We start from the raw sequence: 113296 nt of genomic DNA, 5'->3' as shown, positions 1-113296 counted from the left end.
GGCGAGGGTGATCAGAAAGGCCTCGCTGACGGGCCCCTGCGTGGAGGTGTTGCGCTCGGCGGGGGTGAAGGCGTGGGCGTCCACCACGGTGCCGGAGGCGGTGCGCACCTTCACCGGGAGTTCCTCGGTGGCCAGGGCGAGCGCGGTCTCCAGGCGGGCCAGGGCGGGCCAGGACTCGGTGGCGACGGGGCGCAGCCGCCCGGACAGCCGGTGTCCGGGCGCATCCACCAGGCGTGCGACCCGGCCGCCCCAGTTGGGCACGTGCACGTCGTAGACGACGTCCACGTCCAGGGCTTCGGCGAGCTCGCCTTCGGGAAAGTCGGGCACGGGGGGCAGGCCGTGCAGGTGCCGGCTCGCCGAGGCCGGGGCCAGGTCGAGGGAGAACGCGAACCAGGGACGCGAAGCCGCGGGGCCAGATGCCATGGGGACGAGTGTCCCCGGCGCGCGGCGGTGGAACAAGGGCCGGGTCGTGCGGATCCGCGTCCGGGGGCCAGGTGGCTCCGGGCTTTCCGGGAGCAGGTGCGCTCCCGGAAGGTCCGGCACGCTCAGAACCGCATGGCCTCCACGGCGGCTACCATCTTGCCGACGTCGTAGGCGTAGAAGCCGGCCGAGTTCAGGTTGTTGAACTCACCGATGAACAGCTCGCCTGCGTGCATGAACACGTCCAGCGCGTAGGCCCGGTCCGGGCCCCAGGTGTCCGCCATGCGCTGCGCGAAGGCCTGGACCTCCGGCTCCACCTGGGACGAGGCCACCACGCGGTCCCCCAGCTTGTAGAGCGAGCCGGTGATGACCCGGCCGTCCACGACGACCATGCGGTACTCGCGCTGGATGTACCTGGGCGCGCTGACGGCCACCGGCGTGTCGGCGGTGACCGTCGCGTACGTGTCGAGCTTCAGGACCTGCTCGCGCCAGTGGGTGAACGCGTCCCAGGACGTGAGCATCCCGGAGAAGGCCTTGTCGTCCAGGCAGGGGCGGATGAAGAACGGCCCCGGCTGCTCCGGCACGTCCGCGAACCGGTGCACCGTGGCTTCGGCGTTCAGCAGGTGCGGGCCCAGGTGCCGCCGCCAGACGCGGAAGTCGAACTGGTCGTTGATGAAGGCGCCGGGGGTCCAGCCCTGCTCGCGCGCGTAGCGGGTCAGGGAGAGCGAGCCCATCACGATGACGGGGCCGGACGGCTGCACCGCGGGCTCGATGCCACCTCCGAACGGGATGACCTTGACCAGGGTGTGCGGGATGGAGCCGTGCGCCAGGACATCCATCAACGTGTGGAAGCCCTGCTCGTTGAAGAGGTTGTTCTGGACGACCCAGTGCATGCGCGGCTCCGTGGATGATGGCCGCCGCGCGGACGTGGGAGCGAGGAACGGGCTGACAGGCGGTTCACGTCACCACGGCGGCGAGGATGCGCTCGAAGAGCCAGGGGGCGCGGCCCAGCAGTCGCACCACGGGCCTGCGCAGGCTCGGGCGGCGCGCGAGCATCAACAGACCGTGCGTGGTCCAGGCGTACTTGCGGAACACCTGCTGGAAGGTGCGCTCGTAGGGCAGCAGCGTGTCGCGGCCCGCGCCCTTCGCCAGGGCGTCCGGGAGCAGCGCGCCCAGGGACTCCGCGCAGGCGAAGGCGAGCGTGAGTCCTTCGCCTGTCAGTGCGTCCACGTAGCCGGCGGCATCACCGACGAGGGCGAAGCGATCCGCGATGCGAGTGCGGGCCACGCGGGCCAGGGGACCGGCGCCGCGTGGCTGGGAGTCCGGCTCCGCGCCGGTGAGCTTTTCCGCCAAGCGGGGGAAGCGCTCCAGCATCGAGTCGAAACCCACGCGGCCCGGCACCGTGCCGTCCTCCCAGAGGAACGCGATGCCCACGCGCTCCGATCCGGCGGGCGTCACGTAGGCCTCGACGCCGGAGGCGAAGTGCACTTCCACGTAGGGTGTCCAAGGCACTCGCCGGAAGTGGCGCCGCAGTCCGTAGCGCCGGGGCACGGCCTGCTCTACATCCAGGCCCTCGGCCCTGCGCAGCGGTGAGTTCAAGCCGTCCGCCGCGACGAGGAAGCGCGCGGACACGCGGCCCACGGGCGTCTCCAGCGTCACCCCGTCCGGCGTGCGCACGTGCGACACGACATGCGTGTGCTCGCGCAGGTCCACGCCGACTTCGCGCGCACGGGTCGCCAGCGCCTGGGACAGGGCCAGCCTGCGGACACCGAGCCCACCCGGCGCGGGCAGCTTTCCTTCCGCCGTGCTGCCGTCCTCCTGCACGTAGCGGATACCGACGAAGGGCGAGCTGTCGCTCCGGTCCAGGTGCGCGAGCGCGCCCAGCCGCTCCAGCGCCGCGAGGCCGGAGGGCATCAGGCCTTCACCGCACGCCTTGTCCACGGGCGTGGATGCACGCTCCACCACCACCGTGTCCAGCCCACGCCGAGCCGCCGTGATGGCCACCGCGAGCCCCGCTGGACCTCCGCCCACCACGACCACGTCATGCTGCTTCACGTGTCCAGCCACGTCACGAGTCGTGCTCCGCACGCACCATCGCCAGCGCGCTCTTCGCCATCTCCACCGCGAGCCCCACCGCGCCCACCTTCTTCGGCGCCGTCAGCTCTCCGGCCAGATAGCGCCGCAGCGCTTCGCTCCTTCGCAGCTTGCCGCTGGACGTGCGTGGCAGCGTCCCTGGCTCCAGCAGTCTCACCGTGTGCGGCTGCACTCCCGTCGCCTCCACCACCGCCGCGCGGATGTCCGCCTCCACCGACGCCACGTCCGCGCCCCGCTCCGCGCGCTCGGCCAGGATGAGCAACGCTTCGTCCTCGCCGCCCTCGGGCGTGAAGCCCAGCGCCACCGCGCAGCCCGTGCGCACGCCGTCCACCTTGAGCAGCGGATCCTCGAAGGCCTGCGGCGCGTGGTTCGCGCCCCGGATGATCACCAGGTCCTTCTCGCGGCCCGTCAGGTACAGCTCTCCGTCCGCGCTGAAGCCCAGGTCTCCCGTGTCCAGCCAGCCCTCTCCCACCAACGCCCGCGCCGTCGCCTCCGCGTCCTCGAAGTAGCCGCGCATCACCGACGGCCCCTTCGTGAACACGCGCCCCACCTGGCGCTCCGGCAACACCGCGCCGTCCTCGCCTCTCACCTGCACTTCGAAGCCCGCCACCGGCGCGCCCACGCTCACCAGCGTGCGAGCCCCGTCACGCGCCTGCCCCTCGCGCGCCAGCACGTCCGGATCCACGCCCAGCTCGCGCGGCCCCCGGCCCGCGGGCGGGAACGTCACCGCCAGCGACGCCTCCGACAAGCCATACACCGGCCGCAGCGCCCGAGCTGTGAAGCCCCACTTCTCGAACCGCTCCGCGAAGCGGCGCAGCGTGTCCGCGGACACCGGCTCCGCGCCGTTGAGCGCGTGCAACCACCCGGACAGGTCCACGCCCTGCAGGTCCGCGTCCTTCACCCGCTTCAAACACAACCCATAGGCGAAGTTCGGCGCGGGCGACACGAAGCCCCGGTGCCGCGACAGCGCGCGCAGCCACAGCGCCGGCTTCACCAGGAACGTCTCCGGCGGAATCAGCACCAGGCTGCCCGGGTAGTACAGCGCCGCGAGCACACAGCCGATGAGCCCCATGTCGTGGTACAGCGGCAGCCAGCTCACGCCCACCGGCGTCACGCCCGGTGCCACCGGCATCGCCTCCTCCAGCGCCGCCACCTGCGCCACCAGCGCCCCGTGCGTCAGCGCCACCGGCTTCGGCTCCACCGTGGAACCAGAAGAGAACTGGATGAGCCCCAGCGCGTCGGGCCCCACCTCCACCTCCAGGTCCTCGTCGCCGTGCAGCACCGCGTCCACCGTGTGACAGCCCAGCTTCGGCCGCGCCAGCGCCATGCTCGGGCCCAGGAGCAGCCGCACGCGTGTGTCCGTCAGCACCACCACCGCGCCCGTCAGCTGGAGCATGCGCGCCGTCGAGCGGTGGTACTCGTCCAGCCGCCCCAGCCGCACCGGCGGATACAGCGGCACCGGCACCGCGCCCGCCAGCAACGCGCCGAAGTACGCATCCATGAACGCGGGCGACGTGGGCAACAGCAGCGCCACCCGGTCTCCCGGACGCACGCCCATCCGCGCCAGCCCCGCCGCCGCGCGCTTCGCCCGCCGGTAGACCTGGGCCCACGGCAGGGACGTCTCGTGCTCGGCGGCGTCCACGAACACCAGCCCCAGCGACGTGTGCGACGTCGCCTTCAGCATCGCGTTCACCGTGGCGTGCTTCAGCGCCGGCAGGGGCGGCCCCTTCACGGGTGCGCTCCCACGTCCAGCTTCGCGGCCTCGACCCGCCTGGCCACCAGCCGCGCCAGGTCCTCCACCGTCCGCACGCCCTGCGCGTCCTCCTCCGACAGCAGCACCCGGAAGCGGTTCTCCAGGCCCACCGCCAGCACCGTCAGCCCCAGGCTGTCCAGGTGCAGGTCCCGGAGCAGGTCGTGCGCGGGCTCCACCGCGCCCTCGAACTCCAGCTCCTCGCGGGCGATGCGGCGGATCTCCGCCATCGCCTCCATCACGATGTCAGCCACGGCGAACCTCCGGAATGAAGCGGGGACGGTGGGCGAAGGCCTCGGAGTACACCGCTCCGAGCGCCGCCTCCTCCGCGCGGATGCGCACGTAGAGCAGCGCCGCGTTGCCCACCGTGAACACGACCGCCGTCACCCACGCCCCGTGGATGAGCGGCACGCAGAACAGCTCCAACACCACCGCCACGTAGTTCGGATGCCGCAGGAACCGGTACGGCCCGCCCGTCACCGGCGCCAGCCCCGGCACCACGATGATGCGCGAGTTCCACCGGTCACCCAGCGTCCCGATGGCCCAGTACCGCAGCCCCTGCGCCACCGCCGCGCCCACCAGCGCCGCCCAGCTCCACGCGCCCCAGAAGGGCCGCTGGAGGCCGAACACCTCCGCGACACACGCGACGAGGAACAGCGTGTGGAACACGACCATGAACCGGTAGTGCCCCTGCCCCGTCTCCACCCCGCCCCGCGCGAAGGCTCGCGCCGCGTTGCGCTTGGAGAGCACCAGCTCCAACAGCCGCTCCGCGACGAGCAGCCCCATGAAGCCCGCGAACAACGCCTGTGTGCCGGTCACCATCGCACCAGTACCATCTCCGCGCAGAAGCCCGGGCCCATGGCCATCACCACGCCCCAGTCTCCCGGCTTCGTGTCCGCCTCCTCCAATGTCTCCCCCAGCACGAAGAGCACCGACGCGCTGGACAGGTTGCCCACCTGCCGCAGCGACTTCCACGAGCGCTCCAGCGCGCCGGGCTCCAGCTCCAGCGCGGACTCGAAGCCCTCCAGCACCTTGGGGCCGCCGGTGTGCGCCACCCAGTGCTTCACGTCCCCGCGGGCCAGCCCGTGCTCCGCGAGGAAGCCATCCACGTTGCCCCGGATGTGCTCCTTCACCAGCTGCGGCACCTTCGCGGACAGCACCACCTTGAAGCCCGTGTCCACCACGTCCCAGCCCATCACCCGCTCGGTGTCCGGGTAGAACACCGACCGCGAGCCCACCACGCGCGGCCCCGTGGATGGAGCCTCCGCGCCCCGCAGCACCACGCACGCCGCGCCGTCACCAAAGAGGCCGGAGGCGATGATGTTGGGGATGGACAGGTCCTCGCGCTGGAGCGTGAGCGAGCACAGCTCCGTGGCGATGAGCAGCGCCGTCTGCTTCGGGAACGCGCGCAGGTAGTCCGACGCTCGGGCCAGGCCCGCCGCGCCCGCCACGCAGCCCAGGCCGAAGATGGGCGTGCGCTTCACGTCCTCGCGCAGGCCCATCCGGTTGACCAGCCGCGCGTCCACGCTGGGCGTGGCGATGCCCGTCACCGTGACGAAGAAGACATGGTCCACGTCCTTCGGAGTGAGCCCCGCGCGCGACAGCGCCTCCCGCGCCACCTTCTCCGACAGCTCCGTGGCCACGCGGATCCACGCGTCGTTGCGCTGCTGGAACGTCGCGAGCGCCGGGTACTCCTCCAGCGGCAGCGCCAGGTGCCGGCCGCCCACCTGCACGTTGCGGTGCAGGTCCTCCAGCCGCTCCAGGTTGTAGTGCTTCGTCGCCCACAGGTCGCGCAGCGCCGCGATGAGCTGCTCCTGGCTGGCGTAGTGCGGAGGAAGCGCGCGTCCCACCGCGCTCAACGAAGGGGATGGCGCGGGGTCGTGATGGGGTGTGCTGGGCATGAAGTCCTGGAGGGTCCCACCCGGGGAGCCGAGTCCCCAGGCTTAATCCCCCGCAGGGCCGGATGCGACGGTGTATCGCCGGACCTGCACGCCCATGAACCCCCGGGCCTGCCCACACTGTTGCACACGCGACGCCCCGCGGCCCCCGAAGGGGCCCTGACTCAACCGAAGGGGTAGCCCAGCACGCAGTAGTAGCCGCGGACGTAGATGGTCAGCGCGGCGAACATGTCCGGCGCGAACGTGGTGATGGCCAGCGTGCCGAACATCAGGGCCATCAGCAGCAGGGTGAACTCCGCCGCGGCCTGTCCCCGCGAGCGTGGCCTGCGCAGCCAGCGATAGCTCCTCCACACCCAGCCGTTCATTCGTCTTCTTCCTTGGTTGTGAAGCCGGTGCAGGCATCGTCGGCTTCGTGGAAGTAGCCGCGCTCTCCCTTCTTCACGTACTCGGCCTCGGGGAAGCCGGTTTCGCTTGCGCCCTGGAAGTACGGCCCGCGGCAGCGGTAGGCCCGCATGGGCCAGTTGGCGCCGTAGCCGCTGGACGGGATGATGCCGCGCTTCATCTGGATCTCCCGGGGCTCGCAGGAGCCGAGGCACCAGTTCGTGTCATCCAGCCAGTACGCCGCCTCCAGCACGTCACCCGGGGTCATCCGGGTGGCGGTGACGGTGGGAACGCCGGGCTCCTCCACGTGGCGCAGCCGGATGGAGTCTCGGATGTAGGCCGCGTCGAAGGGTGAATCGAGCTGGAGCACCTGCAGCGCGTTGCTGATGGCGTTGACGACGCCCGAATCGGCGGCGCCCGCGTAGACGATGGGACGCACGCGGTCGCGCGTCAGCTGCTCCACCCGGTCGTAGCTCTGGGACGGCCTGTCCCCGGAGCGCCAGGCCCTCCAGGTGTCGTGGTAGACGTAGAAGTTCTCCCGGAAGACCAGGTCCAGCCGCGAATCGCCAAAGCCCGTGGTGTAGAGGCCGATCGCCTGGGGAATGATGCGGTTCACCAGGCGGACCTCCACGTCGACCTGGACCGCGCCGGTTCGGGTGTCCAGCCCCATCCGCCGGGCCATCTGCTCCGGCGTGCTGCCCAGGGCCGCGAGCGTCCCGCCCACCGACCCGGAGGCACCCGCCGCCGACGCGATGTCCGCCAGTCCCAGGCGCTTCAAGGGGGCGTCCGCGTCCTGCATCCTGGCGGAGAAGGTCACCTCGTTGCGGTAGGCGCTTCCCAGCTCGCCATCCTCCGTGGCGCTGTCCAGGTCCTGGAAGCGCCGCAGGGCATCGCTCGTGATGCCCGTCAGGTCCGAGCGCGCGACGCGCTCGAAGGCGATGAAGCGTGCCAGCTGCGCGGTCTTGAGGCGCGCGCGCTGGACCTCCCAGAAGTAGTTCACCCACAAGAGCAGCGCCACGAAGAGGGGGGCCAGCAGCGCCAGCTCCACCGTGGCGGAGCCCCTCCGGCTCCGGGACATGGAACGCATCACCCGCCCCTTCCTCAGTACGTCACGCCGTTGAACAGCCATTTCGCGTCCCGGTAGGAGGGAATCAGCCACCCCAGGTTCTCCTCGTCCCAGTGGGTCTGCACGGGCGCCAGGCGCGCGGTCCAGACGGGGTTGAAGAAGTTGGGCTCCTCCTTCCATTCACCCGGCCGGTGGTAGATGGCGCGTCCCACGGACATGGCCATCATTCCGCCGGAGTACTGCCGGAAGTCCTGGGCGAAGGCATCCTGCTTTCCCCCGACGTACTTCCAGGTCAGGTCCAGCACGGACTCCTGGATGCCCGCCTCCAGGTTCGTCGTGCCATTCGACTCGGCGGTGCCGGAGTTGAAGCGGCCGGTCCCCTGCTTGCGCAGGAAGTGGTTCCGGCTGAGGTTGTCCAGTTGGAAGACCTCCTTCTGGCTCCCGTCCCCGCCATCACCACGCTCCGCGCCCATGTCCTTGCTCAGCACCACCATGTTGCAGGGGTAGCCGAAGTGGTTGTGCCAGGGATCGACGAAGCTGGTGTCGGAGGTGACGAACGGAGTGATGCCCTGCCATGGATGGTGGGCGGACACCTTCTGGTTGCCATACTCCTGATGGAAGCCATTGCGCGCGTCCGCCGCGACGCGGAAGTGCAGCTCGAAGACGGTGGACCAGTCGAGGAAGCCCAGGCCGCAACCGGGACGCACCTCCATCTTGATGTCATCCGCCGCGAAGAGCTGGTCGTTGCGGTTGCCCTCGAACCGCTCGGAGAAGCTCTTGATCTGACTGTCGGCGGTCTTCTGGACGCGCAGCTCTCCCACGACGAGGCACAGCCGCAGGCTCCACTCGCGCCCGATGAGCACCGGGCCCTCGCCGGTGGCGGTCCAGTCCCTGCGCACCGCGTTGGCCATGCTGCCCATGAGCAGGCGGTACTTGGCCATGTCCGGGTCGGACAGCCGGTTGCGGTTGCGATTGAGCAGCCTCCCTCGCGTCTGCATGCCCGTGGGGTCCGGCCCCATGGTGGGGCTGCTGCTGCGCGGACCGTCGTCCAGCACGTGGAGGAAGTTCTTCGCGTTGGAGTGGTTGATGGTCCCGATGTCCGCGTACAGCGCGGGCAGCGGCACGTCGCGGAAGCTGGCATTGCGGGCCATGGAGAACTCCACCTCCGCCCGCGGGTCCGTCACGTGGATGCTCTTGTCGCGTTTCGCATCGCTGTACAGGTCATACAGCGTGGCGGACAGCATGCCTTCCTGGGCAATCCAGAGGGCGATGTTCAACTGGGTCAGGACATTCACCAGGGTCGGGGCGATCTTCTCCACCGTCTTCACCCAGGCCTTGATCATCGCGGAGATGGCCGCGAAGACCGGCCCGATGCCCGGGAGGACCCTCAGGAACTTCGCCGCGGCGCCGATGGTCCGGTCCAGGTACACCGCGTGACTCACGTAGGACATCACCGTGAGCATGGCGTTGTAGTGAACGATCATCGCGCGGTTGGTGTACGCCAGGAAGTTGTACGCCCGGGCCTCCTTCACCGCGAGCGTGTAGGCCTGCGCGTCCGCCGCGTCCTGGAGCTTCATCTTCTCATACACGCCATGGCCGATGCTGACGGATGACATCACCGCCACGGCCACCACCAGCATACACACGGCGCCCAGCACCAGGGCCTGTCCCCGCTCGTCCCGGCGCATCCGCCTGACCATGCCAAACATCCAGTGCCCCTTTCCTAGCCGTCCACCGCGCAGGACACGGGCCCCCGGCCCTGGTCGCCCCGGATGAGGTTGGATTGCATCCGCATGGTGGAGGTGGCCACCACCGGAATCGCATACGTCTGCGCCCCGGCCAGCCTGGCGAGTTCCTTGAAATAGGACTTCGCGCGCTTGGCCCCTTCCGCCTCCAGGTACTGGGACGCGGAGCCGCCTCCGGGGGCCCGCTGGGTGAGGAAGGTGACGCCCTCCAATTGGCCCAGGGCCTCCCGGCCCATGTAGAAGGTATGCAGTTGCCAGTTCGCGAACGGAATGCGCAATTCGTAGAAGTACGTCACCCGCACGGACAGCAGGTTCGCCGCCACGACGGTGGCGTCGCGGTAGTCATCGAAGTCGATCTCCCTGCCGCCCAGGTGCGAGCCATAGGAGGCAAAGAGGCTGCTGTACGGGCCGGCCCTGGGGTTGAGCACCTCCACGCGCACCCGCTCCAGGGTCGAGCCGGGAAAGCGCTGGTTCTGTTGCCAGTGCGTCCCAATCGTATAGGCGTCATGGACCTCCATGGCGTTGAGGAGCGTGTCCGTCCGCCCCCGCCCCCCGGACTCGGGCGGTCCCAGCGTCGGCGCGAGCGCCATGTAAGCGGCGCTCTTCATGGTCTCGCAATCACCATGATTGACAATGCCTGTGCGGGCCGCGCGGTAGGCGGCGTACTCGGTCATCAACCTTGCATGGTGCAGGGTGGTGAGCTGGAGGGTCCCCAGGATGAGGAACACCATCAGCGGCACCACCAGCGCGGACTCCACGGCGGCCTGACCCGACTCCCCCCGGCTGGCCAAATTGACCGTTTGCATTTGGCTTCCAGCCTCACACAGGCCGGAAGGGATTGACCAGTCCTTGCCACCAACGCCTGCCTGAAAGGGCAACTCCCAGGCAGACATCTGTCAGCTAGCGAAAGCTTGTCTACCCATGGCCCCCAAAAGCAATCACCGCCAGGACATGTGGGATATCAGGCGATGGAGTCCACCACGCCCCCGTCGACCCGCAGCGCGGCGCCCCGCGGCCTGTCCTCCACCGCGCAAGCCATCCCCTGTTCTGTCCTGCCAGCGACGACAGACAGCGCTTCCGGCCAGCGTCGATTTCCCTGACAGGCCGGTAGCATCCGGGCCGTTCGCGCGCTGGGGGGATTCGATGAAGATGGTCTGTGTTGGCGGAGGCCCTGCCGGGCTCTATTTCTCGATCCTGGCGAAGCTGTCCAACCCGAAGCACGACGTCACCGTCGTCGAGCGCAACCCCGCGGGCATGACGTATGGCTGGGGCGTCGTGTTCTGGGATGACCTGCTGGACGACCTCTTCCGCAACGACCCGGTGAGCGCGCAGCGGATCGCCCAGGCCGCGGCGCGCTGGGACACGCAGGAGGTGCACCTGCGGGGCCAGTACGCGACGCACATTGGCGGTTATGGCTTCGCGCTGGGACGGGACCGGCTGCTGGACATCCTCATCCGGCGGGCGAAGGGGTTGGGCGTGGACGTCCGCTTCGAGCACGACGTGACGGACCTCTCCGGGTTCATGGACGCGGACCTCGTCGTCGCCTGTGACGGCGTCAACAGCCGGCTGCGCCAGCGCCACGCCCATCACTTCCAGACGCACGTGGAGGAGGGACGCAACAAGTACATCTGGCTGGGCACCAACAAGGTGTTCGACGCCTTCACCTTCGCCTTCGAGGAGACGCCCGCCGGCTGGCTCTGGTTCCATGGCTACCGTTTCAACAGTGAGACCAGCACCTGCATCGTGGAGTGCCAGGAGACGACCTGGAAGGCATTGGGCTTCGACTCGCTGGGACCGGATGAGACGCTCCGGAAGCTGGAGGGCATCTTCCAGAGCCGGCTCCAGGGCAAGTCGCTGTTCAACCAGCTGAAGGGCATGGGCCGGGCGCCGTGGCTCAACTTCAAGCGCATCACCAACCAGCGCTGGTACCACGACAACCTGGTGCTCATGGGTGACTCCGCGCACACCACGCACTTCTCCATCGGCTCCGGGACGAAGCTGGCCATGCAGGACGCCATCGGGCTGGCGCGGCAGCTGCGAGCGCAGCCGGACGTGCCGACCGCGCTGGAGGCGTATGACGAGGAGCGGCGCGCCTCCCTGCTGGCCATCCAGCTGGCGGCGCGCAGCAGCTCCGAGTGGTTCGAGAACGTCCCCAGCTACGTGGACCAGGACGCGACCCAGTTCGCCTACGCGCTGCTGAACCGCCGGGGCAGCTCCGTGTGGAGCTACCTGCTGCTCATGGCCAGCCAGCAGCCCTCGCTGCAGGGGATGCTGCGCAAGATCCACCACTCCAAACAGTGGGTCCGCGAGCAGCGCCGGGGCCGCGGCGCCGTGGCCCTGAGCCTCCCGCCTCCTCCGGCCTAGGGAGACGTCGCGGCGTCCGGCGGGGGCGGCGTGGCGACGAGCAGGCCGTGGCCCGCGTTGAATCGGAAGACGAACTCCCCCTCGACTTCAGTCGAGGGCACCATCCCGCCGTTCGTCCCCCAGGACGCCTCGAAGTCCTCCCACGAGTAGATCTCCTCGCGGTTCTCGAAGGGGTTGTAGACGCGCACCGTCCAGCCTCCGTTCCCGTTGTCCTCCACCGCGCGCACGTTCACCCAGTGCGACACCGCCTTCGTGCTGTCGCCATGGAGGCGCAGCATGCCGTCCTTGTCCTCGTCGCCGATCTTCGTGTCGATGTTCACCAGCGCGATGAGCGCCTTGCCGTCGTCGAGCATCCGCGCCATGTCCTCCGGCGCCGGCATCGACGCCGACCCCGACGTGTAGCCGGTCGTCCACCCCCGGGCCTCGTAGACCTTCGCCAGGGGCGTCGCCGTGGTCGTATCTCCGCTATTGAGGATGCCCGCGCTCGTCGCCGCGAAGGCCGTCAGCGCCTCCTTGGGTGACATGCCCAGCGAGGCGCCCACCGCCAGGGGGCCGCACAGGTTGTAGTGGACCTGGCGCCAGCCCGGGCCGAGGGCCTTCTCCAGGTTGATGTACTGCGCGGCGGAGCCCTCTTGCAGCGCGTTGTCGAGCCACTCCCCCACCTGGCCATTGCCCAACGAGCTGTCCACGCCGAGGAAGGGGTGCTCCGCCACCGCGCCGCCCTCTGGCACCCCGTCGAAGATGAGCGACGTCTGCTCGCGCACGGCGGCCTGCCACTCCTGCTGGAAGAGGGACTGCTTGCCCTCGGGCGGAAGGTGGTCCCACACCAGGGAGTCCACGGTGGAGGGTGGCGGGCCGTTGACGTCGAACTCCGGCATTGGCCAGTTCTCCGCCACCACCTTCTCCCGGGCGGTTTGGATGATCTGATCGCGGCTCTCTTGCGGCAGGGCGTTCCAGACGTGCATCTCGATGTCGGGCGGGCGTGTGCCGTCCGCCATCCATCGGGGGACGGGGGACTCATAGGGCGGTACCGGGGGCTTCTCCTCCTCGACCAGGGATGCCTTCACCCAGACCTGGGTTCCGTTCTCCAGTTCCACGTTCAGCCAGGATGCATCGTCGTTCTGGCCAATCACCTTCATCCGGTCCCCCATGTTCATGGTGGCGACCCAGGCTCCCTGGGTGCCCGGACTGGCGCGGGTGTTGATGTCGTCCTTGATGGGCGTGACCCACTGCTCGCCATCCGCCACCCGGCGGTCCGCGACGCCAGACAGCCCCAGCTTCTGGATGAGGGCTTCGCGCTGGGGTCCCGGGGGCGTGGAGAGGACCTGCTGCATCCTGTCCGCGGGCACCGGGACGGGCTGCGAGTAGCGAGGATGCGTCGCCTGCCACTGGCCCAGCGTCTCGTAGCGCACCGTGGGGTGGTTGGGGTCCACCACGGAGCCGTCCGGCCTGCGCACCAGGGCGTGCCCCACGCCGTCGCTCGCGTCACGCATGAGGACGATGGAGTCCCCCGGCCGCGCCAGCCCCACCGCCTTCTCCAGGCAGTTGGCGCTGCCGTCTCCCAGCCGCTCCGTGTGCAGATTGCTCGCGGGCGCGGTCGTGGAGTCGAACGCCGACACCGACCCGAACGGCTGAGGACGGGGCGCGGGCTGGAGCGTGGGGCCCTTTCCCGCCGGAGCGGGCAGGGGCTCCGGGCGGGGCGGCACGAACGCGGACATGAAGCGGGGGAACTGAATCATCGGGAGCGGCCTCGGGGACGAAAACGTCGTTTCCCCAAGTCACGCGGAGCCGCACCCGAATTGAATTAAGCCGAGTTAAACGTACATCCCCGGCCCGCCGCCCCTGTCGCGCGGCGGGCCGGACGGACCGGGCTACGGAACGACGTACAGGTCGCCGTTCGTCTGGGTGATGGCCCCACCCACGACGTTGTAGACGTCGAAGAGGTCGGCGCTCTTGAAGCTCGCGCCCGCCGGCACCGGGGCCAGGAGGGGCGACGTCGTCAACTGCGACTGCGTGGTGCTGACGAAGGTGTTGCCGGCGACCGTGACCAGGTTGTCCGCGGGCAGGTTTCCGCTGTTCACGCTGGTGTCGGGCCGCAGCCACATGCCGGCGAGCAGCTGGTTGAAGGCGGCCGAGTTGTGGAGCGGCGTGCTGGTGATGTTGACGCTGAGCGACGTGTCACCGGCATTGGCCGCGCTGCTGACCGTGCCCGCGATGGAGACGAACGGGGTGTAGCCGCCCGTGGCGTAGTGCGTCTGGTTGTTGTTGTTGATGATCAACTGGCCATACGCCACGCCGCTGTGCTTCAGGAACACCGTGCCCGCGCCACCGTCGGTGTACGTGGCGTTGATGCCGGTGCCGCCGCGCGCCTGGAGCTGCGCGCTGGTCGAGGGGTACGGGTAGCCCACGGCCCCCACGAAGCTGGAAGCATCCCCCGTGCTCACCATCGCGATGCGCCCGCCACCGCCCGCGCGCGTGGAGCCGACCGAGCTGGAGTTGTAGGCGTTCGCCCCGTTCGCGGTGAGAGTGCCGTTCCAGCCCGTGGTGTCGAAGCCGCCGCAGCGCAGGGAGATGGAGCCTCCCGCCGCGCCGTACTGGGCGCCCGTGGTCACCGCGCCCGCCTTGATGAGGGACGTCCCGCCCAGCGTGCAGACGCCGGAGGCATTGAGCCGGAAGACACCACCGCCGGGGCTCCGGAAGCCCAGGTACGACGGCGAGGCGCCGACCGTCGTCCCCGCCCCGCCCGGATACCGGGGGTCGCGGTAGTCGTCGTAGACCATGCCCCGGACCGCGCCAGCCGCGTAGCCACCACCGACACCTCCGTGACCCGCGCCGTAACCACCCGCCGAGCCGGTCGCGGACGAGGGCCCCGTCGCGCCAAAGCCCCACATGGTCTGCGGTGAGCCCTGGGCATCCATCGCCGCCGGGTAGCCCAGGCCCGCGACGTCCACGGCGCCGCCCGTGAGACTGAAGGTCTCCGCGAGCGTCATCTGGAGGCCGGACACCTGCGCTGCGGCCGGCGAGGTCTTGAACACCGGCAGGTAGTGCTTGAGGGTGCCCGCGCTCTGCGCGTATCGCGCCGCCTGGAGCGAGTTGGTGACCAGCGTGCCGCCGCTCAAGGTCACGTCACCGGACGCGATGATGGCGGGCACGGTCACCGAGCCCGCGGACACCGTCACGTTGTCCGCGACGAGCGTCCCGCCTCCAATGGGCGGCATGGCCTGCGTGGCCTGCACGACGTTCACCGCGCCAGCCGCGTACTCGATGCGGCCGGTCCTGCCGCTCGTCGTGTCGAAGAGCACCAGGCCGTTCACGGTCATCGTGGGCGCGCCGGAGTTCGTCGTGTTGCCGGACAGGACGTGGATGTCGCCATTGGTCTCCAGGATGGCGTTGCCGAGCACGTCCAGGTGGTCCAGCACGTCCACGCTGCGGAAGAACGCGCCGGACGCGACGCCGGAGGGCACGGCGCTCGTGGTCAGGGTGCCCACGGCGTTGGTGGTGACGCTCACCAGATTCGACGGATCCAGCAGCGCCCCGCCCGCGGCGGTGATGTCCGGCCGCAGCCAGCCACCCGCGAACACGCCGTTGTAGATGGAGGAGGACGACGGGGTCGTGACCTGGGTGAGCGCGGGGTTGAAGTTCAGCGGCGCGCCCGCGTTCTCGTAGTAGGTCGCGTTGAACATCGTGCTGGCGACCGAGACGGGGATGGAGGTGGCGCCCGCGGTGACGTTCGCCGTGACGGTGCCGGCCAGCGCGGGGAGCCGGGTGGTGCCCTCGTTCTGGTAATGCGCGGGCGAGTTGTTCGCGATGATGAGGTCGCCGTAGGTCAACCCGCTGTGCTTCAGGTAGACGGTGCCCGCGCCACCCGCGCCCACCACGTAGCTGGAGTTGGCCGGAGCGCCGCCGAAGGCGTGGACGCGCGCGGTGAGGTTCGTGGGCGGGTAGCTCACCGTGCCCGTCATCGTCGCGGCATCACCGGTGCTGACCAGGGCGATGCGGCCACCGCCACCCGCTCCCAGCGGGATGGAGGAGTTCCCCGCCCCCTGGCCTCCATCCGCGCTGATGCTTCCCGTCCAGCCCGTGGAGACGATGGCACCGCAGCGAAGGTTGATGGAGCCACCCGCCGCATTGAACGAAGCAGACGCCGCGACGGTGGCCGCACCGCCCAGCACGCAGGGCCCTGTCGACGTGATGCGCACCACGCCACCTCCGTGGGTGCCCGAATACGTGTCATTGGTGGCGCCGGGGAACTTCGGGTCGCGGTAGTCGCCGTAGGTCGTCCCCGCGTTGCCCGCCTGGTTGTTGTTGGCCTGCGAGATGTTCATCCGGTAGTTGCCGGAGCCCATGCCGCCGTGGCTGGCGCCGTACAGCTTGCTGGTGCCCGAGAGCAATGCCGACGGCACACCGTTGGGACCGAAGCTGACCAGGCCGTTGCCGCTGCAGGACCCATTGGCGAAGCAGGTCATGCCGTAGCCCTTGTTGGTGGTGTTGATGGAGCCACCGAGCAGGTTCCAGGAGCCCGTGAGCACGTCCAGCTTGAACATGGCGGCGTTGGTGGCCTGGAGGTGCGTCACGGTGCCGCCGGTGATGAAGACGTCACCGAAGGTCTGCCCCACCGTGCTGGCGTCGAACGTGACGGTGCCGCCGGTGATGTAGAGGTTCCGGCCGCCCGCGTTGCTGGAGGTGAGGGTGACGGTGCCGGAGGTGATGGTGGTGCCCGCACTGCCATTGAACAGCGCCGAGTCGAACGTGACGGAGGCCGTGTCCGGCAGCGTGGTGGTGCCGCTCCCGTCCGTGACGGTGGCGGAGAACATGGTCGGCACGCTCAGCGCCGTGGAGCTGCGCGCGGTGACGACGTAGCTCCCCGCTCCGGAGTCCACCGCCGTGAGGCACGTCGCGCCCGGCGTGTTCACGGTGCAGTCGGAGGTCCCCGTGCCGCCCAGCGTGACCGACCCATCACTGCTCAGGACCTCCACATGGAGCCCCATCCCCAGGGGGTCACCATTCGCGTCGCGAGGCGTGACGGTGAGGGTCACATAGGCCAGTCCGTCCGAGGGCGCATGGGTTGCGGACGCAAGCAATTGAGGCTGCGGTGAAGTCAGCCCCGCGCGCGAGTTCGCCGGAGCCGGCCCACCTTCTTCCAGCGGCGGAGGGGAACAGCTGATCAACGCGGCGAGCGCGAGCGGACCTGCGAATGGCAGACGCATGGAGAAATCTCCCTTTGAGTTTGAACAGCGGCCGGCTGGCAATGCTTCAGCCCGTGCCGCTGGACGTCCGTATGCTTCAGCGGGGCTGCGTGATGGAAGGACCCACTGGAAACATTCTTCACGCAATCGAGTCTTTCTTGACCTGTCCGCAACCCCTGGAGACACGGGACGCACTTACTTTGAGCCTCGTCCCGCGCTGTTGATGCAAAGGGTTGCGACCCGCTACCTTCGTCGGATGCCCTGGACCGAGGAGCAAGCGACCCCTTTCGTCCCACGCGACTACTGCGACATGTACCCGCAGGCGACACTCGAGCCGGTGGATCTCGTCACGATCTGCACCGACCTGGCCTGGATGATGGATGTGGAACCAGAGGACCTGGCGGGCTGGTACCGCCCGCTCGGGCTCGCCTTGTTCGAGCAGTTCGGGCTCTCGCACCTTTCTCAGCGCCTCGCGGTTGCGGAGGCGTCCCAGGGAGCCGACCTCATGCATGCGCTCGGCGCAACCGATACTCCCAAATGGTTCGATGGCCTCGGACGGGCCTGGGCCTTCCGGCGGCATGTGCTTGCGCTACCCAGCATGGTCTCGGGAGTCCTTGAAGGACATCCCTTCCAGCTTTCGGTGCGCCACCGGGACATTCCGCCCCCGCTTCATCCCATGGCGGAGGAAGTCGCGGACAGCCTGCTGGGCCATGCACGGGCCTCGCGCGAGCTCGCCAAGAAGCTGGACCGGGCCATCGTTTCGCTTTGGGGTTGTCCCTTGGAGCGCCTCGAACAAAAGGTCACGCTGGCGGAGCTGGCCGCCGCTGGCCTTGAAATCCAGACGTTCGAGCCATGAGTTCCACGCGCGAGTCGTGGACAGGTGGGACGAAGCTCCTGGTGGCGGCGAGCCTCGCGGGCGCGGTGGGCTTCCTCTTCGCCATGGACGTGGGGCCCCGGGAGGCGCGGCTCGTCACCAAGGCGCTGCCCATGGTGTGCCTGCTCCTTTGGCTGTGGCCCGCGCGGGGGCGCTATGCGCGGCTCATCTTCGCGGGGCTGGCGCTGTCGCTGCTCGGTGACGTGCTGCTGGAGGTGGGCCCGGACCTGTTCCTTCCGGGTCTGGGCGCCTTCCTGCTGGCCCACGTGGGCTACACCGCCGCGTTCTTCTCCGTGACGCGGCGACTGGCCCTGCTGCGTGCCCTGCCCTTCTTGCTGCTGGCCGTGGGCGCCACCGTGGCGCTGTGGCCCGGCCTGGGCGGGATGGCGCCGCCGGTGACGGCCTACGTCGCCGTCATCTGCACCATGGGCTGGCGCGCGGCGGCCATGATGAGCGCTCCGGAGCTGCCTCGGCGCGAGCAATGGCTGGCATTCCTGGGCGCGCTGCTGTTCTCCGCCAGCGATGGGCTGCTCTCCATCCGGCTCTTCGTCACGCCCCTGCCCGGCCTGGGCTACGCCGTCATGCTGCTGTACTGGGCCGCACAGCTCTGCATCGCGGCCTCCGCGCGCGTGGAGCACGCTCCGGTTCCGGTGCCTGTATCCTCTGGACGTCCCACCTGACTCCTGGAGGCATCCATGTGGCGTTCCCTGTGTGTCGCGGCAGCTTGTGTTTTCGGTCTCACGGCTTGCGGCGGTAACACCGACACGGACGTAGACCTCGGCTCGCAGGAGCAGGGGCTCGCGTGCGAGGCCGGCACCGGCGCCTGCCCTGGCACCACCGTCTGTGCCTACGACGGCCCTGGCGATGAAGGGCTCTGCCGCCCCGCGTGCATCAACGGCACGTGTTCCAATGGCCAGACCTGCTGCACCCAGCCTGGCGGCGCGCCGTACTGCAACAGCTTCTGCTACTGACTTCCCAACACCACTGGAGACGGAGCGCCCCACGACGCTCCGCCTCCGGGGGCACGTCGAAACTACTGCAGCACGCCGATGGTCTCCGAGCGGTCCACGGACTCACCCTTGGTGGTGTAGCCGGAGTACCAGCCGGTCAGGTTGCTGCCGGACTGGTCATACTGCACATGGACGTGGGGACCCGTGGCGTTGCCCGTACCGCCCTCGTTGCCCACCTGGCAGCGGTTGCACGTGCGGTCGAACGAGTCCGACGTCTTGATGAAGTGCCACAGGCGGAACGTCTTGCCGTTGGAGAAGGCGTGCTTCGCCTCGTTCTGCGTGCCGCTGCCCGTGCCGTTGCAATAGACGCCCGACGTACGGATGGTCACGTTCCAGGACAGCGACGCCATCACGCCCGTCTCCACGCCCCAGTAGTTGCAACGGCCGCTGGAGATGTCCAACGCGCCGTGGAACGTGCCGCTGGAGTAGTACGTCGTCGCCGTCACCGTGCCCGGAAAGGGCGACTTCACCGTGTACGAATACGCAGCCGCGACCGAGGGAAGCGCGAGGGCCAGGATGGCCGCGAAGGCCTTCTTCTTCATGTGACGCATCGGGGGTGTTCCTTTCGGGCCGGCGGGTCCGGCCCCATGAGGGTGCCGCTCAACGGACCTGTTGCTGCCGCTGCTTCTCTCTCAGGAGCAGGCCCCACTCCTGAACGCCTGATTCCAGGGCGCGGATCCACGCGTCGATCTCCGGCGCCATGCTGGGGTCCACGCTCCGCAGCTTGCGCAGCTCCGGCACGGCGTCCGCGAAGCCCAGCTCCGCGATGCCCTGCACCAGCGCCTTGCGCACGCCCGCGTCCCGCTCGCCCCGGTACATGCCCACCAGCGCCTCGCGCGCCGGTCCCATCTGCGCCGCCGGCACGCTGCCCAGCGCGAGCGCCGCCGAGCGCCGCACGTCCGCGCTCTCGTGGCCTAGCATCCCGAGCAGCTTCTGCCCCGCCTCCGGCCCCATCCTGCGCGTGTCCAGGGACTCCAGAATCCTCGCCGTCACCTTTGGATCCGTGGACGCCGTCGCCGCGTTCACCGCCATGTCCGTCGCCGGGCCGTGGTGGGCGGAATAGACGTACTCGTTGTCCTCGATGAGGTTCTTCGCCGCCTCCATGCGGACCTCCGGCGAGCCGTCCCGCATGAGCCGTTCGTACATGTCCCCCGTCTTCTCCAACGCGCCGGTGCGGCGCATGGCGCGGACGGTGGCGGCGCGGACGGACGGGTCTCGGTCCTCCAGCGCGCGGCGGGCCACGGCCTGGATGGCGTCCTTCTCCGCCTCACGCTCGCTGCGCGCCACCAGCGCCGCGGCCAGCTGCTCCACCATCGCCGGGTCCGTCTCCCGGTCGAACGCCGCGTGCAGCTCGCCGGAGGGCAGCGACACGGCGGCCTCGCGCAGCACGGTCTGGAGGTAGTCGCGGTAGGCCTTGGAGCTGGAGCCCAGCCCCTGGCGGAGCTGATCCATCAACCCCTGGACCGAACAGCTCTCCGCCTGCAGCGCGGGCTTCGCGGCGGAGGGCGTGGACCCGGCGGTGACGACCGGGGACGCGAGCATCAACGTCAGGCCCCCGAACGCGCGAAGACCTTGGAGGTAGCGGGGCATGCGGAGGGCTCCTACTGGTGGCGGTCCATGCAGTCGAAGGGGTTCTGGTCCGGCAGCTCGTTCCAGATGCGGATGAAGTCGACGTTGCCCTGGGCGTAGAGCGTCTCGAAGGTGCCGTAGAGCGGCTGGAAGCGCGGATCCACGGTCGCCATGTTCGCCATCACCGGCAGGGCGTCCCGGCCCGCGACGCGCGCGGAGAAGCGGAACAGCGCCCAGCGCACGCACACGGACTGCTCGCGCTGGAAGGCGTCCGTGAACATCTTCAGCACGTGCTCCTTGTCGGAGGACATGGCCAGCACCTGCGCCGCCGCGTCGCGGCCGTCCTCGTTGCCCTCGCTGCGCAGGATGCGCTCGAAGCGGGCCGTGGCCTTCGCGTCCAGCACGGGTGAGTTGTGCAGCGGCGCCGTCTGCGCCAGGTGGCGGATCTGCTCGTCCGGCGCGTCCGTGGCGATGGTGATGAGCCGGTCGAGGTACGGCGACGCGTCGCCCAGGTTCTCCGACTCGCGCGCCATCACGCGGCCCAGCGTGCGCGTGGCGGCCCAGCCCGCCTCGGTGGACGCCGGGTCGCGCGCGAAGTCCGCCATCCGGTCCATCGCGTCCGGCGTCAGGTGCTTCTGCGTGTCGAGCGCGGAGAGCATGCCCGCGCGCCGCTCGATGGACAGGCCCTTGTCCATCCCCGCCTCCAGCAGCCGCGCGGCGACCTGTGGCTTCTGCACCGCGTCCGACTCACGCAGCCCGGACAGCAGCACCTGGAACTCCGCGCCCTGCGCGTCCCGGGCCCAGTCCACCACCTGCCCCGCCTTCTTCGCGTCGTCGCCAATCAGCTCCGCCAGCTTCGACTTCAGGTAGTCGCGGACGAGCGAGTCCTTCGACGCGAGCAGCGGCCCGGCCCAGTCGCGGAACGTCTCCAGCGTCACGCCGTCGTTGAAGCGCGCCAGCTCCGGGAAGCACGTCTGGTCCGAGAAGCGGCGCTCCGCGGCCTCCGCCTCCGCCACTCCGGACGGCGCCGCCGCCGCGCCCCCTCCGCCGCCATGCGCTCCCCCGGACTGTGTGGCTTTGGTGGGGGCCACCACCGCTGACGGCGCCTGTGCGTCGTCACCGCCACGCCACACCAGCCCCACGGCCGCCAACACGGCCACCAGGCCCGCAGCCGCCCATCTCCAGGGGACACCCCGTGCTCGCGAAGGACCGGATGCGGGCGTCTGGGTCGGAGTGGAAGGAACCATGGGAATCCAAATAACCATGGATTCCTTGTTTCAATCAAGGAAAACAGATTGATTGTATTTTTACTGAAACGCGCCTTCTTTCTCTCTGGAAAGTCCATCCACCGACCGAATGCGTCACAAGAAAAGTCCTAACGCTATGGAACGACGCATGCGGCCAACGCACTTCGTGTCGCGGCGATGCAATGACTCTCCGCGCGCATGTGCGAGCGGATGTCACATGGCGTTGAACCCTGCGCCCGTCTGCCTTCCTACCCCCCAAGGTCAAAACAGACACGCCTCTGCCGGAGGGGCGTGAAGTGTCCGCGATTCAGTGTCCGTGTATGATTTCGGTCCGTGGTGGCAGGGCCGGGGGGCTGTAGCCAGCGCATGGATGCATCGGGCGGAGGTGCCCGGGTCGCGCCATGGCTGTGAATGCGTCGCGGGAAAAGTGGCCGGACATGATGAAGAACGAAGCAGGTGCCGTGCGGCGGGAGCCTCCCGCGGTGGGCGTGACGGGTGTGTCCTCGGACCTTTCGGACCGGACACAGGCCGCGGACGTGGAGTCGCTCTTTGGAGCCGCTCCCGCGCCCGTGGAGCCGCCGTCGCGTTCCAACACGGGTTCGTCCACGTGGGACGGGCCGTCGCGTCCGGGCACGGGTGGCACCGGTGACACCGGCAACAACACGAGTCCCTCCATCCAGGGCCACGCGCTGCGCCCGGGCATGCGCCTGCAGCACTACGAGCTCATCCGAGAGCTGGGCTCCGGCGGCATGGGCACGGTGTTCCTGGCGCGCGACGTGCGGCTGGGGCGCCGGGTGGCCATCAAGTTCCTGCACAGCGAGGACGCCGACATCACCCGGCGCTTCATCCTGGAGGCGCGGGCCACGGCGCGGTGCAGCCACGAGAACATCGTCATCATCTACGAGGTCGGCGAGTTCACCGGCGGCCCGTTCATGGTGCTGGAGTACCTGCAGGGCAAGCCGCTGACGAAGGTGCTGGGCAACCAGCGCCTGCCGCCCGCGCGCGCGGTGGAGCTGATGGTGCCGGTGGTGCGGGCGCTGGAGTGCGCCCACGAGCAGGGCATCGTCCACCGCGACCTCAAGCCGGAGAACATCGTCGTGACGGACTCGGGCGCCATCAAGGTGCTCGACTTCGGCATCGCCAAGGTGCTCCAGGGTGACGAGCCCGTGGAGGCGCCCGCGGGCGGCCCCCAGGCCCAGCCGCGGCTGCACTCGGTGGAGGGCATGGGCGAGGACGTGTCCAACCTCACCCGCAAGGGCGCCATCATGGGCACCATGGCCTTCATGTCCCCGGAGCAGTGGGGCATTGGCGTGGCCGTGGACAACCGCACGGACATCTGGGCCGTGGGGTTGATGCTCTTCCGCATGCTCGCCGGCAAGCACCCGTTGGATCCGCTGCGCGGTCCGCAGCTGATGGTCACGGGCATGCTGGATGAGCCCATGCCGCTGCTGCGGACCATGGCGCCGGACGTGCCGCAGGAGCTGGCGGCCGTGGTGGACCGCTGCCTGCTCAAGCGCAAGGAGGAGCGCTATCCGGACGCGGCGTCGCTGCTGCGCGCGCTGGAGCCCTTCCTGCCCGGCCGCATGAGCCGCGAGCTGCGCGTGGACGAGAGCCCGTACGCGGGCCTCAGCTCCTTCCAGGAGGCGGACGCGGACCGTTTCTTTGGCCGCACCCGCGAAATCGCGGCGCTGGTGAACCGCATCAACGACCGGCCGCTGCTGGCCGTGGTGGGCCCGTCCGGCACGGGCAAGTCGTCGTTCGTGCGCGCGGGTCTGGTGCCCGTGCTCAAGCGGTCCGGCACGCCGTGGGAGGCGCTGGTCATCCGCCCCGGCCGCAGCCCGCTGTCGGCGCTGGCCAGCATCGTCGCGCCGCTGATGAGCTCGTCCACCACCATCGAGGACGACCTGCAGGAGCAGCAACGGGTGGTGGAGCGGCTGCGCGCGGAGCCCGGCTACGTGGGCAACGTGCTGCGCAGCCGCGCGCGGAGGGAGAAGCGGCGCATCCTGCTCTTCATCGACCAGTTCGAGGAGCTCTACACGCTGGTGCCGGACGTCCAGGACCGGATGGCCTTCACCGCGTGCCTGTCCGGCATCGCGGACGACGCGACCACGCCCATCCGCGTCATCCTCTCCATCCGTTCGGACTTCCTGGACCGGGTGCCAGAGGACGAGCGCTTCATGTCGGAGCTCAGCCAGGGGCTCTACTTCCTCACCGCGCCCGCCCGCGAAGGCCTGAAGGACGCGCTGGTGCAGCCGGCGGAGCGCGCGGGCTACCAGTTCGAAAGCCCCACCATGGTGTCCAGCATGCTGGAGCACCTGGACGCCTCCCAGGGCGCGCTGCCCCTGTTGCAGTTCGCCGCCACGCAGCTGTGGGAGGCGCGCGACGTCACCAACCGGCTGCTCACGGAGAGCGCGTACCAGGCCATGGGTGGCATCGCCGGCGCGCTGGCGAGCCACGCGGACAGCGTGCTGGAGAGCCTGTCCACGCAGGAGCGCACTTTGGTGCGAGCGCTGTTTTTGCGGCTCGTCACCCCGGAGCGCACGCGCGCCATCGTGTCCCTGGACGAGCTGCGCGAGCTGACCAAGGACACGGGGGAGATGCAGCGCCTCATCGACCACCTGGTGCAGGCGCGCCTGCTGGTGGTGCAGACCGGCGGCGGCGCCACGGGCGCCACGGTCGAAATCGTCCACGAGTCGCTCCTGCACAGCTGGCCCACGCTGCGGCGCTGGCTGGATGAAGGACAGGAGGACTCCGCGTTCCTGGAGCAGCTGCGCAACGCGGCCCGGCAGTGGCAGGGCAAGAACTTCGACGCGCACCTGCTGTGGCGCGGTGAGCTGGTGGAGGAGGCCCAGCGCTTCCAGCGGCGCTACCGGGGAGAGCTGCCCCGGTTGCAGCAGGACTTCCTCACGGCGGTGTTCGCGCAGGCGAAGAAGGGGCGCCGGCTGAAGCGGGCGCTGCTCATCGGCAGCGCGACGTTCCTGGGGCTCCTGGTGGTGGCGGCGGTGGTGGCGCTCGTCGTCATCCGCAACGCGCAGCAGGAGGCCGAAAAGCAGGCCCAGGCGGCCCAGGCGGCGGAGATCATCGCGCGCGCCGCCGAGTCCACGGCCCGCGGCGCGGAGGTCGAGGCCAAGCAGCGACTGGCCGAGGTGCAGGCCAAGGAACTGGAGCGCCAGAAGGCGCAGCAGGCGGCGGAGTCGGCCAATGAGCAGGTGGCGCTGGCCAACCAGGAGCTGCTCAGCAAGAACGACGAACTGGTGTCCGCGCTGAAGCGGGCCCAGGAAGCGCAGCTGCGCGCCCGGAGCGCCAAGAAGCGCGCCGAGGAGAGCGCCGATTCCGCGCGCGACGCCCGCGAGGAAGCCCTCCGCGCGGCGGAAGAACTCTCCACGTTGCTCAAGCGGGAGAAGGAGCGCGTCTCCCGTCTGCAATCCCAGCTCGGCAGTCCGGTCATCGAGGTCCTGAAGTGAGAAGCATCTTGAACAGGGTGATGAGCAGGTCCGCGTTCGTGTTGTCGGTGCTGCTGGCGCTGGAGTCGGTGCCCGCGCTGGCGCAGGAGCCGGCGCCACGGACCCGCACCACGAAGACGTCCCGGAGCACGAAGAAGAAACCCACCGCGTCGAAGGCCACGGGCAAGACGAAGGTGTCCGGCACCGGCACCTCGAAGCGGCGGCGCAAGCCCACCGCCGCCGAGGCCGCGCGGACACCCACGCCGGCCCCCTCGGACACGCCCCTCTCCGAGTCCCTTCCCCTGCCCCCGCCTCCCACGCCGAAGGCCGTGGAGTCCCAGCAGGAGCAGGCCAGCAGCACGCTGGAGGGCTCGCAGTCCGGCGCGGATGAACGCCCCTGGGCGGAGGGCATCACCAAGACGGACCAGGACGCGTCGCTCGCGCTGTTCGGCGAAGGCAACGCGCTCCTGAAGGAATCCATCTTCGTGCAGGCCGTGGAGAAGTACCGCCAGGCGCTGGCGCGCTGGGACCACCCGGCCATCCACTACAACCTCGCGCTGGCGCTGATGAACCTGGACCAGCCCGTGGAGGTGCACGAGCACCTGGTGGCGGCGCTGCGCTTCGGACCGGCGCCGCTGGAGAAGGAGAAGTACGAGTACGCGCGCAACTACAAGACGCTGGTGGAGAAGCAGCTCGCGCGGGTGGCCATCACCTGCGCCACGCCCGGCGCCACGGTGACCCTGGACGGCCAGACGCTGTTCGTGGCCCCCGGCCGCTACGAAGCGCTGGTGCGCCCCGGCGCGCACAGCATCGTCGCGACGATGGCGGGCTATTTGCCCAGCGACCAGAGCCGCACGCTCTTGCCCGGTGAGACGACGACGCTGGATTTGAAGCTCTTCACCTCCGACGACCTCATCCGCTACAAGCGCCGCTGGTCCGCCGCGATGCCCTGGCTGGTGATGGGCGCGGGCGTGGCCGTGGCGGGCGGCAGCACCTTCCTGCACCTCCAGTCCCGCGACCACTTCCGCGCCTTCGAGTCCGGCATCACCGAATGCGGGGGCTGCGTGCCGCCCGCCGCCGTCGCCGACGAGCGCTCGCAGGGCAACCTGATGCAGACCGGCGCCATCGCCGGGTACGCCGTGGGCGGTGCCGTCATCGTCACCGGCGCGGTGCTCGCCGTCCTCAACCAACCCAAGCCGTACCGCATCGAACCGGGCCAGGAGGCGGCGACCGTGCAGGTCACGCCGCTCCTCGGCGCGGGTTCGGGCGGTGCCGTGGCCACGTTCCGTTTCTAGAGGCTCTCGCATGACACGCGTCTCTCCCTCTTCCATGGCACGCGCCCTGCTGCTCCTGGCCGCGCCGCTGCTGCTCCTCTCCTCCTGCTTCCAGCCCACCACGGTGGACTGCCCCGCCGGGCTGGTGTGTCCGGATGGCCTGAAGTGCGCCGCGAACCAGGCCACCTGCATCTCCACGGAGTGCGGCGACGGCATCGTCCAGGACCACGAGCAGTGCGACGACGGCAACATCGTGGACGGCGACGGCTGTAGCCGCGACTGCAAGTCCACCGAGACGTGTGGCAACGGCGTCGTGGACCAGGTCACGAAGGAGAAGTGCGACGACGGCAACACGAACGACCGCGACGGCTGCAGCGCGGACTGCAAGTCCAACGAACTGTGCGGCAACGGCGTCGTGGACACGGCCGTGGGCGAGAAGTGCGACGACGGCAACAACACCAGCGGCGACGGCTGCAGCGCGGACTGCCTCTCCACCGAGGTCTGCGGCAACGGCTACACCGACCCCTCCAAGGAGGAGCGCTGCGACGACGGCAACACCGTCAGCGGCGACGGGTGCAGCGCGGACTGCCGCTCCCAGGAGAGCTGCGGCAACGGCTACGTGGACGTGGCCAAGGGTGAGAAGTGCGACGACGGCAACAACAGCAACGGCGACGGGTGCAGCTCCGACTGCAAGTCCAACGAGACCTGCGGCAACGGCGTCCTGGACACCATCAAGGGTGAAATCTGCGACGACGGCAACAACGTCAGCGAGGACGGCTGCAGCGCGGACTGCCGCTCCGCGGAGGGCTGCGGCAACGGCGTGCGCGACGGCGAGGAGCAGTGCGACGACAAGGGCGAGTCCGCCACCTGCAACCTCAACTGCACCGTGCGCGTCTGCGGTGACGGCATCGTCAACCGGACCGCGGGCGAGCAGTGCGACGACAAGGGCGAGTCCGCCTACTGCAACGCCAACTGCACGCTGCGCGCCTGTGGCGACGGCGTGGTGAACACGTCCTCCGGCGAGCAGTGCGACAACCCCGGCCCCGTCAACAGCCCCACCTGCGACGCGGACTGCTCCATCGCCTTCTGCGGCGACGGCTTCACCAACACCACGCGCGGCGAGCTGTGCGACACGGCGGGCAACTCCCGCACCTGCAACTCGGACTGCACGCCCGCGGCCTGCGGCGACCGGTACCTCAACACCGCGGCGGGCGAGCAGTGCGACGACGGGCCCAACTCCGCCATCTGCGACGTGGACTGCACCCCCACGGCCTGCGGCGACGGCGTCACCAACACGACCGCGAAGGAGCAGTGCGACGACGGCAACACGCGCGACGACGACGACTGCCTGGGCACCTGCAAGCCGAACGTCTGCGGCGACAGCGTGGTCAACGTCAACGGTCCGGACCGCCCGGAGGCCTGCGACGACGGCAACACCCGGACGGAAGTCGCGTGCGACTACGGCACCGCCAGCTGCGAGGCGTGCAGCAGCGACTGCAAGGCGCGGCTGGACCTGAAGGGCAACGTCTGCGGCGACAACGTGAAGGACGCCACGAACGAGGCCTGTGACGACGGCAACACCGACACGGAGGACGCCTGCCCCTACGGCACCGCCAACTGCAAGGTGTGCCGCTTCGACTGCAAGGAGAGCCTGTCGCGCACGGGCAATATCTGCGGCGACAACGCGAAGGACCCGGACCACGAGGCCTGCGACGACGGCAACACCAAGACGGAAGTCGCGTGCGACTACGGCCAGGCGAATTGCCAGAGGTGCAGAGGCGACTGCCAGGAGACGCTCACGCTCCAGGGCAACGTCTGCGGCGACAAGGTGAAGGACGCCACCCACGAGGCCTGCGACGACGGCAACACGCAGACGGAGACCTCCTGCCCCTACGGCGTGGCCAACTGCCAGACGTGCAGCGGCGACTGCAAGCAACTGCTGACGGTGACGGGCAACGTCTGCGGCGACGGCGTGGCGGACCCGACCCACGAGTCCTGTGACGACGGCAACACGCAGACGGAGACCTCCTGCCCCTACGGTCAGGCCAACTGCCAGATGTGCCGCGGCGACTGCCAGCAACTCCTGACGCTCACGGGCAACATCTGCGGCGACGGCAAGCAGGACCCCAGCGCCTCGAACGAGGTCTGCGACGACGGCAACACGCAGACGGAGTCCTCGTGCCCCTATGGTCAGGCGAACTGCAAGGTGTGCCGCGGCGACTGCAAGGAGCTGGTCCCCGTCACGGGCAACGTCTGCGGCGACGGCGTGAAGGACCCGGACCACGAGGCCTGCGACGACGGCAACACCAACACGGAGTCCTCCTGCCCCTACGGTCAGGCCAACTGCCAGATGTGCCGCGGCGACTGCCAGCAACTCCTGACGCTCTCGGGCAACGTCTGCGGCGACGGCGTGAAGGACGCGACCAATGAGGCCTGCGACGACGGCAACACCCTCACCTGCGGCTCCTGCAGCGCCAACTGCAAGGTGCAGACGCTCCAGGCGGCGACGGGCACCATCGCGGCGACGACCAGCGCGAACCTGGTCGACGAGGAGACGTTCACCCTCAGCGATGGCATCAACACGCCGGTCACCTTCGAATTCGACCGCGACAACAAGCTCAAGAACCCCGCCAACCAGCGGGTGGTCCTGGTGAACGGCACGCCCGCGGCGCAGATTGCCCTCGTCATCCGGGACGCCATCAACGCGGTGGAGGAGCCGTTTGAAATCGAGGCGTCGGTCGTCACCGGCTCCATCACCGTGAACGTCACCCACAAGCTGAAGGGCTCCATCGGCAACCAGGCGATGACGGAGCGGGTCAACAACAGCAACTTCAAGGTGAGCGGGATGAACGGCGGCAGCGGCTACGACTGCCCCCAGGGAACCAAGTGCGTGGGCGACGAGGACTGCGCCCTCGACCTGGTGTGCGGGGCGAGCAAGACCTGCGTCGCCCCGCCCATCACCGCTCCCTGAACGCGGCTTCTCCAGCGTGTGACCTCCCTCTTGAAACAGGGAGGTCACACGCGTTGACGCGCCGAGCCATGTCCTGCGTCACACGCGAGCGGGCCGGGGTGCGCGAGTGGGGGAACGTGCGGTTGACTTCACCGTCGTGGGGGTGGTGAACCGGACGCGCCCCGGGTAGTCGCGGGCCCGGTGGCCTTGCAGCGGTCGTGAACCTCGCTTGCCGCGTCTGGAGCCACACCCATGATGACCCCTCCCCGTCGTCACCGCCGGAGCCCCTGGCTCACGCGGTGGCATCCCCTCGTCGCCGTGGGTTTCGCCTCGGCGCTGGTCTCCTGCGCCGCCCCGGACAAGTCCGACGAAGCCCCCGTCCCCGCCGCGCCCGCCGTGGAGGACACCGCGCAGCGTGAGCAGGAGCTGCTCACCTGGGCGCTGGGCGCGAAGTACGACGCCACGCAGGCCAACATCACCTTCAACGTGTACTCGTCGCGCGCCACGCGCATCGAGGTGTGGATCTACAACACGGCGCAGGGCGCGCAGGAGCGCGTCAGCTACGTGATGACGAAGAACGCGACGACCAACGTCTGGACGAAGACCGCCTCCGTCGCCACGCTGAAGAACAGCTACGGCGTCACCGGCACCGTCTATTACGGCTACCGCGCGTGGGGCCCCAACTGGACGTACAACTCCAGCTGGAGCAAGTCGAACAACACGGTGGGCTTCATCGCGGACGTGGACGCCGCGGGCAACCGCTTCAACCCGAACAAGCTGCTGTGGGACCCGTACGCGCTGGAGCTGTCGCACGACCCGGTGAACCCCAGCAACGCGGACGCCACGGTGTTCGCGTCCGGTCCGTTGCACCGCTACAAGGACAGCGGTCCGTTCGCGCCCAAGGGCATCGTGCTGGCGCCGGACACCACGGCCACCGGCACCAAGCCCACGCGCGCCTTCAAGGACGACATCGTCTATGAGGTGCACCTGCGCGGCCTGACGAAGCAGGACACCGGCTCCGGGTTGGATGCCGCCTGTCTGGGCACCTACAAGACGGCGGGCCAGAAGGCCGCGCAGCTGGCGGCGCTGGGCGTGACGGCGGTGGAGTTCCTGCCGCTGCACGAGACGGACAACGGCAACAACGACACGGTCGCGAGCACGGCGGGCGACAACTACTGGGGTTACATGAACCTCAGCTACTTCGCGCCGGACCGCCGCTACGCGTGCGACCAGACGCCGGGCGGCCCCACGCGCGAGTTCAAGGCCATGGTGAAGGCGTTCCACGACGCCGGCATCAAGGTGCTGGTGGACGTGGTCTACAACCACACCGGCGAGGGCGGCGCGTGGATCAGCGGCAACCCCAGCACGTACAACGTCATGTCGTACCGGGGCCTGGACAACCCCACGTACTACAGCCTGACGAAGGACATGCAGTTCAACTGGGACAACACGGGCGTGGGCGGCAACTTCAACACGTTCAACCCCACGGCCCGCAACGTCATCCTGCATTCGCTGTCGTACTGGAAGGACACGCTGGGCGTGGACGGCTTCCGGTTCGACCTGGCGTCGGTGCTGGGCAACATCTACGAGCACGAGACGACCACGCACGGCGGCTTCGAGTACAACCGCGACAACGCGAACACGGCGCTCAATCAAATCACCACGCAGCTGGACCCGCGTCCGGAGGCGGGCGGCGCGGGCACGGACTTCATCGCGGAGCCGTGGGCCATTGGCGGCAATTCCTACCAGGTGGGCAACTTCCCGGCGAAGTGGCGGGAGTGGAACGGCGCGTTCCGCGACACCTTCCGCAAGGACCAGAACCAGATGGGCGTGGAGAACGTGACGCCGGGGCAGCTGGCCACGCGCTTCGCGGGCTCGTCGGACCTGTACCAGGATGACGGCCGCAAGCCGGCCGCGTCCGTGAACTTCATGGTGGCCCACGACGGCCTCACCCTGAAGGACCTGTACTCGTGCAACAGCAAGGACAACAGCCAGCCGTGGCCCTACGGCCCGTCCGACGGCGGCGAGGACAGCAACCACAGCTGGGACCAGGGCGGCAGCGCCACGCTCCAGCGGCAGGCGGCGCGCAACGGCCTGGCGTTCCTGATGCTGAGCGCGGGCGTGCCCATGATCACGGGCGGTGACGAGTTCCTGCGCACGCAGTACTGCAACAACAACGTGTACAACCTGGACTCGAACAAGAACTGGCTGGACTACGCGTGGAGCGCGGACCAGTCCAACTTCCGCCTGTTCGCCCAGAACCTCATCGCGTTCCGCAAGGCGCATCCCGCGCTGCGCCCGGCGTCGTTCTACGCGACGACGGACAGCAACGGGAACGGGCTGGTGCAGCACAGCTGGTTCAAGCCGGACGGCGCCACGCCGGACGCGTCGTACTTCGACAGCGCGGGCAACCACTCGCTGGCCTACCGCATCGACGCGTCGGAGTTCTCCGGTGAGACGGTGAACGCCATCTACGTCGCGTACAACGGCTGGTCCGCCAGCGTGAACTTCGTGCTGCCCTCGCCCGGCACCGGCAAGCAGTGGTACCGGGTGACGGACACCTGCTCGTGGATTGAGAGCCGGGGCGCGAATCAAGTGCTGCTCAACCCGGGCACCGCGGACCTGGTCAGCTCGAACTACGGCCTGTGCGGCCGTGGCGTGCTGGTGCTGGTGGCCAAGTAGTCTGAAGTCCGTGGAGGACCCGGTGCGCTGTCGCCGGGTCCTTCGCGGTGCAGTGGCGGCTCACCCGCGCGCGTGTGACGGCGGGCCGGTATAAGGCCGCCATGGCCCAGGACGACAGCGCGGTGGTGAAGCGGCTCCAGCAGGAGGACTCGTTCGAGAAGGAGACGTTCGAGGGGTTGGACCTCCAGAACGTCGACCTGGGTGACAAGGAGTTCTACCGGTGCACCTTCGTGAACTGCGAGTTGCAGGAGAGCCGGTGGAAGGAAGCGCTGCTGGAAGTGTGCGTGTTCCAGGGCTGCAACCTGACGCGCGCGAACTTCAACGCCATCCGGCTGAGGGACGTGCGCTTCGAGGGCTCGAAGCTGATGGGCATCGACTGGACGGGCGTGGCGGCGAACCCGGAGGTGAACTTCGAGGAGTGCGCCATGCCCTACAGCTCGTTCGTGGGGCTGAGCCTGCGCCAGACGTCCTTCGTGCGCTGCGTGGCGCGGGAAGCGAACTTCTTCGACATGGACCTGACGGACGCGGACTTCACCGGCGCGGACCTCACCGGCAGCAACTTCCGCGGCTGCACGCTGACCCGGACGGACTTCTCCGGGGCCACGGGCCTGGTGCTGGACCCCGCGCGCAACAAGCTGAAGGACACGCGCATCCCGCAGGACACGGCGATGTCCGTGGTCCATGAGCTGGGCATGCGCGTGGAGGGCTACCACGCGAAGCCGGCGGGACGCGGCGGGGCGAAAAAGACGGGAGCGAAGCGGTGAGGGATGGCACCCCGTTCGACCCGGTCGCCGTCGCGCGGATCGCGGTGATGGTGCGGACGGGGCGCGTCGGGCTCCAGCAGCTCATCTCATGGGCGGATGCGTGGGTGATGAAGCTGGACGCCCCACCACTCTGGCTGCTGGAGCTGTGCACGGTGCCGGAGGTCGACAGAGCGCTCGGGCTGCTCCTCGACATGCCGGGCCTTGCGCAGTCCCTCACCGTCGAGGAACAGGACGTGAATGACGCGGACCACCTGGCGAGCCTGTTCCTTCGCCACCGTGACGGGTCCATCTCCTGGGGAGACTTCCTGCTGCGGGCAGGCGAGTACCTGGATGGCAGGAGCGGCCGCCGGCAGTGCGAGGATTTCTACATGCAGCTGAACCTGCTGGAGCGCATGGGGTTTCCGGAAGCCCTGGTGCAGGCCCAACGCGAGGACATCGAGCGCAGCATCCTGGATGCGCTGGAGCGGATGGAGTCCTCCCACCGGCGGTTCGAAGCGGAAGCGCGCGGGGACTGAGCCAGCCGTTCATCAACAAGCCCAGCGTGGGAGCATGGCTCGGGTGGACGCATCCAAGGTCCATTGCCCGGTGCTCCGCTCACGAATCAGGGGGGCCCAGGACATGGGCAATGAAGCGCCAGAGTCGCGCAACCCACCTGCCCAAGCGGCCCTCGGTGTCCTGATGCGGTCCGCCCTCCTCGCGCACCGGCACACAGGTCTGTCCGCGGGATTCGGCGTGTGGAGCCGCATGCTGGAATCCCCCTTCCGAAGCCGAGACACCCAAACCTGTCCGACAGTCGGATGGATGTCCCGAGGCCGCGCCCTGCTCGTCCGCCTCGGTATTCTCCACGGCTGGCACAAGGTGGCCATGCCTCCCCTCATCCACGTCAGGCCGTGCCTTCAGCGTGCCGCACGGCACGGGGGCTGATCCGGGAGCGCTGAGTGGGGCTTCTTGAGCGCACGCGGCTTCGGGGGAGGCCGGCCCCTGGAGGACGGGAGAGAAGGCGTCCAGCACGCGTTCGTCGCACGCCTTCAGCAGCGCCGGCAGTTTGTCTTGGAGTGCCCGCGTGTCACGCTCCCCCAGGGCCCCCAGCGCGAACCAGGCCCACTCGCGCAGCGCCTCTCCGCCCATGAGGGGCAGCATCCGGGCCGCGCCTCCCAGGAAGGCCCGCTGAAGGGACTGAACGAGGAGCACGTACCCGGGACGCTCCGCCACCCGGGCCGCCAGCCGCAGCAACTCGAACTCCACCTGCGCGCACCAGGCCCCCGACTCCCAGCGCGCCGCGTCCTGCAACTTGAAGCAGGTGTCCGTCAGCCGGTTCAGGTCCAACGCGGAGGCCCTCGCGCAGCAGTCGACCAGGAGCTCCACCAGGACCTGCCGCTTGAGGCTGAAGGAGCCCTCCAGAAGCCACCGGGCTTCCGGGGAGCGCGCGTCATGCAGCGCCAGTCCCAGGTTCTCCAACGTCAGCGACTCATCCAGCGCCACCGCGCGCGTCTTGCGCCCCGAGCGCTGCACCACCAGGCCCCTCGCCGCCAGCCGCCGCAGCGCCTCGCGAATGGTGCCCCGGCATACTTCATAGCGACGCGCCAGCTTCGCTTCCGAGCCGAACTGCCCGCATGGCGGCAGCCTCCCCAGCGCGATATCGCGCTCAAGCTGCTCCTCCACGTACGCCACGAGTCCTCGCCGTCCCATCCCCAGCCCCTCTCCTCGTCCCAGCATTGCCATCCAACCACAGGGGTCTGACATGGACGCGAGGGCAAACCGTCCGCGTCGCCTGCCGGGAGGGCGCGCCCTCCGGCCCCGAGCGATGAAAACCTGTCCGACAGTCGGACACATTCGCGGCCTCGGGCGTCGTGCGGTGAAAACCTGTCCGACTGTCGGACAGGTTTTGAGGCAGCGCGCCCGGCGGGCGGCCTCTGTCGATGGCTCCGCCTTGCGGTCCGCGCAATCACATCGGATCGGCTCACCGTTGGGCTCCGCGAGACGCGTATCCTCGCGGAGGCTTTCGGGTCTCTGGACTCGTCAACGAGCCTCTGGCCAATTGCTCAGGAAGCCCGGCCAGCCAGGCGGCGGCAGGCGGAGGACTTCACCGCGAGGTACACGCGCAGGCCCGGTGCGATGCGGAGCTCGCGCACGGCGGCATGCGTGAGACGGACCACCCAGTGCACCCCCGCCACGTCCACATGGGTCGCGCACTCCCCTGCCCCCACGTTCTCCAGCTTCGTCACCGTGCCTTCGAGCACGTTGCGCGCGGAGACGCCGGTCAGCGGTCCGGTGGACAGGAGGATGTCCTCCGCGGGCACGGCGTAGGCGGCGCGGGTTCCATGGGGGAGTTCCGGCGCGTCCGGCACCCAGAGCGACAGGCCTTCCGTGACGCGCAGCCGCGTGCCCCCGGACGCGGGATGTTCCAGCGTGCCTTCGAGGATGTTCTCCTCGGGCTCACCGGTGAGCAGACCTCGCGCCACGGTGCCCAGCACCGTGTCCGCCGGGCCCACGGCCTTCACCGTGCCGCCGTCCAGGAGCAGCGCCTCGCGAGCCAGGGCCCGTGCCTCACCGAGCTGGTGGGTGACGTAGAGCAGGGGCACCCGGGCTTCGTCGCGCACTCGCAGCAGGTACGGCAGCACACGCTCCTTCAACGCGACGTCCAGCGCGGCCAGGGGTTCATCGAGCAGCAGCAGCGCCGGGTCGGTGGCGAGCGCCCGCGCCAGGGCGACCCGCTGCTTCTCGCCACCGGACAGCGTCACCGGGTAGCGGTGCAACAGCGGCTCCAGCTCCAGCAGGTGCACGGCTTCGTCCACGCGCGACGGTCGTCCGGCGCGCACGCCGAAGCGCACGTTCTGTCCGGCGGTGAGGTGCGGGAAGAGCAACGCGTCCTGCGGCACGTAGCCCATGCGGCGCGCTTCGGGCGGCACATCGACACGAGCGGCTGTGTCGAGGAGTACGCGCTCATCCACCACGACGCGCCCCGTGGCTCCCCGCCGCAGGCCCGCGAGCACCTCCAGCAGCGACGTCTTCCCGGAGCCCGAACGCCCCAGCACCGCCACCGAAGCGGACGTGAAGCGCGCTTCGACCTCCAGAGTGAAGCGCGCCAGGGGCAGCCTGAGTGACAGCTCCATCACGGACGTGCGCCTCCTGTTCGCGTGGCGCCTCGTACGTCCTTCGCGGACACGGGCTCCTTCAAAGCAGGCCCTGCCCTGCCGGGCACACGGGACCTTGCTCGCGGTGCCAGTCCGTGGCTCACGCGAGCCCCCGTGCCCCGCGCCGCCGCGTCACCACTTCCGTCACGTACATGGCCCCGAACGCGAGCACCACCGACACGCCCGCGAGCTTTAGAGCCTCCGCGTCCTGCCCCACCTGCGTGCGCTGGAAGATGGCCAGGGACAACGTCTGCGTGCTGCCTGGGATGTTGCCCGCCACCAGCACCGTCGCGCCGAACTCACCCAGCGCCCGCGAGAACGCGAGCAGCGCGCCGGTGAGCACCCCGCGCCACGCCAGCGGCAACGTCACCCGGAAGAAGGCCCGCGTGCGTGTGTCCCCCAGCGTGCGCGCCACGGCCACCAGCCGGGGATCCACTTCCTCGAAGCCCGCGCGCGCGGAGCGCACCAGCAGCGGGAACGCCATCACCGCGCTGGCCAGCACCACCGCCTTGGGCGTGAACACCACCTCCACGCCCAGCGCATCCAGCATCCGTCCCAGCACCGAGTCCCGCGCGAGCAACTCCAGAAGCACCAGGCCCACCGCCGTCGGAGGCAGAACCAAAGGCAGTGCCAGCAGCGTCTCCACCACGCCGCGCCCCGGGCCCTTCCAGCGCGCGAGCGCATAGGCCGCCGCCACGCCCGGCACCAGGATGAGCACCGTGGACAGGGCCGCCACCGCCACCGTGAACAGCACCAGCCCTGTCAGCCCCTCGTCCATCACGGTGAGTGATGCCCCGTGCTCGCATCCGGCATCCCGCCGCGAGTCCCGGACGGGGCGTTCTGGAGCCCACCTGCATCCGGCGCCGTGCCCGTCACTCCCGCGTCCGGCGCCGCCTTCGCCGTGCTCGCGTCCAGGAAGCCCAGCCCGCGGAACTCCTTCCGCGCTTCTTCCGTCTGGAGGAAGCGCACGAACGCGAGCCCGCCTTCCGGCGCCTTGCCCTGCTTCAGCGCCGCCGCCGGATACACGATGCGCGGCGCGTCCCCCTCCGGCACCGTGAACACCACCCGGACCTTCTTCGAGCCCGCCGCGTCCGTCGCGTACACCACGCCCGCGTCCGCCCTCCCCGCCTCCACCGCCGCCAGCGCGGCCCGCACATCCACCGCCGGCACCACGCGCGGCGCCACGTCCGCCCACACGCCCGCCTTCGTCAGCCACGCCTTCGCGTACACGCCCGCCGGCACCGCCGCCGGCTCCGCCAGCACCACCCGCTTGAGCCCCTTCAGGTCCGCCGGTCCGGCGACCTTCACCGCAGACTTCACCGGGACCACCACCACCAGCCGGTTGGACAGCAGGTCCACCCGCGAGCCCGCCTGCACGAGCCCTGCCCGGTCGACCGCGTCCAGCTTCGCCTCGTCGGCGGAGAGGAACGCATCCGCAGGGGCCCCCGCGACCACCTGGCGCGCCAGGTCGCTGGACGCTCCGAAGGCGAACCGCACCCGGTGCCCCGACGCCTGCTGGAACGCGGGCGCCAGCGCCTCGAGCGCGTCCGTCGTGCTCGCCGCCGCGAACACCAGCACCTCCTCCGCTCGCGCCGACGACACCGTCACCCACACCAGCAGGAACCCCCACCACGCACGCCGCATCGTCCGCTCCTCCCTCCCGCCGGCCCCGCGCCGGAAGCCGTCTTGAGCCTACAAGTTGACCCGCAGGCACCCCGCCGCTAATGAATACTCTGTGTCACGGAATATCCATAAAGAGGATGAAGCGCTCTCGAAGGACATCGACCGGATGCAGGAGTTGATGTTCTCGCTGGGCCGTCGCCGTTCACTCCGTGACCCCATCGCCAGCACCTGCGAGCAGCTCCAGTTCACGCCGCCCCAGGTGCATGCCCTGCTGTGGCTGGGGCTGGATGGCTCGCTCACCATGGGTGAGCTGGCCCGGCGACTGGGCGTCACCGAAAAGACCGTCACGGGTGTCGTGGACCGACTGGAGCGCGAAGGCCACATCCAGCGCGAACGCGGAGAGGCCGACCGGCGCATCGTGCGCTGCCGCCTCACCGACAAGGGCAAACAGACCTTCGCCAAGCTCGACCGCTCCATGCACCGCGCGATGGGCGTGGTGATGGGAATGCTCGACCCTGATGACCGCCAGGCCCTCTTCCGGGTCCTGGAGAAGGTGCTCAGCAAGCTGGATGCGCCCACGCCGGACGCCGCGTCCGGGACCTGAGGCCCTCAGCGCCCGCCCGGCGCCCGCGCCCACAAGAGGCGCGGGTGCAGGAGCAGCGCGAACGCCTCCCGCACCGTCCAGTACGCCCGGTCCCACGCGCGCATCCGCCCGGCGATGGGGGCGGGGCTCGTGGCCACCTCCAGCCCCTCGCGCCGGAAGCACTGCCTCGCGCGCAGCAGGTGATACGGGTCGGAGACCACCACCACCCGGCGTGCCCCTCTCTCTCGCAGCACGCGCGCGCTGAACCGCGCGTTGGCTTGCGTGGAGTGGCTGTCCTCCTCCAGCACGCACGCGGACGCGGGCACGCCCGCCGCCACCGCCAGCTCGTGCATCACCCGCGCCTCGGACGGCGAATGGGTGCCCACGCCGCCGGACAACAGCAGCCACGGCGCCACGCCCCGGCGATACAGCGCCACCGCCTGCTCCACGCGCGCCACCAGCGCGCCGGACGGCACACCGCCCGGTAGAACCCGCGCGCCCAGCACCACCAGCACGTCCGCGTCCGTCACGCGCTCGCGCCGGCCAAAGCGGTCCACCCACCAGGCCAGTCCAAACACTCCGCCCGTGAGGACTCCCGCGCACAGGAGCAGCACCCGGCGCGCACGTCCGGGTCTGGGAAAAAGGGAAAGGGGACGCACCGCCGGGAACCTAGTCCTGCACCGGACATCCCGCGGCCCTGCAAACACCTTCAGCAAGGCATTGTGTCCGCGATAACAGGTTTCACGGTGTGGGCTGGACGAACGACCGGGTGAATTGTCGCGATGCGTATCGCCGGAGAGTGGGTCTCAAGACACAATGCGTAAGATGACCCGGCCGGGGTCCGAGGTGAACCCGGGGCGGCCGGTGGGAGGCATACGGATGGATGTCAAAGGCGTCGCATTCCTGGCACGGCAGACCATGGCGGTGCAGGCCTTCGGCGAACCGGCATGGAAGGCCTTCCTCGCGGAGCAGGCGAAGCGGGACCCCATCTTCGGGCAGCTCATCATGCCCGTGTCGCGCATCCCGGCGGATGCATTCCTGCGCTTCAACGAGGCCATGACCCAGCGCTTCTACGGCGGCGACACCAAGGCCTACTGGCAATACGGCATCAAGTCCGCCGAGTACGCGCTGGGCCAGGGCCAGCTCAAGACGATGTTCGGCAAGGACGACTTCCGCCGCTTCGCCCTGTTCACCCCCGGCATCTGGAAGGGCTACTTCACCGAAGGCGAGCTGACCGCGCAGCTGCAGGGTGACACCGTGGAGCTGCGCATCACCGGCGTGCCCCGGCCGCACATCTACTTCGAGCTCGCGGTGATGGGCTTCGCCGCCGGGGGCCTCGCGTACCTGAGCGGCCGCAAGGAGATCCACCACGAGGTGGTGAAGGGCTTCAGCAAGGGGGACATGGAGGTCCTCTACCGCTTCACCCTGCCCACCCCGGCTTGAACCTCAGGGCGCCGCGGCGGCCGTGGCCGTGCCCGCGGGCGCGGCCGGAGCCACGACGACCGGAGCCTCGACGACCGGAGCCTCGGCGGGCGCGAGTCGCAGGTCCGCCACCACCGGGTAGTGGTCGGACACGCCCACGCGCAGCACGCGCGTGGACACCGGCGTGAACGCGCCGCACGCCATCACGTAGTCGATGCGCAGGGACTTCAGGAACAGCGGCATCGGGTAGGTGCCCGTCCCGTCGGAGCGGGTGACACGCGCCACGTCCTGGAGCTGGCGGCGCAACAGGCGCACCGGGCGCGAGTCCGGGTCGTCGTTCAAATCCCCCATCAGGAGCCGCGGCCGGGTGTCCTTCGCCAGCAGCCGCGAGATGAAGACGCTCTGGCGCACACGCGCCGCGCCGTTGAAGGGCCGGCGGATGAGGTGCGTGGCGTAGACGCTCACCTCGCGCCCGTCCACGTCCAGCACGGCGTGCGCCAGCGTGCGCGGCTCCGCGCCCCGGGGCGTGGGCAGCGGGTACTGCGCCAGGGACTGAAGCGGGTAGCGCGACAGGAGCGCGATGCCGTACGCGCCGCCATACAGCCGCGTGGTGCCGAAGTGCGCGCGGTACTTCAGGCCGGTGAGCGCGGACAGCCGCTCCACCTGGTCCTCGCCGCGCGCGCGTGTGGAGCCCACGTCCACCTCCTGCAGCGCGACGACGTCCGGGCCCTCCTGGCGGATGACCTCCGCCACCTGCTCCAGGCCCTTGAGGCCGGACTGGATGTTGAAGGTCATCACCCGCAGGGCGCCCGGGTCGCGCGCGGGGGCGGCGGCGACGGGGGTGGTGCCCGAGGACAGGGTGGGACGCACGGCGGGACCGGAGGCACAGGCCAGCGATCCCGCGACGAACAGGGCGGTGAGGAGGGGGCTCGTTCGCATCAAGGGGGGCGATGGTAGGCCGCCCGCCCTCGCGCTGTCGTCCCGCCCCCCGGGGCCCGGCCGGAGAGCAGGCGGGCTCAGGCCTGGCGGGACTGACGGCGGCGGCGCGCGGCCAGCGCCACGAACACGGCGATGAGCGCAGCGGGGGCGCCGCTGGTGGCCACGGAGCAGCCGCCCTCGTCCTTCGTGTCATCCGGCGTAACGGGGTCGCTGCCGCCGGTGACGACGACGTCCAGCGTGGCGTTGGCGTGCGAGTCCCCGCCCTGGTTGTTGTCGCCGTTCACGGAGTTGCCGGCGGCGAACACCTTGTAGGTGCCGTTGGTGGCCGGGGCCACCAGGGAGAAGTCGAAGCGCGCCGAGCCATTGGCGAAGGCCTTGGGCAGCGAGTGCGTGAGTTCGCCGCTCATCACCTTCGTGCCCGAGCCCGCGGTCAGCGTCGCGCCGTCCACGGCCACGTTCATGCCCGCCTTCACGCCGGGGCCGCCGGTGATGGTCAGCGAATACTGGCCCGTCTGGCCCGCCGTCAGCGCCGTGGGCCCTTCCAGCGTCACCGTGGGGGTGCTCGAACCGCCGCTGTGGCAGCCGGACGCCGTGCAGGACAGGCCGCTCTGCTTGCCGCTGCGCCCGTTGATGCCAGTGGAGTTGGCGAACGCGGAGCCCGCGACAAGGCACACCGCGACCGCGCCCACGGACGAAAGAATGGACCGCATGGAATGAACCTCCTGGGGGGAACTCAGGAAAGAGGAGGTTCCCTTGTAGCGCGGCGCGGCGTGGAGTGCAGCAGGCGACACTCCCCTGTGACGCGGAGGCAGGGCGTACCGCGGCCTACAGCCGGGAGAAGGCGTCGTGGAGGGCCTTCTGGCCGCCGTGCTCCAGCACCTGGCCGTGGCAGACGACGACGCGCTCCACGTCCCACTTCAGCGCACGCTGGAGTGAGGCGCGCACGGCCTCCGGGTCCTTGGTGAACAGGCGCAGGAAGCGCGGGGCGGCGAACCGGCCCAGGACGCCGTCCAGCCACAGGTACGCGCGCAGCTTCCAGCCCTCCGAGTGCGCGTAGTGGAAGGCCAGGTCGGTGACGAGCGCGGTGCGGGACGGGCGGTGGAAGAAGAGGAACTCGTTGAGCTGGGGCATGCCGCGCACGTGCATCTGGTCCAGCACCGGGGCCCAGGCGGGGTCCGGGAGGTCCTCCAGCTCCAGGTCGATTCGCAGCGCCGGCTTCTTCGCGCGCAGCCCCTTGGGCGCCACCACGCGGGCGTCGGGGAAGGCCGCGGCCCAGTCCGGCAGGTGCAGGTGGTGGAAGAGGTTGGGGGCCACGAGGAAGCGCACCGGCCCCAGGGCCGCCACGGCGGCTCTCCGCTCCGGCGTGAAGGCGACAGGCGAGTGCACCCACAGCCCGCCGTCCGGCAGGCGGAGGACCGTCATCCGGCCCCCCACGGGGACGCCGAAGAGGGAGAAGGGGGCGTCGAAGACGTGGACGTCCTCGGTGAGCTGGCGGGGCGCGGTGTCAGGGGGCGTGGGCATGGCGGGTCCTTTTCCAAGCATGGACGGCGTTCAGGGGACGAGTCCGGCCTCGGTCCGGCGTTGATTTCCGGAACATCCCATCGTAGGCAGCCTCCCACTTTCCATCCCCTAGCAAGGTGCCCAGCACATGGCCGAGAAGCTCACGCCCCGCGAGAAGGGCTTTTCCGAGTGGTACGTCGACCTGGTCCAGAAGGCGAAGCTCGCCGACTACTCGGACGTGAAGGGCTGCATGGTCATCCGCCCCAACGGCTACGCGCTGTGGGAGAACATCCAGCGGACGATGGACAAGATGTTCAAGGACACGGGCGTGAAGAACGCCTATTTCCCGCTGCTCATCCCGGAGAGCTACCTCAAGAAGGAAGCCGAGCACGTGGAGGGCTTCAACCCGCAGCTGGCGGTCGTCACGCACGCGGGCGGCCAGAAGCTGGAGGAGCCGCTGGTCATCCGGCCCACGTCCGAGACCATCATCAACCGCAGCTTCTCCAAGTGGATCCAGAGCTACCGGGACCTGCCCCTGCTGGTGAACCAGTGGGCCAACGTGATGCGCTGGGAGATGCGCACGCGCCTGTTCCTGCGCACCACGGAGTTCCTCTGGCAGGAGGGCCACACCTGCCATGAGACGGAGGCGGACGCGGAGGAGCGCACGCTGCAGATGCTGGAGGTCTACCGCACGTTCGCGGAGGACTACATGGCCATGCCCGTGCTGCCGGGGCGCAAGTCGGAGTCGGAGAAGTTCGCCGGCGCGCTGCGCACGTACAGCATCGAAGCCATGATGCAGGACAAGAAGGCGCTCCAGGCGGGCACCAGCCACAACCTGGGCCAGAACTTCGCCAAGGCCTTCGACACCACGTTCCAGGGCCGCGACGGCCGCGTGCACCACGTGTGGCAGACGTCGTGGGGTTCCTCCACGCGCCTCATCGGCGGGCTCATCCTCACGCACTCGGATGACGCGGGCCTCATCGTGCCGCCGAAGATCGCCGCCACGCACGTGGTCATCATCCCCATCGCGGGCAAGGCGACGGATGTGGAGAAGACGCAGGTGATGGAGAAGTCGCACGCGCTGGCCGCGGACCTGCGCAAGGCGGGCCTGGGCGTGGTGGTGGACGACGACGAGAGCAAGGGCCCGGGCTTCAAGTACAACGAGCACGAGCTCATCGGCACGTGTCTGCGCATCGAGCTGGGGCCCAAGGACCTGGCCAAGGGCTCGTGCGTGATGGTGCGCCGCGACCTGCGCCAGAAGGAGTTCGTGTCGCTGGACGAGGCCGTCGCCAAGGCCCAGGTGATGCTGGACCAGATGCAGAAGGACCTGTTCCAGAAGGCGAAGGACTTCCGCGACTCGCACACCTTCGAGGTCAACTCCTACGAGGAGCTGAAGGCGCGCGCGGAGGACGGCTTCCTGCTGGCGCACTGGGACGGCGACCCGAAGACGGAGGCGCGCATCAAGGAGGAGACGGGCCTCACCACCCGCTGCCGCCCGTTCAGCCTCAAGCAGGAGCCGGGCAAGTGCGTGATGACCGGCAACCCGTCGCAGGGCCGCATCGTGTTCTCCAAGGCGTACTAAGCACGCGCTGACGTGTGCAGCACTCGCGGGGCTGGGAGGCGACTCCCGGCCCCGTTGTCATTTCAGCGCGTCAGCTGGCGGCGAGCAGGACGCGCTTCCTGGGCAGGAAGGTGGCCACCGGCTCCGGCTTGCCCGCGACGGGCAGCGGGGCGGCGGCCTCGAAGTCGAAGGTGTCCCTGCAGCGCTCGCGCGTGGCGTGGGAGACGAGCACCGGGGCGCCGACCTTCTTCGTCAGGCCCTCGATGCGGCTGGCCAGGTTCACCGCGTCGCCGATGACGGTGTACTCGCGGCGCTGCTCGCTGCCGACGGCGCCCACCACCACGCGGCCGGTGTGGATGCCCACGCCGATGCCGAGGGGGAATTCGCCCCGCGCGGCGCGCTCCTGGTTGAGCGTGTCCAGCGCCTCCAGCATGGCCAGCGCGCACGACACGGCGGCCTCCGGGTGGTCGGGCTGCTCCAGGGGCGCGCCGAAGTACGCGAGGATGCCGTCACCCATGAACTTGTCGAGCGTGCCACCGTGGCGGAACACCACCTCCACCATGCGCGACAGGTACTCGTTGAGCAGCGCCACCACCTGGGGGCTGTCCATCCGGTCCGACAGCGTGGTGAAGCCGCGGATGTCTGAGACGAGCAGCGTCACCTCGCGGTGCTCGCCGGCCTCCCCGTCCGTGCCCTTCTCCGAGATGCGCCGCGCGACCTCCGGGGAGAAGAAGCGGCCCAGCCGTTCGCGCTGCATCTCCTCGCGCACGACGTCCGTGACGAGCCCCATCACCGTGCGGCTGATGAAGAAGGCCACCGACGACGCGAGCACCATCACCAGCACCAGTCCGGGCAGGAACTGGGACGCGGGCAGCCCCGCGCCCAGCGTCAGCATGGCCACCGCGACGATGCCCATTGCCGTGGCCGCCGCGACGATGAGCCGCGACAGCGTCACCATGGACACGATGACCACCAGCACCAGGTACACGCCCATGGTGAGCAGCGCGATGGCCACGCCGTTGGCGGAGCCCCGGATGGACCACTCCTGCAGGAAGTAGATGAGCGGCATGTCCAGGAGCGCCACGCCCAGCGCCGGCCGCCGCAGCAGGTCCGGCACCCGGCGCGCGCCCGCCCACAGCAGGACGGCCAGCGCGATGTAGCCCGCGAGCACGCCGCGCGACACGTGCCAGTCATCCAGCACGGCCAGCGCCAGCCACGCCGCCGTCGCGCCCATGCGCGTCACATTGAGCCAGGAGCCGACGTCCGCGCGCCATTCGTCCAGGCGCCTTTGCAGGGTGGACTCGACACGAAAGCGAGAAAGCAGGGACCGCATGTATCAGGGAGGCTACCCCACGCGTGGAGCCCTCTCCAGGCGGGGTCCCCCTGCGTTAGGGTCCTGGCCCATGGCGAGCATCGGGCACGTTGCGGTGGGCATGGCGCTGGGGCGTTATGAGACGGGTTCGGGCGCGCCCTGGCGGCGGCGGGTGGCGGTGATGGCGTTCCTGTCCCTGCTCGCCCTGCTGCCGGACGCGGACGTGGTGGCGTTCGCGCTGCGCATCCCCTACGCGGCGACGTGGGGACACCGAGGCGCGTCGCACTCGTTCGTGTTCGCGGCGGCGGTGGCGCTCGCGGTGGCGGCGCTGGCCCGGTGGAAGGGGGAGTCCGCCACGCGCTGGGGCCTGCTGACGCTGGCGGCGGTGGCCAGCCACGGCATCCTGGACACGCTCACGGACGGCGGGCTGGGCGCGGCCCTCTTCTGGCCCTTCTCCAACGCGCGTGTCTTCGCCCCGGTGCGGCCGCTGCCCGTGGCCCCCATTGGCGCGGGCATGCTGTCCGCGCGAGGCCTGTACGTGAGCGGCGTGGAGTTCCTCGTGTTCCTGCCCGCCTGGCTCTACGCGCTGTGGCCCCGGAAGAAGGCGCGCGTGGCGGGGAGCGTCCAGGTTCCCTGAAGGAGAGCATTGCGATGCGCCTGTTCACCGCCGTGACGCTGGGAGAGGCCCTCACCGCAGAGACCGAGCGGGGCATCGAGCGCCTGCGCGCCCTGGCCCCGGACGCGAAGTGGGTGCGGCCGGAGGGCGTGCACCTGACGCTGCTCTTCCTGGGGGACGTGGACGACAGCCGCCTGCCGGAGCTGCGCGACGCGCTGGAGCCGGTGGGGCTGTACCACGCGCCGTTCGTGCTGTCGGTGGCGGGCGGAGGGGCGTTCGGCCCGCCGTCCCACCCGCGCGTGCTCTGGGCGGACGTGCGCGGAGACACCGCCGCGCTGAAGGCGCTCCAGGCGGACGTGGCGCGAGCGCTGGAGCCGCTGGGCTTCACGTCGGAGCACGGCGAGTACATCGCGCACCTGACGCTGGCCCGGGCCCGGCCACCGCGCGGAGACCCGGCGCTGGCGGCGTGCGCACGCGAGCTGCAAAGCGCTTCGTGGGGTGAGGGGCGCGTGGACCGGCTGATGCTGTTCGAGAGCACGCGCGGCCACTACGTGCCCCGGTTGGAAGTGATGCTGGAGCGCGGCTAGCAGGCGCGCAGGGACTCCGCCACGGGCACCGCCGCCGGCAGCGTGACGGTGAGCAGCGTGCCGCGGCCCTCGCGGCTCTCCGCGCGCAGCGTGCCGCCCAGCCCGGTGACGATGGTGTGGCTCACGGACAAGCCCAGGCCGGTGCTGTTGGGGCGCGCGGTGGCGAAGGGCTCGAAGATGTGCGCGAGCGCGTCCTGGGACAGGCCCTTGCCGGAGTCCTGCACCTCCACCACCACCTCGCCGTCCTCGCTGGTGTAGGCCGCCACGCGCAGCACGTTGTTCGCGGCGTCCTGGGTGTCCATCTGCTGCAGGCCGTTGAGCAGCAGGTTGAGGAAGAGCTGGGTGAGGCGCGCCTCGTCCGCGTCCACCGTGGGCATGTCGTGGAAGTCCCGCTCCAGCCGCGCGCGGTGCTGCAGTTCGCCGCGCAGCAGCTTGAGCGCGTTCTCCAGCACGGGCTGCACGGCCACGCGAGCGCGGTGCTCCGGCGGCTTGCGCGACAGCGTGCGCAGGTCCTGCACGATGTGCTTGAGCCGGGTGGCGCCCTCCACCGTCTCGCTCAGCGCATCCACCATGTCCTCCAGGTCCGCGCGCGGCACGGGCTTGCCGTCCAGCAGCGGCTGCTTCAGGCGGTCCATCTCCTCGCGGATGAACGAGAGGTTCGCCAGCACGAAGGCCAGCGGGTTGTTCATCTCATGGCCCACCGCCGCCGCGAGCGAGCCCAGCGCGGACAGCCGGTCCGCCTGGAACAGCCGCGCCTCCATCTGCTTGCGCAGCGTCACGTCGCGCGCGAACACGCGCAGGCCCGGCGGATCCCACAGCTGCGCGACGGTGAGCTCCCAGTAGCGCCCGTCCAGGTGCACCGTGGGCGCGGGCTCTCCCGGGGGCGCACCCCGCCACGCCCAGACGATGGCCGCGTTCACCAGCGGGTGCTCGGCGCCCTTCTCCACCAGGTCCTGGAAGGCCGCGTGGGTGGCGGGGTTCGCGTACCGCAGCTCGCCGTCCATGCCCAGCTCCAGCAGCGGCTCCGGGTGCAGCAGCGGGAACGACGCCAGCCGGTACAGCGGATCCTCCAGCGCGCGCAGGCCGCTGACGTCGCGCACCAGCAGGCCCAGCCGCACGCCCGTGTCCCCGGGCGAGGGCTCGCAGGGGGTGATTTCCGCCGCGTAGACGCGCTCGTCGCCGTTCACGGTGAGCCGGTACTCCAGCCGCCCGTCGGAGCCGCCCTGGAGGACGACCTGGAGCAGGGACATGAGGGGCTTGCTCGCGGCGGTGCCCAGGACCTCCTCCAGCAGGCGCCCCTCCCCGCCGCGCATGTCCAGGCCGAAGGCACGGCCGGACGGGGACCACAGCCGCAGGCACCGGCCTTCCGCGTCCAGTTCCCCGGCCACGTACTCGGCGACCCCCGTGGGACGCGGGCCGGACGCGGGCGCGTCCAGGCCAGGAGACCGAACGAAGGTCTCCACCCGGAAGGGGCCCATGAGCATCTCCAGGCCCGCGCCGTCGGTGTTCATCCGGGTGAGGACGGAGATGAGCGCCTGCGCATCCGCCTCCGGCATCCGCTTGGTGAGGATGAGGCCGTCGGCGAGCGTGGGGATGGTGAAGAGGAACGGCGTGAGCCGCGGCGCGTCCGCGCCCAGGTACGTCGTCAGCGTGGCGCGCATCGCGTGCGCGTCCTTGTGGTTGCAGAAGAGCGCGCACAGGTCCGACTCGCCGCGCATCACCGCGTCCAGCGCCTTGCGGTAGGTGCCCAGGAAGCGCTGCTCGGAGAAGAGCGTGTCCGGGCGCAGGCCCAGCGACTCCAGGTGGCGAACCGGCAGCAGGTGCCCGCCAGTGGAGCGCGGCGCCACCCACGCCACGCGCTTGCCCTGCAGCGTCTCCAGCGTCAGCGGCTCGTCCGAGCGGCAGATGAAGGCGGCGTGGTAGTAGCAGCTGCCGGAGCGCACCGCGCGCAGCACCGCGCGCGCCTGCGGCTCGAAGGCGTTGCACTGCTCGGCGGTGCCCCAGGCCATCTCCACCCGGCCTGAAGCGAGCTCCGCCTCCAGGTGCTCGTAGGTGGGCGACATGGACATCACCACCGGGCGGCCCATCCGCTCCGACAGCGCCCGCGCGAACAGCTCCACGCGCACGTGCTCCCGTACCTCGCCGAGGGACGGATAGAGCAGGCAACGGATGGGCGCGTTCGATGCGGTCACGACGAATTCCTCCGATGAGCCCCCTCTCCCGCACGCCCGGACTGTCGGCTCGCGAGTGCTACATCCCTAGCTGAAAATTTACGGCAATGCCACACTATTCTTGATTCGCTGTAATAAGTAGATTCCCCAGGTTTACCATGCTCCGACCCAGGGTCGAAAGCGACTTCCACGTACCAAGGGTGAATTCCCGCTCTGAAATGGCTGGCACCAGGGCTGCACTGAGGGTGGGTGGACGGGTGCAACCCATGGAAGGAACGGACGGATGCGCTGGATTGCCAGGGGACTGTGGCTGCTGGCCCTCGTGCTGGTGGGGGCGGCGTGGCTGGTGGGCCGCGGGACGCAGGCGGCGCCGCGCGAGGTGGAGGGCGTGGCGGCGAAGGTGAGGACGGGGGACGTGGTGTTCCAGACGTCGGGATCACGCCAGTCGAAGGCCATCCAGGTGGCCACGCACAGCCCGCTGTCGCACGTGGGGTTGGTGGAGGTGACGCCGGAGGGGACGTTCGTGGTGGAGGCCGTTCAGCCGGTGAAGCGCACACCGTTCGCGCAATGGAAGGCGCGCGGGGTGAAGGGGCGGCTGCTGGTGATGCGGCCGCAGGGGGTGGATGAGGCGGCGAAGGCGCGGGCGGTGGAGGAGGCGAAGCGGCACCTGGGCAAGCCGTACGACGCGCTCTTCGGGTGGGGGGACGAGGCGATGTACTGCTCGGAGCTGGTGCGCAAGGCGTACGCGGCAGGCGCTGGCGTGGAGTACGGCAGGATGGAGCGGCTGGGCGACCTGGACGTGGCGGGGCTGCGGCGTGAAATCGCGGAGCGCTACCGGGGTCCGGTGCCGGTGGACCTGGAGCTGGTGACGCCCGCGAGCCTGGCGGCGGATGCCCGGCTCGCGGTCGTGTATTCGAATTTCCCGCGGGCTCCGTGACGCCGTGCCTCAGCGCTTCACGCGCAGGACCTGGAACCCCTTCCCTCCGGTTCCGAAGCCCTTCAGGTTCTCCGCCCGCACCACCAGGTCGCCGCCGGGCAGCACGCCCCAGACCTCCGCGCGGGCGAGCACGCCGCTGGTGGCCCGCTCGTAGCGCCGGGCCTCACGCCACGTCACGCCGTCCGTGCTGGTGAAGAGCCGCGCGTAGAGGTCCGACGCGGGCTGCACGTCGCCCACGTCCGCCCTCGCCGTTCCCAGCACGAAGCCACCTCCCGTCAGCGCATCCAGCGAGTACGCCGGCCCCGGCAACGTCATCAGCGCGTCCACCCGTCCGCTCGCGTACACGCGCAACAGCTTCGGGTGCTCGGGCTCATAGAGCGTGGACTGTCCCAGCAGCAGCTCTCCTCCCGGCAACACCGTGCCCGTCACCGCGTTGGCCGCGTAGCCGCCCATCACCTTCGTCCAGGTGCGGCCTCCGTCCGTGGAGCGCACCACCGCCGCCTGCGCGCTGCTGCTCCCGAACGTGGCCCACAACACGCTGCGCGTCGCATCCGCGTACAGCGCCGTGCCGTGCCGGTGGTCCTGGAATGTCGCCCGTGTGGCCCACGTCGCTCCGCCGTCCGTGCTCGCCCACAGCCGCAGCGGCGTGTTCCCGGAGGTGAACGTCTGGTACTCCAGGAAGAACACCGTGCTGCCCAGCTCCGCGAAGCTCGCGGGCGACATCGCGCGGTAGCTCCCCAGTGAAGCCACGTCCGCCCACGTGCGCCCGCCATCCGTGGAGCGCTCCAGGTGGTAGCTGCCACTGCGGCTCATCTGCGCCAGCAGCGTCCCGTCCTTGAGCGCCGCCATCACCCAGAACGACGCGCCGCCCACGCCCTGCCCTCTCGCGCTGAAGGTGCGCCCGCCGTCCGTGCTCGCCCACAGCTTCGAACGGCTCCCGTCCAGCGCCAGCGCGTACACCGTGCCCGCGCCGTCCACGGCCAGCACCTCGTGCGTGGTGTTCGTGAACACCGGCTCCAGCGTCACCGGCCCCTGCGTCCCGCCATCCACCGGCGGCGTGCCCGCATCGACACCGCCGTCCGTACCCGAGCCGCCATCCGGCGTCCCCGCGTCCACGCCGCCATCCGTGCCCGAGCCTCCGTCGCTCGCGCCACCGCCATCCGGCGTCCCCGAACCGCCATCCGGAGCACCGCCACCATCCGGCGTCCCGCCGTCCTGCCCGGAGCCGCCGCCTTCCGGCTGGCGTGCCAGTGCCACGCGCATCACCCGGCCGCTGGAGTTCGCGTCCACCGCGTCGCCGTAGAAGCACGGCACCTCCGTGACGCTGTCCGGCAGCACGTCCAGGGTGCTCAGGTAGCCCTTGAAGCTCGTGCGCGAATCCAGCGTCACCGGGTCGCTGAACACGCCGTTGCGCAGCACCCGCACGCGAATCTCGTAATCCGTCGCGGTCTGGAAGTGATTGTAGAAGACATACAGCGCGTCCCCGATGCGCGTCACCGCGGGCTGCAACGCCCAGTCCGGCGTCCCCTCCACCAGGATGCGCGAGCCGAACGACGTCCCGTCGAAGCGCCGGTAGTACAGCCGCTCCGTCTCGTCCTTGTAGACCAGGTGGATGCCGCCCTTGCCGTCCTCCACCGCGCTCAGCGCCGCGCCGTGGTAGATGCCGTCGGAGAACGCGTCCCGCTGCGGCCCCCACGTGTCCAGCGGATCCGCCGCGTCACGCACCCGCAGCCGCGTGGGCTCGAAGCCGTCGTGCATGGCCCAGAAGAAGACGAGCTTGGACCCCACGCTGAGCAGCCGTCCCCCGCCCCGCTTCCGCGTGCGCCCCAGGTCCGGCTGCTTCTGGAAGCTTGTGCCCCCGTCCGTGGACACCGCCACCACCGCCGTGGAGCCGCCGTCCGGCTCCAGCCGGAACGCCTGCACCCACAGCCGCCCCTTCGAGTCCCGCGCCAGCAGCGCCCGCGAATACGCCGTCGCACTGTCCGCGTTGAACACCCGCACCGCCGGCTCCGGCGTCCAGGTGTCCTGCGCCGCGTCGTAGCGCCACCACTGGAAGTACACGTCGTGCCGCGACGACGCCGCCAGCGAGGGGCCTTCGTACGCGTAGACCATCGCCACGTCGCGCCCCACGGCGACCAGCTCCGCCCGGTCGTGGTGCGACGCATCCGGCTGGATTTCCGCCAGCTTGGAGAAGCCCTGGAACCCATCCTCGGAACGGAACAGGTTCAGCCCCTCGCCCTCCGCCCCCTGCTGCTGGATGGCCAGGAGCCACGTGGGCGCATGCCCATTGCCTGTCTCGATCCGCACCGCGTGCCGATGCGCCGGCAGCGTCAGGGCATTGCCCCCGCCAGCCGGCACCATGGACACTCCTCCCGCCGCCACCACCGTGGTCAGCAGGGCCCCCACCCAGGACATCATGTGTTTTCGCGCCCCCTGTCGTATCCCCTCCCGAAAGGTAGGGACGGCAGACCCGGGGGCAATCCGGCGGAGGCGGACCCGAAGGGCCCGGCGTTCTCCACGCGGACAGGTGAACACACCGCGCACCGCGCGACGCCCCCGGACCTTGGGAGCGTCGCGTCAGTGTCCTGCGACTACTTCTTGCGGCGGCGCGGAGCGGCGGTGCCCGCGTCGGTGGCCGTGCCCGCGTCCGCGCCCTCGAGCGTGCCCGCGTCCGCGGCCGTGCCGGCGTCCGGCGTGACCGTGGTGATGGCAGGGGGCGGGTTCACCAGCTTCAGCGAGGTGAGGAACGGCTCCGCCGTGGTGTTGGGGTGGTTGGGGTTGTAGATGACCAGCAGCGTGTACAGGCGCGGGCCCACCAGGAAGTTGCGCGCCTTCACCTCGCCGTGGACAGGCGAGCTGACCGAGTAGGCCTTGCCGGGGTAGCCATCCAGGGTGATATCCGCCTCTTCCTTGAGGGTGCCCTGGACCTCCTTCACCAGGCCGTCCCGACCCTCGTTCAGCAGGGCCTCCGGGGGACGGCTCGCCACCAGCCGCTCCGGGTAGTCCGCGGTGCTGACGGAGTAGACGGTGTTGTCCTCGGTGCGCACGGTGAAGGCCGCGGTGTTCACCGTGTTGGCGCCCAGCGGGATCTGCCTGCGCGCGACCTGGGGCTCCATCGGCATGCCGATGGTGAAGCCTTCCGCTGCCTCGTAGGGCTTGAATTCCGGGGCCGGAGTGGCCGCGGTGCCATCCGCGCCCGGGGTGGGCTCGTTGGGCACGTCCTCGATGGTGGAGGTGGCCGAGGGACCACCGGTGCCGCCCGAGGAGGAGCCGTCGGTCTTCTGCTGGTTGGCGCACGCGCCGGCGATGAGCGCGAGCGTGGTAAGCGAGGCAAGGAGGAGGCGGGACAACGGGCGCATGGGCACGCTTCCTGAGAGGGAAGTGGAAGAAAACCAACTGTCTTATCGGACGCTAGACGAAGTCCTCCGCCGCTGACTACCCGAGTTTCGACGCGGCGCGAGCAACTTGCCCTGGCCCCGCCCCCGGAAGCGTCCGGGGGCGGACACCGAGCCGGGGCCGGAAAGTCGGCGCGGGAGGGCTATTCGCCCAGGTACGCGCGCCGCACCTCGGCGCTGTCCAGCAGCGCCTTGCCGGGGCCGGCCATCACGACCTCGCCCGTCTCCAGCACGTAGCCGTAGTGGGCGGCGTTGAGGGCCAGGTGCGCGTTCTGCTCCACCAGGAGCACACTGACGCCGGTGGCGTTCACCTCGCGCAGCGTGCGGAAGATGGTCTCCGTCACCTGCGGCGCCAGGCCCAGGGACGGCTCGTCCAGCAGCAGCAGCTGCGGCTTGCTCAGGAGTGCCCGGGCGATGGCCAGCATCTGCTGCTCGCCGCCGGACAGCGTGCCCGCCAGCTGCTTCTGACGCTCGCGCAGCACCGGGAACAGGCCGAAGCCCTTGTCCATGTCCAGGCGAACCTGGGCGGTGTCCTTGCGCAGGTACGCGCCCAGCTCCAGGTTCTCGAACACGGTGAGGTTGGGGAAGATGCCCCGGCCCTCCGGCGCGTGCGCCATGCCGCGCGGCACCAGCTGGTGCGCCTTGAGGCCGGTGATGTCCTGCCCCGCGAGCGTGATGCGGCCCGCGGTCGGCTTGAGCATGCCGCTCACCGCGCGCAGGGTGCTCGTCTTGCCCGCGCCGTTGGCGCCGATGAGGGCCACCATCTCGCCCCTACCCACCGTCAGGGACACGCCCCGGAGCGCCTGGATGGCGCCGTAGCGGACCTGGATGCCCTCCACCGACAGGAGCGGCTCGAACGCGCGCCGCTCGCCCAGCACCTTCACCGGCTCGCTCACGCCGCGCCTCCGTGGGACTCCAGGTAGCTGTCGCCCAGGTACGCCTCGATGACCTTGCGGTCGCTGCGCACCTCCGCGGGAGCGCCGCGGGCGATGGTCTCGCCGTGGTCCAGCACGGTGATGCGCTCGCAGATGCCCATCACCAGCTTCATGTCGTGCTCGATGACCAGCACCCCCAGCGAGAACTCGTCGCGCAGCCGGCGGATGAGCACCATCAGGTCCGCCTTCTCACGCGTGTTCATGCCCGCCGCGGGCTCGTCCAACAGCAGCACCTTGGGGCGGGTGCCCAGCGCGCGGGCGATCTCCAGCCGGCGCTGCTCGCCGTACGGGAGGTTCTTCGCCTCTTCATCGCGGCGGTGCGACAGGCCCATGACCTCCAGCAGGTGCTCCGCCTGGCGCGTCAGCTCGCGCTCCTCGGCCTGGAAGCCGGGGGTGAGCAGCAGCGCGCGCCACCAGTCGCGGTAGTTGCGCATCGCCGTGCCCGCCTTCGCCAGGGGGCCCATGACCACCGGGTGCAGCGCGCCTTGCGCGCGGCAGGCCACCTTCACGTTGTCCAACGCCGTCAGGGCGCGGAACAGGCGGATGTTCTGGAACGTGCGCGCCAGGCCCAGGTGGTTGATTTGATGCGGCACCCAGCCGTTCACCCGCTGCCCGGCCACGCGCACCTCGCCCTCGGTGGGCTGGTACACGCCGGTGAGCACGTTGAACGCTGTGGACTTGCCCGCGCCGTTGGGGCCAATCAGGCCCAGCAGGTCGCCCTGGCGCACGGTGAGGTTGAAGTCCGTGAGGGCCTTGAGGCCCCCGAAGCGGATGCTCACGCCGGACGCCTGGAGCAGAGCGTCTGTCGTCACGGCGGCGCTCATGTCAGCCCCTTCTTCTTCCGGGGAAGCCACCGGGGCAGCACGTCCCAGAGCTCCTTCGTGCCGAACAGGCCCTGCGGCCGGGCCAGCATCAGCACCACCAGCAAGAGGCCGTACACGGGCATGCGGATCTGATCCACCTTCTGAGCCAGGCTGCCCTCCGCGCCCAGCACGCTGAACAGCGAGCGCAGCCCTTCCGGCAGCAGCGTGAGGAAGATGGCCGCGACGATGGCGCCCGTGCTGGAGCCCAGCCCGCCCAGCACCACCATGACGACGATCTCCATGGACTTCACGAAGGTGAACGAGCCCGGGTTGATGATGGGCACGAAGTGCGCGAACAGGCCGCCGGCGATGCCCGCGAAGAACGACGAGATGACGAACGCGCGGACCTTGTAGCCGGTGGTGTCCACGCCCATGGCCTCGGCGGCGACTTCGTCCTCGCGGATGGCCCACAGGCTGCGGCCGTGGCTGGAGCCCGCGATTCTCCGGGCCACCAGCACCACCAGGAAGACCCAGAAGTACACCATGGCCACGCTGGAGTACTGCGGGATGCCGGACAGGCCCAGCGCGCGGCCGAAGGCCTCCGTGTTCTGCACCACCACGCGGATGATTTCACCGAAGCCCAGCGTCACGATGGCCAGGTAGTCCCCGCGCAGCCGCAGGGACGGCAGGCCCACCAGGAAGCCGCACAGCGCCGCGCAGGTGCCGCCCGCGAGCAGCGCCACGGTGAAGAGCACCTGGTCGCTGGCGGCCACCGGCAGGAAGGACAGCGCCACCTCCTTCAACTCCAGGGACGTGACGCCCGCGATGTACGCGCCCACGGCCATGAAGCCCGCGTGGCCAATGGAGAACTGGCCCGTCATGCCGTTCACGATGTTGAGGCTCACCGCGAGGATGATGTTCACCCCCACCACGGACAGCAGGTACGTGGCGAAGGGCGAGGCGCCCAGCAGCACCTCCGCCAGCGCCAGCACCGGCACCGCGAGGAGCACGGGCAGGATGCCGCGCAGGGCCGGGGGCACGCGGCCCACAGCCTCGTCGGCCAACGTCGTCGGGCTTCCAGACTGGGGGACGGCCATCAGACCTTCTCCGCCGCGACGCGGCCGAACAGACCGCCCGGCTTCACCAGCAGCACCAGGATGAGGAAGCCGAAGGCCACCGCGTCACGCCAGGTGCTGGCCGCGTAGCCCACCACGAACTCCTCCACCAGGCCCAGCAGGAGCGCGCCCACCACGGCGCCCGGCACGTTGCCGATGCCGCCGATGACCGCCGCCACGAAGGCCTTGAGGCCCACGTACAGGCCCATGAGCGGGCTCACGGACGTGTCCTTGATGGCGTAGAGCAGGCCCGCGCCCGCCGCCAGCGCGCTGGAGAGCATGAACGTCAGCGCGATGATGCGGTCGGTGGGGATGCCCATCAGCGCCGCGGTGCGGTGGTCGTAGGACACCGCGCGCATCGCCTTGCCAAAGCGCGTGCGGTACACGAGGAACTGGAGCCCGGCCATCAGCCCCACGGCGATGAGGAAGCTGATGACCTGCCAGTTCCACACCACCACGTCGCGGTCCCCGATGATGAACCACTCGCTGGGGACGATGACCTCCGGGAAGGCCCGGGGGGACGCGCCCGGCAGGAAGCCGATGTCCAGCTGGAAGCCGTACGACAGCGCGAACGAGATGCCGATGGCGGTGATGAGCGCGGTGAGGCGCGGCTTCTCACGCAGCGGGCGGTAGGCGAAGCGCTCGATGAGGAAGCCAAGCAGCGCGCACCCCACCATGGCCACCGCGAAGATGACGACCACGCCCCACAGGGAACGCTGCGCCTGCCGCCCGAGGGCGAAGGCGGTCGCGTAGCCCATGTAGACGCCGACCATCATCACGTCGCCGTGGGCGAAGTTGATGAGCTTGAGGACGCCGTACACCATCGTGTAGCCCAGCGCGACCAGGGCGTAGATGGTGCCGGCGGCCAGACCATTGATGAGGTGCTGGAGAAGCTGCGACATGCCGGGGGGGGCCCTGGGTTTAAGGCGAGATGGTGGTGACGTAGGTGGACTTGCCGTCCTGGACCTTCAGCACCACGGCGGACTTCACCGCGTTGCGCTTCGCATCCAGCGTGATGTTGCCCGCCACACCGGGGAAGTCCTTCGTCTTCGCGATGGCCGCGCGCACCGCCGGGCCACTGGTGTCCGGGGCGTTCTTGAGCGCCTCGATGGCGACGCGCGCGGCGTCGTAGCCCAGCGCCGCGAGCGCGTCCGGCACCGCGCCGTTGTTGTCAGCCTTGTAGTCCGCGATGAACTTCTTCACGCGCTCATCCGGGTTGTCCGGCGAGTAGTGGTTGGAGAAGTAGCTGCCCTCGATGGCGCTGCCGCCCAGCTCGAAGAGCTTCTCGGAGTCCCAGCCGTCGCCGCCCATCAGCGGCACCTTCAGGCCCAGCTCGCGCGCCTGGCGGGCGATGATGCCCACCTCGCTGTAGTAGCCCGGCACGTAGATGCCCTCCGGCTGCGTCTTCTTGATGGCCGTCAGCTGCGCGCGGTAGTCCGTGTCGCCCTGGCTGTAGCTCTCCGTGGCGGTGATCTTCCCGCCCATCTCCGCGAACTTCTGGCGGAACACCTCCGTGAGGCCAATGGAGTAGGCGCTCTTGTTGTCCTGGAGCACCGCGACCTTGTTGAGCTTGAGGTTCTCCCGCGCGAACTTCGCCATCACGAAGCCTTGGAACGGGTCGATGAAGCAGACGCGGAAGATGTTGTCGCCCTTCTCCGTCACGGAGGGGTTGGTGGACGACGGGGTGATCATGGGCACGCCGGCCGCCTGCGCCTTCTCCGCCATGGCCAGGGAGCTGGACGAAGCCACCTCGCCCAGGATGAGCGCCACCTTGTCCTGGGTGATGAGGCGGGTGACGGCCTGCGCGGCCTCCTCCGGCTTGCTCTGGTCGTCGTACACACGCACGACCAGCTTCTTGCCCTTCACTCCGCCGGCCGCGTTGGCTTCCTTCACCGCCAACGCGATGCCGTTGCGGGTGGAGATGCCGAACGTCGCCTGACCGCCCGTCAGCGCGCCCACTTCGCCCAGCACGATGACGTCGCCACCGGCCGGGGGCGTGCCGCCCTGCGCGGTGGCCGGGGCCTGCGCCGAGGGCTGTCCTCCCGCCTCTCCCGTGGGCTGCGGCTTCTTCTCGCAGGCGGCCGCCAGGACGGCGAGCGCGGCGAGGAGCATCGGGGCAAGTCGTCGCATGCGGGGGCTTCCTCCGGGGGAGATGACGGGCAAAGCCCCGGTTTTCTAGGGGAGCCCTCCCCATGGGTCAAGCGCACAGCTTGGCTCCGGAGTCCCGCCAACACCTCGAAACATCGCTGTCGCGAGCCCCTGCCCCGACCATGAGTGCGCGCCGCGCCGCTCAGGGCTCCAGCCAGAAGTGCTCCCGGCCCGACGGTCCCCGGCGGATCCTCGGCGGGACCTGAGGCCCGTCCTCTTGCCCCTCGCCGTCCTCCCAGGCCGGCATGTCTTCATGCGTCAGCGACCACCCGGCGGAGGGAGGGTCCCCGGCGTCTGGTAGCGCGGTGGGCGCCCAGGAGACGGGCTCCAGGCCTGACGCCTCGCCTCCTGATGCCTCTTTGGGGGCGGACTCCGGAAGCGCCGCTCCCGCGCGGCGGCGTAGGAATCGGCCCGCCACCAGCAGTCCCACCGCGCCGGTCATCCATCCGAGTCCCCGGCCAGGTCTCGTGGCTCGCATCGCAGACGCCTCCTCGTGCGGGCCGGCCCCTCCGGACTCGCGCCCTCACAGTGAGGTGTGGGGACGCGCGCGGCCAGCGTGAAGCCCGGGGGGTCCGCTCCTGCATGCCTGCCCCTCGGACAAGAGGCGGGGAGGCGTCCTGCGCGGCATTGCCAACGGCGTGCGGCGCGTCGAGCCCCTGGAGCATCCAGCACCAGGGGTTTTCTTGGGCGTCATTGAACCCACTTTTCGAGAGATGGCCGTGGCGGACACGTCAGCCTCCACTTCCCCCCAGGAAACCCTCTCCAGCGCGCTGGACGGCCCTGGCGCTCCGCTTGCGACCACATCCGACCCGACGTGAAGGCACAAGGAGCCAAGTCCATGATGATCAAGCGCAACGACATCAAGGAAGGGATGACGGTCCGCAGCAGCGACGGCGAGAAGCTGGGCAAGGTGTTCGCCGTGAGCGAGGGCGAGTTCCACATCGAGAAGGGGATGTTCTTCCCGAAGGACTACCTGGTCCGCTACCTGGAGGTGAGCGACATCCGCAACGGGGAAATCTACCTCAACCATGGCCGCGAGGCGCTGCGAGGGCTGTCCGACTCGGCCGACGTGGACACGATGGCGGCCCGGCGTGCCGGCACGAGCGCGGCCCCCGGCGCGGTGGGCACGGCGGCGGCGACGGCCACCGGCGGCGCGGCGGGTGGCATTGGCGCGGGGCCGAAGACGGGCACCCAGAAGATCGGGGACGTGGCCCGGACCGGCGCGGAGAAGGTCGGCCTCAAGGAACGGGAGCTGAAGGAGCGCGACCTGCGCACCGACATGCGAGCCGCCGAGCGCATCGCGAGCGACGACGTCACGCTGCGCACGCACCATGAAGAGCTGGACGTCACCAAGCGCCAGCGCTCCGCGGGCGAGGCGCAGGTGCGCAAGATCGTCGTGGAGGAGATGAAGACGGTGGAGGTCCCGCTGCGCCACGAGGAGGTGGAGGTGGTGCGCCGCGCGGTGAAGGGCAAGGACACCATTCCCGGCGACGTGGCGACCTTCCAGGAGGAGACCATCCGCATCCCCCTGAACGCGGAGGAGGCGGAGCTGACCAAGCGCGCCTACACGGACGAGGAGATCACCATCCACAAGCGCCCCATCGAGGAGCGCCGCACCATGGAGGGCCGCGTCCGTCACGAGGAGCTGGAGGAGCCGAAGGTGGTGCGCACCGAACCCGACGTCACCGACGAGACGCGCCGCACCGGCTACACCGCGACCCCGGACATCGATCCGCTCAAGCGCTCGTAGCGTCGGCGGCAGGAAGCCTCGCGGTCCTTGTGCTCCGCCCCCCGCCTGCCGCGCCTTCACGCGCGCGGTGTGCGGGGGAGGTGGCACATCGTCGTGTCAGCGCGGAGCGCGGGTGGGCGGCGTCGCGCGGGTGGGGGCCTCCCGCTGGTGGTTCGCGGCGGTCTCCAACCGCTGCGAGTCGCGCAGCCGCTCCGGGAAGAGCCGTCCCGCCAGCGCCGCCAGGGCCGTATCGCGCGCGGGGGGGCATGCGGCCACCAGCCGGTCCGCCATGGCGTGGGCGTTGTCGAAGCGGGCCTCCGGGGCCTTGGACAGCGCCACCGACAGCACGCTCCACAGGGGCGTGGGCAGCTCCGGGGGCTTCGTCAGCTTCTCCTGGCAGATGGCCTTCATGGTGTCCAACTCGTCCTCGCGCTCGAAGGCGCGCCGGCCCGTGAGGGCCTGGTAGAGGACGAGCCCCATGGCGAACAGGTCGCTTCGCGCGTCCAGCCGCTGGCCCAGCGCCTGCTCCGGGGACATGTAGAGCGGCTTGCCCTTCACGATGCCCGGCAGCGTCACCGTGCGCTGCGCGCGCACCTTGGCCACGCCGAAGTCCAGCACCTTCACCTGGCCGTCGAAGCCCACCATCACGTTGTGCGGGGACAGGTCGCGGTGCACCAACTCCAGGGACGCGCCGTCCTCGCCCTTGAGCGAGTGCGCGGCGTGCAACCCCATCAGCGCCTGCGACACGATGGCGGACACCACCGCCGGCTCCAGCGGCCCCTTGTTGGCGCGCAAGAGCCGGTCCAGGTCGATGCCGTTCACCAGCTCCATGGCCATGTAGTACGCGCCCTGCGCCTCGCCGAAGTCGTAGACGTGCACCAGGTTGGGGTGCGACAGCCGCAGGCCGATGCGCGCCTCGTCCAGGAACTGCTGCACCATCTCCGGCTGCGCCGTCAGGTGGGGAAGGATGCGCTTGAGCGCCACCAGCCGCCCCAGCCCCTCCGGCCCGCGCGTGCGCGCGATGAGCACCTGCGCCATGCCGCCCGTGCCCAGGGGCTTCACGACCTCATAGCGGCCAATGCGCCCACGGTTGACGGGCGTGCCCTCCACGTCCAGCTCGTCCAGCCGCTCCAGGGGGCCCCGGCCGTCCGTCAGCGCCAGGAAGGACAGCACCGCGGAGTCCAGCTGCTCGCCAATCGCCTCCACCAGCCCCATGACCCGCTGGCCGCCGTCCTCGAAGGCCCCGTCCACCACCAGGCCCAGTCCGCCCAGGTTCAGCCGCCCCAGGGTGAGCTGCTGGCAGAAGAGCATCCGGCCTTCGCGCAGCTTCCGGGGGCCGCTCCAGTGGGCCGCCTCGAAGACGTCCACGCCCAGCTCGCCCAGCACGCGCGTCAGCACCGGGCCTCGTGTGCCCCGGAGCGAAACGAAGCCCGCCTTCGCGTGCACCATGCGGGCGCACTGCGTGAGGAACACATCCAGGCCGGTGTCGAGGTCCAGCCCCCGCTCCAGGCAGTCCTCGAGGATGTCGTCGGCCATCCGGTTCACGGCCATCAGGCCGCGCAGGAAGGCCAGCTCTTCTTCCGGGGATTGGAACGCCACGCGCCCATCAATACCCGAAAACCCGGCGGGGATGGAGCGCCCACCGGGTGGGACGTCAGACGCGCTCGCGGTCCACGCGGACCACCGGCGCCAGGCGCTCCGGCAGCTCCGGGGAGGCGCGGGTCACGGGGTGCTCCAGCATGCCGTGCCGGTCCAGCATGTGCTCCAGGTGCGCCACGCGCGCGCGCAGCCCCTCCAGCTCCACGGCGGACACCTGCCCCCGGGCCTGGACCTCGCGCACGCGCAGCCACGTCTCCACCACGGGTTTGAGGGCGAAGCGCAGCGTGAGGCCGAGCAGCGGCACACCGACGGTCATGCCGGTGACCATGATGATCATGACGGCTTCGGTCAGTTCCATGGGGGAGGCTCCGGGAAAGAAAGGCGGACCCCGGGCCTACGAACGGGGGGACCGGGCGATTGCACCGCCCGGCCCGCGTCCCCGGGGTGAGGCATCAGCCGGACTTGGCCTGGTCCGTGTAGATGGCGTCCGCGATGCGGTACGCGCTGCCCTCCAGGCGCTGGAAGGACTCCTTCAGGACGCCCGCGTCGGAGGTGTTGAGCACGGAGCGCAGGCGCTCCAGGTCCGCCTGGATTTCGCCGCGGTCCTTCTCCGACAGGAGGCTGGCGTACTCCTCCAGGCTCTTCTCCGTGGTGTAGATGAGCCCGTCCGCGTTGTTGCGCAGCTCCGCCAGCTCCTTCTTCTTCTTGTCGTCCGCGGAGTGCGACTGGGCGTCGTTGATCATCCCCTGGATTTCGGCTTCCGACAGGCCGGAGTTGCCCACCACGCGCACCTGCTGCTGCTTGCCGGTGCCCAGGTCGCGCGCGCTCACGTGCACGATGCCGTTCGCGTCGATGTCGAAGGACACTTCAATCTGCGGCACGCCGCGCGGCGCGGGCGGGATGCCGACCAGTTCGAAGCGCGCCAGCGTCTTGTTGTCCGCCGCCATCTCGCGCTCGCCCTGCAGGACGTGCACGGACACGAGCGGCTGGTTGTCCACCGCGGTGGAGAACACCTGGCCCTTCTTGCAGGGGATGGTGGTGTTCTTGTCGATGATCTTCGTGAAGACGCCGCCCGCGGTCTCCACGCCCAGGGACAGCGGCGTGACGTCCAGCAGGAGGACGTCCTTCACCTCGCCCTTGAGCACGCCGCCCTGGATGGCGGCGCCCACGGCGACCACTTCATCCGGGTTGATGCCCTTGTGGGGCTCCTTGCCGAAGAACTCCTTCACCTTCTGCTGCACGCGCGGCATGCGCGTCATGCCGCCCACCAGGAGGACCTGGTTGATGGCCTGCGCGGTGAGGCCCGCGTCCTTGAGCGCGATGCGGCACGGCTCGATGGAGCGGTCGATGAGGTCCGCGACCAGGGCCTCGAAGGTGGACCGGTCCACGGTCTCCGTGAGGTGCTTGGGGCCGGACGCGTCCGCGGTGATGAACGGGAGGTTGACCTCCGTCTCCGGGGCGCTGGACAGCTCGTGCTTGGCGCGCTCGGCGGCTTCCTTCAGGCGCTGGAGCGCCATGCGGTCCTTGCGCAGGTCCAGGCCGTTGTTCTGCTCCGCGAAGCGCTTGGCCAGGTAGTCGATGAGGCGCTGGTCGAAGTCCTCGCCGCCCAGGAACGTGTCGCCGTTGGTGCTCTTCACTTCGAACACGCCGGCGGTGAGCTCCAGGATGGAGATATCGAACGTGCCGCCGCCCAGGTCGTAGACGGCGACGCGCTCCGTGGTGGCGTCCTTCACCTTGTCCAGGCCGTACGCGAGCGCGGCGGCCGTGGGCTCGTTGATGATGCGCAGCACGCTCAAGCCCGCGATGCGGCCCGCGTCCTTCGTGGCCTGGCGCTGGCTGTCGTTGAAGTACGCGGGGACGGTGATGACGGCCTCGGTGACGGGCTCGCCGAGGTAGTCCTCCGCCGTCTGCTTCATCTTCATCAGCACGATGGCGCTGACTTCCGGCGGGCTGTAGCCCTTGCCCCGGATTTCAACCCACGCGTCGCCGTTGGGGCTGGACGCCACCTTGAAGGAGGAGACGCCAATGGCCTTCTTCGCCTCCGGCGAGTCGAACTTGCGGCCGATGAGGCGCTTGGCCGCGAAGACCGTGTTCTCCGGGTTGGTGATGGCCTGCCGCTTGGCAATCTGGCCCACCAGGCGTTCACCGGAGTCGGTGAAGCCCACCATGGAGGGCGTGGTGCGGCTGCCTTCGCTGTTGGGGATGACCACCGGCTCGCCGCCTTCCATCACGGCGACGCAGGAGTTGGTGGTGCCCAGGTCGATTCCAATCACCTTCGCCATGACTACTGCCCCCCCCCGGAGGAACTGTCGGACGGCGCGGAAGTCTGGGGCTCCGCGCTGCTGCCTTCTTCAGAGGCCTTCGGTGCTTCCGTGCCAGCCGCGGGCGCGGCGGCTTCAGGCGCCGCGGCAGCGGGCTCCGGCGCGGCGGCGACTTCCGGCGCGCGGGCGACGACGACCATGGAGGGACGCACCAGGCGGTCGTTGAGGTAGAAGCCGCGCGTCACCTCAAAGAGCACGTGGCCCGCCGGGACGTCCGTGGACTCCACCTGCTGGATGGCTTCGTGGAGGCGCGGGTCGAAGGGCTGCCCCTTGGCGGAGAAGCCCTTCACGCCATGGCGGGCGAGCGAGTCCTCGAAGGACTTGCGCGTCATGGCCACGCCCTTCTGGAAGCTGTCGAAGTCGGGGGACTTGCCGGCGGCGTCGAGCGCGCGGTCCATGTTGTCCACCACGGGGAGCAGGTCCTTGAGGAGCTTCTCCACGCCGAACTTCTGGACGTCCTCCTTCTCCTTCTGCGCGCGCTTCCGGTAGTTCTCCAGGTCCGCGGCGGAGCGGATGGCCCGGTCCTGGAAGTCCTTGGCGCGCTCGTGCGCCTCCTTCAGGCGCTCCAGCGTCTCGCGGGCCTTGGTCTGGCTGAACTCCAGCTGCGCGCGCAGCGACTCCACCTCCTGGCGGAGCGCGGCCGCGTCCTCGGTGGGGGGAGCGACTTCGGGGGTGGAGACGTCCGCTTCGGCGGCCGGGGCGGAGACGTCCAGCTCCACCTCCGTCTCCGAGCCCGCACTGTCCGCGTCTCCGTCCATCCGACGCTCGACGCTGCGAACCGCCTCGTCGATCACGTCCTGCCCGATGTCCGTCTGGATGCTGTCCTTGTCTTTGGTACCCGACACGGCGCGCACTATCTCACGCGACGGGGAGCGATCCAACAGGACCCGGGGCGGTCGCGCATGCCCGGCGTGCGGGCAGGCGCGACTTCATGCGGAGCGGAACTTCACGCCCCGGGCGCGGGTTTCTTGCGGCCCATCGTTTTCTTGGAAGCTGGTTTCTTCGGGGCCCGGGCGCCCTTGGCGGCGGCGGGAGCGCCCGCGGTCTTCTTGCGCCCGATGGACTTGTTGCCTCCCTTGGAGGCGCCGGAGCTCTTGGCGCGAGGCGGGCGGCTGGGGGGGGCCTCCTCCTCTGGGGCGGCCCTGGCGGTCCTGGCTTCGGAGGCAGGCGGAGGGGTGGAGTCGGTGCCGGGGGTGGAGCCGGGCTTGAAGGCCTCCTCGACGGAGGTCTCCACGCGGCGCACGGCGGTCTCAATCTTCTCCGCGGCGGTCTTGGTGGTGGCGGCGGCCCAGGTGCGCAGCTGCACGAGGCCTTCCTTCACCTTGGCCTGCTTCTCCGGGTCCTTCACTTCCTTGAGGAGGCGCTCGGCTTCGCCGCGGAGGTCGTCCGTGGTGCGCTTGAGGTCCTCGCCGGTGCGCTTGAGGAAGTCCATCAACTGCCTGTCCCACTTCTCGGCCATGACGCGTCTCCTCCGTCTGCCTGCTCGAACCCATCCAACTGCACGTATCGACCGCGCGCAAAGCCTTCCGCGCTGTCCGTGTAGGACGGCGGAGCGCGCCAATGATTGCCGGATGGCAGTGCGTCAGGGGCTCCGCCGGGGTGCAAGAGGGGGGGCGCGCGACAGTCGGATGCCAGACACGTTAAGGTGCGTGCCCTCTTCCGGGAAGGCCGCGTTGGGGCGGGCCCGGTGCTGGAGTGTTCCCTTATGTCATCCCGGTCCTTCCGAGCGCTGTCATCGCTCGTCGTGCTCACGTCCCTGTTCGCGCTGGTCGCCTGTGGCTCCAACGAACCGGACTCCTCGGGGCCGGTGCTGCCCCAGGTGACGCTGTCGGCGGCCACGGTGGGCACGGCCTACGAGAAGGTGCTGACGGCGACGGGCGGCACTGCGCCGCTCACGTATTCGGTGGACCAGGTGCCGCCGGGCTTCTCCTTCTATGGAGACAGCGGGCGGCTGGTGGGCCCGGCGACGACGGCCGGCGAGTGGTCGCTGACGGTGGTGGTGCGCGACGCGAAGGGCGCCCAGCACACGCGAGGCTATGCGTTGCGTGTGTGGCCGGCGCCGGTCATCACCACTGCGTCGCCGCTGCCCTCCACGAAGGAAGGCAGCCTCTACACCTTCACCTTCAGCGTCACGGGCGGGGCGCCGCCGCTGACCTGGTCGCAGGCGGGCGGAGCGATTCCGGACGGCCTGACGCTGACGGAGGACGGGGTGCTGACTGGCACGCCGCAGGGCCCGGCGCTGTATCAGTTCACGGTGCGGGTGGAGGACGCCAACGGAGCTCACGCGGAGGCGGTCATCCAGTTGCCCCTGGCCACGTCGACCGGGGAGGTGCCCGACGGCGGCCCCGTGACGGATGGCGGGACGAAGACGGATGGGGGGACGCAGCCGACGGCGGTGCCGCTGAAGGTGGGCAACTGGAACATCGAGTGGTTCGGCTCCACGACCGAGGGCCCCACGGACGAGGCGCTGCAGTTGACCAACGCGACGGCGGTCATCGCGGACGCGGGGCCGGACGTGCTGGGCGTGGCGGAGATCGTCGGCACGGACGCGTTCAACTCACTGACGGCGAACCTCAACGGCTACAGCGGCCTGCTCGCGGGTGATGGCTGGTACGGTTCGACGAGCCAGAAGGTGGGCCTGCTCTACAAGACGAGCACGGTGGAGCTGGTGAGCTCGAACGTCGTGCTGACGGAGTGCGCGCAGGACTTCGCCTACCGGCCGCCGCTGCGCGTGGACCTGAAGGTGCTCCGGGGCGGCTCACCGGTGGACCTGACGGTGATGGTGCTGCACATGAAGGCGTACGCGGACTCGGATTCGTACCTGCGGCGCAAGGGCGCGGCGGTGTGCCTCAAGGACTACCTGGACACGAACCTGCCGACGCAGAACGTGATGGTGCTGGGCGACTGGAACGACGACGTGGACGCGTCCATCTACACGCCCTACGAATCGCCGTACCTGAACCTGGTGACGGACTCCGCGCGCTACAAGTTCCTCACCCAGCAGCTGTCGGAGTCCGGGGAGCGCTCGACGGTGAGCAACAGCCAGTTCATCGACCATCAGCTGGTGACGAACGAGCTGGCGAAGTACTACGTGGCGCCCACGAAGGTGATCAAGCCGAGCATCCTCAGCTACAAGAGCACCACGTCGGACCACTACCCCATCTTCAGCGAGTTCAACCTCGGCTCGGCCGCGCAGCCGGGAAGCGTGAAGGTCACGGCGCCCAACGGCGGTGAGACGCTGAATGCGGGCCAGACGTTCAACATCACCTGGACGTCCAGCAACGTGTCGCAGGTGAACATCACGTACACGCTGGACGGGACGGTGTGGCGCTCGGTGGCGTCAGGCCTGACGGCGTCCACCGGCCGCTACGTGTGGACGGTGCCGAGCGAGTCCTCCACGGCCGTGCGGGTGCGTGTGGCGGACGCGGCGCGCGCGGACGTGGCGGACGTGAGCGACGGTGCGTTCACGCTGACGCGGCCGACGCAGCAGGTGTTCATCAACGAGTATCTGGCGCAGCCGTTGCCTGGCCCCACGGGGACGCCGAACTACGACGAGCAGTTCGTGGAGATATACAACGCGGGTTCGGGGTCGGTGGACCTGAGCGGCTGGGAGATCCACGACGCGAAGTCGTACACGGGCGCGGAGGTGGCGCGGCACACGTTCGTGTCGGGCACGGTGTTGCCGGCGGGCAAGGCCTACGTGGTGTACTCGGGGCCGACCGCGGTGCCGGTGGGGGCGCAGTACGCGACGTACGCCAACAACAACGGCTACGGGCTGCGGTTCGACCGGGGCGTGAACCAGGGTGGCGCGGGTGACATCGTGTACCTGGTGCGCGCGGACGGGACGGTGCAGGACAGCCACTCGTACCAGAGCGCCAGCGTGACGGTGGAGCCTGGCTATTCGTTCAACCGCTCCCCGGACCTGAGCCCCACGGGGACCTGGGTCCAGGGCTACATCCTCTTCTATAAGGCCTCGACCCCGGGCAAGAAGGCGAACGGCTCCGCGTTCTGAGCGGTTCGCGGTGACCTGACTTCCACCTGGGATTCTGCTTGGGTGGAAGGATGCACGTCTGGATTCACATGGGCAGGGGCGTCACGGCCGTGGCGCTCTGCCTGCGGCTCGCGGCCTGTGGTGGGACGCGTGGGGCGGTGGCACCGCCTTCTCGGGGGGAGCTTCCCCGCAAGGTCTTGCTCCTGCGGGAGGCCCCGGATGGGAGCTTCACCCAGGAGTGGCGGCCCGCGGGGGACTTCGACCTCGCCAGTTACGTGAAGGCCCCCGAAGGCCGGCGCATCGTGCGGACCGCGCGCTCCGTGCGGGACTGTGATGCGGAGCACCTGGAGTGCATGCGCCAGTGCAAGAGTCGCCCAGTCCCCAAGGGGTTCGGCCATGTCCGCGTGCCACGCGGTGACGGCGGCAAGGAAGCCTATTGCAACGACCAGTGCCTGCCGCCCTATCAGGACTGCATCAAGCTGGAACAACTCCAGCCCCAGAAAGTATCCTCAATTGAAGAGCTGTCGGACTGGGCAAGCCGTCACCGGAAGTCCCTTCTGGTTGGAGCTGTCGTCGTCGTCGCGGGTGTTGCCTTCGTTGTTGTCTCCGCAGGCGCGGGATTGCTTGTACTGGCACCCGCACTGCTCATGGCAACTGAGGGACCTTCCGGGCATCCACTGGCGGAGACCGTGCCGTGACCAAGATATTCGACCAGTTGGAAGTGCTCGGGCTGATTTTGCTCGACGACGCGCCCAGAACGCCCGGCAGCGAGGAGGCGATCCGCATCGCCGCGAATGCCATCCAGTTCATCTGTGCGACCGGCCAGGACCAAGCGTTCGAGGAGTACGTCCAGAGCCTTCACGCCGGTGCCCCACCGCTTGTCATTGGCCGGTTCGCAACGAAGGCAGAAGCAGAGGCGGCCATGGCCGCTCGGAGATGGCCGATCCACGTCGCAGCCGTGCTGATTGGGGACGACTACTACACCGCCATGTTCGTACCGGCCACGGGAAGAACCCACCTCGTCCGAGCAGAAACGTTGGACTTCTACCTCCAGGCCATGGCGGATGAACGGCTCACGCCTTCGGGCCTGTCCTTCTCCACGAAGGAAGAGGCGGAGGCGTGGATGAACCAGCAGCCCACGCCCCCCCAGCAGGTGGTCATCGACATCGCGGGGGCGCCGTATCTGGCCGCCTATCACCACCGCATCGACTACCGCGTCCTCTATCCCCTGCCCGCCCCCACGCCTCCATCGCAGGAGACGTGAGGGCGGCGCGGTGATGACTACAGCCGGAACTGCACGCGCACGCCCGGCTGGATCCACACGTGGATCTGCTTCTCGTCGTCGGAGAGGTCGTTGCTGATCTCCGCGGCATTGCCCAGGCGGATCGCGCCCTTGTTGTACTGCCCCACGGACGCGGAGATGTAGGGCCCCACCGCGATGGAGCGGGTGAGTTGGAGGTCCACGCCGAAGTGGGCGTGGCCCAGGTCATAGCCCTCGAGCTTGAACCAGGAGTTCCCCGCCCCTTCGCCCACTTCCAGCGAGCCAATCTCATAGCCCACACCCACCCCCACCCACGGCGAGACGAAGCCGGCCGGACGGAAGTGGTAGTCCAGGTCGATGCCGAAGCGCAGGACCTTGCTCTTGCAGTCCTCGCCGTCCGCGCACGCGTCACCGGGACCGGAGCCGATGCCGTACTGGAAATAGGCGCCCAGCGAGAGCTGCCGGTTGAAGAAGTAGGAGACGTCCACCTGCGGCGCCACGGTGCTGCCGAACGTGTCCTTCAGCGAGAGGTCCGTGCCGGAGTCGCCCACCGGAATGCCAAAGGCGCCGCGCACGCCCAGCGCGAGCCCGGAGTTCGAGGGCTCCTGCGCCGCCGCCGGCAACGCGCCCAGGCAGGAGGTCAGCACCAGCGATGCGATGAAGTGTCGAGCAGTCATGTCGTCCAGGGTGAAGGGGCCGTCATCCGACGGCGTTGGGTGTTGGGCACGTACTGCAACTGCAAGCCCACGGCCAGGGTTCGCAGGATGCGGGCGCCCGGGCTTCGCACGTCGCGGCGTATTGGAACAGCACCGAAGCGCGACAGGAATGTCAGTCTTTCGTTACAGGTCATGGCAGGTTCGCACCGAGCCAGAGCCCTGGAGCAAGCCATGTCCTCATTCCCGACCGAAGACTCCGACATCGTCCGCTGGCTGCGCGCCGAACGCGAGGCCCGTGGGCTGGCCCGCATCGAGCTGTCCGCTTCGTTGAAGCATCAAGGGGAGCTGCTGGATGACACGTTGCTCTTCACCGCGCCGGACGGAGCGCTGACGTTCGGTTCGCTGCCGGAAGCGCCGCGCGCCCAGGTGCAGGGGCTGATGCGGTGGCATCACGCGTCGGCGCCCGGGCTGGGAGACATCGCGCTGTCCATCGTTTGCGACACGCACGCGGCGCCGCGCATCCAGATGACGGACGCGGCATCGCGGGAGCATGACGCGAAGGAGCAGGCCCGCGCGGAGGCCCACTTCGATTCGCGGAAGTACGGGCGCGCGCTGGCACAGCGGGTGGCGGAGCTGCTGGACGCGGGGGCGGACCTGTCCATCACCGTCGACCCGCGCGAGGGCGTGTCCCGCGCGCTATGGCGGTCCGCGGATGGCACGTATGCGCAGGGGCTGCGGTACATCCAGGGAGACTCCAAGCCGAAGCGGACCTTCGCGTCGCGGGACGAGTTCAGCCGCTGGCTGGCGGAACAGAGCGACGAGTCCCTGGCGAAGGAGGATTCCCTGGACGACCCTCGCATGTGGGGAGTGGCGACGTTCAACCGCGAGTTCTTCGCGCGGAAGACGGGCCGGCGGTCTTAGGTAGGGCTTCTCCCCAAGGATGCTTGAGGTAGGCTGGGTTTTCCTTGCCCAGCCACCGCAGCCAGAGGCTTCCCAGGCCCGTGCATTCTCATGCGTGTCACCCCTATCTGTTAGGTTTGAAGGATGGAGGTGACCCGTGATGTCGCTGTCCACTTCAATCATTCCCCTGGTGCTGGCAGTCCTGGTGGGCACCACGGCGGTGGCGCAGTCCCGCACTCCCGTGGGCAGGGAGCGCAAGGCCCGGCAGCTCACGCTGCGCGCGGAGGAACCGCCGGTGCTGCATCCGCTGCATGTCGCGGCTCATGAAGTCACCACCGTCACCTTCGATGCGCCCATCGTTCCGGAGTCCGTGGACCGGAGCGTGCTCACGCCCTTCTTCTCCCGCGTGGCGGTGCATGAAGACGTGCTCGTCCTCAAGGCATCCATGGACATCCCCGCGGGCAAGGAGCCCGTGCTCACCGTGCGCTTCGCGGGCTCTGGCGCTCCTGCGCGGGTGGCATTCGTGCTCACGACCGTGACGGCGGAGGTGGATTCACAGGTGGAGGTGCTCCGGCAGGGGCGCACCGCGCAGGATTTGGGGAAGGAGCTCGCGGACCTGCGGGCCCGGTGCGTGGCCACCGAGGCGGGGCTCGCGACGCTGCGTGCGCAGTGCGCCCTGCGTGGACTGGGTGGCGCGGTGTTGATGGGAGATGTCACGCGGGAAGGCGTCGAGGTGACCTACCTCCCGGATCCTTCCTTGAGTCCTGGCATGACCGCCAAGCGCCCTCATGTGCTCTATCGCACGGAGAGCACCCGAGCCCTGTCGATCTCACTGTTCAATGCCGCAGGGAGCACCCCTTGGATACCGGGCTTCGCTCGGATGACACCGCGCGGGCCCAGCGCACTGCCAGCCCGTGAGTTCCCGCTGCTCATTCAGGTGAAGCAGCTGGCTCCCGGGGAACAAGCCACCGTGGTGGTGGAATGGCACGCGCTTCCGGACCTGCCCGCTGGCACGAACGTCACCTTGGAGCTGCTGGACGTGAAGGGCGAACGCGGCGTCCGCTGGGAAGAGGTGGCGCCATGAGCCCGCACGAGGCAACGCCCGGCCAACAGCATCATGCCTCCACCCAACCCGCCCAGAAGGCCCACGGCCCTGCTCAACCTTCCTTGCTGCTGATGGTGGATGCTCTTCCTCCGGGGACCCCCATCGGTCCCTGGCGCGTCCTCAGGAGAGTGGCTTCAGGCGGCTACGGCACGGTCTACATCGTTCATGCGAAGCACCGGCCTCGCGGCAGACGGTATGCCCTGAAGCTGGCGCGACAGCCCGACAGTCCCTGGTTCTCACGTGAAGCGGAGGTGCTGTCCCTCCTGCGGCATCCGGGAGTGCCTCGCTTCGAGGAGGCCGGGTCATGGCGGCCGGGGTCCGGGAACCATCCGTTCCTGGTGATGGAGTACGTGGAGGGTGAGTCGCTCTATGAATGGGCCCGCGCGCGCAACCCCACGGCCCGCGAGGTGGGCGCATTGCTCATCCAGGCAGCGGAGCTCCTGGCGTTCGCGCACCAGCGCGGTGTCCTGCATCGCGACGTCAAAGGCGACAACCTCCGCGTCCGGCCCGGTGGACGGCTCACCCTGCTGGATTGGGGTGCGGGCTGGCATCCCGAAGCGAAGCCCCTGACCGGAACGGGCCAGCTTCCTCCTGGCACGGCTCACTACCTGAGTCCCCAGCTCCACCGCTGGCGGATGGCGGTGCCGTCGAGGGAGTGTCCTCGATACGGCGTGACGGATGAGCTGTACGCATTGGGCGTCACCTTCCATCGATTGCTGACCGACAGCTATCCGGCGCTCCCGCTGGAAGGTGAAGGCAGCGAACACGCATGGCCCAACCCGCTGGTGCCGGAGGCGCTGGCTTCACTCGTCACCCGCCTGCTCGCATTCGCGCCCGAAGCACGGCCATCCAGTGCATCCACACTGGCCTCTGAACTGCATCAGGTCCTGCTCCATGCGGATGCAACCTGGGATCAGCCCTTGTTCGACTGGGCCACACCTCCCTCTGATTCCTCACTTACGACGCAGGAGGCGCCCGGGATGGCGGGGCCCGTGGCTCCGGGGCAGGCGGTGCCGCTCCAGCACGCACGCCTTCAGCGCCTGGACCGGCTTCGAAGCCTTCGCGAAGCACGCGAGCTGCGTCGCCGGTTTCCGCGACACGTCGCCCGGATGGAAGCCCAGGACATCCTCGCCGCGAGCACGATGCGCCGCCGACAGACGCTGCGGGCCCTGTGGCGACAGGGGGCCGTGGGTTTCACATGTCTGCTGTTCATGGCCTGGTTGGGCTGGAGCCTGGGACTTTTTTCAAGGTCCGGCGTCGGTGCGCCAGCTCTCCCTTCCGTGGCGCGGGCGCCTGGGCCCGACCAAGCTGCCGCGTCCGGAGCGGCCCCTCCTTCCCCTGCGCCGCTCCCGCCGGAGAAGGACACCATGAGCATTCCCTTGAAGCAGGACCCACCTGTCCGCGGACGTTCGCTGTCGCGCGGCTGCACGTTGGCTGTCGGCGCGGCGACAACCCTCATTGCTTGCTCGGGTGCGCAGGTGGTGCCCAAGCCCCAGAGATGCCCCACGGAAGCGCTGGAGGCGATGAAGGCGCTGAAGCTTCGGCGGGATGCGAAGGTAACCATCACGGTCGACATCCGTTATCCCGACCGTCTGGATGCCGCCATGCTCGCCGTGCACGACGGCGACATCGTCAGTCTCCAGGAGGAAGACTACCGCGGTCTTCCGAAGGGGACCCTGCTCTACGGACGGCTGTGGACAGGGGGAGAACGGGTCATGGGCCGCTACACGCGAGCGGAGACGCCTGACGGCCGCACCTACCCGGTCTGCCTCGTCCTCGGGAACGACGATGGCTTCTGGCCACTGGAGTCGGGCTCAAAGCCCGGTGCCGCGCTCCTTCCACGGACCGCGGGCTACACCGTGGTGGACGCGTTTCCATAAACGCGGCGTGGCGGCCCTCACAGACATGCGCCTGCGGTAAGCCCCGGGGGATGAGCCACATCCTGGCGAACGAAGCGCTGGACGGAGAGGCGTGAGCGGCCCACGCCGCGCGACGCAATCGCGTCCAGGAGCGCCACCAGACATTCCCCACCTGTGAGACGTCCTTGCCTGCGAGCACCGAGCGCCTTACTTTTCGAGCAGGTCGCCAGACCGCCCTCTATTCGGAGGCCGTCACCCACCGGGAGTCGTTCATCCCGTGGGTCGCGGCCTCCATTTTTTTGGCCGCGGACAGGGTGACGGCTTCCGCCTCCCCTGCTTCCGCGAGCCTCCCCCGCGCCTGATGCAGGATTCGAACCCACGGCCTTTGGCTCCGGAGGCCAACGCCGGGTTCGCAACGACTTCGGGGCCCGGGCTCAATAAAACGCGCGCCGTGCGTGTGGGGACGACCCGAATTTCGGGGTCATTTCGTATCTCATTTTCAGAAGGGGCCCGGCCGGGCGCCTCCATGACACGGAGCCTTCCTCGTGCTGCCAGGAACAGAGCGGTCAGTCTTGGAGGCCTTCCGCCGGGGTGACACCGCCGTGCTCACCCAGGTCTACCGCACCTATTCGCCTGAAGTGCTGCGCTACCTGTCCCGGCGCTTCTCCGTTCATTCAGAGACCGGCCCCCGCTCCGTCGCGCTCACGCCCCTGGACCTGGACGCCGCCCATCAGGAGACCTTCGTGCGGGCCTTCCGCCCCCACATGCGCCAGGCCTACGACGGCGTGCGCCCCTACCTGGGCTTCCTCCTCACCGTCGCCCGCTCCACCGCCATCGACCTGATGCGCGCCTCCGGCCGCGTGGCCCGGGAGGCCATCCCCCTGGATGACGCGCCGGAGCTCACCCATGCCCCCACCGAGAGCAAGAGCCCGGAGGAAGAAGCCCTGGGCGCGGAAGTCCGCTCCATCGTGCGCCGCTTCCTGGAGGCCCTGCCCGCCGAAGGGCGCGCCCTGGCCCAGCTGCGCTTCATGGACGGCCTGTCCCAGGAGTCCGCCGCCGACCAACTCAAGCTCACCCGCGGCGAGGTGCGGGTGCGCGAACGCCGCCTGCGGTTGCAGTTCACCGAACACCTGAAGGACTCGGGCTGGCTGGACAGCGACGTCGTCCCGGGACGCCTGCAGTTGGGCGCCCTGCTCGCCACCCTGGCCCTGCTGTGCGCCACATTCGGGAGCCTCCCATGAAGTGGTACGAGCGACATGTGGACGCGGGACTGACGCGCTGGTCCCTGGGGGAGCTGTCCGCCCCCGAATCCTCGCGGCTCCTGCGCCACGCCCACGCCTGCGCCCGCTGCGGCACCCGCTACGACAAGTGGGCCCGCGCCCACCGCGTCTTCGAGTCCGGCCAGACGGATACCCCCACCTCCACGGAGCTGGAGGCCCTCACCGCCGCGGGGCTCGAAGCCGCCCTCAACGCCGCCTCGCCCCCGGAGGCCGCCCCCGCCCGGTGGCCCACCCTGGCGGTGCTCGGCGCCACGCTCGCGGCCCTGTTCCTCGCGGTGGTGGTGACGCCCACGTCCGTCGGACCCACCGCCTCCATCGAGCCCACCGAACCCGAGTTCAGCGTCCGGGGGGCCATGCATGACCCGGCGGCCCCCGCCGCCCCGGCGGCCCAGGCCGTGCTGCGCGTCTTCTGCGCGAAGCCCGGCCAGTCGCTGCACGAGCTGCGCGCCGGGGCCGCGTGCACCCCGGGCGCCACGCTGGCCTTCGCGGCGGGTGCCCGTCCGCCCTACACCCACGTCGCGGTGCGCGTGCGCACTGGCGGACACGAAGAGGTCAACGGCCCCTTCCCGCTCAGCGGCAAGGCCGGCGAGGAGCGCCCGCTGGAGCTGACGGTCGCGCTGCCCGTGGGGTCCGATATGGCGGAGGTCACCGCCACGTTCTCAGAGCACCCGGCCGCCTCCCTGGCGGCCCTCCGTCAGGGCACGACGGAGGGGGTGGTGGTGCTCAGGCAGGAGGTCCGGGTAAAGGATTCTCCATGAAGAAGCTGGAAGTCCTCCTGGGGGTGGCGCTGCTGATGGCGGCGCCGGAGGCATTGGCGGACACCGTGCGGCGCGCGCTCGTCATCGCCCACAACGGCAGTGACGACCCCGCGCTCGCGCCGCTGCGCTACGCGGACGACGACGGCGTGCTGTGGGCGGAGACGCTCAAGCGGCTGGGCGTGGAGACCACGCTGCTCGTGGATCCGGACGAGCCCACGCGCAAGGGCGGCAGCTTGGTGCTGAAGTCCGCGCAGGCCCCCACGCGCGCCGCGGTGGAGCAGGCCGTGAAGCGGCTGCAGGCGGCGACGCTCGCGGACCACGCGGCGGGACGCCAGACGGACGTGCTCATCATCTACGTGGGCCACGGCAACACGGACGACGCGGGCCGCGCCTACTTCACGCTCGCCGACGCGCGCCTGGACCGGAGCAGTCTCTACTCGGAGCTCGTGGATCCGCTGGGCGCGGACTACGTGCACGTCATCGCGGATGCGTGCCGTGCCTCCGGCGTGGTGGGCAGCCGCGGCGGGACGCCGGACGCGGTGGTGCTGGCGGAGCTGCGCGGGGTGCTCGCGCGCGAGCAACTGGCGTCGCGTCCCCACGTGGGCGCCCTCTTCGCGGAGAGCGAGGACGGCGAGACGCACGAGTGGTCCCGCATCCGCGCGGGCGTCTTCAGCCACGTGGCCCGCTCCGGCCTCCTGGGCGGCGCGGACATCAACGGCGACGGCCAGGTGGAGTACAGCGAGCTGGCCGCGTTCGTGGCCGCCTCGCTGCACGGCGTGAAGGGCATGCCCGCGCGCCTGTCCGTCAACGCCTTCGCGCCCACGGCCGAGCCCCGCCGCCCGCTGGTGGGCCCCGCGCCCGAAGGCCCCCGGGTCACCTTCCCCGCCGGCTTCGAGTACGCGCGCCTCTCCGTGGAGGACGCGGCCGGCCAGCGGCTGGTGGACGTGCGGCGCGCGAAGGAGCAGTGGACGCAAATCCTGCTGCCGCCGCGCGACGTGTACTGGGTGCGCGCGCCGGACGCGGAGGCGCGTGTCACGCTGGCGCAGCTGTCCTCCGGCACACCCGAGTTGCGCCCGCGCGAGCTTCAGGAGAGAGGTCCCGCGGAGGAAGCGCTCCGCCGGGGCCTGTTCGCCGTTCCGCTGGACCGGTCCTTCTACGACGAGTACGTCGCCGCCGTGGGGCTGGTGCCGGTGGACTTCAGCACCCCCTTCCAGCCGTCCGTCATCGGCGGGGCGCGCTCTCCGCTGGCCGTGGCGGCGCCGTCCGACTGGACGTCCCGGTTGGAGCTGGGCCTGGGCGCGGGGCGCTCGCCATTGGGGCTGGCGAAGTTCTCCGCCGGGCCCAGCCTGTCGTGGCGCACGCCGTCCTCCATGGACCTGCTCTACTACGGCGTGCGCGGGGCGTACGGCGTGACGCCGCTCGCGGCCCGGGACGGCATCCGGCTGCACCGCTTCACGGTGGAGGGGCTGGTGGGGTTGGAGCGTCCCGCGAACACGCCGCTGTTCGCGGAGGTGGGGCTGGGCTGGGGGGTGCTGGGCCTCACTGCGCCGGGCTTCCGCCAGGCGGATCCCGCGATGCTCACCGGCCACGTGGCCGCGGGTGTGACGGGGCGGTTCGCGGGCATGCCGCTGCGGCTTTCGGCCCAGGTGGGCTTGGATCGCGTCACCGCCAACGGCCAGACCGGAATGGACAGCCAGTACGGCCTGGAGATTTCCCTGAGGCGCTAGCGGACGCGGGCCGTCGGGCCCGGCCGTGTCCGTGCGTGGGTGCGCCGCTGTCGCGCCCACCGCGCCAAACTCGAGCCCTGACGGTCCTCCCGTGTCCCGTTCATTCCTCGCGTACACCGCGCTGTCGAGCGCCGCCGTGGCCACCTTCCTGCTGAGCGGCTGCGACCCCATCTGCACGAATGGCGTCTCCAAGCCCGGGCAGGGCCAGGTGACCCGGAACGCCGCCGGCACCTGCGTGCAGTTGGTGGTGACCCGCCCCGACGCCGGGGAGGGCGGCGGCTCCGATGGCGGTGACGGGGGCGACGGTGGCGAGCTGCCCGACGCGGGCACGGACGGGGGCGTGTGCGGCGCCGGGCCGGGCTGGACGACGCACGTCGTGGACGAGGGCATCAACTCCCTCACCTCCACGTTCATCTTCGACGCGCAGGGCGTGGGCCACTACGCCTATGCGAAGGGCTTGGACTTCTACGTGGGCACCACCCGGCCGGGCGAAACCCCGGCGCGGCTGGGGGAGGCGTGGGCCGCCATCGACGTGAACATGGCGGTGGCCGCGGACGGCACGCACCACGTGCTGTACCAGCAGGGAGAATACGTCGGCTACGCGACCGACGCCCAAGGCACCTGGGACTTCAACATCCTGGGACGCGGCTGGTCGAGGGCCGTCGCGCTCGATGCCCAGGGCCAGGTCCACGTGCTCATCGCACGGCCCTCTCCGCAGGTGGGCTACCTGCTTGGCCACCGGGCCGCCAACGGAGCCTGGAGCCTGCCGCCGGTGGAGGAGCTCGAGGCCGCGGGCGACCGCGAGCGGCTGGCCGTGGACGCCAACGGCCACCTCCATCTCGCGTTCGCGCGCGGGCACGGCATTACGAGTCAGGTCGTGTACGCGAGCAATGCGTCAGGGACGTGGGTCACCGAGCCGCTGGACTGGGACATTCCCGTGAGTTCGCCGCGCCTCCGCATCGCCTTGGAGGTGGACCCAACGGGCCGGCCCTCCCTGGTGGGCTCCGACGAGCAGGGAGCATGGCTGTGGGTGAAGGAGGACAACGGCTGGACGTCGTACGGACTGGGAGCCTTCCGGAGCCGGGGCCCCGCGCTGTCGCGAAGCCTCTTCTTCCCAAACATCCGCCACGTCCTGCTGGACGACGCGGACGCGGCCGCGAACACGAACGGGAGCACCAGCCAGATGATCGTGAAGATGCTGTACGGCACGGCCCCCGTCGGCTCGACGCGGCCCCTCGTCCTGGAGACGCTGGACGGTGGGAATGCGTTTCCCGGCCCCTCCTCCATCCACGTGGACGAGCAGGACCAGATCCAGGTGGGCTTCACCTACGTGCACTACGACTACCCGCCGGACGGCGGCGCGCTGCAGACGACGCGCGGCTTGCGCTACGCGCGCTACTGCCCGTGAGCCCCACGCGGGAAGCGCGCGGTTGCGGGGCACGGAAGCGGGCGCCTACAGTCGCCGCGCCTTGAGCGAGCCCGCCCCCGTCCTGAGTCCCCCGCCCCCTCCGTCCACCTCCCACCGGGCCCTCGTCGTGGCGCGAGCGCTGGCGGTGCTCGGTGGGTTGGGCTGGTTCCTGTGGCTGGGCGGCGGGCCGGTGCTGCCGCCCACGCGCATCGACTGGATGATGCGCGAGGACTGGGCCGCGCACATCTTCGGCTGGCTCTTCTTCCGCAACGCGGACTGGACGCTGCCCCTGGGCGCGGCGCCCAACCACTTCTACCCGTACGGCTCGTCGGTGGCGCTCACGGACGGCAACCCGTGGCTGGCGCTGCTGCTCAAGCCCCTGTCGCCGCTGTTGCCCGTGGACTTCCAGTACACCGGGCCGTGGCTGGCCCTGTGCTACGCGCTGATGGGGTACTTCGGCGCGCGGCTGGTGGAGACGGTGTCCCCGCGCCCGGTGCCCATGGTGCTGGGCGGCACGCTGCTGGCGCTGTCGCCGGTGATGGCGGCGCGCTTCGGCCACCCCACGCTGTGCGCGCACTGGCTGCTGCTGGCCCTGCTGTGGCTCAACCTGCGGGACATCCCGGACGCGCGCGCCGCGACGCGGAGCCTGGGCCTGGCGGCGCTCTTCAACGCCATCGCGTCAGGCACCCATCCGTACTGGGTGGCCATGTTGATGCCGCTGACGCTGGCGCTCGGGGTGCGGCTCGCCTGGAGCCGGAAACTCGGCCCCGCGCGCGTCGCGGCGCTGTGCGGGGGCATCGCGGCGCTGGACGTGGGGCTGTTCGCCCTCTTCGGCTACTTCGGCGGCGGCGGGCTGGGCGCGGAGGGCTTCGGGGACTTCTCCGCGGACCTGGCCACGCTGGTGAACCCCATGGGTTGGGGGCGCCTGTTGCCGGACCTGCCCGCCGCGCCCCGGCAGGGCGAGGGCTTCGGCTACCTGGGCGCGGGGGCGCTGCTGCTCGGCGTCGTGGCTTGCGTGAGCCTGTTCGCGCGCAGGCGGGAGGCGCGCACGCTGGACTGGCGCCGGGTGCTGCCCGCGGCGGTGGTGGTGCTGCTCATGGCCGTCTACGCGCTGTCGTCGCGCGTGACGTGGCTGGGCCAGCCGGTGGCGGACCTGGGCGCGCTGTACGCGCCGCTGACGAAGGCGACGAACGCGTTCCGCGCCTCCGGCCGCTTCGTCTGGCCGCTGCACTACCTGCTCGTCGTCGGCACGGTGCTGGTGGTGGCGCGCCTGTGGCGCGGCGTGCCCGCCGTGACCGTGGCCGCGCTGACGGTGGCGCTGGCGCTCCAGGCGTACGACGTGCGCGAGGAGAAGAGCGCCCTCTTCAAGCCCGTGCGCTTCCATCGCCTGAAGTCCGCGGAGTGGGACGCGCTGAAGGGCTCCTATCAACACCTGGCCCTCTTCCCGCCGCAGGTGCAGTGGGTGTGCCGCTACGACGAGCCGCTGGTGAACGCGCTGGCGTATCAGGCGTACCGGCTGAAGCTGACGTTCAACAGCGGCTACGCGTCGCGCACGCCGGAGGCGCTGGCGGCGGAGTGCCGCGCGCCACTGCCCTCGGGCGGCCTGGACGCGAGCACCGCGTACGTGGTGCTGCCGCCGCACGTGCAGCCCTTCCTCGACGCGGGCGCCAACTGCGGCCTCGTGGAGGACCTGCCGGTGTGCGTGGTGGGGAGCAACATGGATGCGTTCGCGGAGGGGCTCGCGCGTCAGCCCCGCCGCTGACGCGAAGCAGCACTGAAAATCCTTTCAGTCCGTTTCCGCTCCGCTGTTACCTTGCAGGTAGCCCCGGTTTCCCACCGGGCGCACTGCGAGGGGAGCGACGATGCCTGCGATGACGAAGCACGCTGCGGGGACGGTGTCCTGGGTGGACCTGATGGCCTGGGACCTGGAGAAGGCCCAGGACTTCTATGGGGCGCTGTTCGGCTGGACGTTCGACCCCACGTCCAAGGAGAACGGCTACTACACGATGGCCCGTAAGAATGGCCAGCACGTGGCGGCGCTGATACCGCGCCCCAGCGACGCGCCGTTCCCTCCCATCTGGAACACCTACTTCGCCGTGGAGAGCGTGGACCGCTCCGTCGCCCGTTTGAAGGAACTGGGCGGCAAGGTGGTGATGGAGCCCATGGACGTCATGGAGGCGGGGCGCATGGCCTTCTGTGCGGACAACACCGGCGCGCCCTTCGGCTTCTGGCAGCCGAACCTGTTCCACGGCACGGGGCTGGTGAACGAGCCCGGCGCCGTGGCCTGGTTCGAGGCCAAGACGCGCGACGGCGCCAGGGCCGTGGCCTTCTACAAGGACCTCTTCGGCATGACGGCGGACAAGATGCCGGACGACCGGATGCAGTACTGGGTCCTGAAGAAGGACGGCGGTGAGGCGGCCGGCGTGATGCAGTTCGACGACAAGACGCCCGCCGAGGTGCCGGCCCACTGGATGGTCACCTTCGCCGTGGCCAACACCGACGAGGCCGCGGCCACCGTCACCGCCAAGGGCGGCAAGGTCATCATGCAGCCGTTCGATTCACCCTACGGCCGCATCGCCATCGTGGCCGACCCCGGCGGCGCGGCCTTCGGCGTCATCACCCTGGCCCGGCCGGCGTAAGAGCCGCCATCGCGGCGGCCATCACCTGCTTCACCGGCACGCCCGCGGCCCGGGCCAGCCGGACGCAGTCGTCGAACTCCGGGTGCGCGTTGAGCACCCGGCCGTCCCGCAGGCCGCGCTTCACGCGGACCTTGCCCCAGGGCGTGTCCACCTCCACGAAGTCGCGCTCCAGCGCGTGGCGCTCCACCCGGTGGTAGCGCACGCCCAGCGACGTGGACTCGCGCAAGAGCACGTCCACCACCACCTCGCGCAGGCCGCCCTCCACCAGCGCGCCCAGGAGGTGCGCCGGCCGGCCCTTCTTCATCACCACCGGAGACACCCACGCGTCCTTCGCGCCGACCTCCAGGAGCCGCTCCACCAGGTGCGCCAGGAGCTGCGGCGTGGCGTCATCCAGGTTCGCCTCCACCACCCACAGCCCTTCGGTGGCCTGCGTCTCCACGCGGCCCAGCGACGCGCGCAGCACGTTGGGCCGGTCGCGGAAGTCCTTCGTCCCCACGCCGTAGCCCACCTTCTCCACGATGAAGTCCGGCGGGTGGCCAATCTTCGTCAGCACCTTGAGCAGCGCCGCGCCCGTGGGCGTCGTCAATTCGCCCACGCCCTCGAAGCGCACGGGCACGTCGCGCAGAAGCTCCAGCGTCGCGGGCACGGGGATGGGCATCTGGCCGTGCGCCACGCGGATGGTGCCGCTGCCCAGCGGCGGCGGCGCGGCGTGCACCTCCGGGTCGCCCAGCAGCTCCAGCACCACGGCGGCGCCGCAGATGTCCACGATGGAGTCCACCGCGCCCACCTCATGGAAGTGGATGGCGTCGATGGACACGCCGTGCACCTTCGCCTCGGCCTCGCCGATGGCGCGGAACACCGCCAGGGCCCGCGCCTTCGCGCGCTCCGGCAGCGTGGGCGCGGCTTCAATCAGCTGACGGATGTCCGCGTAGGCGCGGTGCGGGTGCGCTTCCTTCGCGTCCAGCACCACGTCCAGGTGCGTGCCGCTGATGGCGTGGCGCACCGCGCGCGACACCGCCAGCTTCCAGCCCGGCACGTTGAGGCCGGACAGCGCCTGCGCAATCGCGTCCGGAGACACGCCCAGGTCGATGCCCGCCGCCAGGAACATGTCCCCGGCGATGCCGCCCACGGGCTCCAGGTAGAGGATGCGCCGCATGGCCTGTCAGCTCCGTCCCTTGGTGCGGGAGATGAGCGCCGCGTAGAAGCCGCCGCCGAACCCGTTGTCGATGTTCATCGTGGCCACGTTGGAGGCGCACGAGTTCACCATCGAGAGCAGCGCGGAGATGCCCCCGAGGTTCGCGCCGTAGCCCACCGACGTGGGCACCGCCACCACCGGGATGCCCACGAGGCCGCCCAGCGCGGACGCGAGCGCGCCCTCCATTCCCGCCACCGCCACGGCGACGTGGCACTCCTGAATCTCTTCACGCCGGCGCAGGAGCCGGTGGATGCCCGCCACGCCCACGTCGTAGACGCGCCGCACGTCCGCGCCCATGGCCTGCGCGGTGAGCGCCGCCTCCTCCGCCACGGGGATGTCGCTGGTGCCGCCCGTCACGATGGCGACGCGGCCCGCCTTCACCTTGCGCTGGGCCAGATGGAAGATGCGCGCCACCGGGTGGTACTCGCCCTTGGGGAAGCGCGCCACCAGGGCCTCGGCCTTGTCCGGCTGCAGCCGCGTCACCAGCACCGTCTGCTTGCGCTCCACCAGCGCGCCGACGATGCCCAGCAGCTGCTCCACCGTCTTGGGCTCGCCCAGCACCACCTCCGGGAAGCCGAACCGCAGGTTGCGGTGCGTGTCCACCGTCGCGTAGCCCAGCTCCGCGTACGGCAGGTCCTTCAGCTTGCCCACCGCGTCGTCCAGGCTGACCTTGCCCGTCTTCACCTGGCCCAGCAGGGCCCTGAGCGCCTTCTCGTCCATGGGCGAGCGGTCTACCCCAGCCGCCCCCGCGCCTCCAGGCGGACCTAGAGGCCCAGCCGGGACAGCAGCGCCTGGGCGCTCCCGCGCTCCAGCACCAGCAGCATCTGTCCGCCCAGCGACGTGGGCCCGGACGCGGAGAAGCGCGCCGCCAGCACCACGCCCGGCCCCGGCTCCATGTCGCCCAGCACGCCCGCCAGCACCGGGCGCACCGGCCCGCGCTGGAGGTGGGGCACGGAGGGCAACAGCCGCCAGCCCGTCAGCCGCCCGATGGCGGACAGGCACGCGCTGGCGAGGATGTTCGCGGCCTCGGCCAGGGCGCTCTCGCGCTCCTCGGGGGACGCGGGGTGGCCGCGCACCAGCGCGGACTCCAGCGCCTCCGCGTCCACGGACGGCAGCGCCAGCACCAGCGCGCCGCGCAGCTCTCCCGTCATGCCCAGGCGCACGGCGACGGCGGGGGCGTCGTCCGCGAAGAGCGCGGGGCCCTGGATGGCGTCCGTGACGCGCACCTCGGGGACGGACAGGTCCACGCGGCCACCCATCAGCCGGGCCAGGGCGTTGGCGCCATGTCCACAGCCGATGTTGGCCACCTCGCGCAGGGCGTCGAGCTGCGCGTCACTGGGCAGGGGGGGGCTCACGCGGTCAGTAACCTCGGGACGTCCAGGATGAACACGGGACGACCGCTGCCCAGGATGGTCACGCCGGACAGTCCCGGCAGCAAGTCCAGGGGGCGGGACAAGGGTTTGAGCACGACTTCCTCCTGCCCCAGGAGGCGATCCACCGCCAGCGCCACCTTGCCGGTGCCGGCGTCGCCCTCCATCACCACGAAGGGCCGGTAGCCGGGCATGGGGGACGCGGGCACGCCCAGGAGCACCTCCAGCGCGTGCACCGGCAGCAGACCATTGCCGTGCGGTAGGAGCGCCGTCTCACGGCTCTTGCTCAGGGACTGAGGATCCGCCTCCGTGGCGCCCACCACCTTGGCGATGGGCAGGCCGAACACTTCCTCCCCCACCTCCACCAGGAGCAGGTGCACCACGGCGACGGTGAGCGGCAGGCGCAGCGTGAAGACCGTGCCCCGGCCGCGCTCGCTGTCGATTTCGAGCGTGCCGCCCACGCTCTCCACCACGCGCTTCACCGCGTCCATGCCCACGCCGCGGCCGGAGATGTCGGTGATGTCCTTGGCGGTGGAGACGCCCGGCAGGCATGACAGGAGGAACGCGTCGCGGTCCGCCATGCGGTGGGCAGCGTCCTCGGTGATGAGCCCGCGCTTGAGCGCGGAGGCCTTGAGCTTCGCCGGGTCCATGCCCCGGCCGTCGTCCTCGATGTCGATGATGACGCGGTCGCGCGCACGGCGCACGGTGACGGTGACGCGGCCGCGCGCGGACTTCTTCGCGGCCGCCCGCTCCTCCGGGGACTCCAGGCCGTGGTCGATGCAGTTGCGCAACAGGTGCAGCAGCGGGTCGGCCAGCTCGTCGAGGATGGCGCGGTCCAGCTCGATTTCGGCGCCGGTGATGACCAGCTCCACCTCGCGCTCCTTGCGGCGGGCCAGGTCGCGCGCGGCGCGGGGCAGCCGGTCGGTGATGAGCGACAGCGGCGTCATGCGCGCGCTCATGACCTTGTCGTGCAGGTCCTTCACCAGCGTGTGCAGCCGGTAGACGCCCTCCTCCAGCGCGGGGCGCGTGTTCTCCGGCAGCACCTTGCCCACTTCGCGCAGGCGCGCGGTGGCGAGCATCAGCTCCCCCACCGTGTCGAGGAAGTAGTCGAGCAGCTCCGTGCGCACGCGCACCGTGCGCGAGCCCGCGTCCGCGGTGGCGCGCGCCGCGTCCGAAGCGGGCGCGACGACGGGGAGAACGGGCGGCTCCGGGACGGCCGGGGCGACGGAGACGACCTCCACCTCCGCCACGTTGCGCAGGGCCGCCTGGATGCCGGCGTCGCCCACGCCGGTCTCCACGTCCACCTGGATGTAGCCGTCCGGGATGCGGCCGGCCTTGAGCTCCTCCAGGGGCGGGCGCAGGTCCACCAGCGTGCCCAGGGAGGACAGCCGCTTGTGCACGAGGAACGCGCGCACGCCGGGCACCTGACAGGTGGGGGAGATGCGCAGGCGCACCGACCAGCGGGGCGCTCCGGCCTTGCCGTCCGCGCCGATGGCGGCGGCCTTGAGCCCCGAGACCAGCGCCACCACGGAGGCGGAAGGGTCGTTCTCCGGAACCACCGCCAGGGACCGCGCGGCCGGGGCGCCGTAGAGGGCCTCCGGGCCGCTCAGGTCGCGAGGCGGCATCAGCGTGGCCGGAGGCATCACCGCCAGGGCGGAGGGCGCCGCCGCGCCAGAAGCGCCCGGACCGGCTGTTCCCACGACCGCGTCACCGCCGGACGCTCCCGAACCGGAGGCTCCCGGGGTCGAAGGCTCGGCCCCGCTCGACGCGGAGGTTCCCGAGCCCGAAGTCTCCGCGCCAGAAGCACCGGCCCCGGAGGCACCGGCCGCGCTGCCCGGCGTCCCCGAACCCGACGCGGGCCCGGCGGAGCCACCCGGCGTCCCCGAACCCGAGGCACCCGAAGGGCCCTCGCCACCTCCCGAGCCCTCCCCGTCGTCTCCGGACGGGGTCTCGGGCTTGAGCACGGAGACCTGGGCCACGCGGGTCGCGGCGGGGGCGTGGCCGGTGAGTGACTGCACGCGGGTGCCCAGCTGCTTGAGCAACCCTTCGGCCTGCTCCGGTTCACGGTTGGCCGAGACGGCGCGCACCTGGGCCGTGAGCGTGTCCGTGGCGTTCAGCAGCAGGTCCACCAGGTCCCGGTCCAGGAGCTTGCGGTCCTGCCGCACCGCGTCCACCAGGTCCTCCACCCGGTGCGCCAGCATCGCGATGGGCTCGAAGCCCATGGACGACGCCATGCCCTTCACCGAGTGGGCGTGCCGGAACATCGAGTCCACGGTGCTGGCGGTGGCCTCGCGCTCCAGCTCCACGAGGTCCCGTCCGAGCGCCTCCAGGTGCTCGGTGGCCTCCGAGATGAAGAGGCCCAGATACCGGGACATGTCCATCGTCATGACCCGGCACCTCCTTCACAGGCGGAAGGGGCCGCGACCCGGGCGGGAGCGGTCCCTCGCGCGCCGATTCAGGCCTCGCCCAACACCTTCTTGACGACCGCCAGTACGTCCTCCGCCCGGAACGGCTTGACGATGAAGTCCGAGGCACCCGCCTCGATGGCCTCCATCACCAGACTCTCCTGCCCGAGCGCCGAGCACATGATGACGACCGCGCTGCTGTCGGCCTTGATGATTTCCCGCGTGGCTTCAATGCCACTCTTGAAGGGCATCACGATGTCCATCGTCGTGAGGTCCGGCTTCAACTCCTTGAACTTCTCCACGGCCTCCAGGCCGTTGGCCGCCTCACCGACGACCTCGAACCCTCCAGACGCAAAGATGTCCTTGATCATGTTGCGCATGAAGATGGCGTCGTCGACGACCAGCACCCGCTTAGCCATGTGAAGAACTCCGCCTCCGTTTCAGGCCTAGAGGGAGCGCACCCTATCACCGGCCGTTTCCGGGGGGCTACTCACTTGGAGGGAGTGAACAAGGCAACGACCGCCGCATCAAGTCCTTCCGGATCCAGCACGGTCACTCCCAGACCGCCCAGGCGGGCAACGCCGCGAACCGCGGGCATGACCTTGCCCGGCGCGGCGCTGACGCGCTCCACCGCTTCGATGCCGTCCACGTCCGTCACAAGGAGGCCCAAATCCCTGCGACCCCGGTCCAGTAGCACGACACGGCACAGGGGCGTGGGACCTTCTGGCAGGTGGAGCAGCTGGCGGAGCTCCACCACCGTCACCACCCGGCCGCGCAGGTTCATCACCCCGGTGATGGCGGCCGGGGCCCGCGGTACACGTGTGTAGCGCTCCGGGGGGACGACCACCTCCCGGACGGCCGACAAGGGCAACCCGTAGCGTTCCTTCTCGACCCGGAAGATGACGTGCCGCACGGTGAAGGCCCTTGTGCCGCGAGGCGGCGACAGGCGGGGGACGGGGCGCTCAGGGCCCCAGGCGGAAGCTGCGCACCACGCTCTGCAGCTCCACGGAGAGGTTGGTCAGCTCGCTCGCCAGCGACGTCATCCGAGACACCGCGGCCGTCTGCTCCTGGATGACGGCCTGGATGGCCTCCGTGGAGCTGGCGTTGTTCTTCGCCACGAGCTTGATCTCCTCGATGGCCTTCACCATCTCCTCGCTGCCCTTCATCTGGTCGCGGGTGCTGTCGGAGATGAGCGTCACCTTCTCCGCGCCCTTGCGGGCGGTGTCGGTGATGGCCCCCATGGAGCGCATGATGTCGGTGAGGTCCTCACGGCCCTCGGCCAGCTCCGCGATGCCTTCCTTCATGGCGCTGACGACGGAGGTGGACTGGCCGGAGATGTCGCGCGCCAGACGGGAAATCTGCTCCGCGGAGCGGCCGGCGCTCTCCGCCAGCTTGCGCACTTCATCCGCCACCACCGCGAAGCCGCGGCCGTACTCGCCCGCGCGCGCCGCTTCGATGGTGGCGTTCAAGGCCAGGAGGTTCGTCTGCTGCGCCACCTGGGTGATGGCGTCGACGATCTTCGAAATCTCCTGCGTCTTCTCGCCGAAGGCGAACACCTGCTGGCTGGCGGACTCGATGCGGTTGAAGACCTTCTTCACCTTGTCGCCCGCGAGCCGCGCCGCCTTGGAGCCGTCCTCCGCGCTGCTGCTGGTCTCCGCGGACGTGCGGGCCGCGTCCAGGGCGCTGGCCGCCGTGCGCTGGATGCTGCCGGCCATCTCCGTGATGACCTTGGAGGCCTGCGACACCAGCTGCGACTGGGTCTCCGCGCCGCTGGCGATCTTCTCCATCGACGAGCCCACTTCCTCCGTGGACCCGTTGACGTTCTCCGCGCTGCGCTGAAGGTCGATGGCGGTGTCCGCCACGCTCTTGGCGGTGTCCTGAATCTTGCCCACCAGCTCGCGCAGGTTCTCCTGCATGCGGGAGATGGCGCCCGTCAGCTCGTCGATTTCGTCGCGGGTGCTGTGCACCTCCGCGGCCACGGGCTTGGACAAATCCCCTTGCGAAATCTCGAAGGCGGAGCGGCTGAGCACCTTCACGCGGGTGACGCGCGCCAGCAGCGACGGCAGGAACGCGGCGCCGCCAAAGGTGATGAGCACGCCCACACCCACCCGGACGATGAAGCTCCAGCGGCCCCAGGACGCGTCGAAGAGGCTCTCCGTGCAGAGCAGCCACGTGCCCAGCAGCAGGCCCAGCAGGATGTAGCCGGTGGTGATCTTCCGGTGCAGGGACTGCTCGCGAACCACCTTGGGGCCGTCGACGGCGCGCAGCAGTCGCTGCACCGGCTCGCGTCGGGGGGTGAGGCCAGAGGAGGGGTCGTCGCGAAGGGGGCGGCGCACGGGGTGCTTTCAGCGGGAGGGGCGGAAAACAGCCCAGGGGTTTAGCCTTGCTGTCCGGTACGGGTCAATCATCCGGCCGGATCTGCCTGCCTGTCCGGGCGAAGTGGTCGAATCCCGCTGGAGGGGTCAGAACATGCCCCCCTGCGTCCCGGATTCGCAACGTCCGCTCCCGGGTAAGCACTCCCATGCACGTCACCTTCTGCCCGGCGCGGGCACACGCGCGCTCGAACGCCTGCATGCTCGAAGGTGGGACGGCGAGCAGCAGCTCGTAGTCCTCCCCTCCCCGCAGGGCACCTTCTGGCCCCAGCGCCGCGCGCACGGCGGGTGACAGGGGCAGCCGGTCCAGCTCCAGCTCCACGCCCACCCGGGACGCGGCGCACAGGTGGCCCAGGTCCTGCGCCAGTCCATCCGACACGTCCATCCCGGCGGAGGCGAAGCGCGCGGCCAGCTTCCCCAGGGCGATGCGGGGCTCGGGGCGGCGCTGGCGCTTCACGGCCGCGCCCCGCCGGACGCCGGCCTGGAGGTGCTGGAGCCCCAGGCGCGCGTCGCCCAGCGTGCCGGAGACATAGAGGAGGTCTCCGGGCCGGGCGCCCGAGCGGGTGAGGGGCGCGCGGGACAGCTCCCCGGTGACGGTGAGGGTGACGGACACCTCGCGCGCGGAGGTGAAGTTGCCGCCCACGAGCATGATTCGGTGGGCCTTCGCGAGCGCGGCCATGCCCCGGCCCATGGCGGACAGCTCGCGGGCGGGGAAGTCCCGGGGCAGCGCGAGCGCGCAGACGAACCAGCGCGGCGTGGCGCCCATGGCGGCCAGGTCCGACAGGTTCACCGCGAGCGCCTTGTGGCCGATGTCCGCGGCGGAGAACGTCTCGCGGGTGAAGTGCACGTCCTCCACCACGGCGTCGGTGGTGACGCACAGCGCGCCCTTGGATGGGGCGAGCACGGCGCAGTCGTCCCCCGGTCCCACCGGCACCCGCGCGCGCGGGAAGCAGGCGAGGAAGCGTTGGATGAGGTCGAACTCGCCGGGCATGGCGGCACTGAAGACCACGCTCGCGCAGGGGGACGCAATGACGACCCGCGAACGGGCGGGCGGGATGGGGGCACGTGGCGTTGACGGTGTCGGACCGCCCAGGCATAGGACTGAGGAGTGCCCTCTTCCGCCACAGCCATGGACCTGCGCCGCCGGCTGGTGACGGAAGCGCTGGGCTGCGGGCTGCTGGTGGTGGCGCTGGAGGGGTCGCACCACGTCGCGGAGCACCTGGGCGCGAGCGCCACCGAGGGACGCCTCTTCATGTCCCTCTCCTGCGGCGCGGTGCTGGCGTGCCTCTTGTGGGTGCTGCGGCCGCTGTCGGGCGCGCATCTGAATCCGGCGCTCACCTTCGCGGACGCGCTGGGGGACCGCATGCCCTGGCGTGAGGTGCCGCTGTACGTACTGGCGCAACTGACCGGCAGCCTGGTGGGTCGGCTCGTCGCGCACCGCATGTGCAATGAGCCGCTGCTGCTCACCGCGAGGATGCCCGCGGCGGACGGGGCGCGGTTCCTCACGGAGATGGTGGCCACGTTCGGGCTGCTGGTGGTGGTGCGCGGCTGCGTGCGCACGCGGCCGTCGGCGACGCCGCTGGCCATCGCGGGGTACGTGGCGGCGACGGTGTGGTTCACGGACTCGCGCTCGCTGGCGAACCCGGCGCTGGTGCTGGCGCGCGCGGCCAGCGCCCACGTGGGCGTGATGAGCCCGTGGGAGGTGGAGTCCTTCGTCGCGGCGCAGCTGTTGGGCGCGGCGCTGGCGGTGTTCCTCTTCCGGTGGCTGCTGGGCGGCACGCCGAAGCCTGCCGCCACGCCCGTGGAGACCGTCGTCTTCGAGTGCTCGAACGCAGGGCCCGCCCATCTGGCCGCTGCCCTCTTCAACACGCTGGCGCATCCGGACCGGGCGCGCGCGGTGGTGGCGCCGCCGCCGGGCTCGGGGCTGGATGACGGACCGCCGCCCGCCGTGGAGGCGCTGATGCGGGAGGCGAACCTGCGCGCCGCGCCCCTGCGCGACCGGAATGTGCCCGCGTCGCACTACGTTCTCATCGACGTCGCGGGCCATGCCCCAGGCATGGATGCGCGCGTGCGGGAGCGCTGGTCGCTGCCCGCGCTGTCGCTGAAGGACGAGGCCGGAGCGAAGGCGCTGCAGGCGGCGCTGCGGTCCAGGCTGCATCCACTCCTCGCGCGCCAGGGTTGGGAGCGACTGCACGTCGTCAGCGGCGGCCCCGCTCCCGAAGGCCCCCGCGCGCTCACCTGACGTGGACCCCTTGCACGTGACGGGCTGCGGCGTTGACGTCCGCCCGGCACGCGCGCATGACGGTCCAAGAGAGGTTTTCGCATGATGGAAGGTCTTCCCCCCGTCGTTTCCTGGCCACCGCTGCAGACGATGATGCGACTGATGCTCGCGCTCGCGGTGGGCCTGTTCGTCGGGCTGGAGCGCGAGTGGCGTGGCAAGGAGGCCGGCCTGCGCACGTTCGGCTTCGCGGCGCTGCTGGGCTGCATGGGCGGCCTGTTGGGCCCGAACTTCGCGCTGCTGAGCCTCGCGCTGCTGGGCGTGCTGCTGTGCTTCCTCAACTGGCAGTCCCTGCGCACCGACGGCGGCGCGGAGCTGACCACGTCCGCCGCGCTGCTCGTCACGGGCTTCACCGGCGTGCTGTGCGGCCTGGGCCATACGGTGACGCCCGCGGCGGTGGGCGTGACGACGGCGGGCCTGCTCGCATGGAAGGAGCGGATGGCCACCTTCAGCCACAAAATCACCGCAGAGGAGCTGCGCAGCGCCATCCTGCTCGCCATCCTCGCCTTCGCCATCTACCCGGTGCTGCCCGCGCAGCCGGTGGACCCGTGGGGCCTCATCGAGCCGCGCGCCGCGTGGGTGACCGTCATCCTCATCGCGGCCATCGGCTTCGTGAACTACCTGCTGTGGAAGATGTTCGGCACGCAAGGCGTGGAGGTGACGGGGTTCCTGGGCGGGCTCGTCAACAGCACCGTCACCGTGGCGGAGCTGGCCAACCGCGTGCGCGAGACGTCCGGACGCCTGCTCGACGTGGCCTACCGGGGCGTGATGCTGGCCACCGCCGCCATGGCGCTGCGCAACGCCGTGCTGCTGGGGCTGCTCTCCTTGCGCGCGCTGGTGGACTCCGTCATCCCGCTGGTCCTCATCCTCCTGTCCAGCATGGGCCTGGCGCTGGTGCGCTCGCGCGTGGAGGCCACGCCCGGCGCCGAGCCTCCCGCCCTGCCCCTGAAGTCGCCCTTCTCGCTGCCGTCCGCGCTGAAGTTCGGCCTCATCTTCCTGGCGCTCCAGGTGGTGGGTACCGTGGGCCAGACGCTGATGGGCCGCTGGGGCTTCTACGCGGTGAGCGCCGTGGGCGGACTGGTGTCCAGCGCGTCCGCGGTGGCGTCCGCCGCGTCGCTGTGCGCCAACGGCACCATCTCCCCCACGACGGCGGGAGTGGGCGCCATCATCGCGTCGCTCGCCAGCGCCGCCATCAACTTCATCCTCGTGGCGCGCGTGTCGGCGCAGCGGTCGCTCACGCTGCGGCTGGGCCGCGCGCTGGGTGTGGTGATGCTGCTGGGGCTCGTGGGCGCTTTCGTGCAGACGCGGCTGCCCACGTTCCTGCCGGCGCCCGCCGGAGGCGCGGGCCTGTTCAAGCCCCACGACGACCGCTAGAAGCGGTCTGGCTCCGGCATGGGCGGCGCGGCGGTCAGCCCGCCCTGCATGGGCGGGTGCAGCGGCAGCTGGACGATGAAGCGCGAGCCGTGGCCGAACTCGCTCTCCACGCGCACCCGGCCGCCGTGTCCCTCCACCAGGCTCTTCACGATGGCCAGGCCCAGCCCCGCGCCGCCGAACTCGCGCGTGGAGCTGCCGTCCACCTGGTAGAAGCTCTGGAAGATGCGCTCGAACTCCTCGGCGCGGATGCCCACGCCGGTGTCCTCCACGCTGATGCGGTAGCCGGGCACGCCCAGCTCCTGCTGCATCGCCGCGTCCGACAGCGTCACCTTCACCCGGCCGCCCGCGGGCGTGAACTTCACCGCGTTGGCCAGCAGGTTCACCACCACCTGGCGCAGCTTGTCCAAATCCCCCGCCAGCCGGGGCTGCGGCGTGTGCGGCAGCCGCACCTCCAGCTCCAGGCCCTTGCGCTGCGCCTGCGGCAGCACGCTGGAGACCGCCGTCTGGATGATGTAGCCCGGGTCCACCGGCGCCATGGACAGGCGCAGGCGCCCGGCTTCAATCTGGCTCAGGTCCAGCAGCGAGGAGATCATCGAGAGGAGCGTCTCGCCCTTCTCCACGATGGTGCGCACGTACTGGAGCTGCTCCGGGTTGAGCGGCCCCGCCAGCCCCTCCGCCATCATCTCCGAGTAGCCCAGGATGGACGCGAGCGGCGTGCGCAGCTCGTGGCTCACCGTGCCCAGGAAGGTGGACTTCAGCCGGTCCAGCTCCTTGAGCCGCGCGTTCGCCTGGAGCAGCCGCGCGTTCTGCGCCTCCAGCTCGCGGTGCACCTCCAGCGTGGACTCCAGATGCAGGTGCGTGGCCAGGTACGCCTTCTGCCCGCTGGCCACGAGCGCGCCCAGCACCTGGCCGAAGTGGCCCAGCACCTGCGCGGCGGTGCGCTCCGGCACGCGGCGCACGCGGCCCAGCAGCTCCTGCGCGCGCTCCAGGTCCAGCCCGTGGATGCTGGTGAGCGTCTCCGGGAAGTCCGTCAGCTCCTCCGGCGTGAAGGGCCCCAGGATGACCCGGCCCAGCAGGTCGCCGTCCCAGCGCACCGGCATCACCACGTAGCGCAGGCCGGTGAAGCAGGTGAGCGCGATGAGGCCCGCCGCTTCGGAGACGTCTCCGTCCGCCACGCGCCCACCGGCCTCCGGCAGCACGGGGCCGTCCTTCACCCGGCCCACCATGGCGGTGCACGCGTGGCGGCCGTCCGGGAAGGAGAAGACGTAGGCGCAGAAGTCGCCGTGGCCCACCTTCACATCCGCCAGCTTGTTGCCGCGCGTGTCCAGCACCTTGATGCCCACGCGGTACAGGTCGCTGAAGCCCTTCACCACCTCCGTGAAGGACGGCAGGTCCAGCAGGTCCCCCAGCGACAGCCGCCGCTGGAGCGCGGACTCGCGCCGGGGTGCGCTCGCGGTGTTCCGGGGCCCGCCGCCTGACGTGCCGTTCATGGCGCCCTCCCGCTCTCCCTGCCGCCAGGCATGGCGCCGGGGCCGTACCGCCCCTCCAGCGCCGTGCCGCTCAGGTCGATGTGACGGAAGATCTGCCCCAGGAACTCTTCCTCGCTCAGGCCCACGTTGCGCGACAGCTGCGCCCGGCCCTCCAGCGCGCGCCAGGCCGTCTGCACCACGGCGTGGAAGGTCTCCACCACGCCCTCGCCTCGCACGGCCACGGAGCCCACCACCGGCTGGCTGCCCCGGCGCTGAACCTCCGCCAGCTCCTCGTCCGTGAGGCTGTCGGGCAGGTCGCGCTTGTTGAACTGGATGACCACCGGCACCTGCGTGGGGTCCAGCTCCATCTCCCGCAGGTTCTCCTGCAGGTTGCGCCAGTAGGCGTTGTTCTCCTGCGCCGCGCCCCTGCGGCTGTCCGCGATGAAGACCACCGCGTCCGCGCCCTGGAGCACCACCCGCCGCGTGGCGTTGTGGATGACCTGTCCGGGCACGGTGAAGAGCTTCACCTTCACCTTGAAGCCCGTGGAGGTGGAGAAGAAGACGGGCAGCAAGTCGAAGAAGAGCGTCCGGTCGTCGTGGGTATCCACCGACAGGAGGCGCCCTCGCACGTCCGGCCGCGCTCGCGCGTGCAGCTTGCGCAAGTTCGTCGTCTTCCCGCTCAACCCGGGGCCGTAATAGACGATCTTGAGCGTCAGCTCGCGCTGGGCGTGGTTGAGTTGCAAGGGGCGGAACTCGGACCGAGGGGGACCCGGACAGGGGTTTTATAATGGCCTCACGCCCCGCGCGGAAGGCCGCTCGCAGTCCAGACAGCGGAGCGGGACATGTCTTCCCGGAATGACGCGCCCGCGGGCAACGTTTCGAGAGGCTCCTGCTTCCCGCCTGGGAGGAGGACGTCTCCCCACACGGAAAACAGAACAATGCGCGCGGAATGATCGCGTGCATGGGTACGGGGGGACCGGTTAGGATCGCAGACGCGACGGAGGAGCAAGGCGATGACGATGAAGCAGGTGGACCCTGGCGTCGAGGTGGCGGCCCCCACGCTGGTGCTGGAAGGAGCAACGCTCCCCAACGATCTGGTGAACGGGGTCAAATTCGGTCCGCCCACCGACGAGGACCTGACGACGGTGTCGGCCCTGCGCTCCAACTCCGAGCCCTGGAAGGGGCGGGGTGAGTCGCAGGAGGAGAGCCTCAAGGCCCTCACGCAGCTGAAGCCCTTCCTCCACGTGGCGCGGATCCAGGGCCAGGTGGTGGGCTACGTGACGGTGGAGCGCGACGGTCCGGTGCCGGGCGCGGCCTACCTGCGCAACATCGTGGTGAAGCCGGAGCTGCGGCGCCACGGCGTGGGCGCCATGCTGCTGGACAAGGCGCTGGACGCGGCGCGTGACATGTACCGCAAGACCATCGCGCTGCGCGTGGACCCCGCGAACGCGCCGGCGGTGGGCTTCTACCGCAAGGCGGGCTTCACCACGGTGGCCACGGTGGTCTCCAAGAAGTCCGGCAAGCTGCGGCTCCTGATGTCGCGCGAGCTGTAGTCCGCAGCACCCCAACGCAATCGGTTGGACCCGACGGGAGGGGCCCTCGCACGGCCGCTCCCGTCGTGCGTTTGGGGCCATGCCCCCAGGGTGACCTGGAGCGTGGCGGTCGACTATCCTCGCGGGAGTTTCCACCCCGCCGGGCCTGACGCACGGCAGCGGTGGGGCTTCCCCCTGAATGAAACCGCTCGCGGAACTGCTGCGTCATCTATCGCGTCCTGGAATCACCGAGCTGGCCCTGGCCAGCGGCCGTCCTCCGATGGTGCGCGGCGCCAACGGCTACGAGCCCATTGATCCAGGCGCCCTCTCCACCGATGAGCTCGTGAAGGCCCTCCAGGCGATGGTGGGCATGGCCCGCGCGTCGTCGGTGTCGGAGACGCCGGTACAGTGGACGGTGAACGCCACCGGACTGGGCTCCCTCAACATCGCGGCGGTGCGCCGGGGCGAGTTGATGAACGTGCGCCTCACGCGAGGCGCGGAAGGCGCGGCGGCCGCGGCGGCTCCAGCAGCCGCGGCGGCCCCAGCGGCGCCCGCCGCGCCCACGCGCACGCCCTACGCGGGAGTGCCGGCCGTGTCCGCGCAGGCGCCCACGCGCACGCCCTACGCGGGAGTGCCCGCGGTCTCCGCGCCCGTGGACGCGAGAGCCGCGCAGTCTGGTGGCATGGACGCGAGAGCCGCGCAGTCCGGTGGCATGGGTGCGGGAGCCGCCGCGCGCGCAGTTCCTGGTGGCGCGGCCCCCCACGCGGGCGCCTCTTCACACGCGAGCGCTCCGGCCCACGCGGGCGCTCCGGCGCATGCGGGCGCTCCGGCCCACTCCTCCGCCAGCGCGAATCCCCCCGCGCGGGTCATCCCCATCTCGCGCTCGACCTCCGCTCCGGGCCGCGACCTGACCGTGCTGCTGGAGCAGGCGCGCAGCATGGGCGCCAGCGACCTGCACCTGGTGGCCGGACGGCCTCCGCTGCTGCGCCTGGCCGGAGAGCTGCTGCCGCAGGACACGCCGCTGTCTCCGGAGACGGTGGAGCGGCTCTTGCTCCCCATCATCCCGGAGCGGTTGCGGCACGTGCTGGAGAAGGACGGCAGCGTGGACTTCGCGCTGGACTCCGAGGACACCGGCCGCTTCCGCGTCAACGTGTGCCGCCAGCGCACGGGCCTCAAAGGCACCTTCCGCGTCATCCCCCGCGAAGTCCCCACCCTGGAGTCGCTGGGCCTGCCCCCGGACATCGCCAAGGCCACGCATCACCACCAGGGCCTCATCGTGCTTACCGGTCCTTCCGGCCACGGCAAGACGAGCACGCTCGCGGCGCTGGTGGACATCATCAACCGTGAAACCACGCACCACGTGCTCACCGTGGAGGATCCGGTGGAGTACGTGCACCCGCGCAAGCGCGCCCTCATCAGCCAGCGCGAGGTGGGCACCAGCACCCGCACCTTCGCCAGCGCCCTCAAGGGCAGCCTCCGCGAGGATCCGGACGTCATCGTCGTGGGCGAACTGCGCGACACGGAGACCGTGCGCATGGCGCTCGCCGCCAGCGAAACGGGCCACCTGCTCATCAGCACCATGAACACGCCCAGCGCGGCGAAGACCATCGATCGGCTCATCGACCTCTTCCCGCCGGCGGACCAGCAGCAGGTGCGGCTGTCGCTCTCCAGCGGCCTGCGCCTCATCGTCAGCCAGCGGCTGATGCCGAGCACGGACGGCAAGTCCCTGGTCGCCGCCGCCGAGGTGCTCACCGGCTCCATGGCCCTGGGCAACCTCATCCGCGACAACAAGACGTATCAAATCCCCTCCCTCCAGCAGCGCGGCAAGTCGCTGGGCATCATCCGCTTCGAGGACTCGCTCGCGGACCTGGCCCGCTCCGGCAAGGCGACGCTGGAGACGGTGAAGGGCTTCGCGGAGAACCCGGACGAGATCGAAGCCATGGTGACGGGCAAGCGGCCCGGCGCCGCTCCCACCGTGCCCCCGCCCGCCACCGCCCAGGAGGGCGCGCGGATGCTGTCCAAGGTGGGCTCACTGCTTGGCAAGAAGGGCGCCTGACATGACGGACACCCCTCGCATCGCCACCTGGTTCGACATCCTGCTCGACAAGAAGGGCAGCGACCTGCACCTGGGCGTGGGCTACCCGCCCCTGGGCCGCATCCGCGGCGAGCTCGTGCCCCTGCGCGAAGAAGCCCTCACCTCCAACGAGCTGGAGTCGTTGCTCTTCGAGATCTGCTCGCCCGAACAGAAGCGGCAGATAACGGAGGAGCTGGACCTGGACTTCGCCTACGGCTACGGCACCAAGGCCCGCTTCCGCGCCAACTACTTCTACCGGATGACTGGCATTGGCGCCGTGTTCCGCACCATCCCCAGCAAGGTGCTGTCGCTGGAGGACCTGAAGACGCCGGAGGTGGTGCGCAAGATGGCGGACCGCCGCAGCGGGCTGGTGCTGGTGACGGGCCCCACGGGCTCAGGCAAGTCCACGACGCTCGCGGGGATGATCAACCACATCAACAAGACGCGCCCGGCGCACGTGCTCACCGTGGAGGACCCGGTGGAGTTCGTGCACGAATCGCTCAAGTCCCAGGTCACCCACCGCGAGGTGGGCCCGCACGCCTCCAGCTTCGCCACCGCCATCCGCTCCGCCGGCCGTGAAGACCCCAACGTCATCCTCATTGGCGAGCTGCGCACCAACGAGACGATGAAGCTGGCGCTCCAGCTCGCGAGCTTCGGTGTGCTCGTCTTCGCCACGGTGCACACCAACAGCGCCCCCGCCACCATCGACCGCATCATCAACTCCTTCCCCGCGGACGAGCAGGGCCAGGTGCGCGGCATGCTCGCGGAGTCGCTGGCCGGCATCGTCGCCCAGCAGCTCATCAAGACCGCGGACGGCAAGGGCCGCGTCGCCGCGCTTGAAATCCTGGTGGGCAGCCCCGCCATCGCCGCCATGATTCGCGAGGGCAAGGTGTTCCAGATCGCCTCCAAGATGCAGGCCGGCCAGAACCAGGGCATGCAGACCCTGGACATGCACCTGGAGCGGCTGGTGAAGGACGACGTCATCCTCCCCGACGCCGCCCTGGAGAAAGCCCAGGACAAGGAGAATTTCGTGAAGATCATCCAGCGGCTGAAGCCGGACTGGCAGGTGCCGGAGACGCTGAAGGCCTGAGCGGCCCGCGGCGACAGTGGGGAAGGAATTTGCTTTCTCCCCCCGACTTCGCCTTTGTTCGGGAGTGAACGTGGACCCGCCCATCGAGGTGGGTCCCGCACTTCCGAGGGGGAAGTCATGGATGAGCAGCAGCTTGAGATGATGCAGCAGATGCAGAACCAGCAGGCGGAGGGCCCGGGTCTGGTGTTCTGGCTCTTCTACCTGGCCTTCATCGGTTTCATCGTCGCCGGCATGTGGAAGACGTTCGCCAAGGCGGGCCAGCCTGGGTGGGCGGCCATCGTGCCCTTCTACAACATCTACGTGCTGACCCAGATTGTCGGCCGTCCGGCGTGGTGGGTGGTGCTGGCGCTGCTGCCGTGCGTGAACTTCATCGCGCTGTTCATCATCAGCATCGACATGGCGAAGTCCTTCGGAAAGGGCACGGGCTTCGGCATCGGTCTGGCGCTGCTCGGCCCGGTCTTCTACGCCATCCTCGGCTTCGGCGACGCGCAGTACCAGGGCCCGGCCGCCTCCGGCGGTGGCGTGGCCGCGGCGTAGTTCCCCACGGCCTTCTGGCCGTGAACGGCGGCGGTGGAGAGGCCTTCCGGTCGCTTCACCGCCGTTCGTGTTTCTGGCGTCCGCCATTGCTCGCCCGGGAGCACGGCATCCAGTAGAGCGGGACCGATGCCTGCTCCGCGCGTCTCATCCCGTTCGTCGCTCTCCTACCGCCTCGCGTGGGCGTTGCTGCTGCCCGGAGTGGCCAGCGCGCAGGCGGTGGACGCGGTCACGGTCCCTGAGCCGGAGCCCCCCGTGGCTCCCGCCGAGCCCGAGCCTCCCCGCGACACCCGCACCGTCGTCACCGCCACGCGCCTGCCTCGGCCGCTGCGCGACGTACCCGCCACCACGGTGGTGATTCCCCGCGCGGAGATTGAACGCAGCCCCACGCTCACGCAGGACGCGCTCATCCGCACGCTGCCGTCCGCGGCCACGTTCCGCCGCACTCCATCGCTCGTCGCCGACCCCACCGCGCAGGGGCTCAACCTGCGCGGGCTCGCGCCCTCCGGCGTGGCTCGCGGGCTGGTGCTGCTGGACGGGCTTCCCTTCAACGACCCCTACGGCGGCTGGGTCTTCTGGCGCGCCCTGCCCCGCCTGGGCCTGGACCGCATCGAGGTCGTCCCCACCGGCGGCTCCGCGCTCTATGGCAGCGCCGCGCTGGGCGGCGTGGTGCAGCTGTTCTCCCGGCCCATCACCGGCCCGGTGCTCGACGCGGACGTGTCCGTGGGCAACCTGGGCACCGGCTTCGCCGCCGCGCGCATCGCGGAGCGCTGGGGCCGCGTGGGCGCCTCGCTGGAGGTCGAGGGCCTCACCAGCGACGGCTACCGCATCGTCCCCGAGAGCCAGCGCGGCCGCATCGACGGTGACACCCCCTCCAACCACGTCAGCGCCCAGGCGCGCATCGAAGCAGAAGCCACCGACCACCTCTCCCTCTCCGCCCGCGCGGGTGTGTTCCGCGAGACGCAGAACGGTGGCACCCGGTACACCGTCGCCAGCGTGGACCTGGCGTGGTTCGCCGCGAACGCCCGCCTCCGCACGGACTCCGCCGGCACCTTCGAGCTGGGCCTCTTCGGCCGCACCCAGCACTTCGCCCAGGACCGCGCCCGCGTCACTCCGGACCGGAACTTCGAGGCCCGCTCCGCCCTCCAGGACGTGCCCGCGAACGACCAGGGCGGCTCGCTCGTCTGGACCGGTCCGGAGCTGACGCTGGCCGGGACCCATGTGCTCGCCGCGGGCGTGGACGTGCGCCGCTCCCACGGCAGGGCCGATGAGCTGCTCTTCCCCGCCACCTACACCGCCACGACGCTCTACGCGCGCAACACGCAGGGCACGCAGCTGTCCGGGGGCGTCTTCGTGCAGGACCTCTACACCGTGTCCCCCGCGCTGGAGTTCGCCGGCACGCTGCGCTGGGACACGTGGCGCAACTTCGACGGCAGCCAACTGGCGAGCTTCGCGAACGGCACCGCCACCGCCACCGCCTTCGAGCCTCGCACCGCGCGCCAGCTCAGCCCGCGCCTGGCCGCGCGCGTGCGCCCGCTGGAGTGGCTCACCCTGCGCGCCTCCGCGTACCGCGCCTTCCGCGCCCCCACCCTCAACGAGCTCTACCGCCCCTTCCAGGTGGGCACCGTCCTCACCGCCGCGAACCCGGACCTGGGCGCCGAGCGCCTCTGGGGCACCGAAGCAGGCGTGGAGGCCACCGGCCCGCGCGGGCTCACCGGCCGCGTCACCGGCTTCTGGAACGTGCTGGACGCGCCCGTCACCAACGTCACCCTCGCCACGCCCCTGCCGGACGGCGCCACCCGCCAGCGCCAGAACCTGGGCCGGGCCCGCGTGCGCGGCGTGGAGCTGGGCGCGGACTGGCGCGTGTCGCGGCAGTGGACCGCGCTCGCCGCCTATACCTTCGTGGACCCCGTCGTCACGCGCGCTCCCGGCCAGCCCGACCTCGTGGGTCGCCAGCTTCCCCAGGACCCCAGGCATCGCGGCTCGCTCGCGGTCACCTTCGACGACCCGTCCATCGTCTCCGTCACCGCGCAGCTGCGCGTGTTCGGCCCGCAGTACGAGGACGACCTCAACACGCGCGGCATGGGCGGCGCGGCGGTGGTGGACCTGTTCGTGAGCCGCCACCTCTTCTGGAAGGTGGATGCCTTCGGCGCGGTGGAGAACCTCTTCGACCGTCAGTACCTCGCGGGCCGCGCGGGCGTGGACACCCTGGCCCCGCCCTTCCAGGCACGCGTGGGCCTGCGCCTGCGCGACGTGTTCAGCGAATCGAGCGCACGGGCGGCACGGGGCGCACCGGGCCGTTGAACCAGCGGCTCAACTCCGTCGTGTCCTCCATCCGCTTCGCGGGCGGCAGGCTGGAGAGGAACACGCGGCCATAGCCCTTGGTCACGATGCGGCGGTCCAGCATCGCCACGATGCCCCGGTCCGCCTGCGTGCGGATGAGCCGCCCGAAGCCCTGGCGCAGCGCCAGCGCCGCCTGCGGCAACTGGTACTGGTCGAACGGCTCTTCACCGCGCGCTTGAATCTGACGGATGCGCGCGGCCACCAGCGGGTCTCCAGGAGACGCGAACGGAAGCCGGTCGATGATGACCAGGCTCAGCGCATCCCCGGGCACGTCCACGCCCTCCCAGAAGCTGTGCGCGGCGAAGAGCACGCTGGGCGTCTGGCGGAAGGCATCCAGGAGCTGCTGCTTGGGCCGCTCCCCCTGGAGCAGCGCCTGGTAGGGCAGCCGCGTCGCCGTCAGCTCGTACGCGCGCACCATGTTGCGCAGGGACGTGAAGAGCACGAACGCGCGCCCGCCCGTCACTTCACACAGCTGGATGATCTCCTCCGCCGCCGCCTCGATGAAGCCCGGGGCGCTGGGGTCCGGCAGGTGCGTGGGCAGGTACAGCGCGGACTGGCGGGGGAAGTCGAACGGGCTGGGCACCGCCAGCGTGCGCACGCGCGTCACGGGCTGGCCCTCGTCGTCGTACATGCCCATGCGCTTGGCGAAGAAATCGAAGCGGCTGTCCGCCGCGAGCGTCGCGGAGGTGAACACCACCGTGTCCAGCGCGCCGTAGAGCCGGTCGCGCAGCTCCTTCGCCACGTCGATGGGGCTCGCGCGCAGGAACAGCCCCTTGCCGCGAGCCTCCGCCCAGTACACGTGGTCCGCGGACTCGGACTTCTCCAGGAAGCTGAGCTGCTCCGCCATCTCCTCCGCGCGGCGGTGGATGGCGGCCAGCTCCGGCTCGCGCTCGCTGCCCGCGAAGGACGCCAGCGCGGCCAGGCCTTCACGCACCTGCTCCAGCGCGCCGGACAGCTTGCCCATCGTCTCCGGGCGCAAGGCCACGGTGGACTCCTGGCTGGACATCCCCAGCGCGCGCGGCGCCTGGAGGAACAGCGCGTCCGCGTGCGAGCGCACCCGCTGGGCCAGCGCGGAGAGCGTCGCGTGCCGCTCATCCTTCGCCTGCAGGGCCGCCACCGCGTCGCGCGACAGCTCCTCCAACCGGTAGTTGGACACGCTGCACCCGAAGTGGCCGCTGGCCGCGTCCTCCAGCGCGTGCGCCTCGTCGAAGACGACCGCGTCGTAGAAGGGCAGCACCCCTTCCGTGCGCTTGCCGGAGCTGCGCAGCGACAGGTCCGCGAAGAACAGGTGGTGGTTCACCACCAGCAGGTCCGCGGCCTCCGCGCGCTTGCGCATCCGCGTGACGAAGCACGTCTCGTACATCGAGCAGCGCGAGCCCAGGCACGTCTCCGACGTGGTGGACAGCCGCGACCACGCGGCGAAGGACTCCGGCAAATCCAGCTCCGCCCGGTCCCCCGTCTCCGTCTGCGTCACCCACTTCTTGAGCAGCGGCCACTGCTTCGCCTCTTCGCGCGACACGAACTGCGGGTCCTTCTCGAAGGACTCGTAGCGGTGCAGGCACAGGTAGTTGCCGCGCCCCTTGAGGTACGCCGCCTCGAAGCGCAGCCCCAGCTTCTCGCTGAGCAGCGGCAGGTCCTTGAAGAACACCTGGTCCTGCAGCGTCTTCGTGGCCGTGGACACCACCACCTTGCGCCCCGACAGGAGCGCGGGCACCAGGTACGCCAGCGTCTTGCCCGTGCCGGTGCCGGCCTCCGCCAGCAGGTAGCTGCCTTCGGAGAAGGCCCGCTCCACCGCGCGCGCCATCTGGAGCTGCTCCGGGCGGTGCTCGTACGCGGGCAACGCCTCTTCCAGCGCGCCACCAGGCCCCAGCAGACTGTCGACAGAGAGAGGACGGGGCGCGGGCGCGGACATGCGGCGGTTCGGGGGCAGGAGGACGGAAAGGGGCGGCCCCGCAGGATAACAGCGCCCGGCGCCCCCCGCGCGTTCCCTGACGCGACCGTGAGGCCCCGTCCCCCGCCTGCCCGGGAAGCGGGCCGTCCAGCGCTCTGGCTCTGCCCGCCGCCTAGAAGGACCCGCGCATCATCTGGAAGAGCACCAGCAGCATCACCAGGGACACCACCAGCACGACACCCATCACCGCGGTCTTCACCTTGCGCCCCAGCGCCGGTGACGGTCCGTCGGAGGCGAGCGTCGTCGCCATCGTCACCCGGCGCACCACTTCATCCCGCCCGCGCAGCGCCTGGGCATCGTTCGGCGCCCGGGCGAGCCGCATGCGGTACAGCCGGCCCACCATGGCCATCTCGCCCCGCATCATCGCCTGGGACAGCAGGCGGTCGTGCGCGTCCCAGTCGTGCCAGGCCCCCAGCAGCTCGCGCCACTCCTGGGCCAGGGCTTCGGAGGGCTGGTGCTCATCCGGAATGAAGTTGGCGTAGACCAGTCCGCACGCCGAACAGGACCCGGCGTCATCGCGAATGGGCGCCACGCACTTGGGGCAGTGGCCCGGCGGCGCCTGGAAGGGGTCTCCGTCCAGCGCGGAAGGGACCACCAACGGCGCCTCGGAACGCACCACGCGCAGCGCGGTGACGCTGGGCCGCAGGGGGACCACGGGGGGCTCCAGGTCCAGGACGGGCTCCGGCGTGGGCACCGCCACCGCGGCGGTGTCGCCTCCACGCGCGCCCGGCTCCTCCGTGCGCCCGGGCACCGGCTTCGGGGAGGCCGGCTTGGAGAGAGAGGGCGCCGCCCGCGTCCACGCGCCACACGCCGGGCACGCCACGGCCAGCGCGTGGTCCTCCAGGAGGTAGGTCTCCACCTTGACCAGCCGGTCGCAGCTTTCGCACTGGTACTTCATGACCACACCTCGCGCAGGGGGACGGGCATCGCGCACCCTACCAGCGCCAACAGGCACAGGGCGCAGATGACCTTGCGCGAGGCGCTCAGGGGCTCCTCCGGCCGCAACACCTCCGGGTGGCCGAAGCCCACCACCTTGCTCGCCACCACCAGCCACAGGCCCCACGACGCGGTGACGAACACGGTGAGGAAGAGCAGCACCACCGCCACGCCATGGCCCACCAGACGGGCCTTGGGCCCCAACACCGCGAACGTCAGGTGCCCGCCGTCCAGTTGCCCCACCGGCAGCAGGTTGAGCAGCGTCACCAGCAGGCCGAACCACGCCGCCATCACCACCGGGTGCACCACCACGTCCTTGCCCTCCGGCAGGGGGCCCAGCGCCAGCCACGTCAGCGCCTTCATGAGGAGGTTGTCGCCAAAGTGCGTCTGGTGGCTCGTGTAAAGGGGCACCATCGCGGGCGGCGCCTGCGTCACCTTCTCCATCACCCAGCGCAGCAGCTCCTGCCCCAGCACCCACAGCGACGACTCGCCGGGGAACGCGGACGGCACCGGCGGCGAGTCCACCACCGTGGAGTGCAACAGCCCCCAGTAGAGCAGGGGCAGCGCCACCACCAGGCCCGCCAGCGGCCCCGCGGCCCCAATGTCCACCAGCGCGTTGCGCGTGGGGATGCGCCCGCGCAGCCGGATGACCGCGCCCAGCGTGCCCAGGCTCCCCGGCACCGGCAGCGGGATGAAGTACGGCAGCGACGTGTCCACCCGGTGCCACCGCGCGAGCACGTAGTGCCCCATCTCGTGCGAGCCCAGGATGGCGAGCAGTGACCCGCTGAAGAACAGCGCCTGCGTCCGGTCCTCCTCGAGCAGCCCACCCCCGCTGAACGGGAACGAGCGGCCAAAGAGCAGCAGGTACGCGAGGAACGTCGTCCCCAGCGTCACCCCGAAGAGCAGCAGGTGCAGCCAGACGCGGGCCGGGGTGGGACGTGGAACGGAAGCCGGGTGCATGCGCGAAGATGCCTCACGTCCGCGAGAGCGGCGACCGCTCCCGCGCCGCCCGGCGGATGAAGTGTCCAACAGAACTCGGAATAACCCGCCCCGGGTCCTTGACTTGAAAAAGCCTTCTGCTACGAACCGCGCCGTTTGAGGTTTTACCGAACGTCGGAGCGCTCATTCGGGCCGCTCCGTCACCATCCAAGCCACTGTCAGTTGGGGAGATAACCATGAAGAAGTTCATCCTGTCCGCCGTCGCCGCCGCCTCCCTCGTGGGCTGCACCAGCGTCGAGTCCGCCGTCGTCTCCGGTTCCGAGATCGCCGCCAACGGCGAGGCCGTGGCCGTCATCCAGGGCAGCTCGCTGGGCCTGACCGCGATCTTCCACATCATCGACATCGTCCAGAGCGACCTGGACACGGTGGTCAACCGCCTCCTCATCACCGAGGCGAAGGCCATGGGCGCCTCCAAGGTGGACCTGAAGTCGGCGAGCACCACGCCGCGTCACGGCATCTTCGCCCTGTTCGGCACCATCATCGGCATCACCAGCTCCTCCGCGACCGGCGTGGCGGTGAAGTAGTCCGAAGCTGCCTCCTCACCGAGGCAGTCCGAAGGCCCCCTGGAGACAGCGGGGCCTTTTCCATTTCCAGCCCCCGGGAAGCTCCCCATGCGCGCCCTCCTCCTCGTGCCCCTCGTGTGCCTCCTCGCGTGCCGTTCGTCCTCGTCCGGAGGCGCGAACGACGCGGAGCTGATGGCCCAGGTGCGCGAGAAGCTGGCCGCGCGCGACGCGAAGCTGACGGCCTACCAGTTGGAGGGCACCCAGACGGAAGGGGACACCGCCTCCGCGGGCTTCACCTTCGCGTACCGCGCGCCCCAGAAGATGCGCGGCACCGTGTCCGCGCCCCAGGCCCGGCAGGTGTGGTGGGACGGCAAGCACCTGTACGAGCAGGTGGAGGCGACGAAGCAGTTCACCACCTTCACGTCCCAGGTCTCCGCGGAGAAGCTGTCCGCGTTCCTCACCGAAATCTTCACCCCCTTCGTGCCGGACGGCTTCCGCGCGCCGCTGCTCCTGCGCAGCACGAAGGCGAAGCGCACCCCCGGCCTGCCCCAGGCGAAGGAGGCCGTGGAGCTGACCATGGCGCTGGAGGGAGAGGCGGGCGGCGGCGTGGAGGTGACGTACGTGCTGCGCTGGCCCTCGCTGGACTTCCTGGCCAAGAAGACGCGCGCGCCGGACGGCACCCGGGCGGAGGTGCGGATGGAGGAGGAGCACTGCGACGCGTCCCTGGGCCTGTGCGTGCCCCAGAAGCTCACGCGCTGGCTGGGGGACACGAAGCAGGGGGAGACGGTGCTGTCGAAGGTGGACCTGAAGACGCCGCTGCCCAACGACGCCTTCACCCCCGCCGCTCCGGAGGGATACAGCGTACAGACCCGGACACTCGTGGACAGTGAAGCGCAGGAGAGTGGACCGAAGTCACCCACGGGCGGTTGACCGGCACGTCACCCATCGCCACCTTGGCGGCGGAGGTTTGCCGCGCATGGTCGAGAACGTCATCTTCGACGTGGATGGGACGCTGGTGGATTCCGTGGACGAGCACGCCGAGGCCTGGCGCCGGTCGTTCATCGAGTTCGGGCGTGACATCCCGTTTGCCCACGTGCGCAGCCAGATTGGCAAGGGCGCGGACCAGCTGTTGCCCGTCTTCTTCAACGACGAGGAGCTGGAGCGCTTCGGCAAGGACCTGGAGGAGGACCGCTCCGCGCGCTTCAAGCGCGAGTTCCTGCCCAAGGTGCGCCCCTTCCCGCGCGTGAAGGAGCTGTTCCAGCTGCTGCGCAAGCGCGGCCGCAAGATTGCCCTGGCCTCCAGCGCCAAGGACGACGAGCTCAAGCGCTACGTGGAGCTGTGCGGCATCGACGGCCTGTTCGAAGCGAAGACGGCCAAGGACGAGGTCGACAAGAGCAAGCCGCACCCGGACATCTTCGAGGCGGCGCTCGTGAAGCTGGGCAAGCCGGACCCCGCCACGGCTGTGGTGGTGGGTGACACGCCCTACGACGCGCTGGCCGCGGGCAAGCTGCACCTGGCGTCCGTGGGCGTGCTGTGCGGCGGCTTCCGCGCGGAGGACCTGCGCACGGCCGGCTGCCGCACGCTGGTGAAGGACCCCGCGGAGCTGCTGCGCCGCCTGGAAGCAGACCCCGAAATCTGGCCCTGGGACGCGGCGTCGCGGGACACCTCCAAGGACGAGGAGTCGCGCTGAAGCCCGTGACGGGGTGAAGGCGTCCCCGGCGGCCATGAACGCGTGGCCACCGGTGGAGCCCTTCGCCAAAGCCCATCCGGCGTTACTTGCGCGAACCGCCCCGCTTCGCGCGTGAACGGGACGCGGTGCTCTTGCGAGCCGTCCCGCGGCGCGCGGTGCTCTTGCGGGCCGTGGAGCGCTTGCCGGCGGTGCCGGTGCGCGAGGTGGCCTTGCGGCCGGTGGAGGTGCGCCGGGCCCGGGTGGGCGCGGCCTTCTTGCGGCTGGAAGGGGTGCTCTTCTTCGCGGTGGCGGCGCGGCGCTTGCCGCCCACGCGTCCTGCCTTGCGCGCGTTCTTGCGGGCCGCGGGGCGCCGGCGGGCCGCCTTCGCCTTGCTGCCGGAGCCACCCTTCATCCCGCCACCGGTGAGCTTGTTCACGGTGGCATACGCGCGGGCCGCCGCGGTCTTCTCGCCGACGCCCTTGTCCTCGTAGCCCTTCTCGATGTGCTCGGCCATGCGCTTCTGCTTCGCCGAGTACTTGTCCTTGCTTCCTCGTGCCATTCAAAACCCTCCTGGAGAACGTCCCGGCGCGGGTCCGTGGCACGGAGTCCGCGTCGCCTGGAAGGTGAACACGCCTGGCCAGGGAGGGAACCCGCCGGCACCCTACCCCTGTCCACCCGTGGAAGCTCTCCACGCGCAGTCGGCGGGGAATGGACAGTGCTCCTGCCCTTTTCTCCCGGGTCCCGCTGGTGCTGGCGCACGGTCGTGCGCAGCTTGGAGGCGCTGCATTCAAAGCCGAGGTTTCCCCTGGAACCCGCACTCAACGCGCCTCCGCGCCTTCGTCACGTGGACGAAGGGCCCGCGGTCCTGGTGGTGAATACGCGCTCGCGCTCGGGGCTCGACGCCTTCGAGCACGCCCGTGAGCTGCTGGCCGCCCACGGCATCCCGATCATCGCCGCGCACGCGCTGACGCGGCCCAAGCGCCTGCGCAAGGTGGTGGAGGAGGCCATCGCCCAGGGGGCCCGCCGCGTCCTCGTGGGAGGAGGCGACGGCACCATCAGCTGCGCGGCGCAGGCCCTGATGGGGCGCGACGTGACGCTGGGCGTGGTGCCGCTGGGCACCGGCAACGACTTCGCCCGGTCGCTGGGCATCCCGGACACGCTGGAGGCCGCGTGTGACGTCATCGCCGGTGGCTACACGGCGCGCGTGGACGTGGGGCTCGTCAACGGGCGGCCCTTCCTCAACGCCGCCAGCCTGGGGCTCACCACCGCCATCGCGAAGCGGCTCACGCAGGAGCTGAAGCAGCGCGCCGGCAAGCTGGCCTATCCCATGGCCGCCGCCGCGGAGATGCGCACGCTGCAGCCCTTCCACGTCCGGCTCCAGACGGGCTCCCGGACGCTGGAGGTGGACGCGCTCCAGCTGGTGGTGGGCAACGGCCGCTACCACGGCGCGGGCAACATGGTGGCGCCGGACGCGACGCTGGACGACCGCCACTTCCACGTCTACGCCATCACCGCGCCCTCCATGGCGGATGGCGGGGAGCGCACGGGGCTGGGCCACCTGCAGGACGTGGCCACGCTGGCGCGCGTGGCGCTGGGCATGCGGAGCGGCGGGCACCTGGAGCACGAGTCCGTCGTGCACCTGCACGCCTCCCGGCTCGTCGTGGAGACGGACCCGCCCATGGAGGTGAACGCGGACGGGGAGAACGTGGGCATGACGCCCATGCGCTTCGAGGTGGCCCCCGCGGCGCTGCGCGTCTACGCGCCCGCGCCGCAGTAGGGCCGCTACACCTTCTCCAGCACGCTGGAGAGCACCTGGGCGGTGAAGTTCACCAGGGGAATCACGCGCCGGTAGTCCATGCGCGTGGGCCCGATGACGCCGACAGTGCCCAGCACCGCCTCCGCCGTGCCGTACGGGCTGGCGATGACGGTGACGTCGCCGGCGGCGGAGAACTCGCTCTCCGCGCCGATGAAGACGTGCATCTCCTTGGTGCGCTGCACGCGGTCCAAGAGGTGCAGCAGCTTGTGCTTCTCATCCAGGGCGCGGAACAGCGCGCGGATGCGCTCCACGTCCGCGAACTCCGGCTGCTCCAGGAAGGAGCCGGTGCCTTCGATGAGCACGCGCTCCGGCGTCTGCAGGTCGGTGGCGGCGGCGCCCAGCTTGAGGGCCTTGGCGGTGAGCGCGTTGTAGAGGGCCTGCTCCTGGTCCATCTCCGCGCGGATGCGCTCGCGCGCCTCTTCCAGGGGCACCTGGTGCAGCAGCTCGGAGAGGTAGTTGCTGGCCTTGATGAGCTCGTCGGACGTCACCGGGAAGTCCACGGTGAGGGCCTTGTTGTGCACCTGGCCGTTCTGGCCCACCAGGATGGCGAGCACGCGGTTCTCGCGCAGGCGCAGGAACTCGATGCGCTGGAACACGGCGGCGTCGGGGCGGGGCGTGAGGACGACGCCCGCGTGGCGCGTGAGCGAGTGCAGCACGCGGCTGGCCTCCGACAGCACCTCGTCCAGGCTGGACTCGTGGACGAGGCCGGCGTGGATGAGCTCGCGGTCGCGGGGGGCGGGGTCGCGCAGCTTCACCAGGGTGTCCACGTAGAAGCGGTAGCCCCGGTCGGTGGGCACGCGGCCGGCGGAAGTGTGGGGCTTCTCCAGGAAGCCCAGGGCCTCCAGGTCGGCGAGCACGTTGCGCATGGTCGCGGAGGACACGTCGAACTCTCCGCGGCGCGTCAGTTGCTGACTGCCGACCGGACCGCCCGTGGTGATGTACTCCTGCACCACGGCTCGGAGGACTTCCTTCTCGCGCTCACCCAATTCGTCGGGCATTCCCGCTCACGCTCCACAGGCCGTCGGCCCGACCTCCGGGTCTCCATGCCTCCTGTAGAATTCTAAAAGGGACGCCCGGGGCATTCAATTGGGAGGGGCCATCCAGAGGGCAGGCAGGCGGGGCGCTGGTCCGCCGGCCTGCGTGGCACGGGTACGGCAAAGCGCACATCGCACGGGAGGGAGGTGGGGGATAGAAGGCCGCCGCCGTGACGACCGCGACCGCGACCCCCTCCGTAGCCGAGCCCGCGCCCCACCGGGGCCGCCTGATGTTCAGCCTTTTCGCGCTCTACGTCATCTGGGGGTCGACCTACCTGGCGATGCGGTTCGCGCTGACGGGCTTTCCGCCGTTCCGGATGGCGGGGATGCGCTTCCTGCTGGCGGGCGGGGTGTTGTTCGCGGGGTTGCTGTTGAAGGGGCAGCCGGGGCCGGACCTGCGGCAGTGGGGGGCGGGCGTGGTGACGGGCTTCCTGTTGCTGGTGCTGGGCAACGGGGGCATCGCGGTGGCGCAGAACCTGGGGGTGCCGTCCGGGGTGGCGGCGTTGGTGGTGGGGAGCATGCCGTTGTGGGTGGCCATCTTCGGGGCGGCGTTCGGGCAGAGGCCGGGCCGCGCGGAGCTGGCGGGGCTGGTGCTGGGGTTCGCGGGGGTGGCGCTGCTCAACCTGGGCGGGGACATGAGCGGCGGAGGCGTGGCGGCGCTGGCGGTGGTGATGGCGCCGGCGGCGTGGGCCTTCGGGTCGGTGTGGAGCCGGAGGTTGCCGATGCCCGCGGGGTTGATGGCACCGGCGACGCAGATGTTGAGCGCGGGCGTGATGATGATGGCGCTGAGCTTCGTGCTGGGGGAGCGGATGGTGGACGAGGTGCCTGCGCGCGCGATGGTGTCGTTCGTGTATCTGGTGGTGTTTGGTTCGCTGGTGGCGTTCAGCGCGTATGGCTATCTGCTGAGGCACGCGAGGCCGGCGCTCGCGACGAGCTATGCGTACGTGAACCCGGCGGTGGCGGTGCTGCTGGGCGTGGTGTTCGCGGGAGAGACGCTGGGCCCCATGACCTGGGGCGCGATGAGCGCCATCCTGGTCGCGGTGATGCTGCTGGCCCGCGGGAAGCGGTGAGCCGGTTCAGCGCCCACAGCGGCTGAGCTTGGAGACGCACATCGTCAGGGCATTGGCGAAACCGTGGGCGTAACAGCTCTCGTGCCACGACTGGGCGATCAGCGGATCATTGACCTGGGTGGGAACGCGGGTCATCTGGAAGAACGAGCGGAACTCGCCGCCCTGGAGTTGGGGACCATTGCGATCCTCGTAGTTGCGGGCGTAGTTCTCGAAGGTGATGCGGTCCGCTCCGCTCTCCGCGACCACACCGCCCCAGTGATACTCCCACACCGGCTCGCAGTAGACAGGCGGAGGAATGGGCGCCACCGGGCGGGGAGCGACCTCGTCCCGCATCCGCATCCAGTTGCGGTGCTGGGCATCCTGATAGCGCTCCATGGCGCCCACGGAGTACGTCTGGAACGCATCACCCACCCGCGGGTTGGCATAGGCATTGAGGCCCAGCCGGAAGAGGAGCTGCTCGTAACGTGTGCTGAGCGTGAGCCCGTTGAGGTTGACGCCGTTGAGCGTCATGGGGGCATTGGCACGGACCCGGTTCACCAGCCGGCCATAGTTGCGGCCAATGGGGCCGTTGAAGCCCGCGAGCGCCGCCATCTGGGCATTGGGGGTATTGGCGCCCGCCAGCGCGTTCTGCAATCCCACCTGGTAGTCGTTGACCGCGCGTTGCCGGGCCGCGGCGGCGTTGGGGCCCTCTCCCTGTCCATGGAAGAGGAACGTGGTGATGAGCACCGCCAGCCGGAAGGGGATGTCGCCGTGGGCCGGGAAGGCAGGGGCCCACCCTCCGAGCTGCCAGCGCGGTAGGTTGAGGAAGAGCTGATTGCCGGACTGCGTGAGTTTCACGGTGCGCTGCGCGTCCTGCTGCTCCCCCATGACCTTGCCGGAGATTTCGTTGCAGTTCTGCGACACGGCGGGCTCCAGGTGCCCACCCTCGGACATCGCCACCTGGAACAGCCGCTTGGGTCCCGGGCCGCGCAGGAAGGGCAGACAGCCCGGCTGCGCGGGGGGGCCGATTTCAAGGTAGCGAGGCCCGGGGACCTTGGTGATCCGATAGCTGGAGCCCGCGGACCTCAACGCGCGGTTGCACCGTGTGATGGCGCCATCCGTGGCGAAGAAGTGCTTGGCCTGCTCGTGGTGGGGATCGGTGTCTTCGATGGCGAGTTCGTTGTCATCCGAGAACCGGAGCGCGACCTGGTTGTGCGCCCGCACCATGACGTTCACTGTCCCAGCGTCGACGAGGAAGCTGTCCGCGTGCGTCTTCGGGTAGGGGTGGGGCCGCACTCCGTCCCGCTGGGTCTCGAAGGTGGCGTTGTGGAGATTGACGTCCTGGGCGACGAACTGGGCGTTCTGGATGACGTGGTACGCCTGAAGCGCGGGAGTGGGCGAAGTCCACCGGCCTTCGCCCGCCCAGGAAGCCGCGAGGTGCGCGCGCTCACCCGAGAGGGCCTGTGCCGCCAGGGCCTCGGCCTCTGTTTCCAGGGCCCCATCCACGAGCAGCCCGGTCCCGCCGTTCCCGTGAGGGACGCGCCCCGCGCGCTGTTGCAGCACATGCACCAGCTCATGCGCGAGGATCCGGGTCCCGCGAGCCAGGTCGAGCGCCAGTGCCCCCGGAGCGAAGAGGATCTGCTCTCCCCAGCACAGGGCCTGTGCTCCCAGGCTCGCGACCAGGGGATGCTCGTGCAGGCGCACAGCGCTCAGGTCGGCCCCGAAGGCGCGCTCGAACCGGACACGCAACCGCCTTGGGAGTGCCTGGCCCCGAGCGCAGGCCTGCTCCAGGAGCGTGGGTGAGATCCAACGGTGCCGAAAATCCAATGTCCGTGCTCCCAATGTATCAGGGCGTGTTCCGTGAAACATCTACTACACCAGGGCGCCCAGCTCACGCGGACATCAGAAGACAGGCCGCACATCTCGGCCAGGGTCCTCGGAATCCAGGTGACTCCTCCCCTCATGGACATCGCCGAAGTCAGGGGAGGCAATAGAGTCCGGAGCATGCGCCCCGCGACGAGTCTCTGGATGTTTTGTGCGTTGCTCACGGCGTGTGCCGGGGGTTCACGGCATGGGACTCTGCGGTTCGTGGATTCAGAGACGGCCGGGAAGGCACGGCACGCGGCCTACGTGGCGGAGCAGGCGTCCGCGCGGGCCGCGACCCAGGCCATGGCATCCCCGTTGGTCCGGGCCATCCCGCCAGCCGTGCTCGCGATGATGCAGCAGGAGCATGACGCGGATGAGCTGGAGCAGCAGCTCACCGCGTGTGCGGTCCAAGCGGAGCAGTTGGGGAACGCGCGCTACTTCAAGGACCGGCCTCCGACGCGCCAGGAGTGCGCCGAGGTGGTGGAGCAGGACCGCTGCGGCAAGCCCGTGACGCGAGCCATGCAGCTGGGGAAGCAGAAGCACGTGCTCGCGCTTCAATGCGCGGAAGCGGTGCTGAAAGAGCTGTGGCCCGCGCCCTTCAGCATCGAGCAGCGCTACCGCTACTACCCGAACGCCCGCTTCCTGGAGACCATCAGCCGGGAGAAGGAAGCGCGACTCATCGCCGAAGGCTGCACCGAGGAACTCC

Annotated in this window: 97 protein-coding genes (1 of these 97 only partly in view); 42 read left to right on the top strand and 55 right to left on the bottom strand. The window is 70.2% G+C overall.

Going from position 1 to position 113296, the window contains the following annotated elements:
* The 11 genes from D7X30_RS02270 to D7X30_RS02220 form a co-directional block, all read right to left on the bottom strand.
* A protein-coding gene (locus tag D7X30_RS02270; RefSeq protein ID WP_120561163.1) for a gamma-glutamylcyclotransferase crosses the window boundary here: on the bottom strand, positions 1-423 show its 5' portion. It extends 138 nt beyond the left edge of the window; only the first 423 of its 561 coding nucleotides appear in the window; the start codon lies at positions 421-423; its stop codon lies off the left edge, out of view.
* A gap of 122 nt (positions 424-545) precedes the next feature.
* Positions 546-1313 (bottom strand): ATP-grasp domain-containing protein, encoded by a 768-nt coding sequence (locus D7X30_RS02265; protein ID WP_120561162.1) that lies wholly within the window; start codon positions 1311-1313, stop codon positions 546-548.
* A gap of 64 nt (positions 1314-1377) precedes the next feature.
* Positions 1378-2475, bottom strand: a complete 1098-nt coding sequence (locus D7X30_RS02260) for an NAD(P)/FAD-dependent oxidoreductase (RefSeq protein WP_120561713.1) — start codon at positions 2473-2475, stop codon at positions 1378-1380.
* A gap of 13 nt (positions 2476-2488) precedes the next feature.
* Positions 2489-4246, bottom strand: coding sequence for a fatty acyl-AMP ligase (locus D7X30_RS02255; protein ID WP_120561161.1), 1758 nt, complete (start codon positions 4244-4246; stop codon positions 2489-2491).
* On the bottom strand, positions 4243-4494 hold the full coding sequence (locus D7X30_RS02250; protein WP_370051369.1) for an acyl carrier protein: 252 nt from the start codon (positions 4492-4494) through the stop codon (positions 4243-4245). The genes D7X30_RS02255 and D7X30_RS02250 overlap by 4 nt, the downstream gene beginning before the upstream one ends.
* A gap of 16 nt (positions 4495-4510) precedes the next feature.
* A complete protein-coding gene (locus D7X30_RS02245) occupies positions 4511-5086 on the bottom strand; it encodes an isoprenylcysteine carboxyl methyltransferase family protein (RefSeq protein ID WP_120561159.1) in 576 nt (191 codons plus the stop codon).
* A complete protein-coding gene (locus D7X30_RS02240) occupies positions 5080-6165 on the bottom strand; it encodes a type III polyketide synthase (protein WP_120561158.1) in 1086 nt (361 codons plus the stop codon). The genes D7X30_RS02245 and D7X30_RS02240 overlap by 7 nt, the downstream gene beginning before the upstream one ends.
* A gap of 161 nt (positions 6166-6326) precedes the next feature.
* On the bottom strand, positions 6327-6527 hold the full coding sequence (locus tag D7X30_RS02235; RefSeq protein ID WP_120561157.1) for a hypothetical protein: 201 nt from the start codon (positions 6525-6527) through the stop codon (positions 6327-6329).
* Positions 6524-7630 (bottom strand): pilus assembly protein, encoded by a 1107-nt coding sequence (locus D7X30_RS02230; protein WP_120561156.1) that lies wholly within the window; start codon positions 7628-7630, stop codon positions 6524-6526. Before D7X30_RS02230 ends, D7X30_RS02235 begins: the two co-directional genes overlap by 4 nt.
* Positions 7631-7644: 14 nt before the next feature.
* Complete coding sequence (locus tag D7X30_RS02225; RefSeq protein ID WP_120561155.1) at positions 7645-9318, bottom strand: pilus assembly protein TadG-related protein; 1674 nt, start codon at positions 9316-9318, stop codon at positions 7645-7647.
* A 14-nt stretch (positions 9319-9332) separates the two neighbouring features.
* Positions 9333-10160 carry a TadE family protein gene (locus tag D7X30_RS02220; RefSeq protein WP_120561154.1) on the bottom strand — a complete coding sequence of 276 codons (828 nt, stop codon included), beginning with the start codon at positions 10158-10160 and terminating at the stop codon, positions 9333-9335.
* A gap of 337 nt (positions 10161-10497) precedes the next feature.
* On the opposite strand from D7X30_RS02220, the gene D7X30_RS02215 reads away from it, so the two are divergent.
* Entirely contained in the window at positions 10498-11718 is a 1221-nt protein-coding gene (locus D7X30_RS02215) for an FAD-dependent monooxygenase (RefSeq protein ID WP_120561153.1), read from the top strand.
* Here the strand turns inward: D7X30_RS02215 and D7X30_RS02210 are convergent.
* The gene (locus tag D7X30_RS02210) at positions 11715-13457 is read right to left on the bottom strand and encodes an SH3 domain-containing protein (RefSeq protein WP_120561152.1); all 1743 of its coding nucleotides are present in this window, start codon (positions 13455-13457) and stop codon (positions 11715-11717) included. The two genes, D7X30_RS02215 and D7X30_RS02210, sit on opposite strands and share 4 nt — an antisense overlap.
* 132 nt (positions 13458-13589) lie before the next feature.
* Positions 13590-16925 carry a hypothetical protein gene (locus D7X30_RS02205; RefSeq protein ID WP_147443069.1) on the bottom strand — a complete coding sequence of 1112 codons (3336 nt, stop codon included), beginning with the start codon at positions 16923-16925 and terminating at the stop codon, positions 13590-13592.
* Between the two features lie 289 nt (positions 16926-17214).
* On the opposite strand from D7X30_RS02205, the gene D7X30_RS02200 reads away from it, so the two are divergent.
* From D7X30_RS02200 to D7X30_RS02190, 3 genes are read left to right on the top strand one after another with little or no spacing between them, the layout of a single operon-like run.
* Complete coding sequence (locus D7X30_RS02200; protein ID WP_147443068.1) at positions 17215-17760, top strand: hypothetical protein; 546 nt, start codon at positions 17215-17217, stop codon at positions 17758-17760.
* Positions 17757-18458, top strand: a complete 702-nt coding sequence (locus D7X30_RS02195; protein WP_120561149.1) for a lysoplasmalogenase — start codon at positions 17757-17759, stop codon at positions 18456-18458. Before D7X30_RS02200 ends, D7X30_RS02195 begins: the two co-directional genes overlap by 4 nt.
* A 15-nt stretch (positions 18459-18473) precedes the next feature.
* Positions 18474-18749, top strand: coding sequence for a hypothetical protein (locus D7X30_RS02190; RefSeq protein ID WP_120561148.1), 276 nt, complete (start codon positions 18474-18476; stop codon positions 18747-18749).
* Positions 18750-18811: 62 nt separating this feature from the next.
* On the opposite strand, the gene D7X30_RS02185 is transcribed toward D7X30_RS02190, so the two are convergent.
* From D7X30_RS02185 to D7X30_RS02175, 3 genes are read right to left on the bottom strand one after another with little or no spacing between them, the layout of a single operon-like run.
* Positions 18812-19339, bottom strand: a complete 528-nt coding sequence (locus D7X30_RS02185) for a hypothetical protein (RefSeq protein ID WP_120561147.1) — start codon at positions 19337-19339, stop codon at positions 18812-18814.
* Between the two features lie 49 nt (positions 19340-19388).
* The gene (locus D7X30_RS02180) at positions 19389-20378 is read right to left on the bottom strand and encodes a HEAT repeat domain-containing protein (protein ID WP_120561146.1); all 990 of its coding nucleotides are present in this window, start codon (positions 20376-20378) and stop codon (positions 19389-19391) included.
* A gap of 11 nt (positions 20379-20389) precedes the next feature.
* Positions 20390-21517 carry a hypothetical protein gene (locus tag D7X30_RS02175; RefSeq protein ID WP_233591326.1) on the bottom strand — a complete coding sequence of 376 codons (1128 nt, stop codon included), beginning with the start codon at positions 21515-21517 and terminating at the stop codon, positions 20390-20392.
* A gap of 524 nt (positions 21518-22041) precedes the next feature.
* On the opposite strand from D7X30_RS02175, the gene D7X30_RS02170 reads away from it, so the two are divergent.
* The 6 genes from D7X30_RS02170 (at position 22042) to D7X30_RS02145 (ending at position 33232) form a co-directional block, all read left to right on the top strand.
* Positions 22042-25068, top strand: a complete 3027-nt coding sequence (locus D7X30_RS02170; protein ID WP_233591325.1) for a serine/threonine-protein kinase — start codon at positions 22042-22044, stop codon at positions 25066-25068.
* A 20-nt stretch (positions 25069-25088) separates the two neighbouring features.
* Entirely contained in the window at positions 25089-26342 is a 1254-nt protein-coding gene (locus D7X30_RS02165) for a PEGA domain-containing protein (protein WP_120561143.1), read from the top strand.
* Between the two features lie 10 nt (positions 26343-26352).
* Positions 26353-29292, top strand: coding sequence for a DUF4215 domain-containing protein (locus D7X30_RS02160; RefSeq protein ID WP_120561142.1), 2940 nt, complete (start codon positions 26353-26355; stop codon positions 29290-29292).
* 231 nt (positions 29293-29523) lie between these two features.
* Entirely contained in the window at positions 29524-31953 is a 2430-nt protein-coding gene (locus D7X30_RS02155; RefSeq protein ID WP_120561141.1) for an isoamylase, read from the top strand.
* Between the two features lie 101 nt (positions 31954-32054).
* Positions 32055-32717, top strand: a complete 663-nt coding sequence (locus D7X30_RS02150) for a pentapeptide repeat-containing protein (protein WP_120561712.1) — start codon at positions 32055-32057, stop codon at positions 32715-32717.
* Positions 32714-33232: a hypothetical protein gene (locus tag D7X30_RS02145; RefSeq protein ID WP_120561140.1), complete on the top strand. Its 519-nt coding sequence runs from the start codon at positions 32714-32716 to the stop codon at positions 33230-33232. Before D7X30_RS02150 ends, D7X30_RS02145 begins: the two co-directional genes overlap by 4 nt.
* 79 nt (positions 33233-33311) lie before the next feature.
* On the opposite strand, the gene D7X30_RS02140 is transcribed toward D7X30_RS02145, so the two are convergent.
* The 4 genes from D7X30_RS02140 to modA form a co-directional block, all read right to left on the bottom strand.
* Complete coding sequence (locus D7X30_RS02140) at positions 33312-34406, bottom strand: FadR/GntR family transcriptional regulator (protein ID WP_120561139.1); 1095 nt, start codon at positions 34404-34406, stop codon at positions 33312-33314.
* Between the two features lie 353 nt (positions 34407-34759).
* Positions 34760-35830, bottom strand: a complete 1071-nt coding sequence (gene modC, locus D7X30_RS02135) for a molybdenum ABC transporter ATP-binding protein (RefSeq protein ID WP_120561138.1) — start codon at positions 35828-35830, stop codon at positions 34760-34762.
* Between the two features lie 121 nt (positions 35831-35951).
* Complete coding sequence (gene modB / locus D7X30_RS02130) at positions 35952-36629, bottom strand: molybdate ABC transporter permease subunit (RefSeq protein ID WP_120561137.1); 678 nt, start codon at positions 36627-36629, stop codon at positions 35952-35954.
* Positions 36629-37495 carry a molybdate ABC transporter substrate-binding protein gene (modA, locus tag D7X30_RS02125; RefSeq protein WP_233591324.1) on the bottom strand — a complete coding sequence of 289 codons (867 nt, stop codon included), beginning with the start codon at positions 37493-37495 and terminating at the stop codon, positions 36629-36631. The genes modB and modA overlap by 1 nt, the downstream gene beginning before the upstream one ends.
* Positions 37496-37640: 145 nt before the next feature.
* On the opposite strand from modA, the gene D7X30_RS02120 reads away from it, so the two are divergent.
* The gene (locus D7X30_RS02120; RefSeq protein ID WP_233591397.1) at positions 37641-38078 is read left to right on the top strand and encodes a MarR family winged helix-turn-helix transcriptional regulator; all 438 of its coding nucleotides are present in this window, start codon (positions 37641-37643) and stop codon (positions 38076-38078) included.
* 5 nt (positions 38079-38083) lie between these two features.
* On the opposite strand, the gene D7X30_RS02115 is transcribed toward D7X30_RS02120, so the two are convergent.
* Positions 38084-38716 carry a YdcF family protein gene (locus D7X30_RS02115; protein ID WP_120561135.1) on the bottom strand — a complete coding sequence of 211 codons (633 nt, stop codon included), beginning with the start codon at positions 38714-38716 and terminating at the stop codon, positions 38084-38086.
* 220 nt (positions 38717-38936) lie between these two features.
* On the opposite strand from D7X30_RS02115, the gene D7X30_RS02110 reads away from it, so the two are divergent.
* On the top strand, positions 38937-39500 hold the full coding sequence (locus D7X30_RS02110) for a hypothetical protein (RefSeq protein WP_120561134.1): 564 nt from the start codon (positions 38937-38939) through the stop codon (positions 39498-39500).
* A 3-nt stretch (positions 39501-39503) separates the two neighbouring features.
* Here the strand turns inward: D7X30_RS02110 and D7X30_RS02105 are convergent, their stop codons facing one another.
* From D7X30_RS02105 to D7X30_RS02095, 3 genes are all read right to left on the bottom strand, one after another.
* Positions 39504-40418 carry an endonuclease/exonuclease/phosphatase family protein gene (locus tag D7X30_RS02105; RefSeq protein ID WP_120561133.1) on the bottom strand — a complete coding sequence of 305 codons (915 nt, stop codon included), beginning with the start codon at positions 40416-40418 and terminating at the stop codon, positions 39504-39506.
* Between the two features lie 77 nt (positions 40419-40495).
* Positions 40496-41128, bottom strand: a complete 633-nt coding sequence (locus D7X30_RS02100) for an MXAN_6652 family MXYO-CTERM-anchored protein (RefSeq protein ID WP_120561132.1) — start codon at positions 41126-41128, stop codon at positions 40496-40498.
* A 115-nt stretch (positions 41129-41243) separates the two neighbouring features.
* Positions 41244-41939 (bottom strand): DUF4336 domain-containing protein, encoded by a 696-nt coding sequence (locus D7X30_RS02095; RefSeq protein WP_120561131.1) that lies wholly within the window; start codon positions 41937-41939, stop codon positions 41244-41246.
* Between the two features lie 127 nt (positions 41940-42066).
* Here D7X30_RS02095 and proS point away from each other — a divergent pair, with 127 nt between their 5' ends.
* The gene (gene proS / locus D7X30_RS02090; protein ID WP_120561130.1) at positions 42067-43500 is read left to right on the top strand and encodes a proline--tRNA ligase; all 1434 of its coding nucleotides are present in this window, start codon (positions 42067-42069) and stop codon (positions 43498-43500) included.
* Between the two features lie 70 nt (positions 43501-43570).
* Here the strand turns inward: proS and D7X30_RS02085 are convergent, their stop codons facing one another.
* Positions 43571-44812, bottom strand: coding sequence for an adenylate/guanylate cyclase domain-containing protein (locus D7X30_RS02085; RefSeq protein ID WP_120561129.1), 1242 nt, complete (start codon positions 44810-44812; stop codon positions 43571-43573).
* Positions 44813-44882: 70 nt separating this feature from the next.
* Here D7X30_RS02085 and D7X30_RS02080 point away from each other — a divergent pair, with 70 nt between their 5' ends.
* On the top strand, positions 44883-45428 hold the full coding sequence (locus D7X30_RS02080) for a metal-dependent hydrolase (protein WP_120561128.1): 546 nt from the start codon (positions 44883-44885) through the stop codon (positions 45426-45428).
* 14 nt (positions 45429-45442) lie between these two features.
* Positions 45443-45994: an RNA 2',3'-cyclic phosphodiesterase gene (gene thpR / locus D7X30_RS02075; RefSeq protein ID WP_120561127.1), complete on the top strand. Its 552-nt coding sequence runs from the start codon at positions 45443-45445 to the stop codon at positions 45992-45994.
* On the opposite strand, the gene D7X30_RS02070 is transcribed toward thpR, so the two are convergent.
* Complete coding sequence (locus D7X30_RS02070) at positions 45991-48186, bottom strand: PhnD/SsuA/transferrin family substrate-binding protein (RefSeq protein WP_120561126.1); 2196 nt, start codon at positions 48184-48186, stop codon at positions 45991-45993. The two genes, thpR and D7X30_RS02070, sit on opposite strands and share 4 nt — an antisense overlap.
* Before the next feature lie 262 nt (positions 48187-48448).
* Between D7X30_RS02070 and D7X30_RS02065 the strand changes: the two genes are divergently transcribed.
* Positions 48449-49102: a YiiX/YebB-like N1pC/P60 family cysteine hydrolase gene (locus D7X30_RS02065; RefSeq protein ID WP_199724146.1), complete on the top strand. Its 654-nt coding sequence runs from the start codon at positions 48449-48451 to the stop codon at positions 49100-49102.
* A 9-nt stretch (positions 49103-49111) separates the two neighbouring features.
* Here D7X30_RS02065 and D7X30_RS02060 read toward each other — a convergent pair whose 3' ends face one another.
* The 7 genes from D7X30_RS02060 to D7X30_RS02030 all read right to left on the bottom strand — a co-directional run bounded on the left by D7X30_RS02060 (position 49112) and on the right by D7X30_RS02030 (position 57480).
* Positions 49112-51520 (bottom strand): sialidase family protein, encoded by a 2409-nt coding sequence (locus D7X30_RS02060; RefSeq protein WP_233591323.1) that lies wholly within the window; start codon positions 51518-51520, stop codon positions 49112-49114.
* 173 nt (positions 51521-51693) lie between these two features.
* Positions 51694-52461, bottom strand: a complete 768-nt coding sequence (locus D7X30_RS02055; protein WP_233591322.1) for a hypothetical protein — start codon at positions 52459-52461, stop codon at positions 51694-51696.
* A 179-nt stretch (positions 52462-52640) separates the two neighbouring features.
* Positions 52641-53393, bottom strand: a complete 753-nt coding sequence (locus D7X30_RS02050; protein ID WP_120561124.1) for an ABC transporter ATP-binding protein — start codon at positions 53391-53393, stop codon at positions 52641-52643.
* Positions 53390-54256: an ABC transporter ATP-binding protein gene (locus tag D7X30_RS02045; RefSeq protein WP_120561123.1), complete on the bottom strand. Its 867-nt coding sequence runs from the start codon at positions 54254-54256 to the stop codon at positions 53390-53392. The genes D7X30_RS02050 and D7X30_RS02045 overlap by 4 nt, the downstream gene beginning before the upstream one ends.
* Positions 54253-55332 carry a branched-chain amino acid ABC transporter permease gene (locus D7X30_RS02040; protein WP_120561122.1) on the bottom strand — a complete coding sequence of 360 codons (1080 nt, stop codon included), beginning with the start codon at positions 55330-55332 and terminating at the stop codon, positions 54253-54255. The genes D7X30_RS02045 and D7X30_RS02040 overlap by 4 nt, the downstream gene beginning before the upstream one ends.
* Positions 55332-56252 (bottom strand): branched-chain amino acid ABC transporter permease, encoded by a 921-nt coding sequence (locus D7X30_RS02035; RefSeq protein WP_120561121.1) that lies wholly within the window; start codon positions 56250-56252, stop codon positions 55332-55334. The genes D7X30_RS02040 and D7X30_RS02035 overlap by 1 nt, the downstream gene beginning before the upstream one ends.
* Positions 56253-56271: 19 nt before the next feature.
* Positions 56272-57480, bottom strand: coding sequence for an ABC transporter substrate-binding protein (locus D7X30_RS02030; protein WP_120561120.1), 1209 nt, complete (start codon positions 57478-57480; stop codon positions 56272-56274).
* Between the two features lie 856 nt (positions 57481-58336).
* On the opposite strand from D7X30_RS02030, the gene D7X30_RS02025 reads away from it, so the two are divergent.
* Positions 58337-59248, top strand: coding sequence for a YsnF/AvaK domain-containing protein (locus D7X30_RS02025; RefSeq protein ID WP_233591321.1), 912 nt, complete (start codon positions 58337-58339; stop codon positions 59246-59248).
* Between the two features lie 96 nt (positions 59249-59344).
* On the opposite strand, the gene D7X30_RS02020 is transcribed toward D7X30_RS02025, so the two are convergent.
* The 5 genes from D7X30_RS02020 to D7X30_RS02000 form a co-directional block, all read right to left on the bottom strand.
* Complete coding sequence (locus tag D7X30_RS02020; protein WP_120561708.1) at positions 59345-60778, bottom strand: serine/threonine-protein kinase; 1434 nt, start codon at positions 60776-60778, stop codon at positions 59345-59347.
* Between the two features lie 103 nt (positions 60779-60881).
* Positions 60882-61184 (bottom strand): hypothetical protein, encoded by a 303-nt coding sequence (locus tag D7X30_RS02015; protein ID WP_120561119.1) that lies wholly within the window; start codon positions 61182-61184, stop codon positions 60882-60884.
* A 94-nt stretch (positions 61185-61278) separates the two neighbouring features.
* Positions 61279-63108, bottom strand: coding sequence for a molecular chaperone DnaK (gene dnaK, locus D7X30_RS02010; RefSeq protein WP_120561118.1), 1830 nt, complete (start codon positions 63106-63108; stop codon positions 61279-61281).
* 2 nt (positions 63109-63110) lie between these two features.
* Positions 63111-64001, bottom strand: coding sequence for a nucleotide exchange factor GrpE (gene grpE, locus D7X30_RS02005; RefSeq protein WP_370039153.1), 891 nt, complete (start codon positions 63999-64001; stop codon positions 63111-63113).
* Positions 64002-64093: 92 nt separating this feature from the next.
* A complete protein-coding gene (locus D7X30_RS02000; protein WP_120561117.1) occupies positions 64094-64606 on the bottom strand; it encodes a transcriptional regulator in 513 nt (170 codons plus the stop codon).
* 246 nt (positions 64607-64852) lie between these two features.
* Here D7X30_RS02000 and D7X30_RS42565 point away from each other — a divergent pair, with 246 nt between their 5' ends.
* The 3 genes from D7X30_RS42565 to D7X30_RS01985 all read left to right on the top strand — a co-directional run bounded on the left by D7X30_RS42565 (position 64853) and on the right by D7X30_RS01985 (position 68402).
* On the top strand, positions 64853-67159 hold the full coding sequence (locus tag D7X30_RS42565; RefSeq protein ID WP_233591320.1) for a lamin tail domain-containing protein: 2307 nt from the start codon (positions 64853-64855) through the stop codon (positions 67157-67159).
* A 332-nt stretch (positions 67160-67491) separates the two neighbouring features.
* The gene (locus D7X30_RS42560) at positions 67492-67836 is read left to right on the top strand and encodes a hypothetical protein (RefSeq protein WP_233591319.1); all 345 of its coding nucleotides are present in this window, start codon (positions 67492-67494) and stop codon (positions 67834-67836) included.
* Positions 67833-68402, top strand: coding sequence for a head protein (locus D7X30_RS01985; RefSeq protein ID WP_120561116.1), 570 nt, complete (start codon positions 67833-67835; stop codon positions 68400-68402). Before D7X30_RS42560 ends, D7X30_RS01985 begins: the two co-directional genes overlap by 4 nt.
* A gap of 17 nt (positions 68403-68419) precedes the next feature.
* On the opposite strand, the gene D7X30_RS01980 is transcribed toward D7X30_RS01985, so the two are convergent.
* Positions 68420-69076 carry an outer membrane beta-barrel protein gene (locus tag D7X30_RS01980; RefSeq protein ID WP_120561115.1) on the bottom strand — a complete coding sequence of 219 codons (657 nt, stop codon included), beginning with the start codon at positions 69074-69076 and terminating at the stop codon, positions 68420-68422.
* Between the two features lie 210 nt (positions 69077-69286).
* On the opposite strand from D7X30_RS01980, the gene D7X30_RS01975 reads away from it, so the two are divergent.
* From D7X30_RS01975 to D7X30_RS01935, 9 genes are all read left to right on the top strand, one after another.
* Positions 69287-69976, top strand: coding sequence for a hypothetical protein (locus D7X30_RS01975; protein ID WP_120561114.1), 690 nt, complete (start codon positions 69287-69289; stop codon positions 69974-69976).
* 139 nt (positions 69977-70115) lie between these two features.
* Positions 70116-71039, top strand: a complete 924-nt coding sequence (locus D7X30_RS01970; RefSeq protein WP_120561113.1) for a DUF2381 family protein — start codon at positions 70116-70118, stop codon at positions 71037-71039.
* Positions 70937-72940: a serine/threonine-protein kinase gene (locus D7X30_RS01965; RefSeq protein ID WP_120561112.1), complete on the top strand. Its 2004-nt coding sequence runs from the start codon at positions 70937-70939 to the stop codon at positions 72938-72940. The genes D7X30_RS01970 and D7X30_RS01965 overlap by 103 nt, the downstream gene beginning before the upstream one ends.
* Positions 72941-73491: 551 nt before the next feature.
* Positions 73492-74160, top strand: coding sequence for an RNA polymerase sigma factor (locus D7X30_RS01960; protein WP_233591318.1), 669 nt, complete (start codon positions 73492-73494; stop codon positions 74158-74160).
* Positions 74157-74957, top strand: coding sequence for a hypothetical protein (locus D7X30_RS01955; RefSeq protein ID WP_120561110.1), 801 nt, complete (start codon positions 74157-74159; stop codon positions 74955-74957). The genes D7X30_RS01960 and D7X30_RS01955 overlap by 4 nt, the downstream gene beginning before the upstream one ends.
* Positions 74954-76684, top strand: coding sequence for a caspase family protein (locus D7X30_RS01950; RefSeq protein WP_120561109.1), 1731 nt, complete (start codon positions 74954-74956; stop codon positions 76682-76684). The genes D7X30_RS01955 and D7X30_RS01950 overlap by 4 nt, the downstream gene beginning before the upstream one ends.
* 91 nt (positions 76685-76775) lie before the next feature.
* On the top strand, positions 76776-78092 hold the full coding sequence (locus tag D7X30_RS01945; protein ID WP_120561108.1) for a hypothetical protein: 1317 nt from the start codon (positions 76776-76778) through the stop codon (positions 78090-78092).
* A gap of 61 nt (positions 78093-78153) precedes the next feature.
* On the top strand, positions 78154-79854 hold the full coding sequence (locus D7X30_RS01940) for a DUF6311 domain-containing protein (protein WP_233591317.1): 1701 nt from the start codon (positions 78154-78156) through the stop codon (positions 79852-79854).
* Between the two features lie 109 nt (positions 79855-79963).
* On the top strand, positions 79964-80731 hold the full coding sequence (locus D7X30_RS01935) for a VOC family protein (protein WP_158619182.1): 768 nt from the start codon (positions 79964-79966) through the stop codon (positions 80729-80731).
* Here D7X30_RS01935 and larC read toward each other — a convergent pair.
* The 8 genes from larC to thiL form a co-directional block, all read right to left on the bottom strand.
* On the bottom strand, positions 80709-81887 hold the full coding sequence (larC, locus tag D7X30_RS01930; RefSeq protein ID WP_120561106.1) for a nickel pincer cofactor biosynthesis protein LarC: 1179 nt from the start codon (positions 81885-81887) through the stop codon (positions 80709-80711). The genes D7X30_RS01935 and larC overlap by 23 nt on opposite strands.
* Before the next feature lie 6 nt (positions 81888-81893).
* Positions 81894-82646: a nickel pincer cofactor biosynthesis protein LarB gene (gene larB / locus D7X30_RS01925; protein WP_014400064.1), complete on the bottom strand. Its 753-nt coding sequence runs from the start codon at positions 82644-82646 to the stop codon at positions 81894-81896.
* Positions 82647-82690: 44 nt separating this feature from the next.
* Positions 82691-83281, bottom strand: a complete 591-nt coding sequence (locus tag D7X30_RS01920) for a chemotaxis protein CheC (RefSeq protein WP_120561105.1) — start codon at positions 83279-83281, stop codon at positions 82691-82693.
* Positions 83278-85683, bottom strand: a complete 2406-nt coding sequence (locus D7X30_RS01915; protein ID WP_120561104.1) for a chemotaxis protein CheA — start codon at positions 85681-85683, stop codon at positions 83278-83280. Before D7X30_RS01915 ends, D7X30_RS01920 begins: the two co-directional genes overlap by 4 nt.
* A gap of 68 nt (positions 85684-85751) precedes the next feature.
* Positions 85752-86120: a response regulator gene (locus D7X30_RS01910; protein ID WP_014400067.1), complete on the bottom strand. Its 369-nt coding sequence runs from the start codon at positions 86118-86120 to the stop codon at positions 85752-85754.
* Positions 86121-86191: 71 nt separating this feature from the next.
* Complete coding sequence (locus D7X30_RS01905; RefSeq protein ID WP_014400068.1) at positions 86192-86614, bottom strand: chemotaxis protein CheW; 423 nt, start codon at positions 86612-86614, stop codon at positions 86192-86194.
* Positions 86615-86663: 49 nt separating this feature from the next.
* On the bottom strand, positions 86664-88037 hold the full coding sequence (locus D7X30_RS01900; protein WP_120561103.1) for a methyl-accepting chemotaxis protein: 1374 nt from the start codon (positions 88035-88037) through the stop codon (positions 86664-86666).
* Between the two features lie 64 nt (positions 88038-88101).
* On the bottom strand, positions 88102-89064 hold the full coding sequence (thiL, locus tag D7X30_RS01895; protein WP_120561102.1) for a thiamine-phosphate kinase: 963 nt from the start codon (positions 89062-89064) through the stop codon (positions 88102-88104).
* A 117-nt stretch (positions 89065-89181) separates the two neighbouring features.
* Between thiL and D7X30_RS01890 the strand changes: the two genes are divergently transcribed.
* Both D7X30_RS01890 and D7X30_RS01885 read left to right on the top strand, forming a co-directional pair.
* Positions 89182-90315 carry an aquaporin gene (locus tag D7X30_RS01890; protein WP_233591316.1) on the top strand — a complete coding sequence of 378 codons (1134 nt, stop codon included), beginning with the start codon at positions 89182-89184 and terminating at the stop codon, positions 90313-90315.
* A gap of 81 nt (positions 90316-90396) precedes the next feature.
* Positions 90397-91725, top strand: a complete 1329-nt coding sequence (locus D7X30_RS01885) for an MgtC/SapB family protein (protein ID WP_120561100.1) — start codon at positions 90397-90399, stop codon at positions 91723-91725.
* Here the strand turns inward: D7X30_RS01885 and D7X30_RS01880 are convergent.
* Together D7X30_RS01880 and D7X30_RS01875 are read right to left on the bottom strand one after the other, a co-directional pair.
* On the bottom strand, positions 91722-93215 hold the full coding sequence (locus tag D7X30_RS01880; protein ID WP_120561099.1) for an ATP-binding protein: 1494 nt from the start codon (positions 93213-93215) through the stop codon (positions 91722-91724). The genes D7X30_RS01885 and D7X30_RS01880 overlap by 4 nt on opposite strands.
* Entirely contained in the window at positions 93212-93937 is a 726-nt protein-coding gene (locus tag D7X30_RS01875; RefSeq protein ID WP_120561098.1) for an ATP/GTP-binding protein, read from the bottom strand. Before D7X30_RS01875 ends, D7X30_RS01880 begins: the two co-directional genes overlap by 4 nt.
* Before the next feature lie 270 nt (positions 93938-94207).
* Here D7X30_RS01875 and D7X30_RS01870 point away from each other — a divergent pair, with 270 nt between their 5' ends.
* The 5 genes from D7X30_RS01870 (at position 94208) to D7X30_RS01850 (ending at position 100728) form a co-directional block, all read left to right on the top strand.
* The gene (locus tag D7X30_RS01870) at positions 94208-94747 is read left to right on the top strand and encodes a GNAT family N-acetyltransferase (protein ID WP_120561097.1); all 540 of its coding nucleotides are present in this window, start codon (positions 94208-94210) and stop codon (positions 94745-94747) included.
* Between the two features lie 178 nt (positions 94748-94925).
* On the top strand, positions 94926-96782 hold the full coding sequence (locus D7X30_RS01865) for a type IV pilus twitching motility protein PilT (RefSeq protein ID WP_120561096.1): 1857 nt from the start codon (positions 94926-94928) through the stop codon (positions 96780-96782).
* A 1-nt stretch (position 96783) separates the two neighbouring features.
* A complete protein-coding gene (locus D7X30_RS01860; protein ID WP_120561095.1) occupies positions 96784-97890 on the top strand; it encodes a type IV pilus twitching motility protein PilT in 1107 nt (368 codons plus the stop codon).
* A gap of 117 nt (positions 97891-98007) precedes the next feature.
* Positions 98008-98427: a DUF5684 domain-containing protein gene (locus D7X30_RS01855; protein WP_120561094.1), complete on the top strand. Its 420-nt coding sequence runs from the start codon at positions 98008-98010 to the stop codon at positions 98425-98427.
* Positions 98428-98553: 126 nt separating this feature from the next.
* Positions 98554-100728 (top strand): TonB-dependent receptor, encoded by a 2175-nt coding sequence (locus D7X30_RS01850; protein ID WP_120561093.1) that lies wholly within the window; start codon positions 98554-98556, stop codon positions 100726-100728.
* Here D7X30_RS01850 and D7X30_RS01845 read toward each other — a convergent pair.
* The 3 genes from D7X30_RS01845 to D7X30_RS01835 all read right to left on the bottom strand — a co-directional run bounded on the left by D7X30_RS01845 (position 100682) and on the right by D7X30_RS01835 (position 104614).
* A complete protein-coding gene (locus D7X30_RS01845) occupies positions 100682-102679 on the bottom strand; it encodes an ATP-dependent DNA helicase (RefSeq protein ID WP_120561092.1) in 1998 nt (665 codons plus the stop codon). The genes D7X30_RS01850 and D7X30_RS01845 overlap by 47 nt on opposite strands.
* 151 nt (positions 102680-102830) lie before the next feature.
* A complete protein-coding gene (locus D7X30_RS01840; protein WP_120561091.1) occupies positions 102831-103616 on the bottom strand; it encodes a hypothetical protein in 786 nt (261 codons plus the stop codon).
* On the bottom strand, positions 103613-104614 hold the full coding sequence (locus D7X30_RS01835; RefSeq protein WP_120561090.1) for a site-2 protease family protein: 1002 nt from the start codon (positions 104612-104614) through the stop codon (positions 103613-103615). The genes D7X30_RS01840 and D7X30_RS01835 overlap by 4 nt, the downstream gene beginning before the upstream one ends.
* 215 nt (positions 104615-104829) lie before the next feature.
* On the opposite strand from D7X30_RS01835, the gene D7X30_RS01830 reads away from it, so the two are divergent.
* The 3 genes from D7X30_RS01830 to D7X30_RS01820 all read left to right on the top strand — a co-directional run bounded on the left by D7X30_RS01830 (position 104830) and on the right by D7X30_RS01820 (position 106846).
* Entirely contained in the window at positions 104830-105177 is a 348-nt protein-coding gene (locus D7X30_RS01830) for a hypothetical protein (RefSeq protein ID WP_120561089.1), read from the top strand.
* 87 nt (positions 105178-105264) lie between these two features.
* On the top strand, positions 105265-106086 hold the full coding sequence (locus D7X30_RS01825) for a hypothetical protein (protein ID WP_120561088.1): 822 nt from the start codon (positions 105265-105267) through the stop codon (positions 106084-106086).
* 46 nt (positions 106087-106132) lie between these two features.
* A complete protein-coding gene (locus D7X30_RS01820) occupies positions 106133-106846 on the top strand; it encodes an HAD family hydrolase (RefSeq protein ID WP_120561087.1) in 714 nt (237 codons plus the stop codon).
* Positions 106847-106928: 82 nt separating this feature from the next.
* Here D7X30_RS01820 and D7X30_RS01815 read toward each other — a convergent pair whose 3' ends face one another.
* Entirely contained in the window at positions 106929-107384 is a 456-nt protein-coding gene (locus tag D7X30_RS01815) for a transcriptional regulator (protein ID WP_120561086.1), read from the bottom strand.
* 309 nt (positions 107385-107693) lie between these two features.
* Here D7X30_RS01815 and D7X30_RS01810 point away from each other — a divergent pair, with 309 nt between their 5' ends.
* The gene (locus tag D7X30_RS01810) at positions 107694-108602 is read left to right on the top strand and encodes a lipid kinase (protein WP_304984664.1); all 909 of its coding nucleotides are present in this window, start codon (positions 107694-107696) and stop codon (positions 108600-108602) included.
* Positions 108603-108607: 5 nt separating this feature from the next.
* On the opposite strand, the gene hrcA is transcribed toward D7X30_RS01810, so the two are convergent.
* Positions 108608-109639 carry a heat-inducible transcriptional repressor HrcA gene (gene hrcA / locus D7X30_RS01805; RefSeq protein WP_120561084.1) on the bottom strand — a complete coding sequence of 344 codons (1032 nt, stop codon included), beginning with the start codon at positions 109637-109639 and terminating at the stop codon, positions 108608-108610.
* A 206-nt stretch (positions 109640-109845) separates the two neighbouring features.
* Here hrcA and yedA point away from each other — a divergent pair, with 206 nt between their 5' ends.
* On the top strand, positions 109846-110745 hold the full coding sequence (yedA, locus tag D7X30_RS01800) for a drug/metabolite exporter YedA (protein WP_120561083.1): 900 nt from the start codon (positions 109846-109848) through the stop codon (positions 110743-110745).
* A 6-nt stretch (positions 110746-110751) separates the two neighbouring features.
* On the opposite strand, the gene D7X30_RS01795 is transcribed toward yedA, so the two are convergent.
* Positions 110752-112473 carry a DUF4157 domain-containing protein gene (locus D7X30_RS01795; protein WP_158619181.1) on the bottom strand — a complete coding sequence of 574 codons (1722 nt, stop codon included), beginning with the start codon at positions 112471-112473 and terminating at the stop codon, positions 110752-110754.
* A gap of 339 nt (positions 112474-112812) precedes the next feature.
* Here D7X30_RS01795 and D7X30_RS01790 point away from each other — a divergent pair.
* On the top strand, positions 112813-113296 hold a 484-nt coding region (locus D7X30_RS01790), incomplete at its 3' end, for a hypothetical protein (RefSeq protein ID WP_199724144.1).

Origin of the sequence: Corallococcus sp. AB011P (genome assembly GCF_003611605.1) — a bacterium.
Classification (GTDB): domain Bacteria; phylum Myxococcota; class Myxococcia; order Myxococcales; family Myxococcaceae; genus Corallococcus; species Corallococcus coralloides.
This window is presented reverse-complemented; position numbering and strand designations above follow the sequence as displayed.

What these genes read in the sequence shown, in the direction of transcription:
- D7X30_RS02265 (WP_120561162.1), bottom strand. Translation starts at nt 1,313, where the DNA reads ATGCACTGGGTCGTCCAGAACAACCTCTTCAACGAGCAGGGCTTCCAC.
- D7X30_RS02250 (WP_370051369.1), bottom strand. Translation starts at nt 4,494, where the DNA reads ATGGCGGAGATCCGCCGCATCGCCCGCGAGGAGCTGGAGTTCGAGGGC.
- D7X30_RS02245 (WP_120561159.1), bottom strand. Translation starts at nt 5,086, where the DNA reads ATGGTGACCGGCACACAGGCGTTGTTCGCGGGCTTCATGGGGCTGCTC.
- D7X30_RS02240 (WP_120561158.1), bottom strand. Translation starts at nt 6,165, where the DNA reads ATGCCCAGCACACCCCATCACGACCCCGCGCCATCCCCTTCGTTGAGC.
- D7X30_RS02235 (WP_120561157.1), bottom strand. Translation starts at nt 6,527, where the DNA reads ATGAACGGCTGGGTGTGGAGGAGCTATCGCTGGCTGCGCAGGCCACGC.
- D7X30_RS02230 (WP_120561156.1), bottom strand. Translation starts at nt 7,630, where the DNA reads ATGCGTTCCATGTCCCGGAGCCGGAGGGGCTCCGCCACGGTGGAGCTG.
- D7X30_RS02225 (WP_120561155.1), bottom strand. Translation starts at nt 9,318, where the DNA reads ATGTTTGGCATGGTCAGGCGGATGCGCCGGGACGAGCGGGGACAGGCC.
- D7X30_RS02220 (WP_120561154.1), bottom strand. Translation starts at nt 10,160, where the DNA reads ATGCAAACGGTCAATTTGGCCAGCCGGGGGGAGTCGGGTCAGGCCGCC.
- D7X30_RS02215 (WP_120561153.1), top strand. Translation starts at nt 10,498, where the DNA reads ATGAAGATGGTCTGTGTTGGCGGAGGCCCTGCCGGGCTCTATTTCTCG.
- D7X30_RS02210 (WP_120561152.1), bottom strand. Translation starts at nt 13,457, where the DNA reads ATGATTCAGTTCCCCCGCTTCATGTCCGCGTTCGTGCCGCCCCGCCCG.
- D7X30_RS02205 (WP_147443069.1), bottom strand. Translation starts at nt 16,925, where the DNA reads ATGCGTCTGCCATTCGCAGGTCCGCTCGCGCTCGCCGCGTTGATCAGC.
- D7X30_RS02200 (WP_147443068.1), top strand. Translation starts at nt 17,215, where the DNA reads ATGTACCCGCAGGCGACACTCGAGCCGGTGGATCTCGTCACGATCTGC.
- D7X30_RS02195 (WP_120561149.1), top strand. Translation starts at nt 17,757, where the DNA reads ATGAGTTCCACGCGCGAGTCGTGGACAGGTGGGACGAAGCTCCTGGTG.
- D7X30_RS02190 (WP_120561148.1), top strand. Translation starts at nt 18,474, where the DNA reads ATGTGGCGTTCCCTGTGTGTCGCGGCAGCTTGTGTTTTCGGTCTCACG.
- D7X30_RS02185 (WP_120561147.1), bottom strand. Translation starts at nt 19,339, where the DNA reads ATGCGTCACATGAAGAAGAAGGCCTTCGCGGCCATCCTGGCCCTCGCG.
- D7X30_RS02180 (WP_120561146.1), bottom strand. Translation starts at nt 20,378, where the DNA reads ATGCCCCGCTACCTCCAAGGTCTTCGCGCGTTCGGGGGCCTGACGTTG.
- D7X30_RS02170 (WP_233591325.1), top strand. Translation starts at nt 22,042, where the DNA reads ATGATGAAGAACGAAGCAGGTGCCGTGCGGCGGGAGCCTCCCGCGGTG.
- D7X30_RS02165 (WP_120561143.1), top strand. Translation starts at nt 25,089, where the DNA reads ATGAGCAGGTCCGCGTTCGTGTTGTCGGTGCTGCTGGCGCTGGAGTCG.
- D7X30_RS02160 (WP_120561142.1), top strand. Translation starts at nt 26,353, where the DNA reads ATGACACGCGTCTCTCCCTCTTCCATGGCACGCGCCCTGCTGCTCCTG.
- D7X30_RS02155 (WP_120561141.1), top strand. Translation starts at nt 29,524, where the DNA reads ATGATGACCCCTCCCCGTCGTCACCGCCGGAGCCCCTGGCTCACGCGG.
- D7X30_RS02150 (WP_120561712.1), top strand. Translation starts at nt 32,055, where the DNA reads ATGGCCCAGGACGACAGCGCGGTGGTGAAGCGGCTCCAGCAGGAGGAC.
- D7X30_RS02140 (WP_120561139.1), bottom strand. Translation starts at nt 34,406, where the DNA reads ATGGGACGGCGAGGACTCGTGGCGTACGTGGAGGAGCAGCTTGAGCGC.
- modC (WP_120561138.1), bottom strand. Translation starts at nt 35,830, where the DNA reads ATGGAGCTGTCACTCAGGCTGCCCCTGGCGCGCTTCACTCTGGAGGTC.
- modB (WP_120561137.1), bottom strand. Translation starts at nt 36,629, where the DNA reads ATGGACGAGGGGCTGACAGGGCTGGTGCTGTTCACGGTGGCGGTGGCG.
- modA (WP_233591324.1), bottom strand. Translation starts at nt 37,495, where the DNA reads ATGCGGCGTGCGTGGTGGGGGTTCCTGCTGGTGTGGGTGACGGTGTCG.
- D7X30_RS02120 (WP_233591397.1), top strand. Translation starts at nt 37,641, where the DNA reads ATGCAGGAGTTGATGTTCTCGCTGGGCCGTCGCCGTTCACTCCGTGAC.
- D7X30_RS02110 (WP_120561134.1), top strand. Translation starts at nt 38,937, where the DNA reads ATGGATGTCAAAGGCGTCGCATTCCTGGCACGGCAGACCATGGCGGTG.
- D7X30_RS02105 (WP_120561133.1), bottom strand. Translation starts at nt 40,418, where the DNA reads ATGCGAACGAGCCCCCTCCTCACCGCCCTGTTCGTCGCGGGATCGCTG.
- D7X30_RS02100 (WP_120561132.1), bottom strand. Translation starts at nt 41,128, where the DNA reads ATGCGGTCCATTCTTTCGTCCGTGGGCGCGGTCGCGGTGTGCCTTGTC.
- D7X30_RS02095 (WP_120561131.1), bottom strand. Translation starts at nt 41,939, where the DNA reads ATGCCCACGCCCCCTGACACCGCGCCCCGCCAGCTCACCGAGGACGTC.
- proS (WP_120561130.1), top strand. Translation starts at nt 42,067, where the DNA reads ATGGCCGAGAAGCTCACGCCCCGCGAGAAGGGCTTTTCCGAGTGGTAC.
- D7X30_RS02085 (WP_120561129.1), bottom strand. Translation starts at nt 44,812, where the DNA reads ATGCGGTCCCTGCTTTCTCGCTTTCGTGTCGAGTCCACCCTGCAAAGG.
- D7X30_RS02080 (WP_120561128.1), top strand. Translation starts at nt 44,883, where the DNA reads ATGGCGAGCATCGGGCACGTTGCGGTGGGCATGGCGCTGGGGCGTTAT.
- thpR (WP_120561127.1), top strand. Translation starts at nt 45,443, where the DNA reads ATGCGCCTGTTCACCGCCGTGACGCTGGGAGAGGCCCTCACCGCAGAG.
- D7X30_RS02065 (WP_199724146.1), top strand. Translation starts at nt 48,449, where the DNA reads ATGCGCTGGATTGCCAGGGGACTGTGGCTGCTGGCCCTCGTGCTGGTG.
- D7X30_RS02060 (WP_233591323.1), bottom strand. Translation starts at nt 51,520, where the DNA reads ATGATGTCCTGGGTGGGGGCCCTGCTGACCACGGTGGTGGCGGCGGGA.
- D7X30_RS02055 (WP_233591322.1), bottom strand. Translation starts at nt 52,461, where the DNA reads ATGCGCCCGTTGTCCCGCCTCCTCCTTGCCTCGCTTACCACGCTCGCG.
- D7X30_RS02045 (WP_120561123.1), bottom strand. Translation starts at nt 54,256, where the DNA reads ATGAGCGCCGCCGTGACGACAGACGCTCTGCTCCAGGCGTCCGGCGTG.
- D7X30_RS02040 (WP_120561122.1), bottom strand. Translation starts at nt 55,332, where the DNA reads ATGGCCGTCCCCCAGTCTGGAAGCCCGACGACGTTGGCCGACGAGGCT.
- D7X30_RS02035 (WP_120561121.1), bottom strand. Translation starts at nt 56,252, where the DNA reads ATGTCGCAGCTTCTCCAGCACCTCATCAATGGTCTGGCCGCCGGCACC.
- D7X30_RS02030 (WP_120561120.1), bottom strand. Translation starts at nt 57,480, where the DNA reads ATGCGACGACTTGCCCCGATGCTCCTCGCCGCGCTCGCCGTCCTGGCG.
- D7X30_RS02025 (WP_233591321.1), top strand. Translation starts at nt 58,337, where the DNA reads ATGATGATCAAGCGCAACGACATCAAGGAAGGGATGACGGTCCGCAGC.
- D7X30_RS02020 (WP_120561708.1), bottom strand. Translation starts at nt 60,778, where the DNA reads ATGGCCGTGAACCGGATGGCCGACGACATCCTCGAGGACTGCCTGGAG.
- D7X30_RS02015 (WP_120561119.1), bottom strand. Translation starts at nt 61,184, where the DNA reads ATGGAACTGACCGAAGCCGTCATGATCATCATGGTCACCGGCATGACC.
- dnaK (WP_120561118.1), bottom strand. Translation starts at nt 63,108, where the DNA reads ATGGCGAAGGTGATTGGAATCGACCTGGGCACCACCAACTCCTGCGTC.
- D7X30_RS02000 (WP_120561117.1), bottom strand. Translation starts at nt 64,606, where the DNA reads ATGGCCGAGAAGTGGGACAGGCAGTTGATGGACTTCCTCAAGCGCACC.
- D7X30_RS42565 (WP_233591320.1), top strand. Translation starts at nt 64,853, where the DNA reads ATGTCATCCCGGTCCTTCCGAGCGCTGTCATCGCTCGTCGTGCTCACG.
- D7X30_RS42560 (WP_233591319.1), top strand. Translation starts at nt 67,492, where the DNA reads ATGCGCCAGTGCAAGAGTCGCCCAGTCCCCAAGGGGTTCGGCCATGTC.
- D7X30_RS01980 (WP_120561115.1), bottom strand. Translation starts at nt 69,076, where the DNA reads ATGACTGCTCGACACTTCATCGCATCGCTGGTGCTGACCTCCTGCCTG.
- D7X30_RS01975 (WP_120561114.1), top strand. Translation starts at nt 69,287, where the DNA reads ATGTCCTCATTCCCGACCGAAGACTCCGACATCGTCCGCTGGCTGCGC.
- D7X30_RS01970 (WP_120561113.1), top strand. Translation starts at nt 70,116, where the DNA reads ATGTCGCTGTCCACTTCAATCATTCCCCTGGTGCTGGCAGTCCTGGTG.
- D7X30_RS01965 (WP_120561112.1), top strand. Translation starts at nt 70,937, where the DNA reads ATGGCACGCGCTTCCGGACCTGCCCGCTGGCACGAACGTCACCTTGGA.
- D7X30_RS01955 (WP_120561110.1), top strand. Translation starts at nt 74,157, where the DNA reads ATGAAGTGGTACGAGCGACATGTGGACGCGGGACTGACGCGCTGGTCC.
- D7X30_RS01950 (WP_120561109.1), top strand. Translation starts at nt 74,954, where the DNA reads ATGAAGAAGCTGGAAGTCCTCCTGGGGGTGGCGCTGCTGATGGCGGCG.
- D7X30_RS01935 (WP_158619182.1), top strand. Translation starts at nt 79,964, where the DNA reads ATGACGAAGCACGCTGCGGGGACGGTGTCCTGGGTGGACCTGATGGCC.
- larC (WP_120561106.1), bottom strand. Translation starts at nt 81,887, where the DNA reads ATGCGGCGCATCCTCTACCTGGAGCCCGTGGGCGGCATCGCCGGGGAC.
- larB (WP_014400064.1), bottom strand. Translation starts at nt 82,646, where the DNA reads ATGGACGAGAAGGCGCTCAGGGCCCTGCTGGGCCAGGTGAAGACGGGC.
- D7X30_RS01915 (WP_120561104.1), bottom strand. Translation starts at nt 85,683, where the DNA reads ATGACGATGGACATGTCCCGGTATCTGGGCCTCTTCATCTCGGAGGCC.
- D7X30_RS01910 (WP_014400067.1), bottom strand. Translation starts at nt 86,120, where the DNA reads ATGGCTAAGCGGGTGCTGGTCGTCGACGACGCCATCTTCATGCGCAAC.
- thiL (WP_120561102.1), bottom strand. Translation starts at nt 89,064, where the DNA reads ATGCCCGGCGAGTTCGACCTCATCCAACGCTTCCTCGCCTGCTTCCCG.
- D7X30_RS01885 (WP_120561100.1), top strand. Translation starts at nt 90,397, where the DNA reads ATGATGGAAGGTCTTCCCCCCGTCGTTTCCTGGCCACCGCTGCAGACG.
- D7X30_RS01880 (WP_120561099.1), bottom strand. Translation starts at nt 93,215, where the DNA reads ATGAACGGCACGTCAGGCGGCGGGCCCCGGAACACCGCGAGCGCACCC.
- D7X30_RS01870 (WP_120561097.1), top strand. Translation starts at nt 94,208, where the DNA reads ATGACGATGAAGCAGGTGGACCCTGGCGTCGAGGTGGCGGCCCCCACG.
- D7X30_RS01865 (WP_120561096.1), top strand. Translation starts at nt 94,926, where the DNA reads ATGAAACCGCTCGCGGAACTGCTGCGTCATCTATCGCGTCCTGGAATC.
- D7X30_RS01860 (WP_120561095.1), top strand. Translation starts at nt 96,784, where the DNA reads ATGACGGACACCCCTCGCATCGCCACCTGGTTCGACATCCTGCTCGAC.
- D7X30_RS01855 (WP_120561094.1), top strand. Translation starts at nt 98,008, where the DNA reads ATGGATGAGCAGCAGCTTGAGATGATGCAGCAGATGCAGAACCAGCAG.
- D7X30_RS01850 (WP_120561093.1), top strand. Translation starts at nt 98,554, where the DNA reads ATGCCTGCTCCGCGCGTCTCATCCCGTTCGTCGCTCTCCTACCGCCTC.
- D7X30_RS01845 (WP_120561092.1), bottom strand. Translation starts at nt 102,679, where the DNA reads ATGTCCGCGCCCGCGCCCCGTCCTCTCTCTGTCGACAGTCTGCTGGGG.
- D7X30_RS01840 (WP_120561091.1), bottom strand. Translation starts at nt 103,616, where the DNA reads ATGAAGTACCAGTGCGAAAGCTGCGACCGGCTGGTCAAGGTGGAGACC.
- D7X30_RS01835 (WP_120561090.1), bottom strand. Translation starts at nt 104,614, where the DNA reads ATGCACCCGGCTTCCGTTCCACGTCCCACCCCGGCCCGCGTCTGGCTG.
- D7X30_RS01830 (WP_120561089.1), top strand. Translation starts at nt 104,830, where the DNA reads ATGAAGAAGTTCATCCTGTCCGCCGTCGCCGCCGCCTCCCTCGTGGGC.
- D7X30_RS01825 (WP_120561088.1), top strand. Translation starts at nt 105,265, where the DNA reads ATGCGCGCCCTCCTCCTCGTGCCCCTCGTGTGCCTCCTCGCGTGCCGT.
- D7X30_RS01820 (WP_120561087.1), top strand. Translation starts at nt 106,133, where the DNA reads ATGGTCGAGAACGTCATCTTCGACGTGGATGGGACGCTGGTGGATTCC.
- D7X30_RS01815 (WP_120561086.1), bottom strand. Translation starts at nt 107,384, where the DNA reads ATGGCACGAGGAAGCAAGGACAAGTACTCGGCGAAGCAGAAGCGCATG.
- hrcA (WP_120561084.1), bottom strand. Translation starts at nt 109,639, where the DNA reads ATGCCCGACGAATTGGGTGAGCGCGAGAAGGAAGTCCTCCGAGCCGTG.